General features: G+C 30.4%; 90 protein-coding genes and 1 other RNA gene. 34 read left to right on the top strand and 57 right to left on the bottom strand.

What is annotated here, in order from left to right; all coding sequences use genetic code 11:
* Positions 1-86: 86 nt before the first annotated feature.
* Both N456_RS05900 and dnaK read right to left on the bottom strand, forming a co-directional pair.
* Complete coding sequence (locus N456_RS05900) at positions 87-818, bottom strand: head GIN domain-containing protein (protein WP_062054899.1); 732 nt, start codon at positions 816-818, stop codon at positions 87-89.
* 351 nt (positions 819-1,169) lie between these two features.
* Positions 1,170-3,080: a molecular chaperone DnaK gene (gene dnaK / locus N456_RS05895; protein WP_062054897.1), complete on the bottom strand. Its 1,911-nt coding sequence runs from the start codon at positions 3,078-3,080 to the stop codon at positions 1,170-1,172.
* 230 nt (positions 3,081-3,310) lie between these two features.
* Here dnaK and N456_RS05890 point away from each other — a divergent pair, with 230 nt between their 5' ends.
* Positions 3,311-4,735 carry an L-serine ammonia-lyase gene (locus tag N456_RS05890; protein WP_062054895.1) on the top strand — a complete coding sequence of 475 codons (1,425 nt, stop codon included), beginning with the start codon at positions 3,311-3,313 and terminating at the stop codon, positions 4,733-4,735.
* A 76-nt stretch (positions 4,736-4,811) separates the two neighbouring features.
* Here the strand turns inward: N456_RS05890 and N456_RS05885 are convergent, their stop codons facing one another.
* Positions 4,812-5,267 carry a nuclear transport factor 2 family protein gene (locus tag N456_RS05885; RefSeq protein WP_062054893.1) on the bottom strand — a complete coding sequence of 152 codons (456 nt, stop codon included), beginning with the start codon at positions 5,265-5,267 and terminating at the stop codon, positions 4,812-4,814.
* Between the two features lie 147 nt (positions 5,268-5,414).
* On the opposite strand from N456_RS05885, the gene panB reads away from it, so the two are divergent.
* Positions 5,415-6,233 (top strand): 3-methyl-2-oxobutanoate hydroxymethyltransferase, encoded by an 819-nt coding sequence (gene panB / locus N456_RS05880; protein WP_062054891.1) that lies wholly within the window; start codon positions 5,415-5,417, stop codon positions 6,231-6,233.
* Positions 6,234-6,279: 46 nt separating this feature from the next.
* Positions 6,280-6,981 carry an RluA family pseudouridine synthase gene (locus tag N456_RS05875; protein ID WP_420834723.1) on the top strand — a complete coding sequence of 234 codons (702 nt, stop codon included), beginning with the start codon at positions 6,280-6,282 and terminating at the stop codon, positions 6,979-6,981.
* 8 nt (positions 6,982-6,989) lie between these two features.
* On the opposite strand, the gene N456_RS05870 is transcribed toward N456_RS05875, so the two are convergent.
* The gene (locus N456_RS05870) at positions 6,990-7,850 is read right to left on the bottom strand and encodes a DMT family transporter (RefSeq protein WP_240315487.1); all 861 of its coding nucleotides are present in this window, start codon (positions 7,848-7,850) and stop codon (positions 6,990-6,992) included.
* 107 nt (positions 7,851-7,957) lie between these two features.
* Complete coding sequence (locus N456_RS05865; protein ID WP_062054886.1) at positions 7,958-9,502, bottom strand: hypothetical protein; 1,545 nt, start codon at positions 9,500-9,502, stop codon at positions 7,958-7,960.
* Between the two features lie 206 nt (positions 9,503-9,708).
* On the opposite strand from N456_RS05865, the gene N456_RS05860 reads away from it, so the two are divergent.
* From N456_RS05860 to N456_RS05820, 9 genes are all read left to right on the top strand, one after another.
* A complete protein-coding gene (locus N456_RS05860) occupies positions 9,709-10,878 on the top strand; it encodes a 2-isopropylmalate synthase (RefSeq protein WP_082422446.1) in 1,170 nt (389 codons plus the stop codon).
* A gap of 44 nt (positions 10,879-10,922) precedes the next feature.
* On the top strand, positions 10,923-12,308 hold the full coding sequence (leuC, locus tag N456_RS05855) for a 3-isopropylmalate dehydratase large subunit (RefSeq protein WP_062054884.1): 1,386 nt from the start codon (positions 10,923-10,925) through the stop codon (positions 12,306-12,308).
* A 2-nt stretch (positions 12,309-12,310) separates the two neighbouring features.
* The gene (leuD, locus tag N456_RS05850) at positions 12,311-12,898 is read left to right on the top strand and encodes a 3-isopropylmalate dehydratase small subunit (protein ID WP_062054882.1); all 588 of its coding nucleotides are present in this window, start codon (positions 12,311-12,313) and stop codon (positions 12,896-12,898) included.
* A gap of 96 nt (positions 12,899-12,994) precedes the next feature.
* Positions 12,995-14,110, top strand: a complete 1,116-nt coding sequence (leuB, locus tag N456_RS05845; protein ID WP_062054880.1) for a 3-isopropylmalate dehydrogenase — start codon at positions 12,995-12,997, stop codon at positions 14,108-14,110.
* Positions 14,111-14,856: 746 nt separating this feature from the next.
* Complete coding sequence (locus N456_RS05840; protein ID WP_062054879.1) at positions 14,857-15,702, top strand: N-acetylmuramoyl-L-alanine amidase-like domain-containing protein; 846 nt, start codon at positions 14,857-14,859, stop codon at positions 15,700-15,702.
* Between the two features lie 128 nt (positions 15,703-15,830).
* Entirely contained in the window at positions 15,831-16,550 is a 720-nt protein-coding gene (locus N456_RS05835) for a hypothetical protein (protein ID WP_062054876.1), read from the top strand.
* A gap of 12 nt (positions 16,551-16,562) precedes the next feature.
* Positions 16,563-16,790: a putative signal transducing protein gene (locus N456_RS05830; RefSeq protein ID WP_062054874.1), complete on the top strand. Its 228-nt coding sequence runs from the start codon at positions 16,563-16,565 to the stop codon at positions 16,788-16,790.
* Between the two features lie 4 nt (positions 16,791-16,794).
* Complete coding sequence (locus N456_RS05825; RefSeq protein WP_062054872.1) at positions 16,795-16,995, top strand: hypothetical protein; 201 nt, start codon at positions 16,795-16,797, stop codon at positions 16,993-16,995.
* Between the two features lie 121 nt (positions 16,996-17,116).
* Positions 17,117-17,722, top strand: coding sequence for a TetR/AcrR family transcriptional regulator (locus N456_RS05820; protein WP_062054870.1), 606 nt, complete (start codon positions 17,117-17,119; stop codon positions 17,720-17,722).
* Positions 17,723-17,970: 248 nt separating this feature from the next.
* Here the strand turns inward: N456_RS05820 and N456_RS05815 are convergent, their stop codons facing one another.
* Positions 17,971-21,510 carry a hypothetical protein gene (locus N456_RS05815; RefSeq protein ID WP_148639208.1) on the bottom strand — a complete coding sequence of 1,180 codons (3,540 nt, stop codon included), beginning with the start codon at positions 21,508-21,510 and terminating at the stop codon, positions 17,971-17,973.
* Between the two features lie 3 nt (positions 21,511-21,513).
* On the bottom strand, positions 21,514-21,933 hold the full coding sequence (locus N456_RS05810; RefSeq protein WP_062054866.1) for a hypothetical protein: 420 nt from the start codon (positions 21,931-21,933) through the stop codon (positions 21,514-21,516).
* A gap of 573 nt (positions 21,934-22,506) precedes the next feature.
* Between N456_RS05810 and N456_RS05805 the strand changes: the two genes are divergently transcribed.
* Positions 22,507-23,832: a T9SS type A sorting domain-containing protein gene (locus N456_RS05805; protein WP_062054864.1), complete on the top strand. Its 1,326-nt coding sequence runs from the start codon at positions 22,507-22,509 to the stop codon at positions 23,830-23,832.
* 285 nt (positions 23,833-24,117) lie between these two features.
* On the opposite strand, the gene rpsA is transcribed toward N456_RS05805, so the two are convergent.
* The 12 genes from rpsA to hisG all read right to left on the bottom strand — a co-directional run bounded on the left by rpsA (position 24,118) and on the right by hisG (position 39,592).
* Complete coding sequence (gene rpsA, locus N456_RS05800) at positions 24,118-25,941, bottom strand: 30S ribosomal protein S1 (RefSeq protein WP_062054862.1); 1,824 nt, start codon at positions 25,939-25,941, stop codon at positions 24,118-24,120.
* Between the two features lie 174 nt (positions 25,942-26,115).
* Positions 26,116-28,206, bottom strand: coding sequence for an OmpA family protein (locus N456_RS05795; RefSeq protein ID WP_062054956.1), 2,091 nt, complete (start codon positions 28,204-28,206; stop codon positions 26,116-26,118).
* Positions 28,207-28,209: 3 nt separating this feature from the next.
* Positions 28,210-29,127 carry a PorP/SprF family type IX secretion system membrane protein gene (locus N456_RS05790; RefSeq protein ID WP_062054860.1) on the bottom strand — a complete coding sequence of 306 codons (918 nt, stop codon included), beginning with the start codon at positions 29,125-29,127 and terminating at the stop codon, positions 28,210-28,212.
* Between the two features lie 4 nt (positions 29,128-29,131).
* Entirely contained in the window at positions 29,132-31,939 is a 2,808-nt protein-coding gene (locus N456_RS05785) for a T9SS type B sorting domain-containing protein (RefSeq protein WP_240315486.1), read from the bottom strand.
* 254 nt (positions 31,940-32,193) lie between these two features.
* Positions 32,194-32,790, bottom strand: coding sequence for a bifunctional phosphoribosyl-AMP cyclohydrolase/phosphoribosyl-ATP diphosphatase HisIE (hisIE, locus tag N456_RS05780; RefSeq protein WP_062054856.1), 597 nt, complete (start codon positions 32,788-32,790; stop codon positions 32,194-32,196).
* 67 nt (positions 32,791-32,857) lie between these two features.
* Positions 32,858-33,613, bottom strand: coding sequence for an imidazole glycerol phosphate synthase subunit HisF (hisF, locus tag N456_RS05775; protein ID WP_062054854.1), 756 nt, complete (start codon positions 33,611-33,613; stop codon positions 32,858-32,860).
* Positions 33,614-33,725: 112 nt separating this feature from the next.
* A complete protein-coding gene (gene hisA, locus N456_RS05770; RefSeq protein WP_062054852.1) occupies positions 33,726-34,451 on the bottom strand; it encodes a 1-(5-phosphoribosyl)-5-[(5-phosphoribosylamino)methylideneamino]imidazole-4-carboxamide isomerase in 726 nt (241 codons plus the stop codon).
* 37 nt (positions 34,452-34,488) lie between these two features.
* A complete protein-coding gene (hisH, locus tag N456_RS05765) occupies positions 34,489-35,070 on the bottom strand; it encodes an imidazole glycerol phosphate synthase subunit HisH (protein ID WP_062054850.1) in 582 nt (193 codons plus the stop codon).
* Between the two features lie 11 nt (positions 35,071-35,081).
* Positions 35,082-36,218, bottom strand: a complete 1,137-nt coding sequence (hisB, locus tag N456_RS05760; RefSeq protein ID WP_062054848.1) for a bifunctional histidinol-phosphatase/imidazoleglycerol-phosphate dehydratase HisB — start codon at positions 36,216-36,218, stop codon at positions 35,082-35,084.
* Positions 36,219-36,263: 45 nt separating this feature from the next.
* Complete coding sequence (hisC, locus tag N456_RS05755; RefSeq protein ID WP_062054846.1) at positions 36,264-37,313, bottom strand: histidinol-phosphate transaminase; 1,050 nt, start codon at positions 37,311-37,313, stop codon at positions 36,264-36,266.
* An 81-nt stretch (positions 37,314-37,394) separates the two neighbouring features.
* Entirely contained in the window at positions 37,395-38,678 is a 1,284-nt protein-coding gene (gene hisD, locus N456_RS05750) for a histidinol dehydrogenase (protein ID WP_062054844.1), read from the bottom strand.
* 56 nt (positions 38,679-38,734) lie between these two features.
* Positions 38,735-39,592 (bottom strand): ATP phosphoribosyltransferase, encoded by an 858-nt coding sequence (gene hisG, locus N456_RS05745; protein ID WP_062054841.1) that lies wholly within the window; start codon positions 39,590-39,592, stop codon positions 38,735-38,737.
* Positions 39,593-39,935: 343 nt separating this feature from the next.
* Between hisG and N456_RS05740 the strand changes: the two genes are divergently transcribed.
* Together N456_RS05740 and N456_RS05735 are read left to right on the top strand one after the other, a co-directional pair.
* Complete coding sequence (locus N456_RS05740; RefSeq protein WP_062054839.1) at positions 39,936-40,862, top strand: OmpA family protein; 927 nt, start codon at positions 39,936-39,938, stop codon at positions 40,860-40,862.
* Positions 40,863-40,876: 14 nt separating this feature from the next.
* Positions 40,877-41,404 carry a hypothetical protein gene (locus N456_RS05735; protein ID WP_062054837.1) on the top strand — a complete coding sequence of 176 codons (528 nt, stop codon included), beginning with the start codon at positions 40,877-40,879 and terminating at the stop codon, positions 41,402-41,404.
* A gap of 82 nt (positions 41,405-41,486) precedes the next feature.
* Here N456_RS05735 and N456_RS05730 read toward each other — a convergent pair whose 3' ends face one another.
* From N456_RS05730 to N456_RS05705, 6 genes are all read right to left on the bottom strand, one after another.
* Positions 41,487-42,416 carry a GNAT family N-acetyltransferase gene (locus N456_RS05730; protein ID WP_240315485.1) on the bottom strand — a complete coding sequence of 310 codons (930 nt, stop codon included), beginning with the start codon at positions 42,414-42,416 and terminating at the stop codon, positions 41,487-41,489.
* A 37-nt stretch (positions 42,417-42,453) separates the two neighbouring features.
* Positions 42,454-42,924 carry an OsmC family protein gene (locus tag N456_RS05725; RefSeq protein WP_062054835.1) on the bottom strand — a complete coding sequence of 157 codons (471 nt, stop codon included), beginning with the start codon at positions 42,922-42,924 and terminating at the stop codon, positions 42,454-42,456.
* A 2-nt stretch (positions 42,925-42,926) separates the two neighbouring features.
* Positions 42,927-43,415: a MarR family winged helix-turn-helix transcriptional regulator gene (locus tag N456_RS05720; RefSeq protein WP_062054833.1), complete on the bottom strand. Its 489-nt coding sequence runs from the start codon at positions 43,413-43,415 to the stop codon at positions 42,927-42,929.
* 113 nt (positions 43,416-43,528) lie between these two features.
* Positions 43,529-46,072: a TonB-dependent receptor plug domain-containing protein gene (locus N456_RS05715; RefSeq protein WP_062054831.1), complete on the bottom strand. Its 2,544-nt coding sequence runs from the start codon at positions 46,070-46,072 to the stop codon at positions 43,529-43,531.
* Positions 46,035-46,943, bottom strand: coding sequence for a FecR family protein (locus tag N456_RS05710; protein WP_062054829.1), 909 nt, complete (start codon positions 46,941-46,943; stop codon positions 46,035-46,037). Before N456_RS05710 ends, N456_RS05715 begins: the two co-directional genes overlap by 38 nt.
* Positions 46,944-47,004: 61 nt before the next feature.
* Positions 47,005-47,523 carry an RNA polymerase sigma factor gene (locus N456_RS05705; RefSeq protein WP_062054827.1) on the bottom strand — a complete coding sequence of 173 codons (519 nt, stop codon included), beginning with the start codon at positions 47,521-47,523 and terminating at the stop codon, positions 47,005-47,007.
* A 108-nt stretch (positions 47,524-47,631) separates the two neighbouring features.
* Between N456_RS05705 and N456_RS05700 the strand changes: the two genes are divergently transcribed.
* Positions 47,632-48,708, top strand: coding sequence for a hypothetical protein (locus N456_RS05700; protein ID WP_062054825.1), 1,077 nt, complete (start codon positions 47,632-47,634; stop codon positions 48,706-48,708).
* 53 nt (positions 48,709-48,761) lie between these two features.
* On the opposite strand, the gene N456_RS05695 is transcribed toward N456_RS05700, so the two are convergent.
* The 3 genes from N456_RS05695 to N456_RS05685 all read right to left on the bottom strand — a co-directional run bounded on the left by N456_RS05695 (position 48,762) and on the right by N456_RS05685 (position 52,072).
* Complete coding sequence (locus tag N456_RS05695; RefSeq protein WP_148639207.1) at positions 48,762-49,892, bottom strand: DcaP family trimeric outer membrane transporter; 1,131 nt, start codon at positions 49,890-49,892, stop codon at positions 48,762-48,764.
* A gap of 243 nt (positions 49,893-50,135) precedes the next feature.
* On the bottom strand, positions 50,136-51,398 hold the full coding sequence (locus tag N456_RS05690; RefSeq protein ID WP_062054821.1) for a sensor histidine kinase: 1,263 nt from the start codon (positions 51,396-51,398) through the stop codon (positions 50,136-50,138).
* Positions 51,395-52,072, bottom strand: a complete 678-nt coding sequence (locus N456_RS05685; protein ID WP_062054819.1) for a response regulator transcription factor — start codon at positions 52,070-52,072, stop codon at positions 51,395-51,397. Before N456_RS05685 ends, N456_RS05690 begins: the two co-directional genes overlap by 4 nt.
* A 1,513-nt stretch (positions 52,073-53,585) precedes the next feature.
* Between N456_RS05685 and N456_RS05675 the strand changes: the two genes are divergently transcribed.
* From N456_RS05675 to N456_RS05665, 3 genes are all read left to right on the top strand, one after another.
* Positions 53,586-55,169, top strand: coding sequence for a SulP family inorganic anion transporter (locus tag N456_RS05675; RefSeq protein ID WP_062054815.1), 1,584 nt, complete (start codon positions 53,586-53,588; stop codon positions 55,167-55,169).
* A 36-nt stretch (positions 55,170-55,205) separates the two neighbouring features.
* Positions 55,206-55,883 carry a carbonic anhydrase family protein gene (locus N456_RS05670; RefSeq protein ID WP_062054813.1) on the top strand — a complete coding sequence of 226 codons (678 nt, stop codon included), beginning with the start codon at positions 55,206-55,208 and terminating at the stop codon, positions 55,881-55,883.
* 270 nt (positions 55,884-56,153) lie between these two features.
* Positions 56,154-57,128 (top strand): DUF3078 domain-containing protein, encoded by a 975-nt coding sequence (locus tag N456_RS05665; RefSeq protein ID WP_062054811.1) that lies wholly within the window; start codon positions 56,154-56,156, stop codon positions 57,126-57,128.
* 112 nt (positions 57,129-57,240) lie between these two features.
* Here the strand turns inward: N456_RS05665 and N456_RS05660 are convergent, their stop codons facing one another.
* From N456_RS05660 to N456_RS05610, 11 genes are all read right to left on the bottom strand, one after another.
* Entirely contained in the window at positions 57,241-58,056 is an 816-nt protein-coding gene (locus N456_RS05660; RefSeq protein ID WP_062054809.1) for a prohibitin family protein, read from the bottom strand.
* A gap of 21 nt (positions 58,057-58,077) precedes the next feature.
* Positions 58,078-60,108, bottom strand: a complete 2,031-nt coding sequence (locus N456_RS05655) for a hypothetical protein (RefSeq protein WP_062054807.1) — start codon at positions 60,106-60,108, stop codon at positions 58,078-58,080.
* Positions 60,109-60,199: 91 nt separating this feature from the next.
* Entirely contained in the window at positions 60,200-60,946 is a 747-nt protein-coding gene (gene fabG / locus N456_RS05650) for a 3-oxoacyl-[acyl-carrier-protein] reductase (protein WP_062054805.1), read from the bottom strand.
* Positions 60,947-61,089: 143 nt separating this feature from the next.
* Positions 61,090-64,068, bottom strand: a complete 2,979-nt coding sequence (locus N456_RS05645) for a M16 family metallopeptidase (RefSeq protein ID WP_062054803.1) — start codon at positions 64,066-64,068, stop codon at positions 61,090-61,092.
* Positions 64,069-64,270: 202 nt separating this feature from the next.
* Positions 64,271-65,143 carry a succinate--CoA ligase subunit alpha gene (gene sucD, locus N456_RS05640; protein ID WP_062054801.1) on the bottom strand — a complete coding sequence of 291 codons (873 nt, stop codon included), beginning with the start codon at positions 65,141-65,143 and terminating at the stop codon, positions 64,271-64,273.
* Positions 65,144-65,678: 535 nt separating this feature from the next.
* On the bottom strand, positions 65,679-66,617 hold the full coding sequence (locus N456_RS05635; RefSeq protein ID WP_062054799.1) for a UDP-3-O-(3-hydroxymyristoyl)glucosamine N-acyltransferase: 939 nt from the start codon (positions 66,615-66,617) through the stop codon (positions 65,679-65,681).
* A gap of 27 nt (positions 66,618-66,644) precedes the next feature.
* Positions 66,645-67,211: an elongation factor P gene (efp, locus tag N456_RS05630; RefSeq protein WP_062054798.1), complete on the bottom strand. Its 567-nt coding sequence runs from the start codon at positions 67,209-67,211 to the stop codon at positions 66,645-66,647.
* Positions 67,212-67,259: 48 nt separating this feature from the next.
* Positions 67,260-68,042, bottom strand: a complete 783-nt coding sequence (lpxA, locus tag N456_RS05625) for an acyl-ACP--UDP-N-acetylglucosamine O-acyltransferase (RefSeq protein WP_062054796.1) — start codon at positions 68,040-68,042, stop codon at positions 67,260-67,262.
* 13 nt (positions 68,043-68,055) lie between these two features.
* A complete protein-coding gene (locus tag N456_RS05620) occupies positions 68,056-69,444 on the bottom strand; it encodes a bifunctional UDP-3-O-[3-hydroxymyristoyl] N-acetylglucosamine deacetylase/3-hydroxyacyl-ACP dehydratase (RefSeq protein WP_240315489.1) in 1,389 nt (462 codons plus the stop codon).
* A 10-nt stretch (positions 69,445-69,454) separates the two neighbouring features.
* Positions 69,455-70,480 (bottom strand): UDP-3-O-(3-hydroxymyristoyl)glucosamine N-acyltransferase, encoded by a 1,026-nt coding sequence (lpxD, locus tag N456_RS05615; RefSeq protein ID WP_062054791.1) that lies wholly within the window; start codon positions 70,478-70,480, stop codon positions 69,455-69,457.
* A 24-nt stretch (positions 70,481-70,504) separates the two neighbouring features.
* Positions 70,505-71,734 carry an HD domain-containing protein gene (locus tag N456_RS05610; protein ID WP_062054789.1) on the bottom strand — a complete coding sequence of 410 codons (1,230 nt, stop codon included), beginning with the start codon at positions 71,732-71,734 and terminating at the stop codon, positions 70,505-70,507.
* A gap of 145 nt (positions 71,735-71,879) precedes the next feature.
* Between N456_RS05610 and porX the strand changes: the two genes are divergently transcribed.
* The 7 genes from porX to dnaN all read left to right on the top strand — a co-directional run bounded on the left by porX (position 71,880) and on the right by dnaN (position 79,649).
* Positions 71,880-73,430 (top strand): T9SS response regulator signal transducer PorX, encoded by a 1,551-nt coding sequence (gene porX, locus N456_RS05605; RefSeq protein WP_062054787.1) that lies wholly within the window; start codon positions 71,880-71,882, stop codon positions 73,428-73,430.
* A gap of 135 nt (positions 73,431-73,565) precedes the next feature.
* Complete coding sequence (gene tsaE, locus N456_RS05600) at positions 73,566-73,967, top strand: tRNA (adenosine(37)-N6)-threonylcarbamoyltransferase complex ATPase subunit type 1 TsaE (protein WP_062054785.1); 402 nt, start codon at positions 73,566-73,568, stop codon at positions 73,965-73,967.
* A gap of 95 nt (positions 73,968-74,062) precedes the next feature.
* Positions 74,063-75,265 carry an alanine dehydrogenase gene (locus tag N456_RS05595; RefSeq protein ID WP_062054783.1) on the top strand — a complete coding sequence of 401 codons (1,203 nt, stop codon included), beginning with the start codon at positions 74,063-74,065 and terminating at the stop codon, positions 75,263-75,265.
* Positions 75,266-75,436: 171 nt separating this feature from the next.
* Positions 75,437-76,582: an ABC transporter substrate-binding protein gene (locus N456_RS05590; protein WP_082422444.1), complete on the top strand. Its 1,146-nt coding sequence runs from the start codon at positions 75,437-75,439 to the stop codon at positions 76,580-76,582.
* On the top strand, positions 76,583-77,614 hold the full coding sequence (locus N456_RS05585) for a FecCD family ABC transporter permease (protein WP_062054781.1): 1,032 nt from the start codon (positions 76,583-76,585) through the stop codon (positions 77,612-77,614).
* A 119-nt stretch (positions 77,615-77,733) separates the two neighbouring features.
* Positions 77,734-78,309: a DUF1572 family protein gene (locus N456_RS05580; RefSeq protein ID WP_062054779.1), complete on the top strand. Its 576-nt coding sequence runs from the start codon at positions 77,734-77,736 to the stop codon at positions 78,307-78,309.
* Positions 78,310-78,530: 221 nt separating this feature from the next.
* Positions 78,531-79,649: a DNA polymerase III subunit beta gene (gene dnaN, locus N456_RS05575; RefSeq protein ID WP_062054949.1), complete on the top strand. Its 1,119-nt coding sequence runs from the start codon at positions 78,531-78,533 to the stop codon at positions 79,647-79,649.
* 100 nt (positions 79,650-79,749) lie between these two features.
* Here the strand turns inward: dnaN and N456_RS05570 are convergent, their stop codons facing one another.
* From N456_RS05570 to N456_RS05545, 6 genes are all read right to left on the bottom strand, one after another.
* Positions 79,750-80,328 (bottom strand): Crp/Fnr family transcriptional regulator, encoded by a 579-nt coding sequence (locus tag N456_RS05570; protein WP_062054777.1) that lies wholly within the window; start codon positions 80,326-80,328, stop codon positions 79,750-79,752.
* A gap of 29 nt (positions 80,329-80,357) precedes the next feature.
* On the bottom strand, positions 80,358-81,017 hold the full coding sequence (locus N456_RS05565) for a hypothetical protein (protein ID WP_062054775.1): 660 nt from the start codon (positions 81,015-81,017) through the stop codon (positions 80,358-80,360).
* 9 nt (positions 81,018-81,026) lie between these two features.
* Positions 81,027-81,371, bottom strand: a complete 345-nt coding sequence (locus N456_RS05560; RefSeq protein WP_062054773.1) for a hypothetical protein — start codon at positions 81,369-81,371, stop codon at positions 81,027-81,029.
* Positions 81,372-81,607: 236 nt separating this feature from the next.
* Complete coding sequence (locus N456_RS05555) at positions 81,608-82,657, bottom strand: S41 family peptidase (protein ID WP_148639206.1); 1,050 nt, start codon at positions 82,655-82,657, stop codon at positions 81,608-81,610.
* Positions 82,658-82,676: 19 nt separating this feature from the next.
* Positions 82,677-83,468, bottom strand: coding sequence for a hypothetical protein (locus N456_RS05550; protein ID WP_148639205.1), 792 nt, complete (start codon positions 83,466-83,468; stop codon positions 82,677-82,679).
* Between the two features lie 852 nt (positions 83,469-84,320).
* Positions 84,321-86,360, bottom strand: coding sequence for a GEVED domain-containing protein (locus N456_RS05545; RefSeq protein ID WP_062054767.1), 2,040 nt, complete (start codon positions 86,358-86,360; stop codon positions 84,321-84,323).
* A 232-nt stretch (positions 86,361-86,592) separates the two neighbouring features.
* Here N456_RS05545 and N456_RS05540 point away from each other — a divergent pair, with 232 nt between their 5' ends.
* Positions 86,593-86,991, top strand: coding sequence for a GlcG/HbpS family heme-binding protein (locus N456_RS05540; protein ID WP_062054765.1), 399 nt, complete (start codon positions 86,593-86,595; stop codon positions 86,989-86,991).
* 73 nt (positions 86,992-87,064) lie between these two features.
* Positions 87,065-87,760: a spermine/spermidine synthase domain-containing protein gene (locus N456_RS05535; RefSeq protein ID WP_062054763.1), complete on the top strand. Its 696-nt coding sequence runs from the start codon at positions 87,065-87,067 to the stop codon at positions 87,758-87,760.
* A gap of 42 nt (positions 87,761-87,802) precedes the next feature.
* On the opposite strand, the gene N456_RS05530 is transcribed toward N456_RS05535, so the two are convergent.
* The 3 genes from N456_RS05530 to gltB form a co-directional block, all read right to left on the bottom strand.
* Positions 87,803-88,261, bottom strand: coding sequence for a tRNA (cytidine(34)-2'-O)-methyltransferase (locus N456_RS05530; RefSeq protein WP_062054761.1), 459 nt, complete (start codon positions 88,259-88,261; stop codon positions 87,803-87,805).
* 245 nt (positions 88,262-88,506) lie between these two features.
* Positions 88,507-89,970 (bottom strand): glutamate synthase subunit beta, encoded by a 1,464-nt coding sequence (locus N456_RS05525; RefSeq protein WP_062054759.1) that lies wholly within the window; start codon positions 89,968-89,970, stop codon positions 88,507-88,509.
* A gap of 13 nt (positions 89,971-89,983) precedes the next feature.
* Positions 89,984-94,486 (bottom strand): glutamate synthase large subunit, encoded by a 4,503-nt coding sequence (gene gltB / locus N456_RS05520; RefSeq protein WP_062054757.1) that lies wholly within the window; start codon positions 94,484-94,486, stop codon positions 89,984-89,986.
* A 434-nt stretch (positions 94,487-94,920) separates the two neighbouring features.
* Here gltB and N456_RS05515 point away from each other — a divergent pair, with 434 nt between their 5' ends.
* Positions 94,921-95,259: a P-II family nitrogen regulator gene (locus N456_RS05515; protein WP_062054755.1), complete on the top strand. Its 339-nt coding sequence runs from the start codon at positions 94,921-94,923 to the stop codon at positions 95,257-95,259.
* Positions 95,260-95,324: 65 nt separating this feature from the next.
* A complete protein-coding gene (locus tag N456_RS05510) occupies positions 95,325-96,575 on the top strand; it encodes an ammonium transporter (protein ID WP_062054753.1) in 1,251 nt (416 codons plus the stop codon).
* Positions 96,576-97,048: 473 nt separating this feature from the next.
* Here the strand turns inward: N456_RS05510 and N456_RS05505 are convergent, their stop codons facing one another.
* Positions 97,049-98,668, bottom strand: coding sequence for an ABC-F family ATP-binding cassette domain-containing protein (locus tag N456_RS05505; protein ID WP_062054751.1), 1,620 nt, complete (start codon positions 98,666-98,668; stop codon positions 97,049-97,051).
* 283 nt (positions 98,669-98,951) lie between these two features.
* On the opposite strand from N456_RS05505, the gene N456_RS05500 reads away from it, so the two are divergent.
* A complete protein-coding gene (locus N456_RS05500) occupies positions 98,952-100,400 on the top strand; it encodes a TlpA family protein disulfide reductase (protein ID WP_062054749.1) in 1,449 nt (482 codons plus the stop codon).
* Between the two features lie 66 nt (positions 100,401-100,466).
* Here N456_RS05500 and fsa read toward each other — a convergent pair whose 3' ends face one another.
* The 3 genes from fsa to ffs form a co-directional block, all read right to left on the bottom strand.
* A complete protein-coding gene (gene fsa, locus N456_RS05495; protein ID WP_062054747.1) occupies positions 100,467-101,120 on the bottom strand; it encodes a fructose-6-phosphate aldolase in 654 nt (217 codons plus the stop codon).
* A gap of 134 nt (positions 101,121-101,254) precedes the next feature.
* The gene (locus N456_RS05490; RefSeq protein WP_062054745.1) at positions 101,255-102,076 is read right to left on the bottom strand and encodes an SDR family oxidoreductase; all 822 of its coding nucleotides are present in this window, start codon (positions 102,074-102,076) and stop codon (positions 101,255-101,257) included.
* 98 nt (positions 102,077-102,174) lie between these two features.
* An RNA gene (ffs, locus tag N456_RS05485) (signal recognition particle sRNA small type) lies at positions 102,175-102,273 on the bottom strand.
* An 88-nt stretch (positions 102,274-102,361) separates the two neighbouring features.
* On the opposite strand from ffs, the gene N456_RS05480 reads away from it, so the two are divergent.
* From N456_RS05480 to N456_RS05470, 3 genes are all read left to right on the top strand, one after another.
* Complete coding sequence (locus tag N456_RS05480) at positions 102,362-103,414, top strand: glutaminyl-peptide cyclotransferase (protein ID WP_062054743.1); 1,053 nt, start codon at positions 102,362-102,364, stop codon at positions 103,412-103,414.
* 233 nt (positions 103,415-103,647) lie between these two features.
* Positions 103,648-105,408 carry a DEAD/DEAH box helicase gene (locus N456_RS05475; RefSeq protein WP_062054741.1) on the top strand — a complete coding sequence of 587 codons (1,761 nt, stop codon included), beginning with the start codon at positions 103,648-103,650 and terminating at the stop codon, positions 105,406-105,408.
* A gap of 123 nt (positions 105,409-105,531) precedes the next feature.
* Entirely contained in the window at positions 105,532-106,299 is a 768-nt protein-coding gene (locus N456_RS05470; protein WP_062054947.1) for a carboxypeptidase-like regulatory domain-containing protein, read from the top strand.
* Between the two features lie 102 nt (positions 106,300-106,401).
* On the opposite strand, the gene N456_RS05465 is transcribed toward N456_RS05470, so the two are convergent.
* From N456_RS05465 to N456_RS05445, 5 genes are all read right to left on the bottom strand, one after another.
* A complete protein-coding gene (locus tag N456_RS05465) occupies positions 106,402-107,061 on the bottom strand; it encodes a TrmH family RNA methyltransferase (protein ID WP_062054739.1) in 660 nt (219 codons plus the stop codon).
* A gap of 1,693 nt (positions 107,062-108,754) precedes the next feature.
* Positions 108,755-109,570, bottom strand: coding sequence for a mechanosensitive ion channel family protein (locus N456_RS05460; protein WP_062054737.1), 816 nt, complete (start codon positions 109,568-109,570; stop codon positions 108,755-108,757).
* A gap of 552 nt (positions 109,571-110,122) precedes the next feature.
* Complete coding sequence (locus tag N456_RS05455; RefSeq protein ID WP_082422442.1) at positions 110,123-112,093, bottom strand: OmpA family protein; 1,971 nt, start codon at positions 112,091-112,093, stop codon at positions 110,123-110,125.
* A gap of 124 nt (positions 112,094-112,217) precedes the next feature.
* Positions 112,218-113,174 (bottom strand): PorP/SprF family type IX secretion system membrane protein, encoded by a 957-nt coding sequence (locus N456_RS05450; protein ID WP_062054735.1) that lies wholly within the window; start codon positions 113,172-113,174, stop codon positions 112,218-112,220.
* Between the two features lie 78 nt (positions 113,175-113,252).
* On the bottom strand, positions 113,253-115,343 hold a 2,091-nt coding region (locus N456_RS05445), incomplete at its 5' end, for a T9SS type B sorting domain-containing protein (RefSeq protein WP_162491423.1).

Genomic DNA, 115,343 nt, shown 5'->3' with positions numbered 1-115,343 from the left:
GCATGATTTTTAAAAAAATTAGTTTAAATTTTAAATCTCCATTACATCTCTAATAGATATAATGGAGATAAGCCAAAATTAAAAAATCAATCTACTTTTTTAATTTTCCCCATACCATGATGATTCAATTCTGTAGTTTTAGCCCCTCCTTTATAATATACACTGCCAATACCTGAAGATGTGATACTTATTTCTTTTTGGGCATTTACTTCTACCTTTCCAATACCAGAATTATTAACTTCTAATTTTTGAGTTATCAGTTTAAAAGCTTTTAGCGCTCCTGTACCATTATTATCAAGGGATACTTCTGTAACTTTTCCTTCTAAAATCAAATTACCAACCATAGTCACTTTGGTATTTAATTTTTTACATTCTAATTCTAAAAATGTATTTCCGACACCTGATACCTTTACATCTAATTCATTTAAAGAGAGTTTCGATTTTGTTTTAACATTCCCTACTCCTTTTATTTCTAATTTTGTTACATCTTTTAGAGTTACATAAACATTCATTTTGGTTTTCTTTTTTATGTTCACTCCTTTTTTCCAACCTAAAATCAATGTTTCTCCTTGATTTTTAACAACTACAATATCCTGCAAATTTTCATCAGTTTCTACAATCACTGATTCTTTTTCTCCTTGATTGAGATATACACTATAAACACCTTTTATTATAATTTCATTAAAAGGAGACACTACTCGCTCTTTTGATATAACATTACCATTTCCTTTTAATTTATTCTGAGCAATTACCGGATTAATAGTAACTAAAAAGAATACTGTATATAGTAATACTAAAAGTTTATTATGTGTTTTCATTTCGATATATTTTAATGAATATTATTTTTAAATAGCTTTGTGTACTATCTAAAGATAAATTTTTATTGCTATTGTTACAGTTTACAAAATTTAAAATTCTTTTAATCTGATTAAACTTTGAATACAACAAAAAAATCAATCATAAACTGATACCATTGATTTTTATTTATCATCCTATAAAGCTTATAATATGACATTTAACTAAAAAAGTTATTCCGTTTTTAAAAAGCAAAATAGCATACATTAAAAATCATGGTTTTGACTTATATCTGAAAGTGAGATTAATAAAAAATGCGCAGTCTTAAAAAAAGACTGCGCATTTATAATATGGTAAGTATTATATACTACTTCTTATTTTACTTCTTCAAAATCTACATCTTCTACATCACTGTTTTTAGAATCTTCATTAGAAGACTGATCTGCGTCAGGACCAGGTTGTCCACCTTGTTGTGCTGCTTCTGCTTGGGCCTTATACATTTCTTCACTAGCAACTTTCCATGCTTCATTAATTTTATCAAGAGCAGGGCTAATTATTGCTAAATCTTTAGTCTCATATGCTTTTTTCAATTCTTCTAAAGCTTCTTCAACTGGCTTTTTCTTGTCTTCAGATATTTTATCGCCAAATTCTGCTAATTGTTTTTCTGTTTGAAAAATCATTCCATCAGCTTCATTCAATTTATCTGCAGTCTCTTTAGCTGCTTTATCTGCTTCAGCATTTGCTTCTGCTTCTTGCTTCATTTTCTCGATTTCTTCTTCTGTTAATCCAGAAGAAGCTTCAATACGAATATCCTGAGATTTATTAGTTGCTTTATCTGTAGCAGAAACTTTAATAATACCATTAGCATCGATATCAAAAGTTACCTCTATCTGAGGTGTACCTCTCTGCGCTGGTGGAATTCCATCTAAATGAAAACGACCAATTGTCTTATTATCTGCTGCCATAGGGCGCTCTCCTTGTAACACATGGATTTCAACTGATGGTTGATTATCTGCTGCCGTAGAGAATACTTGTGATTTCTTTGTAGGAATCGTTGTATTAGCTTCAATAAGTTTTGTCATTACATTCCCCATGGTTTCTATACCTAGAGAAAGTGGAGTTACATCTAATAATAATACATCTTTAACATCTCCTGTTAATACTCCTCCTTGGATTGCTGCTCCAACAGCAACAACTTCATCAGGATTTACTCCTTTACTCGGTGATTTTGAAAAGAATTTTTCTACCGCTTCTTGTACTGCGGGGATACGTGTAGAACCTCCTACAAGAATTATTTCATCGATATCACTAGTCGATAATCCTGCTGATTTAAGAGCGGTACGACAAGGCTCAATAGTACGTTTTACTAAATCATCAATTAATTGATCAAATTTAGCTTTCGTTAGTGTTCTTACTAAATGCTTAGGTCCACTTGCAGTAGCCGTAACATAAGGTAAGTTGATTTCTGTTTGTGGAGAAGATGATAATTCAATTTTTGATTTTTCTGCAGCTTCTTTAAGACGTTGTAAAGCCATTGGATCTTTTCTTAAATCCATATCTTCCTCACTCTTAAACTCTTCTGCTAACCAATCAATAATTTTTTGATCTACATCATCACCTCCTAAGTGTGTATCTCCATCAGTTGATAGTACTTCAAATACTCCATCTCCTAATTCTAAGATAGATACATCATGAGTACCTCCACCAAAATCAAATACTACGATTTTTTGATCTGTTCCTTTTTTATCAAGACCATATGCTAATGCTGCCGCAGTAGGCTCATTAATAATTCTTTCTACTGTAAGTCCTGCTATTTCACCAGCTTCTTTAGTTGCCTGACGTTGTGCATCATTAAAATATGCAGGTACTGTTATCACAGCTCTAGTGATATCCTGACCAAGATAATCTTCTGCCGTTTTCTTCATTTTCTGAAGTGTCATTGCAGATAATTCTTGCGGTGTATACAGACGTCCGTCGATATCCACTCGTGGTGTATCATTATCTCCTTTTACAACTTTATAAGCTGCTCTTTCCGCTTCTTTAGAAGATTCAGAGAATTTATTTCCCATAAACCTCTTAATAGAAGAGATAGTCTTAGTTGGGTTAGTAACCGCTTGACGCTTTGCTGGATCTCCAACTTTAATTTCTCCTCCTTCTACAAAAGCAATCACAGAAGGGGTAGTTCTCTTACCTTCGGCATTAGGGATTACTACAGGCTCATTACCTTCCATTACAGAAACACACGAGTTGGTTGTCCCTAAGTCTATTCCTATTATTTTACTCATTTCTTATACTAAATTGTTATACTAAAATTCATAATAATTTACTGCTGTTAAGTCAATGATTATGCCATTACGAACTATCTGACAGGATGTCATTATGATTATTATATCGATCATATTTATATACCCAAAATACAAATCATAAAACATAATTTAAGTATACTTCAAAAAATAAGTTTTTTTGTTTCCAAAAAACTATATTTACCTCCGAAATTTTATCAATATCAAAAATTATGGAATGTATTAGTGTTTTTGACATGCTAAAAATAGGTGTAGGTCCTTCTAGCTCTCATACATTAGGTCCTTGGCGAGCAGGAAGACGATGGATAGCTGAATTAAAACAACAAAAAATATTTGAGTCTGTATCTAGTATTACAGTAGATCTTTTTGGTTCTTTATCTTTAACTGGCAAAGGACATGCTACAGATATTGCTGTAATTTTAGGGCTATGTGGATATGACCCTCAGACTATTGATGTCCTTTCTATTTCTTCTATTGTTGATAATATAAAAACTTCTAAAAAACTTTTATTTAATAATGTATTAGAGGTCACTTTTGATCCTGAAAACCATATCATTTTTAATAAAGAATTCAAAGAGTTTCATCCTAACGGTATATCATTTCATGCGACTTTAAAAGATGGGCAGAATATAACATCCACTTTTTACTCTATCGGTGGTGGTTTTGTTGTAAAAGAAGAACGAAAAAGAAAAGAGAAAAAACTTTCTGCATTTAAAGAGTTCCCTATGCCTATACAAAAAGGTACCGATCTTTTAGCATATTGTGCTTCTAATAACAAAAAAATATCTGAAATTGTTCTCGAAAATGAACGTTCATTACATAGCGATACTGAGATTAATGACAGAATTGCACAAGTCTGGAAAGTAATGTTAGAATCGATCTATACAGGATGTCATACAGAAGGTACTCTCCCTGGAGGGTTAAATGTAAGGCGTAGAGCATATGACACGCACAAAAAATTAATAGGACCTACACCGTATACTACTCCTACAGAATGGATTGAGTCTATACGAAATACTGAAGTAAAATTCCGTCAGATATTAAAATGGGTATCTTGTTTTGCCTTAGCTGTTAATGAAGTAAATGCATCTTTGGGACGAGTAGTTACTGCTCCTACCAATGGGAGTGCAGGTGTAATTCCTGCTGTAATGATGTATTATATGGTTATTGAAAATCATGATGCTAATTTTGATGATGTAAAACAATTTATGTTAGTTGCAGGAGAAATAGGTAGTCTTTTTAAAAAAGGCGCTACTATCTCTGCTGCAATGGGGGGATGTCAGGCCGAAATTGGGGTTTCCTCTGCAATGGCAGCAGGAGCATTAACCGAACTCATGGGAGGAACACCCGAACAAGTTCTAATGGCTAGTGAAATAGCAATGGAACATCATCTGGGTTTAACCTGTGATCCCATTGCTGGATTAGTTCAGATCCCTTGTATAGAAAGAAATGCTATGGGAGCCATAAAAGCTATTAATGCTTGCGAAATGGCATTAGACACTAATGCAGCAAACGCTAAAGTTCCTTTAGACAAAGTTATTGAAACCATGTGGGAAACTGCTCAGGATATGAATACAAAATATAAAGAAACTAGCGAAGGTGGTCTAGCTGTAAAAGTAAGTTTAAGTGATTGTTAAAAACAACACATTAATCATTTAATTTAGACATATATTCTAATGATTAAATCTAACAATACTAACCTATTACCAATAATCACTTGCATCCTTTTTTAAATCTGGTATCCGCAATAGCTATAATTTTCCAAGTATTACCATCATTAAACAGTTGAAATATATTTACTCCACAATGACTAAAAGTATCGTTAATATAAAACTCATATGGAGTCCATGCATTCGCTATTACAGAATCTGCTTCAATTCTAAATGCTAACAAACGCTCGTCCCATTTTTGATCTTCAGGTCTATTTTTGATAGCAGTTAGAATTTTTTTTATATCAGATTTAACTGTCTTTAGTTTTCCTTCTTTAGTTTTTATTATGGTTCGTACTGCTATATTTCTATCTATTGTAGTTTTTATTTTAACAGTATCACCAGTATGAAAACCTTCAAAAAAATTTAAAATAGTTTGTTTCACTTCTTTTTCCTCCTTTTTTTGGGAAAAAACGTTATATGAAAGCATTATAATAACTAATATTAATATTTTATGCATAATGTTCTTTATTATTGAAATTGAATAGGTATAAAAATAATGCTTTAATTATTTCTTATAAACAAAATAATAGAAAATCAAAAATAAATTACACTTGCTACAAAATCGGTAATTGATTACATTAGCAATCCTAAAAAAACAAATAAAATGTCTACAGCAAAAAAAGACTATAAGCGAGTTACCGTAAAATCTCTTATAGAGATGAAATCTAATGGTGAAAAGATATCCATGTTAACGGCTTATGATTATACCATGGCAAAAATTGTTGATGGTGCCGGAGTGGATGTAATTCTTGTTGGTGATTCTGCATCTAATGTTATGGCTGGTCATGAGACTACACTTCCAATTACATTGGATCAAATGATATATCATGCTTCATCCGTAGTTCGTGCAATTGATCGTGCCTTAATTGTTGTTGATTTACCTTTTGGAAGCTATCAAAGTGACCCTAAAGAAGCTTTACGTTCTGCAATTCGTATTATGAAAGAATCCGGAGGGCACTCAGTAAAACTAGAAGGAGGAAAAGAAGTAAAAGAATCTATAAAAAGAATTCTCAATGCAGGAATCCCTGTTATGGGACATCTAGGACTTACCCCTCAATCCATCTATAAATTCGGTACTTATACTGTACGTGCCAAAGAAGAACGAGAAGCTGAAAAATTAAAAGAAGATGCTTTAATGCTACAAAAAGCTGGATGTTTTGCTATTGTCTTAGAAAAAGTCCCTGCTAAATTAGCTAAAGAAGTAGCTGAAAGCCTTACGATACCTATTATTGGTATCGGAGCAGGAAATGGTGTAGATGGACAAGTTTTAGTAACACATGATATGCTAGGGATGACCCATGAGTTTAATCCTCGTTTTTTAAGACGTTACCTAGATTTATACTCAGAAATGACCAGTACTTTTAAGCAATATGTTGCAGATGTAAAATCAATTGATTTCCCTAATGATAATGAACAGTATTAGTTAGTTGTTTGTTTAAAAAAAAATCAATTATCTTATTTATAAAAAATTGATCAAAAAAATTACCTCAAATAAAAAAAATCTTCAAGTTCTTTATGAAGATAATCATATCATTATTATCAATAAACGATCAGGAGATATCGTACAAGGTGATAAAACAGGTGATAAACCTTTAAGTGAAGTTGTTAAAGAATATATTGCTGAAAAATATAATAAACCTGGTGCTGTATACTTAGGCGTTGTACATCGATTAGATCGCCCTACAAGTGGGATTATAGTATTTGCCAGAACAAGTAAAGCTTTACCTCGACTTAATACTTTATTTGCAAATAAAGAAGCTAAAAAAACATATTGGGCAGTTGTAAAAAATCCTCCTTCAAAAAAGTATGACAAATTAACACATTGGTTAAAACGTAATCCTAAACAAAATAAGTCGTACGCGCATGTAAACGAAGTCCCTGATAGCAAAAAAGCTATTCTGGAATACCAACAGATCAAAAAATTAAACAATTACTACTTGTTAGAAATTGATCTTCATACTGGTCGCCATCATCAGATACGATCTCAACTTTCTGCTGTAAACTCCTATATTAAAGGAGACTTAAAATATGGTGCCGATCGTAGTAATAAAGATGGAAGTATCCATCTACATGCTCGTAAATTAACTTTTATGCATCCTGTAAAAAAGGAACAAATAACCATTATAGCCCCTCCTCCAACTGATGCTATTTGGGATGATTGCTTGATCTAGTTTGTAATTTACTTATAAGCCCTTATGCTCTCTATTACTACAGATGTTAAAATTAACACACCACCTATAATAGTAGAAAATACAGGAATTTCTTTTAAAAAAATCATTCCTATGATAATACCATATACGGGCTGTACACTACTCATAATACTAGCTGTAGTAATTGAAAACCGTTTAAAACTCACTAAAAATAGTGTGTGCCCAATAGCAGTGGTCAACAATGCTAAAGTTAACATAGGTAACCATTGATTTTTTATATCAGTAGCATCATCTATTGTAAATATAAAAGGAAGCAATAAAACACTTATAACTACTAATTGATACCACATTAATACTGAACCATTATAAACTCCAACTTTAGTTTTCATAATAAGATTACGTAATGAGTAACATAAAGCTGAGAATACTCCTAAGGCTACTGCTTTTGTGTACGAATTACTAAAATCTAGATCAGGAACTAAAAAATAAATCCCTACAAGTACGAGTAATGCTAAAAACAAATGAACTTTTAAAAATTTTGTTTTTAATAAAATTGGCTCTAGTAATGCTGTAATAACTGGATATGTAAATATAGAGAGCATACCAATAGCGACATTAGAAAGCTTTAAAGCATAAAAATAAGTAATCCAATGCGCTCCCATTAATACACCACTTATAGTAATAGTAAGTCTATCTTTATGCATCACATTAAAAGAAATTCTCTTCCATTTACAAAATATAAAAAGTAATATTCCTGCCAAAATTGCTCTAATTCCTATTGTTACAGGTACAGGCATATCTATATACCTACCTAAAGCTCCTGATGTACTAATCAAAAGCATTGCGAGGTTTAATTCAAGAATGTTACGGAGGTGTGTGTGTGTTTGCAAAAATTAGTTTGTTTTAATAATGAACCACAAAAATGCTTAAACTTTATAAAATATACCTGAAAAAATATTTTATTTATTTTATCTGATCATTTTAATAAAGATACTATCTATCGTACAAGTCCTTTAGCCTTTTCTTTAATAATATCGGCAACTGGTCTTCCTTCGATATTACTCTCTAACCAAGAAAGAATATCTAAATATAAAAAAGCTCTTTTTTCATAAGGGTGATCCTCATACTGTTTAAGTCTCATATGAAGTTTTTTAAACTCACTCTTTATCTCATGTGGGAAAATATCTCCTAAATTTCTCAAAAATTTGATCATTTCTTTTTGTACCTCATGTAAATCATCCATTTTGATTAAAAAACGGTATGTCTCTTTCAGTTGGCTCTCTAAATGATAATCCATCCCTGCCTCATAATGTGCTACTAAACTCAATACTCTCGAAAAGCACATTAAATCCTCTCTCATCTTTAGGGATTTATTATTAATAATCTTAGCAAGATATTCTATACATTTTTTATGATTGCTCATACCAAAATACAAACATCCTATTTTGTAATAAAAAACCATAATATGATGGTCATCAATACGGTTTTTAAACCCTGAGATTTCTTTGAGAATATCTTCTACCAGATATTCTCCTTCATCAAAACTCCCTTCTAAAAAGTGGACATTCAACTTATTATTATAGACAAATTGAAATGATAAAACTTCTATATTATCATCTTTAGGAAACGTAGGTTCTGCTATTGTTTTTTCAAACTCTTCTAACCTTAGTTTTAATTGTGTTTTATCTTTTATTAAATATAAAGACTCTAACAAATAATGATTTCCTCTAAGAAAAAATACTGGATTTTGTATAATCATTTTTGGATGTTCATAAAAAAGAGTTATCCACTTCTTTGAATATTTATAACATGACAAAAAATCCTGAACAATAAAACTATACCATAGATGCGCCTTATACAACCAAAGTTTTTCTCTAAAACCAAGCATAGTCCACTCATATTTTGGCAGTTTACTATTAAAATACTTAGTAACTATACGATGCTCTTTGTCATTTCGTACATAACCGCTCTTTAACATTAAACCATACAACTGTAAGGACAAATTAGATAACTTACTTGTTAACACATTCTTAACACTAAGTATTTTAGCTTCTACAGTTAACTCATCTGCTCTATTATTAATACTTCTTGTTATATATTGTGTTTCTATAATTTTCTCAAATTCTACTATTTCATAAGCAATATTATGTTCTTCGTTTTCCTTTGCTAAAATTTTTGCTTTTTCTAATATCTTAAGACTTTGTTTATATAATCCTTTATGATACAAGATAGAAGCAAAATCAAGTTGCTCTCGTATTTGTGATCTTATATTTTTGTGTAATGGGCTTAACCTAAGGCTTACTAATATTTGTTTATATAAATGTGCCTTAAGATTAGAAAGTTGCTGTTTGGTAACAATTTTTTTTGAAACAATAAGATTTTCATCCAATGCATCACTCTTATCTAAATGATTAAAAAGAGCCAAAAATTTAGAATCTGTATTAACTCCTAGTCTTCCAACATATACCTTAAATTGTCTCTTTTCTGATTTAGAAAGTGATTTAACCAAAACAAATAAAGGATCTTTTTGATCATTAGTCATTGTAAGAAAATATATTATAATTAGCTTATTTACAGTAAATTACGTTAAAATAAAAAGATTTCAGCGTTGTAAAACAAACAATCAAACCTCCTTCTTTTGAATTACCAAAATATAAATTCGTAAGTGATTAAAGAAACATCTTTTAAGAATATTTTGCAAAATGATGTTTTTAAATGCGATATCATAAAAAAAATCATTGTATTCCTATGAGCAATAATAAAATTCAAATATTCGATACAACTCTTAGAGATGGAGAACAAGTCCCTGGATGTAAATTAAATACACAACAAAAACTAATCATTGCACAACAGTTAGATCTTTTAGGAGTAGATGTTATAGAAGCAGGATTTCCTGTCTCTAGCCCTGGAGATTTTACTTCGGTAAATGAAATCGCAAAAATTGTAAAAAATGCAACGGTTTGTGGACTTACTAGAGCTGTGGAAAAAGATATTAAAACTGCTGCTGAAGCATTACAATATGCTAAAAGACCAAGAATACATACTGGTATAGGTACTTCTGAATCTCATATTAAGTATAAATTTAATTCTACTCAGGATAAAGTAATCGAAAAAGGGGTTGCTGCTGTTAAATATGCAAAATCCTTTGTAGAAGATGTGGAGTTCTTTGCTGAAGATGCAGGTCGTACTGACAATGAATTTTTAGCTCGTGTCTGTGAAGCTATGATCAAAGCTGGAGCTACAGTATTAAACATTCCTGATACTACTGGATATTGTTTACCAGAAGAATATGGTGCCAAAATAAAATATCTAAAAGAAAATGTAAAAGGGATAGATAATGTCATTATTTCTTGTCATTGTCATAACGATTTAGGATTAGCGACAGCTAATTCTATTGCTGGAGCAATGAATGGTGCACGACAAATAGAGTGTACTATTAATGGTATTGGTGAGCGTGCAGGTAATACTGCTCTAGAAGAAATCGTGATGATCATGAAACAACACCCATACTTAAATCTAAACACAGATATCGATTCTAAATTATTATATCAGACAAGTCAAATGGTATCTGATCATATGGGTATGATGGTACAACCAAACAAAGCTATTGTTGGTGCCAATGCATTTGCTCATAGCTCAGGAATACATCAGGATGGAGTAATTAAAAATCGTGAAACTTATGAAATTATTGACCCCGCAGAAGTAGGTGTTACAGAATCTGCTATTGTACTTACTGCCAGAAGTGGTAGAGCTGCACTAGCTTATAGAGCTAAGAAGGTAGGATATGAATTAACCAAGCTTCAATTAGATGATGTGTATTCAGAATTCTTAAAATTTGCTGATCGTAGCAAGGAAGTTATGGATGAGGATATACATCAAATCATGAAAAATACAAATGTAGTAGCTGCTATTGCATAAATATTATCATAAATACCATTTATTTAGGTTCAAAAAAATAATTAATGAAAAAAACCTTATTCGATAAAGTTTGGGATGCACATGTCGTAAAAAAGACTGAAGATGGTCCTCAAATATTATATATTGACAAACACTTGATACACGAAGTTACCAGTCCTCAGGCATTTGAAGAACTAGAGCAGCGAGGAATCCCTGTGTTTAGACCAGATCAAATTGTAGCTACAGCAGATCACAATACCCCTACAGAAAATCAACATCTTCCTATAAAAGATGAGTTATCAAGAAATCAATTAGAACGATTAACCGAAAACTGTAAAAAAAATGGTATTACCCTATACGGGCTTGGTCATCAATATAATGGTATTGTTCATGTAATGGCACCCGAATTAGGGATTACTCAACCAGGAATGACAATGGTTTGTGGCGATAGTCATACCTCTACCCACGGAGCCTTTGGAACCATTGCTTTTGGTATAGGAACCAGTCAGGTAGCACAGGTTTTTGCTAGTCAATGCTTATTACTTCAAAAACCTAAAAGTCTTAGGGTAAATGTTAACGGACAATTACGACCAGGTGTTTTACCTAAGGATGTAATTCTGTATATAATTGCTAAACTAGGCACTAATGTTGGTACTGGATATTTTTGTGAGTATGCTGGTAATGTATTCGAAGATATGTCTATGGAAGGACGTATGACTGTTTGTAATATGAGTATTGAAATGGGAGCTCGTGGAGGAATGATTGCTCCAGACGACACGACTTTCGAATACATCAAAGGAAAAGAATTTGCTCCTTCAGGAGCAGAATTTGATAAAAAAGTTGCTTATTGGAAAACGTTACCCACAGATAAAGGTGCACTATTTGATAAAGAATATCATTTTGATGCCGCAGATATTGAACCTATGATTACTTATGGTACTAATCCTGGAATGGGAATTAAAATATCAGAAAATATCCCTTCAGAAAATAACCCTTCATTCGAAAAGTCATTAGCATATATGAACTTTGAAAAAGGACAATCTCTTATTGATCAAAAAATTAATTTCGTATTTATTGGAAGTTGTACCAATAGTAGAATCGAAGATTTTAGAATTGCGGCAAACTATATTAAAGGAAAGAAAAAAGCTACTAATGTAACAGCTTGGTTTGTACCTGGATCACAATTAGTTGCTAAGCAAATTGCAAAAGAAGGATTAAAAGAAATTTTTGAAGAAGCAGGTTTTAAACTTCGTCAACCCGGATGCTCTGCATGTTTAGCTATGAATGATGATAAAATTCCTGAAGGAGAATATTGTGTTTCTACATCTAATAGAAATTTTGAAGGTAGACAAGGGCAAGGTGCCAGAACAATTTTAGCTAGCCCTCTAATTGCAGCAGCAACAGCCATAGAAGGAAAAATCATTGATATTACTAAACAACAATTAAACTAATTATGGATCCGTTTATAAGACTAATATCCTCTGCTATACCATTATCTATAGAAAATGTAGATACAGATCAAATCATACCTGCACGTTTTTTAAAAGGAACTAGCCGCAAGGGGTTCGGAGAAAATTTATTTAGAGATTGGCGTTATCATAAAGATGGTAGTATAAATAACGATTTTGTACTAAATGATACCACCTATAGCGGTAAAATATTAGTAGCAGGAGATAATTTTGGATGTGGATCTAGTAGAGAACATGCAGCATGGGCTATTGATGACTATGGCTTTAATGTTGTTGTCTCCAGTTTTTTTGCAGATATTTTTAAAGGAAATGCTCTTAATAACGGAGTATTACCAATTCAGGTAACCCCAGAATATCTTCAAGAATTATTTAATGAAATAAAGAAAGATGCCAATACACAAATCGAAGTAGACCTACAAGCTCAAAAAATTACTCTTATAGCTACAGAATCCTCTGCTTCATTTGAAATCAGTTCTTATAAAAAAACTTGTTTGATAAATGGTTATGATGATATTGATTTCTTAATCAGTAATACATCAGAAATAGAAGAATTTGAAAAGGCACAAGTATAAATTATTAAAATCAAATAACTAATCCTGTTTATACAAAAACATAAAAGATAAAGTAGTAAATTAACAGGTAAGTTTGAAATAAAAATATAAAAATACATGAAACTAGATATTGCAGTATTATCAGGAGACGGTATTGGACCAGAAGTTACCGCGCAAGCAATCAAAGCACTAGAAGCTGTCGCTCATAATTTTGATCATTCTTTTATTTTTAAAGAAGGGTTAGTCGGTGCTATTGCAATTGATCAAACAGGAAATCCTCTACCAGATGAAACACTAGAACTTTGTGTCAATACAGATGCTGTATTATTTGGAGCTATTGGTGATCCTAAATATGATAATGATCCCAGTGCACCTGTACGACCAGAGCAAGGATTATTAAGGCTAAGAAAGGAATTAGGGTTGTACGCTAATATCCGTCCTGTAAAAGCATATCCAACACTAATTGATAAATCTCCTCTTAAACGAGAGATTATTGAAGGAACAGATATCTCTATTTATCGTGAGTTAACAGGAGGTATTTATTTTGGAAAAAAAGAAATAAGTGACGACGGTAATGTTGCTTCTGACCTTTGTGAATATTCTAGAGAAGAAATTGAGCGTATTTCTCATCTTGCTTTTAAAGCTGCTCAGAAAAGAAGAAAAAAACTTACCCTTGTAGATAAGGCTAACGTATTAGAATCTTCTCGATTATGGAGAAAAGTAGTAACTGAAATTGCTACATCTTATAGTGATGTAACATTAGATTTTCTATTCGTTGATAATGCCGCAATGCAAATGATTCTAAACCCTAGTCAGTTCGATGTTATTCTTACAGAAAACATGTTCGGGGATATCATCTCTGATGAAGCTAGTGTAATAGGTGGATCTATCGGTCTTTTAGCCTCTGCTTCTATCGGAAATACATGTTGTATGTTTGAACCCATTCATGGATCATACCCCCAAGCAACAGGAAAAGGAATAGCCAACCCTATTGCTGCAATATTATCTGCTGCAATGCTATTAGAACATTTTAATTTAATAGGAGAAGCTAATGCAATCAGAGATGCTGTAGAAAAGGCATTAGAACTAAACATTACTACTCCTGATTTAAACACTAACAATCCACTTTCTACAGAAAAAGTAGGAGATTTTATAGCAGATTATATCTTAAATCCCGAAGATTCTAATCTTAATTTTGAAAATATACACGTAGGACAATCTACGATTATATAAAATTGTTTTTAACAATGATTCTGTTTTGTTTGAAGCAATCAAAGATGTATTTCTTTGGTTGCTTTTTTGTACTCTAATAAGTTGTTTTATTATCAAACAATTAAATAATCACCTAAAAAAAATAACCCAAGTCCATTATTAAATATACATTAACAACATGTTTTTTATTATAACGTAATAGTACTCTCCATATATTTGTACCATCCTACCCTTTTTATTTATCTATAAATTGTGTTCTCTTTTAGTGTTTATTATAAAAAAATCACTTCTTTTTCTATGCATTTTAATATCATTTTTTAAACGTTTTAGAGCAAACAACTACTAATACTTCTTCAGAAAATGTTGGGATTAGAACGAAAAACCATTAAGCTCACTTCATATTTCCTCTAGCCCTTTTGGCGGTTCTCTTAACAGCAAGCACCACTCCTAATCTGGGGGTTTTAATTGGTGAAGCTATTAGAAAAAAATAGAAAAACTTACCTTGTATACGATTCTGTAACAAAAAGAGAGCACAGAATTAAAAACTATTCTTCAAAAAATATTAGAAACTAAAGAATAACAAATTTAATCCTATTTATAAGAGTAACATTTTTAATTAATATAACGTACACTATAAAACAAAGTAAGATATCTTTTAGTGTAGTTAAGCTTTTGTATAATAAGAAATTAATTACTTGAAAAGCTATGATAGAAAATATCATAGCTTTTTGTATTTTACAGAACTATATACTCCTTAAACAGCTTTGATGAATATTAGAAATTTCATAGTACTCTTTTTTATAGTTATACAATCTATAACCGCACAAAAAATTACATGTTCAGCAAAAGATAAAACGCTTTTTACAGCAAAAATAACAGCACTAAAAAAAACATATACTCCACAATCAGATTTTGGAAAAACTATAGTCTCGGTAGGGAAAACATTTTTAGGAACTCCCTACGTAGCTAAAACCTTAGAGATAGGAAATAAAGAATCTATAGTAGTTAACCTTCAGGGATTAGATTGCACTACCTATGTAGAAAACGTATTAGTCTTTAGTCTAATGCTTAGAGATCATAAATACGATTTTGAAACCTATATTGCTTATTTAGAAAGACTACGGTATAAAGATGGAAAACTAGATGGGTATACATCTCGTTTACATTACTTCTCTGAATGGATTATCAATAATGAACAAAAAGGAATTATAAAAAATAGTACTGGGGCTATTGGAGGTATCGAAATTGAAAAAAAGATCAATTTTATGAGTACACACCGAGATTTATACCCTTTCCTAAAAGATGACAAAAACTATAAAAAGATACAACTATCAGAAAATACGATTAGTCAATTTCCATTATGCTATCTTCCTAAAGGTGAAATCAAAGAAAATGAAGCCAATATTCTATCTGGTGATATTATTGCACTAACAACTTCTATCAAAGGATTAGATATCACTCATACAGGAATTGCTACACGAGAAAAAGACGGACGAATCCATTTATTACATGCTTCATCAAAAGGTGAAGTAATGATTTCTAAAGCACCACTAGTTGATTATCTAAAAAAAATTAAAAACAATACAGGTATTATCATCAGTAGAGCATACTAAGTAAAATATAAATGTTATTGTAAAACGAATCTCAAATTAGTTTTATAAGGCTCTAAAAGTTAACTCAATAGTCATCGTATTCTTTTGTAAAACTAAACCTAAATCTCTAACTTAGTAGAAAAAAGAAGATGTTATTTCCTAGAACAAACATTGAACAAAAGCTCGACACATTACGAAACAAAGAATTTAATCCTTCAACTTGGAGAGTTCAAGTGTTTAAAATTTTTCAGCAAAGTGAAGTACATGAGAATAAAATTTTGCAAAATTTAAATACTGCTACCTCTATATCTAAAAATAGTTTTGATTTTAATCAATTAGAAACTCAAAATATATATCATCTGAATCAAATCAAAAAAATCTGTATCGATTACAGATTACGGTTTTTAGATTCTAAATACTTTAAAGGAAAACTCCCCACATCTGCTATTACAGCTATTAAAGATCTAGAGAAAAAACATCAAACAGAATTAGTTGGGTTTAAAATTATAGCTCCTTCTAAATTATTTAAATTAGAAAATGCAGACGACCCCCTACTCTTTGCTCCTATTGGGAATGATTACTTTTATCTGATTCATAAATGGGGTAATGATTTACATCCGTTACGTAAACATATAATGTGGTTTTTTAAAAGTTTTGAAAATTTACTTATCTTAACTTTTTTAGTAAGTCTTATATTTACATTTATGATTCCTGATGGCCTTTTTACCAAAAATAGTACTGCTTCAACATTTATCATGATTCTATTTTTTATGTTTAAATCTGTAGCAGCTGTAGTCCTATTCTATGGTTTTGCACTTGGTAAAAATTTCAATACTGCTATCTGGAACAGTAAATATTTTAATGCATAACACATAACATATATGTTTCCAGAAAGCGAATACGAAAGAGTATATACCGGTAGTGTAATCAATGTTCAATTTATACAAACTCTTCTTAATGATCAAGGAATTAATTCTATCACTAGAGATGATATGAACTCAGGAATGATTGCTGGTTTTGGCGGAGGTATACCCAATCATATACAACTTTTTGTAAAGAAAACTAATTTAAAAGATGCGCGTAGTATTATCGAACAAAATTTATCTTAGAACCATGGAAAACAAAAATGAATCACCTCGAAAAACTTGGGATTTAATGATCGGAATTGCTCTCATTCTATTTGGGAGTTTACGACTTTATAATAGAATACAAACTGAAGTAGAATGGGATTTTAGATCTATCATCACTATAATTTTTATAGGATATGGAGGATATCTTATCTACAGATATTTCCAAAACACTCCTAGAGACTAGTCAATAAAAGTAATAATCATGAAATTGCTTTATTATTCGTGTAATAAATGATTATATTGGATGAAAAATCAAAAATAACAAACAATACCATAAAATAGTTTGTTATAGCAAATCATAGTGCGTGGGAAGAAAAGCTATACTAAAAGACAGAAAAGAAAAAAGTAAAAAAGTAGAACAATGGACATTGGCATTACTCCCTAAACTGAAGAAAGTAGATTTAGGAGAATTGACTATGGATGATATAGCTGTATTAATGAAAAAAAGCAAATCTACCATATATCAGTATTTTACTACAAAAGAAGAAATTTTTGAATATATCACTCAAGTAAGAATTGATTATTTATACAAATATAAAAATGAGATTACAGAAGACATTCTAAAATTGGATTATAGAGCAGAAAACTTTGGTCGTATTCTTATCGAGGGAACTAAAGATGTATCTTCATTTTTTTTAAAACAGTTAAAACAGCATTACCCAACAGCATGGAAAATTATTGAAGATTTTTTACATATGTTACTTAAAGATTTAAAACAATTTTATGATCTCGGCATAAAAAAAGGAATTTTTAAACCTATATCATCAGAGCTACTTACTAAACTTGATGAATATTTTATTATGCAGTTAATTACTGATGATAATTTTTTTAATAAAACGGAGGAAACATTAGAATCTATTATCAAAAATTATATGTTTTTAAAGTTCGAAGGGTTATTAAAACGATTTTAATCCCATATGAAGAGTTTAATTCCTAAAAAAAGAGCTTTGCTTGGATAGCAAAAAATCATTTTGGAAATATCGAGGTTGTTAAATCAACAATCTCGGAGCAAATTCATGAGGTATGCTTCCGAAAAAAATATTTTGATGTCGAGGCGAAATTAAACCCTCAATGAGGGATTAAACCTATAAAATTTTATAAAATAATAAACCTCACAGAATTTTATAATATCTGTGAGGTTTATTTTATGTTTTGAAAATTATCTAATTATAATTCTGTGTGTTACATCCTTTATATCATCGCCTAAGATTTTAACTAGGTATATTCCTGAATTGAGGTTACTGAAAGATATATTTTTTGGTGACTGATTTAATGTCCCTATTCTTCTTGTATCTAATAAACCTCCGGTTAAACCATATACCTCTACTATACCATTATTGATTACTCCTTCTGATGAAATTTTTATATTACCATCAGAAATTGTGGGATATACAACTGGGGGGGGTAAATTACTTTCTGGTTTTTCTCCATCAGCTATTACTACTTTTTCTGGTACTGCATTGATAGAACGTATTGCCCAACCAAAAGAAGTAAATATAGGGTCTGACACTAGCCTAAAACGTATAACAATAGTCTCTCCTTCTTTAAAAAAGTTTAATAAGTTAATTTTTTGTTCTTTAAACAATGCATCACTTATCGATGGAGAAGGATCAGAATTAAAAGTTTCTGTCCATTCAGGAAATCTCTGAGCATCATATATATCTAATGGTATCCATTTATCTAAATCACTAGAAGCCTCTATAGTTACATAATCATAAAATCTATTAGGTCTAGGGTCAAATTCTGTAATTGCAACATCCTCATAAGTAAAATCTTTATGAGTTGCAGATACTATAATTGGATGTTTTAAAACCGTATTATATCTTTTGTCATTTAAATATGGATGATCCGAATTATTAAGAACTGATTGAGATACTGTTTCATTAATCGTATTGATCACAAATTCTCCTCCAAAAGTGTAAACATCTGATGCTTTAAAGGTCTCTATAGAGACTAATGTTTCTGGTTTCATAAACTTGATAATATCAAAAGTTTTTGTAGAAAATACAGAAGTTTCTTTTTTACTATCTACTGCTTGCAACTCTACTATATGTTTCCCTTCTTCTATATTTTCAATGGTATACGTAAATTCTATACCTGGAGCAATATTATCTGTTATTGTTGCTATTTCTTTGCCGTCAAAATATACTATTATTGAATCAATATCATCATTTTCCTGAACATAAGTTACTGTTGCATTCTGATTTTCTACAGATTCCTGAGATACATTAACTATTGTTGGAGGAGCAAAATATACTGGTGGTTCATATCCATCTAACTCTCTAAGTGTAGCTGTCCAAATCCCTCTTCCATGAGTAGCCATAACTACCTGATTGTTCACTATTTTCATCTGCCAAACAGAAAATGCAGGTAGCCCTGCTAACATAGACCAATTCTTACCACCGTCTAACGTTTCAAAAACTCCTATATCGGTTCCTACCCAAAGCCTATTTTTATTAAAAGGCATTTCTACTAAACTATGAATTGCAACATCAGGAAATCCGCTATCCTCTGCTTTAGAAAATCCAGAAATATCTACCCAAGTTTTTCCTAAATCTTCTGTCTTTAATACTTTAGCCGCTCCTTGACCAGAGAACAAAGCATAAGCTCTATTTTCATCAGTAGGAGAAGTTTCTATTCCTGAAATAAAATAATTATGATTTTTACCATCTCTTGGATCTAAAAACCCGTTTGTCCCATCATAAGAAACTCCATTATTTACAGAAACATGTAATTTAAAAGATCCTGACTCTGTCATCGCATTCCCTGCCCATACTATATTTGGATTAGCAATAGATACAGCTACGTCTAAAGCACTAGAAGGTCTAGTTCCGACAGCATAGTTATTAGGAATTGATGTTAAACTCCAAGATTCAGCAAAATCAGTAGATCTCCATATTCCACTAATTGAAGGGCTAAAAAGAACATTAGGGTTATTATTAGAGTTTACAATTTTAGAATAGAATGGTGATGTTGCTGATCCAGATTCTCCATGTACCGCACTAAATGATTTACCATTTACATATCGTACAAAATTATTATGCTGAGAACCTCCAATATATTTGTTAGGGTCTTTATAATTCCACAATACTTCAAATCCATCGCCCCCTATAATAAAATTATATTTTGTTTCATCATTTGCTCCATTTTCTGTCTGTGATACCCATGTGCCATTATCCTGAGCTCCTGCGATATAATCTTCTGTTCCATTACGTTTGTCTGCCCCATAAAACTGAGTACAATTAAGTCCTACTGCAGAGGTTGACCAGTCATTAAGTGTGGTTCCTGGATCGCGTAAGTAATCTGTATGAAAGACTCCCCCATCATTAGCTAAAATTAGTTTAAATTTTTTCTCAGGAAATTTTGTAGTCCAAGTTAATCCATGCTGATCGACATGTACATAGTTATTCAACCCTCCTGTATATCCTGAAGCTATAGCTTTAAAAGTATATTTTAAAACTTTATTTTTTGTGTTATCATTTCCTTTTTTTGATCTTTTTCCTTTCTTTTTTATACTTACTTTAAATAAAGTTACGCCTCCTGCATAAAAAATATTTTCATCAAATGGATGTGCCATAAGAAGGTTATCATACCATCCCTGACCTGTGATTAAATTACCATCTGCAGGTTTTCCATCAAAACCAAGAAGTGTGAATGTTTTTCCAGCATCATCAGTCATATAAAAATCTGTATTTACTGCTGTAGTTGCATTACTCCCAGGGGTATATACAGAAATAAACACTTTATTAGGATTAGCTGGTGAAACATCTAGCTCAAAACGTGAATGATTAGAATTATAATCATTCCTATTCAATATTAACTCCCAAGTAAGCCCTCCGTCTATACTTTTTATTATTCCCACCTGATTAACTCCTCCGTAAAGTATATTAAAGTTGGTAGGATCGGGATTTAAATCTTGAACATTCCCTCCAGTATACGTATTTTGCCAAGTTTCTCCTCCGTCTTTAGTAATATAGATACCTTTACTACTTGCTACAACGAGATTATCCTCATCATCTGGATTTATAGCCAATCTTCCTATTCCTCCAAAATCTTTAGTATGATCAAGATAGTCCCAACTACGTCCTTCATTGGTGGTTTTTAAAATTCCTACTCCACCGATAGCATCTAAGTTATTAAAAGGTTCTCCTGTACCTACATATAATGTTCTGGGGTTCTTTTTACTCACTGCTACTGTAGATGTTGATAGATTAGGAACTTTATAATCAGTTAAATTTTCCCATGTTTTTCCGGCATCTTCAGTAACCCAAAGACCACCTCCTACTGTACCTGCATACCATTTATCATTATCATCAGGCGCTACAACAATACCACGAATTCTTCCTGGTACATTTACAGGACCTCTTTCTTTCCATTTTATGATTCTAGAACTTTTAGCTTTAGAAACACTTTTCATTGCTTTCTGATGTTCTGTCATTAAAAAACCATCTTTATATGTTGATTTTTCTGCATCAATAGGTTTTAAAAGACTAGCTTTATAATCTGCTATAATCTCAATACCCTTTTTCTTATTATGATCTTTTTTAGCTTTTCGTTTTTTAACAGTAGTAGTATTAGCTATAGTTACAGACTCTACTTTGGCGATCTCTTGTTTATTACCTGTAGTATTACAGGCTGTATAAGCCATTAATAAAAAAACTAATACAAATAGTTTCCTAAAATAAAATTTGTGTTTCATGAGTTAGTTATTTAATTTAATAATTGTTATCGAATTTTGATTATTTATCAGGAGAGCATCTTCAGGGTTTTCTGAAGTTGGTTTTTGCTCTATCCCAACATAAGAAGTAAGTTTTAATGATTCATTATCATACCAATCAATATCTGTCCCTCTAAAGGATCCTTTCTTAATAACTTCTCTTGTTTTTTTTGTATAGACAACATACTCAAAATAAATTGCTGGATCTCCTAATACCATATTCTTTCTTATAGAAAGTTCCATAGTCTTATCCCTATTTAGTTTTAAAACACTTGTGCTATTATTAATCATATGAGTTGTTGATTTTTCATTTCTTTTATCTCCTTTTTCTATAGTTTTACATTGAGCAAAAGAAAATACTGTTAAAATCAGAAAAAAAATAAGCACTATTTTTTTTGATAACATTATTCTAAAAATTTAAAGGATAAACGATCAGTTATTTCTATCAACAATTGATCAAAATTATTTTGACAACATTTCTATTATAAATGATTATCTCTTTTAAGTTAGGGGTGAAGATCTTTAGAGATATCAATAAATACACGTCATAATACGCTCAGCATAGCGTAAATATATTTTACCATATTCTTAATATTTTAAGAACAAAATAATATTTACACTACCAAATTATATCTTATTTACCAGACTTCATTATTTTTATGTTTTTTTTAACAAAAATAATGATCCAAATAAAATGGTAAAATTGATTTTCTAAACCAATAATTTTGGAATAGTCTAGCTAGATATATTTATAAAAAAACAACTGATCCCAATAACAAATCTTTAGTAATCAAATTCATTAATATATAAAGGTTAATAATTAAAATAAAGTAGTATTTATATAACATATTCTTATTTAGTGTTAGTGATTTGATTGCAAAACACTATTTAAAATAATTCTAAATAATATTTTTATATTACCAAATAGGTGTTATTTTTATTGTAGTATAAAAACCAATTTAAATAAAACCCTTCACAATGAATTATCGAATTCTTTTAACAATCTTATTTTTTTCATCATTTTTAAATGATGCTTTCTCACAAAATTTTGAACTAATAGGCACAAGAAGTTATAATCCTAATACATGGGATTTTCCTACTGTAGACAATATGTATTTCGATTCAAATAATAATTTATATGCCTTCATTTACGAATCTCATTATCCTAGAAACAATGAATTGGTAAAATTTTCTTTTGACACTAACTCATGGGAAGATATTTCTAAGCATAACTTTTTAGTCCCTGGAGGAGTTTCTACATCATCTGGAACAGGATTAGGCGATGGAAGTATCATGACTATATTTCGTTCTTTTGATAACAATCATTATGCATACCACTATCAACCAGATGGTACATTTAAAGAGTTAGGAAACCCAGTACTTCAGGGAATAGAAAATATTGACCTAGCCTCTGGAGTTACCTCTAATGGTGATTTTTATTTTTGCCATGCATTGTTTTCTGTAGGTGCAAAAAAATGGGACGGTAAGCAGTGGACTTCACTACCAAATCTATCTAATAGTAATGGTAGTTATCCTGATATGCAAATAGGTAATGATGATACAATATATGTCGCATATAGTAAAAAATTATCTGGCATAAATGTATCGTCTTATAATGGTAAGAAATGGACTACATTACTATCTACTACAGAAAGAGCTCTTCATCCTAAAATATTTGTTGTTTCTAAAAATGAGATATATCTATCTCATGCAATTGCTAGTGGTTTTAGAGTTTTAAAATATAAACACAAAAAGTGGACACAATTAGGAAACGACATTGATGCTTATGACAATTCACGTAGCGATATTATTAAAACTAAGAGTGGAGAAATCTTATTAGTTAATGGAGATTCTAATGGTTTCTTTAAATATAATAAAGTGACAAAAAACTGGGAAAACATACCTAACAACATCTCCGATGATGGGGCTATTTCTGGGTATAAACCGTTTTTATTAGAGTCTAAAGATGGCTATGTTTATAATGGTTTCTCTGAAAACAATGCTATCACTTTTGTTAAGTATACCCCTAGAGCTTTATCTCCAAAAGGAACTGATAGTAATTTATTCAAAATATATCCCAATCCCGCTAGTAACTTTGTTACAATTCAAAACATTTTTGGCTATAAAAGATTAAATATATCTATCCATGATATTACTGGAGAAATTCTGTTTTCAATAAAAAATCAATCAAATAAATTTACAACTATTGACACTAGCACATTACAGTCAGGTATTTATTATATTTCAATTCGCTTAAACATAAAGAATAAGCCGTATATACAAAAACTAGTGATACAGAATTAATATAGCTGAGGTATTATTGTATTACTTCAAAAATTTCTAAGCATACAAATAGAATATAGGAAAAAACAATCAAATATATTATGTCTATTTATATATTTAAAAATGAACCTTAAAAAGCCTACACGCTTTTCTATGTAAACTTAAACTCAAAATTGATTACACATATAGATGTAAAACATATCCTTTTATTCCGTTTAAATAGGATGAAATACTTTTTTTTAAAAATTAAAAAAGCCGTCTAAAAATATTTAGACGGCTTTTTATATTATAAGAAAATATTGAAAATTAATTCTCTCCTTTTTCCATTTTAGCTTTAAGATCTGCTAATGCATCAATATCTCCAAGTGTAGTTTTTTCTGATGAACTATTACTTGCAGCTTTCTTTGCAGCTTGTTTAACAATCTTAGCTTCTTCTTCTTTAAATAAGGCTGTATGAGAAGCAACTACTCTCTTGAACTCTTTATTAAATTCAATAATTTGGAATTCTGCTTCTTCTCCTTTATTCAATTTACTACCATCTTCTTTTTCAAGATGACGTGATGGTATAAAAGCAACAATATCTTCATTAAACTCTATTGTAGCTCCCTTGTCTACAATATCACCGATAGTTGCAGTATGCTTAGTACCCACAGCAAATTCAGTTTCGTACTTATCCCAAGGATTATCTTCTGTCTGCTTATGACCTAGGCTTAATTTACGTCCTTCTACATCTAATTCAAGAACTATAACATCAAGTGTATCACCAACATTAGTAAAATCTGATGGGTGCTTAATTTTCTTAGTCCAAGAAAGATCAGAAATGTAAATTAATCCATCAATACCTTCTTCTAATTCTACAAATACTCCAAAATTAGTAAAGTTACGAACGATACCACTATGTTTAGAACCTACAGGGTATTTTGATGTAATATCTGTCCATGGATCTGGTGTTAATTGCTTAATACCTAGAGACATTTTACGTTCTTCTCTATCTAAAGTAAGAATTACTGCTTCTACCTGATCACCAACTTTTACGAAATCTTGTGCAGAACGTAAATGTGTCGACCATGACATTTCTGAAACGTGAATTAATCCTTCTACACCTTCTTCTACTTCAATAAATGCACCGTAATCTGCAATAACAACTACTTTACCTTTTACTTTATCACCAACTTTAAGTTCTTTATCAAGAGCTTCCCATGGGTGAGGTTTTAATTGCTTAAGACCTAATTGAATACGAGTTTTAGCTTCATCAAAATCTAAAATAACTACGTTTAATTTCTGATCAAGCTCTACAATCTCATTAGGGTGATTGATTCTTGACCAAGAAAGGTCTGTAATATGAACTAATCCATCAACTCCTCCAAGATCAACGAATACACCATAAGAAGTAACATTCTTAACAGTACCTTCTAATACTTGACCTTTTTCTAATTGACCAATAATTTCTTTTTTCTGTTCTTCGATATCTGCTTCGATAAGTGCTTTATGAGACACAACAACATTCTTGAATTCGTGGTTAATTTTTACCACTTTAAATTCCATTGTTTTTCCTACATATGCATCATAATCACGGATTGGTTTTACATCAATTTGAGAACCTGGTAAGAATGCTTCAATACCAAATACGTCAACGATCATTCCTCCTTTAGTTCTGCATTTTACAAAACCATTTACGATCTCACCAGTATCATGTGCTCCATTTACTCTATCCCATGCTTTAATTACACGAGCTTTACGGTGAGATAAGATCAACTGACCTGTAGCGTCTTCACGCACGTCAATTAAAACTTCTACTTTATCACCTACTTTAAGATCTGGATTGTAACGAAATTCGTTTAGTGAAATAACTCCTTCACTTTTTGCATTAATGTCGATAATAGCATCACGATCAGTAATATTAATTACTGTTCCATCCACTACTTCATCATTAAGGGTATCCACAAAATTTTCTGCAACCAATTGCTCAAACTCTTCAAGTTTTGAGTCTTCGATAGGGTCAATACCCTCTTCGTAGTTATGCCAGTTAAAATCTTTTAGGAATTGCTCAGGGTTTGCTTGTTGTGGAGTTTCAGTTACTACTGGAGTCTCTACTTCCTGAACATCTGTGTTTTTTGTTTCTTCAGACATTGAAGATAAAATTTGTATCCTGTATATTACTGAGAATCAAAGTAGAAATTATACAGAAGTATTAATTAATAATTATAGTTATCCTTTTTAATTCTCTTATCTACTAAAAAGGAGTGCAAAATTACAATTTAATTTATTATAAAACAAAAGATTACAATTTGTTTCATCAAATTGTTAGTACTTTATAATCTCAAACTCACTTCTTCTATTAGTTTGATGATCTTCTTCTGTACATATTTTAGTCTTACAATCTATAAGAGGTTGGGATTCTCCAAATCCTATAAACTGCATTCTTCTTGCATTAACATATCCTTCTAATGCAAGATAATTACGTGTAGATTCTGCTCTTTTTGCAGATAATACTCGATTATAAGAATCTGTCCCTCTACTATCAGTATGGGAACTTATTTTTATATATACTGTTTTATATTTTTCTAATTTTAATGCTAATTTATTAAGTACTTTTTTAGAATCAGCTCGTATATTCCATTTATCATAGTCAAAATAAATAGGTGGCATTTTAAAATAGAGTTTCCCATTTTTTTCAATAACAGGAGGTCCATCTTTATCTGCAAGAAGCATTTCTCTTAATCTAATTTTAGTAATCTCTACTTTTTTAGTGTTCGTATTCGTACCATCTGTAATTGTAGTATGCGTATCTGTAGTACTCTTATTATCGTGTTTTATACTATGATCTGTTAAAGAAGGATCTTCTTCTCGTTTCTTTTTTATTCTATCCAAATAGATTACATATACTCCTTCTTCTTTCTCTTTTATGACCAATGGTTTTGTTCTAGTCTTATACCCCTCTGCCGAAGCTTTAAAATTATAACGTCCAGAAAATATTTTAATATCAAAACTTGCTATCGAATCTAATTGACTTTCATAGACGATATCATTATCATTAGTATACAAAATAACATCTGAATTAGATATATAATTATCACTTGCAAAATCTCTAACTTCAAAACGTGTCCTATATTCTTTAGGAAAAATAGCTCCTATCTGAGAAAAAGCATAGATATCATCTCCTATTTTTTTACGATTAGACGCAAAGAAACCATCTGTTTCATTATAATACACCATAGAAAAATCATCATAACTAGAGTTTATTGGTGCTCCTAAATTAATAGGTTTTGTAAACTCTTCTCTTCTTAACTCTGAAACAAATATATCCATCATACCTAATCCTAAATGTCCATTTGATGAAAAAAACAAATGATTATCTTTTGATATAAATGGAAATTGCTCTCGGTGCACGGTATTAATAGTAGGTCCTAAATTAACTGGTTTTCCATAAGTTCCATCTTGGTTAACCGCTATAGAATAAATGTCAAAATCACCATATCCCCCAGGCATATTAGAACTAAAATATAATGTTTCTTCATCTTTACTTAATGATGGATGTTCTATAGAATAGTTTACATCATTAAACTCTAACTTTTCTGGAGTAGTCCATTTTCCATCAACTTTAATAGCTTTGTATAGATGAATAGCATTATTATTAATTGTATCAAATTTCTTTTTCCCTTTTTCAGAATTACTTTTGGATAGATATAGTGTATTACCATCAGCTGTAAAACAAAAGTTCCCTTCGTGGAGTTTTGAATTGATTTCTTTGGAAATTGGAGTTATTTCTGAAATAGGGTTATTATCCTTATCAACTTTTACTTTATAAATATCCAAAAACGGACGGTGTGTCCATTTATAATTTTTATCCAAGAGATTATACGGGTGTCTATCTGTTGTAAAGTAAAAGATACTATCTTTTTTAACTGCCCCGAATTCTGAAGATTCGGAATTAAAAGAAAGGCTTTTTATAGTATAATCGTCATCTTTTAGCTTAAACTCTTCTATAGTAGCAATAGCATCTGGTACACTAAAGTTTTCTGCTATAGCACCTAATTTATTATATAACGAAAGGTATGCTACTGATTTCTCATACTCCCCCAATGCAGAAAGTACTTGATACATCATAAAATTGTATGCATTATCATAGGTTTTATCTTTATCATAAAACTTACCTGATGTTAATACTTTAAGGTATCGATATGCTTTTCTAAATTGAAATGTATTATAATATGAAGTACTAATATTCTTAAGAATATGCTTTGTATATCCTTCTCTATTCAACTCTTCTTCATATTGCAATGCTGCATTTATATAATCTCTTTTATCAAAAAAACGATCTGCTCTGCCATTTTTCTGCGAAAAAGTAAGCTGAGTAATCAACACCATTAATACCAATATTATTTTAGCTTTCATCATTTAAAAAAATCTTGGAGAAGAATATGTTTTACTAAATTTTAGGAGATCAAAATTAAAGAGTAACACAACCTCATGACTTCCATTATTATAACCACTTAGGTCACTTACACTAAAATCATAAGAATATCCTATTTTTAAGTTTTGAGTAATATTAAAACCTGCTAAAGCAATAAAAGAATCTTTATATCTATAAGAAACTCCTAGCTCAAACGCATCATAAATCAACGAATTTAAAGAAATATCAAAAGTTAAGGGAGAATCTATTACTTGCTTGATAACCATAGAAGGTTTTAAGCGTACTTCATCTACAAAGTCAAAAACATAGCCAGCAATACCATATATATGAGTTTTTGTTTGCGCTACACCAATACCATTAATATCTACATCACTTGGCAATAAATTTGGCGAAGAAATACCTGCATAAAAATTACTGGTAAACATATACAATCCTGCTCCAATACTTAATTGTGTTGTAGAGGTATTATCTGCAAAAGAAGGATCTGTCGCTACATCAGATCTGGAAGGATCTATTTTAAAACTATCAATCCCTGCTTTTAACCCATAAGATAATCGTACTTGGTCTGAGATTCTTGTAATATATGCAAAATCAACATTTATATAATCATTGTTTACTAGGATTGCATCCCCTATTCGATCATTTACATAATTAATGCTCAATTCTATTTTTTGACTCATAGGAACAGTAGCAAATACATTTGTTGTTTGTGGAGATCCCTCGATCCCTGTCCACTGTTTTCTGAATAGGATTCCTGTAGAAATCAATCCACTTTGTGCAATCACATAAGCTGGATTAACGGTACTCATATTATACATATACTGAGAATACTGAGGCTCTTGCTGGGCATAATTTACTGAGCAGAAAACTACAGTTAGGATAAAAACTAATTTTAACTTCATTTATTTATCTGCTTAAATAAAAACTTCCTTGTATTGGTAAATTACTTTCAAAATTTGGAGTGAAAATATAAAAATATGTTCCTGATGGAAGATCATCACCTAATCGTATAGATATATTACTCTCTCCTCTAAACTCTTCGGTATTAATATTTCCTTCATATACAAGACTACCATATCGATTATATATATTTAATTCAAAATCAGGAAATGCTTCTGGGATATTGTAAACCTCATCAATCAACAAATCAAAAGTATCATTCTGATGATCACCATTAGGCGATACTCCATCTTGAAAATCTAATGTACATAACTCTCCATTAGAAAATTTTTCTCCTGTATTTAATATATTAATTATAACCTGAAGGCGTTCTGACTCACAATTATTAGCATCTATAGAAGCAATATAATACACCTGATTATCAAACAATAAAGGATTATTTATAATAGGAGTTTCGCTCTCTAAAGTTGTATACCAATTATAATTTAGGACATCTACTTCTATATCTTCTAGTTTTTTCGCATCTAGAATACAAAATTCTTGTGTTGGAACATTAGGTATCGGTAAATCTACAATTTGAACAGCAACATTTAATGAAGATTCATCACAAGGAGCTGTATTAGGCACTACATACCTAAAATTATATATATTATTTGTTAATGTTTCAAATTCTAATACTCCATTAGTATCTAAAGCACCTGTATTATCAGTATCTTCAAAAACCCCTATACGAGGGGTATTCCTATCTAAAAGGGAGTATAAATTTACTCGACCATCTATTTTACAAAATGTCTCACTTCTATCATTCCCTATTCCTACTGGTTCTACAATGGTAATAGATACTGTAGCTGTGTCTGGAGTCTTACAACCATCATTACCCGGCACTGTATATATGTAGTCACCCACTCCTAAAATCGGTAATGTATAGTCATTAATATCAAATATTCCTAAGTGATCTGTAGACATATATCCAAAAGGTCCTGTCCATATTCCTGTAGGATCTGGAGTCCCCCCTAGAATATTAAAAAGTGTTACTGTTAAATTATCAGAACATACTGTTACATTTCCATTATCTCCTGCATCTGGTTCTGTATGAATTGTAAACGTTAAATTTGCTTTTTCTATACACCCTTCACTACTAGTAGTTGTATGCGTAAATGTATATAGTTGTGAACTATCACTATCAGGAAATACAAATGTGTTATTTATAATATCTCCAGTAGAATTGGTCCAAACTCCTGTAGTAGCTATAACATTAGTCCCAGTAGATTTTAATAAGCTCCTTAGATCGACCTGCCCTAAAGATTCACATAAACTAATATCTTTAGTATCTTCTCCTGCATATGCAAAAGGTAAGATTTCTATAGTAACCAAAGTTTTTAGAACCCCACATGGATGAGAACAATCCCCTGATAAATTAATAAATGGATCACCACATCCAGAAAATGCTTCATTAGGGCAATTAATCCAAGGGTTCACTCCAAACTCAAAAACATACGTTCCTGGTTCTGCATTTAAAGTATGTATAGTGCCTAAATGGGTATAATTATCATCAGATAATGTTTTTATCCCTAAACTAGATGAACCTGATACTAGCCGCCAATTGGTAAAAGTATCAGAATCATAAACAAAATTAAAAGTTCCTTCTGTAGTAAACCTTAGTAAATCAAATAAATGTAGTTCTCCAGGTTCTACGTTTGCACATATCTGAGGTGGAGGATTAGGTTGACTAAAAGGTCTGAGTTGCTCATAAAATGTAAATGGAACAGAGGTTTCTTGGTCTTCACAGACTCCAGATCGTTGACTCACAGCATAAGTAAAACTAAACTCTTTACAACCAAAACGTAAATTTGCTCCATTATTAACTACAAAATCATTATATATTGTTTTTAAATTAATCTCAGAATCCTGTTCATGTGCTATCTGTCCTGTTGGATCACTATCCGGAAGCCAAATCCCATTATCATTATCTTCTCCTTCTAGATACTTATCATCACGTAGATTTATATCTAAATCATATACTCCTGCTAAGATATCATCCTCACATATCTGAGTTTGTTTAGAATCACCAGAATCTACTTGTCGTACTATTGCAATAACAACTGTAGTTTCTTCAAACGGACTACAAGGAGAAATTCCAGGTACTTTATACGTAAATTCAAAAGCTTCTTGATCAGGAATAGGGCTTCCTTGCTGATATGGTATTTTTGCTTTAAATCTAGAAGGATTTAGCATATCAAATTCTATAAAATTTGGACTATTACCATTATAAGTCCAAGAACCATTCTGATGAGGAGGAGGTGTTGCATCATCTAGTACAAAAGCCGTGAATAAATCAAAATATTCATCATCACACCCTTGAGCATTTGTATTTAGTGTACCACTTCTTGGTAGAGCTATCCCTGAATATGGTCCTAAAATAAGGGTTATAGTCAATGCGGGATTTACAGCCCCACACGTAGTATTAAATAGTTTAAAAGTATATTCATTTCTTGTATCATTTACAGTAGAATTTGGTAATATCCATGTAGAAACATTACCTGTATTAGGGTCTAAAGCTGTAGCATATTTAGGGTTTATAGTCCAGGTTCCATTTTGTATAGTCAACCCCGTGCTTTTTGTATATTCAGCATATAAATTAATTATCCCATCTTTGATACTATTGTTATCAAAATCAATAGTTTCCATATCACAAACTGAAATAGTTTGCTCTATATTACATTGCGAATATGATTGAAAGTTTATGACAAGGAATGTGATTAGAATAGCTAGTTGTTTTCCCAAAACTACTAACTGGCTTCTTACTGTTATCAAAATTTATTAATTAAGATTTGTTCAAATATATAATTATTATGCCTAAAATACCGTATTACATTTACACTTTTTACACAAGTAAAATTCTATTTTAAATGTCTCAAAGCTCTAAATATTATATAGAATATTAAAAGTCATATGTAATTTTGGCTTGCCAATAATCTTAAGTAAATTTCATAGGTTAAGAAATGTAACATCTACTCATACCTCTATCATATACATTATTTTAAAATTCATCGAACAACAGAGCAACCTTAAACTCTTGATTTTAAGACCTCCTCAACATCTTTTAAGGTGTATCCTTTTGCTTGTAATAATATTAAATAATGAAATAATAAATCTGCACTTTCGTTTAAAAACAATTCTTCATTATCATCTTTAGCTTCTATTACCACTTCTACTGCTTCTTCTCCTACTTTTTGCGCTATTTTATTCATTCCTTTTCTAAAAAGTGATGCTACATACGATTTAGAATCCTCCTGATTTTCTTTTCGATTACGTATAACTTCCTCTAATTGAGACAAAAAACCAAACGAACTTTTATTCTCTTGATCCCAACATGTATCTGATCCTGTATGACAGGTTGGTCCTACTGGATCTACTGTAATTAATAGTGCATCATGATCGCAGTCACTCTTTATGTCAACTAAATTTAAAATGTTACCACTTTCTTCTCCTTTTTTCCATAATCTTTTTTTAGAACGACTAAAAAATGTAACTTTTTTAGTTGCTATGGTTTGTTCGTAGGATTCTTTATTCATGTATCCTAACATCAATACGTTTTTTGTTGATGCATCTTGGATAATTGCCGGAACAAGTCCGTCTTTGTTTTTATTAAAATCTATTTTCATTGGTCATCCCCTCCTCTATTTTTATAGAAACAAAGGTATTTATGGGTAATTTTTAGTTAATAATTAATTATAATCTCACAGGGATCTCATGATCTCTTAATTGTCGTTTTAGTTCTTTAATTTCTATTTCTTTAAAATGAAAAACGCTTGCTGCAAGTGCTGCGTCTGCTTCCCCTTCTTTAAAAGTATCCACAAAATGTTGAATAGTACCTGCTCCTCCTGAGGCTATTATCGGAATGTTTAATACTTTGGATAATCTATTCAGTGCTTTGTTAGCAAACCCTTCTTTGGTACCGTCATTATCCATAGATGTAAAAAGGATTTCTCCTGCTCCCCGTTTTTCTACTTCTCTTGCCCAATCAAACAAATTTAATTCTGTAGGAACTTTTCCTCCTACTAAGTGCACAACCCATTTATCTGCTATACGTTTTGCATCTATTGCTACAGTAATACATTGTGATCCAAATTTCCCTGCTAAATCATTGATCAATTTTGGATTCTTTACTGCTGATGAATTTATAGATACTTTGTCTGCTCCATTTTGTAATAAAATATCTACATCTTCTATAGAGGAAATCCCACCACCTACTGTAAAAGGAATATTTACTTTTTCTGCAACTCGGAGCACTAAATTTGCTAATGTTTTACGTCGTTCTTCTGTAGCAGAGATATCTAAAAAAACTAATTCATCTGCTCCTGCTTTTGAATAAGCTTCTGCAAGTTCTACCGGATCACCTGCATCTCGTAATGCAACAAAATTAACTCCTTTTACAGTTCGTCCGTTTTTGATATCTAAGCAAGGGATAATCCTCTTTGTCAACATGATTTTATCTTTTTTTCGCTCTTACTCTAGCTTGTTTTATAGAACACCGAGCTTTTACTTAACTTTAAATGTTTTTACTTATTTTTTGCTTGCCGACTACTCTATAGTAATGCTATTTTTTTATTATATAGTTCTCTAATTGTTTTAAAGATATTCGATCTTCATAAATTGCTTTTCCTATAATAGTCCCTTCACAACCTATTTCTGCTAGTTTTGGTAGTTCATCAAATGTTGAAATTCCTCCTGATGCAATCAGTTTAAGATCTTTAGCTTCTGATAAAATTCTTGTGTATAGCTCAAAAGAAGGTCCCTGAAGCATTCCATCTTTACTTATATCTGTACAAATCACATGACTTACTCCTTTTTTTTGATACTGTTGAATAAATGGGATTAACTCTTTATCACTTTCTTCTTGCCAGCCACTTACTGCTATTTTTTCATTATTCGCATCTGCGCCTAGGATAATTTTATCTGCACTAAACCTATCAATCCATGATATAAATATATCTGGTTTTTTTACAGCAATACTCCCTCCTGTAATTTGATTTGCTCCACTTTCAAAAGCAATTCTAAGGTCTTCATCAGTTTTTAACCCTCCTCCAAAATCAATTTTTAAATTTGTTTTTGATGCTATTTGTTCTAAAACCTTATGATTGACTATATGCTTTGATTTTGCTCCATCTAGATCTACTAAATGTAAATATTCAATTCCATGTGCTTCAAATTCTTTAGCTACTTCTAATGGGTTCTCATTATATATCTTTTTGGTGTCATAGTCTCCCTTAGAAAGTCGTACACATTTTGCATCGATAATATCTATTGCTGGTATTATTCTCATTGGTTTTCTTTAAGATTATTGTATTGGTTAATACACTTTATAGGTTTAAAAAATTCTCTAATATCTTTTCTCCTGCGATACTACTTTTTTCTGGATGGAACTGGGTTCCATAAAAGTTACCTTTATGTAACGCTGTACTATATTCTACTCCATAATGAGTTTGTGCTATTGTTTCTTTTACAATAGGTGCATAGTAGCTGTGTACTAAATAGACATATTCATTTTCTTTTATTTTCTGAAACAAAGGAGAATGAAGCATATTAATTTGATTCCATCCTATCTGTGGCACTTTTACTCCATGATTAAACCGTATGATATCTACATCAAAAATTCCTAATCCTTTAGTATTTCCTTCTTCAGTATGAGTACACATTAATTGCATCCCTAAACATATTCCTAAAACAGGCTGCTTTAATTGAGGAATAATATTATCTAATCCCGAAATCTTCAATTTTCCCATTGCGCTACTTGCTTCTCCTACTCCTGGAAATATAACCTTATCTGCTGATCTAATTTCTTCTAGATCATTACTTAATAGTGCATTATACCCTAATCGTTGAAGGGCAAATTTTATGGACTGGATGTTTCCTGCTCCATAGTTAATAATTACTATTTTCATTTTAGAAGTATTTATAACATTCCTTTTGTAGTAGGTAAAATCATTTTATCTGGATCACGTTTTACAGCTACTTTTATAGCTTTAGCAAAGGCTTTAAAAATGGCTTCTATCTTATGGTGTTCATTGATCCCTTCTGCTTTTATATTTAAATTTGCTCTTGCTCCATCTGTAAATGATTTAAAGAAGTGAAAAAACATCTCGGTAGGCATTTTACCAATCATTTCTCTTTTAAAATCTGCTTCCCATACTAACCAATTACGTCCTCCAAAATCGATAGCTACCTGTGCTAAACAATCATCCATTGGTAAACAAAACCCATATCGTTCTATCCCTAATTTATTTCCTAACGCGGTACTAAATACTTCTCCTAAGGCTATTGCTGTATCTTCGATAGTATGGTGCTCGTCGACTTCTAAATCTCCTTTTACGGTAATATTAAGATCCATTTGTCCATGACGAGCGATTTGGTCTAGCATGTGATCAAAAAAAGCTAACCCTGTATTGATATCACTTTTTCCTGTTCCATCTAGATTAAGTTTAATATCTATGGCTGTTTCATTAGTTTTTCTGGATATTTCTGCTACCCTATCTTTTAATTTTAAAAATTTATAGATTTGTTGCCAGTCATTGTTCTCTAAAGCAATGTGATCGTTTAATTCATCACGTTTTATGGTTATTTCATCCGTACCTAAATTGGTATGATCATTAATAAATATTCCTTTAGCTCCTAGATTCTTAGCCAATTCCATATCGGTTAATCGGTCTCCTATTACAAAAGAGTTTTCTAAATCATATGCTTCTGAAAAATAAGCTGTTAACAATCCTGTTCCTGGCTTACGTGTATTTGCATTTTCATGCGGAAAAGTTCTATCCAAAAATACTTTATCAAAAACTACTCCTTCATTTTCAAAAGATTTAATAATAAAATTATGTACTGGCCAAAACGTATCTTCTGGAAATACATCTGTCCCTAAACCATCTTGATTAGTGATCATTACCAATTCATAATCTAGTTCTTGGGCAATTTTTCCTAAATATGTAAGTGCTTTAGGATAAAAAAGCATTTTTTCGAATGCATCTATCTGCTCGTCTGCTGTTTCTTTGATGATCGTGCCATCACGATCTATAAATAATACTTTCTTTTTCATCTGTTTATGTGTGCTCCCTTTTAAATTTCTCAAAAAATACTTTTTTTATAATCGATTTAATGCTGTTATCAGCTTTTTATTTTCTTCTGTTGTACCTACTGTAAATCGTAATGTATTGTCACATAACGGTTGTTTACTACGATTACGAATCACAATACCTTCTTTTATTAATTGATCATACCTCTTATTAGCATCATCTACTTTTGCTAAAATAAAATTAGCTTCGCTAGTGTATATTTTTTCTACAAAATGTACTGTAGACAATGTATTTTCTAATTGGATTCTATTTTCTATAATAGCAGTAATTTCGGTTTGAATTTGACTCTGATTTGCGATTCTGTCTAATGCTCGTTTTTGCGTCAGTTCATTAACATTATACGGTGGTTTGATCTTATTTAAAATAGCAATTATCTCTTCAGAAGCATAACAAATTCCTAGTCGTACCCCCGCTAATCCATATGCTTTTGATAAGGTTTGCGTTACAATTAGGTTTGGATATACATTAAGAGTATCTACCCAGCTTTTTTGATCGGCAAAATCGATATAAGCTTCATCAATAATTACTACTCCTTCAAAACGATTTAAAATTTGTTTTACTCGATCTTGTGTTATCAAATTTCCTGAAGGGTTATTTGGTGAGCATATAAATAACAGTTTAGAATTAGTATCTACTCTATCAAATATGGCTGCTATATCTGGTTGAAAATTAGAGTCTAATAAAACTTTTCGTTCTTCTATATCATTAATATTTGCTAATACAGTATACATCCCATATGTGGGTGGTAACGTAATGATATTATCTACCCTTGGTTCACAAAATGCTCTGTATATTAAATCTAATACTTCATCACTACCGTTACCTAAAAGAATATTTTTATCAGAGATCTTTTTTTGATTAGCTAATACTTCTTTTAAGTTTCGTTGTTGTGGGTCAGGATATCTATTTACTCCGTTTTCATAAGGGTTTTCATTAGCATCCAGAAAAATCATATCTTGATTAATATCTACAAATTCATCTCTTGCAGAGCTGTATGGTTGTAATTTTACTACATTCTTACGGACTAGTTGGTTTATATTGAATTGTATTTTATTCATTTTTAGTTGGTTGTTAGCTCTTTTTCATTAACTAAAGGTGTCATTATAATTCCTGACAACTCATGATCGTTAATTAAATAATTATTTTAAACTTTCTAATCTTAGTGTTACTGCATTTTTATGGGCTTGTAGTCCTTCTGCTTCTGCCATCAATTCGATTGCTTTACCTATGTTTTGAATACCTTGTTCAGATATTTTCTGAAAAGTCATTGATTTCATAAAACTATCTAGATTCACCCCACTATACTGTTTTGCATATCCATTAGTGGGCAATGTATGATTAGTTCCTGAAGCATAATCCCCTGCACTTTCTGGTGTGTAATTGCCAATAAATATCGAACCAGCATTGGATATATTATCGATATAAAACTCTTCGTCTTTTACACATACAATAAAATGTTCTGGACCATATTCGTTGATCAACTCTAGTGCTTCTGGATCATTTTCGACATAAATCAATTTAGAATTAGCTATAGCTGCTTCTGCAATTTCTTTTCTAGGTAATACACTACATTGTTTTAGAAGTTCAATTTCTACTTCTTCTATTATTTTTTTAGAAGTAGAAACTAAAATAACTTGACTGTCTTTACCATGTTCTGCTTGGCTTAATAAATCTGATGCTACAAAAGATGCATTGGCAGTGTCATCTGCTACAACTAACAATTCACTAGGACCAGCAGGCATATCTATAGCTACTCCAAATTTTGTTGCTAATTGCTTTGCTACGGTTACAAATTGGTTTCCTGGTCCAAATATTTTATACACTTGTGGGATTGTTTCTGTTCCAAAAGTCATCCCTGCAATTGCCTGAATTCCTCCTACCTTACATATTTTAGTCACTCCACAAAGATCTGCTGTATATAAAATGGCTGGATGTATCTCTCCTTCTTTATTAGGAGGGGTACATAATACAATTTCTTTACATCCTGCCAGATTTGCAGGAACAGTTAGCATTAAAATTGTAGAAAACAGAGGAGCTGTTCCTCCTGGAATATATAACCCTACTTTTTGGATTGGTCTTTTCTCTTGCCAACACACTACACCATCACTGGTTTTGGTTGTTATTTTAGTTGTTTTTTGTGCAGCATGAAATATTTCTATATTAGATTTAGCTAACTGTATAGCTTCTTTTAAATCTTGATCTACTTGTTTTGTGGCTTCTTCGATCTCCTGAGGTGATACTAGAATCGTACTGAGATTGACTTGATCGAATTTTTGGGTATATCGACTAATAGCTATATCCTTTTCTGCTTGTACTTCATCAAAGACATCTAATACTATTGTTTCTATATCTGCTACTGTCTGTGTAGGTCTTTTTAACAACTCTGCCCAAGTACTTTTACTTGGATTATATATTTTATTCATTTTTTAGATTCTAGAGATTATAGGTTAATGTCTAGGTTTTTAATTCTTTTCCTTTTTTATAACACCATCTTTTCTATTGGACATACCAAAATCCCTTCTGCTCCTTCATTTTTAAGCTCATCTAATATATCCCAGAATTTATTCTTTTCTACAACAGTATGTATAGAACTCCACCCTTCTTCTGCTAATGGTAATACTGTAGGGCTTCGCATTCCTGGTAATATACTAACAATAGTATCGATCTTATCATTAGGAGCATTAAGTAATACATATTTAGAGTTTCTTGCTTTTAAAACTGCTTTGATTCTAAACTGTAATTTTTTAAGAAGCTTTTTGTTCTCCTCTGATATTTTAGGAGATACTGCAAGAACTGCTTCAGAAGTAAGCATTACTTCGACTTCTTTGAGATTGTTTTTAAATAAAGTACTACCACTAGAAACAATATCACAAATTGCATCTGCTAAACCTATATTTGGTGCAATCTCTACAGAACCTGATATTTGATGTAGTTCTGCTGAGATCTCTTGTTTTTGTAGATATTCATTAACTGTATTTGGATAGGATGTTGCTATTCTTTTCCCTTCAAGATCTTTAATTGAATTGTATTCAAATTCTTTTGGGACTGCTAGGCTTACTTTACATTTAGAAAAATTAAGGCGTTCTGCAATAGAAATATCTTTACCTTTTTCTATAAGTACGTTTTCTCCGATAATCGCAATATCAACAACTCCATCTCTAAGGTATTGAGGAATATCCCCATTACGCAAAAACATAACTTCCATAGGAAAATTACGAGTCTGGGCTTTTAATTGATCTTTACCATTATCGATTGAAATACCACAGTCTTTTAATATTTTGACTGAGTCTTCATTAAGGCGCCCACTTTTTTGAATTGCAATTTTGATTTTTGACATGTTGTTGTGTTTATGTCTGACCAATTCTCAAACGAGTTTTGCAAAAACAAAAAACCCGTTTGAATTACTCAAACGGGTTTTTATATTTATTGTGTTATACACATATCATACTTACCTCGCCTGAGCGTGAATGTAAGAATGATGATGATGTATAAATATTATTTTCATTTTTTATTTAAAACGTTAGGCTAATTTATAAAAAAATAATTTTCCAAATCGTGTTTCAACTTATTTTTTTGCAATTTATCTTTTTTCTATTATAAAATTATGGAATTTTTAATCTATAATAGGTTGATTATAAACATTTTTATAACTTTAAGAAACTAATATTAATCAACTATATATGAAAAACGTACTCTCATTCTTTATTTTTTTATTATTTTCTTGGTTGGCAATATGGTGGTATTACTCCTGTGAATGGTGCTTAAAAAATCCTCATAAAAGTACTACTGTAATTAAAGAAAGTCCAGACTCCAACGCTAAAGCGTTAGCTAAACAGGCGTATGAAGATAGTATTACTCTCGCAAATAATACTAAAATTGGTTTATTTGCAAAAAACCACCAAGGTCAAGATATATTTAGATATCCTGAAAATCTACAGATAAATAGTGCTAACGGAACTGTATATATTCCTAATTCTTTAAAAGGTTTCAGTAAGCAAACAGCCGATTATTTAGGTCAACATCAAGACCAGGAACTTATTATATCTGGCTATCAAAACACTTCTGAAAACCAAGATAGTAGTAGTTTAGGTATTTCTAGAGCAAACTTTATTAAAGATATTCTAATTAAAGCTGGTATTAACTCTGATCGAATTATTACTAAAGTTCAACTACATGACTATACCTATTCTGATAATGGTGTATATAATGGAGGTATCGAATTAAATTTTAATACATTAACTGAATCCAGAATAATTGAGGTAGAGAAAAGTATTGCTTCGAGAACATTATATTCTGGTTTTGCTCAGAAAACATTTGAGCCTGATGCTACTTTGTCTAATTATACTTTAGAGCTTAAAAGTTATCTTAAAAAATATCCCAACAAATCAGTTAAAATTACCGGGCATACAGATGATGTAGGTGATGAAGAAACAAATTTATGGTATGGACAACAAAGAGCAAATCATGTAAAAGAGTACTTAATTTCGCAAGGTGTTGCTATAACTAAAATCAAAGCATTATCCATGGGAGAGTCTAATCCTATTGTTCCTAATGATACTGAAGAAAATAAAGCAAAAAACAGACGAATAGAAATAACTGTAAACTAAATAACTATTAAAATATGTTAGATTTTTTAAACGAAGTAAACTGGTGGTGTCTATTATTATTATTATTCCTAGCTTTTATTCTAGGATGGTTATTATCAAGATGGAGCCTTAAAAATAAATATAAAAAAGCATTGGATGAGTGTGAGCAAAGAAATCTTATTCTTAAAAGAGAAAATCATGAAAAAGCAAATTCTACATTTTCTACCTCATTAACTCTAGAAGATAACAATGAAATCAGAGCAATTAAAACCAGTGATCGTGGGGGATTGCCTGTAGCTAATACTGAAAGTATTCCTAAATTAAATTTTGATAGTTTTGGAAAAGCAGATAGTTCTCAAAAAGATGATTTAAAGCTGATTAGTGGCGTAGGTCCGTTCATTGAAGAGAAACTTAATAGTATCGGGATCTATACTTTTGATCAGATTAGTAAATTTACCAAAGAAGATATCGATACTGTAACAGCATTAATTCAATTCTTCCCTGGTAGAATAGAAAGAGATGAATGGACAAATCAAGCTAAAAAACTAAAAAGTAAGTCCTAAATTAGCATCATATTTTCTAACGTATATAAAAAGCCTCTATTGATTTACAATAGAGGCTTTTTTATTATTTTGTCTGTCTCTTCTATTTTTCATCACTCCATGCAACAGAAGACATCTTCCACTCTTCATTTATTTTTATAAATTGTATGGTTTTCATCCCTCTAGACTCAAAATAAACATCATTAAGTTTACCTGATTTTTCATATAAACAAAATCGTTGAGCTATATTTCCAAATATCTCTGTATTCTGCGAAATTTCACTTTCTATAAAATCGGTCAGTGTCCCATCATTAAGTATTTTTTCTCTTGGAGCTATAAATTCTTTTAAATTATAAATTTCTGGAGCTCCATGTGTATTACTGATTATAACCCCATTAGTAATAAACAACTCTTCTATTTTTTTTACATTTGGAGTTTTTCCTTCTACATTTGTAAATACATCAAAAAAACTAGTTGTTAATTTATTAATTTCATGTATATCGTCATTTTTTTTTGAGTTTGAAAACAATAACACAGTATCTTTTTCTGATAATTCCAATGTTTTTACAAAATCGAGTCCAATTTTATTTAATAATTTAATAGAAGCTTTGTTTTTTGTATCTGTTATTGCTACAATTTTATCTAATTTTAAAATATTCTTTGCATAATTCATAGTAGCATTAGCTATTTCAAATCCATATCCTGCTCCTATATATTCTGGATGCATTGCAAACCCTATATCTATATCATCTAGTGTTTCTCTTTTTACTAGTCCACACATACCAATAGGAGTAGCAGTATCTTTTAGCTCAACCGCCCAAAAACCAAATCCGTTTTCCTGATAACTTTTGATAGCCCCGTTTTTCAGATATTCTTCTGCATCAGCAATTGTTTTAACATTTCTATCTCCTATGAATTCTAACCATTTTGGTGAGTTTACCAATTCTAAAATAAAACCAGAATCATTTAGATCAAATTCTCGAAGATACAGTCTCTCTGTTTCAAGTATTTTTTTTGCTTGCATAGTATTCATTATATAATGTTTTCTATTATTCGATTATATCGGTCTTTTATTTTACAACAGCCTTAGGATTATGCTTTACAGAAAAGTTACAAGAATTAGCTATAAAACACATTTCGTTTGCTGTTTCATGAATTTCATTAGCTTTAGTTATCATCTCAGAACTTTCTACCGTAACAATTGGGTTTAGAATTACTTCTTTAAATTTTCCACTTCCATTTTTAGACTCTTCCATAATTCCCATCGCATTGTCTACATAATCTGTTACAATTATTTTATGCATTGAGCATAAATGAAGATACCATAGCATATGACATGCAGAGAGTGATGACAAGAATAAATCTTCTGGATTGTATCTGGACTCGTCCCCCATAAAAGAAGAGTCTGCTGATGCTAGTATTTCTTGGTATTTTCCTTCTATAGCAATTGAATGATCTCTGGTATATGATTTGTAGTTTTTAGTTCCATCACCTTGATTACCCGTCCATTCTATCTTGGTCTTATAATAATGTTCTTTCACTCTTATTCTTCTTCATTTAGTTTATCAATTATTCTCTCTCCAAAAGAAGATTCATCAAGATTTTGTTCTAATACTCTTATATGTTTCATTAATATTATATCTTCATTAAGCACATCTAAAATCACTTTTCTTCCTGCTTCACATATTTGTTTTATTCGAGGTAGGATTTCAATAGCTTTTTCTGTTAAATGAAAAATTGTTTTTCGTTTGTCTATCTGATCTTTAGACATTTTTAGGTATTCTTTTTTTACCATTTTATTGGTCATCACCATAATCGTTTGATGTGCAAACCCCATACTATTAGCAACCTCCATAACAGAAACTCCCGGTTTCTTTTCTATTATCGATAAAACCAAGTACCAGTTAGGTTCAAAATCAATACCTAAGGTTTTATACATCATTCTAGAACTATGACTCATTCTATCACTAATTCTTTTTAAACGAGTACCTAATGCCATATAACCTAACTCCTCTACAATATCACCTTTCATAAAAATGATTGTTTTTATGCTAATATACTAAAAAACGCAGTTAACTGCGTTTTTTAGTATATTAAATTTATATTTTTATAAAACAGTACATCAAACCTTATTATATATAAATCTTAAAATAATACTTTAAATGTTGCATTAGGTGTTATACCAAGTGATTGTTTAACAACTTCGATTGGTTTATTTTCTTTAGTAAGTTTATAGTTTGTATTTATAATATTATGTGTATCAGAAAAATTCCAGATAGCAATCCCTGCCTGTATTTTTATATCTTTATTTAATGTATATTCATAGGATGATGAAAAATCTAGTCTTAAATATTGTTTTAACCGGCTGCTATTAACAGGTTCATAATTAATACCTTGATTAAGTATTGGATTTTTATCATATGGTCTAGTGGTTGGGATACCTGAATGCCAATTTAAACCAACTGCTATTTTAAAATCATTAATAGTATATGACATCCCGAGCGTTAAAGAATGTCTTATATCTATATTATTCGGAAATTCTCTTTCCTTAAAAGTAGGAAACAGATATCTATTATCTACACAAGAGTAACTTATCCAAGTACTCGCATTATCATATCTTTTATTTATTAAAAAATCTATCCCTTTAATTGAATACTCTCCTATTGCATTTTTAAATTCATATTGATTATGAAATCCTTGGCTTCTAGCTGTTATCCCTTTTACTATTTTACAGTATCCTTCTGCACTTATTAACCACCTATTTTTATCATAATGTACTCCCAGAGAGACTTGCTTACTTCTAATTATTGGAATATCCTTATCATTAGCTAAAACCCATCTTCTTTTCTCTATTCCTAAAAATTCATTTTGAAAATTAATAAATTGAGAAATATTTTGATGCTTAAACTCTCCTAATATTTCAATATTAAAATACTTAAAAAGCTTTTGATTATAGCTTAATCTTGGTTCTAGAATATGGGTTTTGATTTTATTATTGTAGCTATATTTCAATCCAAAATTTATAGAATTATGGCTCTTTCGATTTTTATAGCTCATTTGAGAAAACAAACTGTATGTTTGCAGTATTTCATTTTTATTTTTTCGATAAACAGGCGCATCTATAACATCTAGGTTAGCAACTCCTGTTTCAATAAATTCACACCCATTAAGCCAATTTATGTTTTCTCTAATAGTAAAGTATGTATTAATTTTTGCTCCTGTTTCAGATACTTTATTACGTTGAAAAAAACGTTGTTTTCCTTGAAAATTAGCATTTACAGATTTTATAGTATAATCTGTTTCATATATTTGGAAAGAGGTAACAAAACGATTATTCCAATATTTTTGATACCAAAATCCTTCTGCAATACTACTTTGCCTTAAACTACTTTCTCTAGAGGTGACGATACTATTAATCTTAGCATGTTCATTAAAAACTAATTTATCATTTATCATCAAAAAATTAACTCTAAATCTCTCTTTATCAGATATTTTTGTATTCCATCGTAAATTGACATCATAAAAATTAAACTCTTTATGCGTTTCTATTGTATCTTGTATTTCTACATCTTGTGAAATTCTGTCAAAATATTTTGAATATGTCGGTTTTATAAAATCATTGATAGATCTTCTTCCTGAAAGTTGTAATGACGATTTTTTGCTAATAGGAATATCAATGAAAGCATTTGAATCAATAAGATTAGCACTAACACTTCCTCTAAAATCAGAATTAATTTCTGAATCAGTATTCATTAGTATGGTTCCGGATACTCCATCACTATACTCTGTACTGGTACCATTCTTAATTAAAGTTGCATCTTTGGTTATACTAGGATTAAAAACTGATATTAACCCCAAGAAATGTCCGGATTGATACATTTTAATCCCATCCCAAAGAATCAAGTTTTGATCATGTGTCCCTCCTCTTATATTTATATTGGATACTGTTTCTCTTACGCTTTGTATACCTGGCAAAGCCTGTATTGTCTGTAAAACATCAGTTTCTATCAATCCAGGTAACATCCTAAAATTAGAGTAATCAATTTTGAAATTTCCATTATCGGTTTTATGTATTCCTTTATCAAGATAATTATTAAGAATAACTTCTGTTAAAACTTCTGTTTTACGATCTAAATAAATAGACTTACAATTCTTTTTTTTAAAGGAACTAGAAGGTTGATATGTTACTTTAAAACCTAAATGACTAATTAGTATCATCTCTTTACTAGTAGTTACTTCTAGTTCAAAATAACCTTTTTCATCACTAATTGCAGTAGATTTATTACCACTGATAACTGCTTCTTTAAGTGGAGTCATTGTACCTCTACTATAAATAATACCACAAATCAAAAAAGATTCACTAAATCTATTTATTGAAACAAAGTTAGAATTGATAACAGTGAACATTAGTTTTGTCTCTTGTCTCAAAAAATCAAGAGTTTGCATAAAAGTATATTCTTGAGGAATATTTTTGATAAATACATCTTTTATTGTATCGTCTGCATATGTAAATTCATATTGAAATCTTTCTTCAAGTAAAATAATAATTTCTGATAAAGGTAATTGTTGCAGTTCTGCATTAATTTGAGAAAATATTGATGTATTGAAAAAAAAGAATAATAGGACTCCTACTATATATCCGTTGAATTTTTCATTCAATTTTTCGTAATATAATATGATTAGAGTCATCAACAATTGTGTATGTTAAATCTAAAGGTAAAGTTATCGACTTTAACCCATATTGTAAATTAGTATGTATAAAGCCTCCTGTAAAAAGTCGTCTCGAATCGATATTATCGATATTAAATGTCACATTATACTGTCTTTCGAACTCTTTAATTACTTCATCGTACGGAACGCTTTTAAACCTACTAATATTGTTTGTCCAAGATGGATTACCTTCTTTGGTGGTTTCAAAAGATGTGGCTCCATCTATAATTTTGAAGATCGATCCAGCTGATAAATCCTTGATAAATTTATTATTATATTCTACTCGAACTAATCCTTCATAACATTGAACTTCGAAATAATTATCTCGATTTTTAACATTAAATTGAGTTCCTAAAACAGTTATCTTACCTATATCAGTTAATACATTAAACTGAGATCCTTTTTTTACTTTAAAAAAAGCTTCTCCATCAAGATTAACTTCTCTATTACTATTCCAATCTTCTTTATTAAAACTAATCTCAGTTTTAGAATTTATTGTAGCAATAGAAGCATCAGGAAGCGTTATCGTTCGTTTTTCGCTTACAGCTGTCTGCACAGTAGTAGCAATAGTATTGTTTATAAAGAATATAGAAAGAACCCCCAGAACCAAGGCTAATAAAACTGCTATTTTTAGTATTGATTTATAACTACTTGTAGATTTTTTTATGACTAATCTTTTAGCAATTATATTTTCTGTTTCTAAATAATTAATATCAGGAGCTTTAAAGTATTGAGCGTTTTCTAGAATCTTGATATGCATTTTATAATCATCTAATTTCTTAAAAGCTTCCATTTCTGCATCTGTTAATTCATCTGCTAGCCATTTTCTAATTAGATATTCTTTATTCATTTCTTGAGCTTCTTTAATTATATATATAACAATTAACTTTTAAAAACTCCTTTTTATATTCTTATCTAAATCCTTCCAATATACTTTTAAGTTTATTATAAGCTGTATAAATCCTGTTTTCTACAGCTTTTTGGGTTACTCCCAATATCTCTGCTATCTCTGCATGTTTTTTTTTCTCAACCTTATTTAATAAAAAAGCAACACGTTGATCTTCTGTTAGCATACTTAATGCTTGCTGATATCTCTGTAAAAACTGTTTATGCTCTAATAAAAATTCTGGCGATTCATGAGTATATTCTTTTGGTTTTAATTCTCTATATTTTAAAATAACTTTTCTATGCTTGATTGCATTAAGCATCATATTTTTTGCTATTTTAAACAAGAAACTTTTTGCTTTATCAGGAGATACATTTTTACAATTGGATAATAATTTAATAAATGCTTCTTGCATTTTATCCATTGGATCTAGAGAATGACCATACTTGTAGTATAAAAAATTATATAAATCTTTAGAATACTTTTTATAGATTTTTGAAAATACTTTTTCATCACAAACATTTTCATGCAATTCTATCGACATGGTTTAAAAATATTTAAGCAATAAATATAAAAAAAAACGAAAACAATAAAGGGATTTTTATGCGTTAGTTGTTTTAGTATGTAATAGGTTATCGTAAAATGAAAGTTTATGAAAATACAAATCAAATCCATATTTATTTTTTCACTATTTGTACTATTCATATTTATTTCTTGTAGAAAAGAATATGATGATGAAGTTGTAGTGTTTCAGGATGAAATCCTTAAAGCTAATTCTACTGTTGCTAATCTTATTTTAAAAACAGTAATGAATGATGGGTATAGTGATAATATATTAGATGATTCTGGTTGTTATACTATTAAACTACCTGTAACAATAACTATTAATGATTCTAAAATTATCATAAAATCTGAAGAAGATTTTATCGCAATTGAAGAAATTTCTGATCAAGCAGATAATGATACAGATGTTATAAATTTTACTTTTCCTATAACACTTATATATGATGATTTTTCTGAAATGATTGTTACTGATAAAAATGCATTAGAGAGATTGGTAAATAGGTGTAATGATCAAGTACAAAATATTGGATGTGTTAATTTTAAATATCCATTTTATGTATCAGTATTTAATATTGATAAAGAACTTATTAAAACCATTATGTTTAATACAGACAAAGAGGTCTACAATTTTATAAACACTATAGATACAAAAACTCTTAGTAGCCTTCGTTTCCCTATCTCATTAGTACTTCTTAATGATAATACTGAGATAATTATTAAAGATTTAAAAACTCTTGAAAGCACCATAAATAATAAGAAAAACAATTGCTACAATACTAACCTTACTGTAAAAAAATTTTCTAAAGAGATCACCCGTGAGTTATTAAAAGTAGAAAAATATATAAATAACGGAGATGATAAAACCAAGAATTACAACGAGTTTATTTTTAATTTTTCTTCAAATAATCGCGTAACAATCGTTTCTAATGATGATGATGATGATGATGATTCTATAGTTGGAAAATGGGATATATCAACAAGAGCTAATGGCAAATTAATGATTACTTTCAATTTTGGAGATAAAAATCCTTTAAACATTCTGAATAATAAATGGTATTTTTGGAAAATAAAAGATAAGAGTATTATGCTTAATGATGATATAGGAAATCAGGTCGTTAAAAAAGAATTGTTTTTCACCGCCACATCTGGATCTACAGATGATTAAAAAAACACTTCTAAAAAAGGCGTCTTTTGCAATAATTCTACTAAAAAATGTTTCTAGAATTTTAGTGTAGCTGCAAATTGTACTCTACTCGCATTAGCATTATTTCCATTTTTATTTTCTCTTTTTCCATATAAATATTCTACCCCAAAAGACATTTTTTTTGATGGTTCATAAAATAAATTAAGAGAACTATAATCTCCTGACGCAAAGTCCATAGAGGTCAAAAAATCATTAGTTTCTAGCTGAATACTGCCTATTACTAAAGAAGAATTAAATACTTCATTCCAAAAATGTTGATATGCAAGGAAGCCCCCAACAACACTTAGAGTTTCTAATTTATTAGTCGTTTTATTAAAGACTCCATCATACCCTAGATTTCTAACTCCTTCGATATATCTCGCAATTCCTTTTCCTCCTACCGCCTGAAATTTTAGGTTGTTCGTATTAAATAGGTTTATTTTACCAGTTACCATAGTACCCCAACCTACTTCATTTTTTATATTGTCTTTTACCAAAACATAACTTAATTGCCTTACTAAACCTGATAGTTTGATAAAGTTATTAGTACTCCAGCGAATTTTGTACGCAGAAAGAATATCTGGCATACTTTGATTTTTTATAGATACATCTCCAGTAACTGTAATTTGTTCTACTGGATTTTCTACTGCTACATATAAAGAACTCGATTTTATGGGAAATTTATATCGTATTAATGGCACTCTATTTAAAGTAGAACTATTTGCTCCTTCAAAATCAACAATGTGTGGCTTTGCTTCTATGTCATAAAAAGTAGACCATGTCTGTCCAAAGGTAAAATATTTCCACTCAAAATATGCATGACGTATTCTTGCTAGTCCAGCTATCTTATTTGCAGAATCATGAAAATCTATTTCTACAATTGCTTTTACAGTACCAATAGTAGTATTTTTATTAAATTCTAAACCAAGCCTTGTTTGCTTAACATTCATAAAAAACTCAGAGTGGCGAGTATTTTCTTTTGGAACTAATATAGCAGAAGGTTTAAAAAGATCACTGCGTTTCATATCCTGAAAATCATAAGTAGCATTAAGCCTTATAAAACCGTATATTTTAAAACCTTCTTGAGTTTCTGTTGTTTGAGATCTTACTGCTGACAAGCTTATTAAAGTGATGATTATAAAATCTAGCACACTAGTATGGTTCATTTTAATTAGTATTATGGTAACTTATAACGAGCTTTATTTATAAGTTTAGGTAATTCTATTGTTGATTTAATTTTCTTAATTATGGATGTATTGATTAATACAAGAAAATCATATATTTATATATAAGTTTTAGTCTTATAAGTATAAAACTACTATTAGATTCTGTAGAAAATCTGTTTTTTTATTTAGTAAGAAAAATATTTTATAGCTATTATATTTTCAATAATCATATACTATCTATTTTTAAAACTTTAATTCAATCACATGCCATACATCTTCATTATTATAAGTAATAGAAAAGTTATAATAAGATGTAATACTATAAACTATGGATAAACCTAAGCCTGTAGAGTTAGGAAGGTTTCCTTGTTTTTTGAATCGTTTAAATAATTCTTCAGGGAAAATTTTTAACGGTTTACCTGTATTTTTAATACTAAAATGAGTGTTACTAAGTGTTAGAATTAATTTTCCTCCATTAATATTGTGCTTTATTGCATTATTCAATAAGTTATTAAATAATAAATAAGCCAAAGTTTCATCTAACTTTATAATAGGATTTTCATTAAGGTTAAGAATTACGCTTATATTTTTCATTAATATTAATTCCTCCACATCTTCTACTCTTTTTTTTAAATATTCTCCTATAGGAATAGGAATAGCCTCTATAAATTGATTATTATCAATCTTTGATAATAATGAGAGGTTCTGATTAAGTTTAGAAAGTCTTCTTACAAAATCATGAACTTGATTTAAAATATTTAGATGATATTCTGATAATTGGTCATCTTGCATTAAAATTTCGATCTTATTTTTAATGATTGCCAAAGGTGTTTGAATTTCATGAGAAGTATTTTCTGTAGATTTTTTTAAATTTTTATAATCTTTAACTACTTGATTTATCATCACTTCTATAGTTGAATTTAATTCTCTAAATTCTCTAACTTTTGTTTTACTAAAAGTAAGTGGTTTTGGATCTACTACATTAAAAAAATTTATTCTTGTGAGAGTATTATAAAAAGGTTTCCATACCTTTTTTGATATAATATTATTAAGCAAAAGCATCGTTACAAAAAATAGTAGTGTTATTATAGCAACAATTTTTGTTACTACTTGTATCATATCTTCTGAAGAAAGTAATGGTTTTGAGATTGTTATTTTATAAAAATCTCCTTTGACTTGTTCTGAAAATGTAATTTTCCTGAAATTTGATTCTTTATTTTCATAAAAATCAAATAATAATGTGTCCTTAATATTAGTATGTATCTTAGGGTCTTGATCTACTTTTTGTAAAGTAATACGATCTCCTATATTTAGATAGAGTGTATTTAGTAATTCATCAAATTCATGTAATTCATATATTAATTGATTTTTCTCGGCATATAGTTTTTTATTAAACTCTCTATTAATTATAGATCCTATTAAAAAATAAGAAGATACTCCTCCAATAATAGACACGATAAGAAGAGCTATAAAATAATACCGATTAGATAAAATCAATAATTTCATTGATCAGAAAATTTATACCCTATTCCATATACAGTATGGATATAATTTATACAACTATATTGTTTAATTTTTTTACGTAAATTTTTTAAATGTGAGTATACAAAATCAAAAGAATCTGCCATATCCATTTCATCTCCCCATAGATGCTCTGCTATTGAACCTTTAGGAATAACACGATTAGGATTCGATATAAAATAAAGAATTAAATCGTACTCTTTTTTGGTTAATTTTAATGTTTTATCATTCACTTTTACCAATTTTTTATAATGGTAAATTTCTATTTCATTAAAAGTAGTCGTGTTTTGTGCATCAAAATTTTTTCTTCTTATAATTGCTTTAATTCGCGCATTTAACTCAGCTAAATCAAATGGTTTAGTCAGGTAATCATCAGCTCCTAAGTTTAAACCAATAATCTTGTCATCCATTGCATTTCTTGCAGAAACAATAATAATCCCTGATTTAGATTTCATATCTTTAATCTGCTCAATTACATCCAGTCCACTCCCATCAGGTAAATTAATATCAACCACCATACAATCATATTCATAATCCCAGCTTTTTTCTTTTGCATAAGCAAGATTATTTGCCCACTCACATTGATATCCTTCTTTTTTAAGATACTGAACTATAGATTCAGCCAACATAGGCTCATCTTCAACAATTAGAATTTTCATAATGTATAAAACTTTTATTTTAACTAAAAAAATGACATTTTATATTCCTGATTTTATAGATATAGTATATGGAAATGCCTAAATAATAACTATCGAGGCATATACCATAGACATGTAATTTGATTTTCAATAAAAATAACTTACATGGTTTGGTCTATATCTTATAAATTAACAATAGAAGTAAAATTCTTTCTTATAGTACTCAATAGCTATTTGTTTAAATAAAATCAACAATCGTAGAGAAAAGAAAGCTAAAGAGATATATTCTAAAATAACATTTTGATTTCGAGATAAATCCATAATAATCAGATCTATCAATGAGAGGTTTAAAGATTTTTTTTATAATTAAACGATAGTAAGGAAGGTTTTTTAATTCATTTATAGTAAATAAATATAATTTAGTTGAGATGGTTTCTATCTGTGAAAATATAGAGGTCTTGTCTAATCTGAATTGAATTTTATTTTTTTTAGTTAAAAAAAATCTATCTATTAATAGTCTTGAAAATTCTAAATAATTGAAAATAAAATACTTGTAAGTAGGTATAAGAGTATTAGTCATTCTAAACTGTTTTTATGATTTGTGTCTTTATACAGAGATAACAAGTTCATCTCAAAAACTCCTTTCCCTAATTCATGATTTTTTAAAAAAAATTAAATTCTTTTTAAAAAATCAAAAAGAAGAATCATCAAAATTAATTATAAGGGTAAGTAATATAATTGTATCTAGAAGCTAGTTGATTTTTTCCTTTTTAATACAAAAACTTTTATAATTATTTGCTTTGTTTTAAAATATTATAGATGCTTATTTAATCTTCTTTTAAATTATTCTTGAAAAAAAATATATTTTTTTTAGTGTTTAAAAACCACCTACTTAACAAAAAGAATAACAATTACACAAAACACTAGTTATCAAACAATTAATAAACATTACGTTTTATAACTCTAACGATTACACACATAACTTTATTTCCAAAAAAATTAATTCAAATAATGATATATTCTTGAAAATAAAGAATGTTTTTATAAAACTCTACAGATTTTCTACAGAATCTCACAATATGTTTACCTCATAATTGATGACATAAGAAATGTTAACTAGTCATACAAATATCATTTAAGTAGCTAAACTATACTAATTATTTTAGAATTCTATGAAACAAAATTATAAGAAAATTTAAGCATACCTCTTTCTTAATCTTAGTTCTATCATTTTTCATATTCAAGAAAAGTGTGCTTACAAAAACAGTATTGATTTTTAATCCCAAAAAATGATTTGTGCTATTTTATATATAGCCTTAAAACTTCATTTGTTTAGAACAAAATTTACAATACTACAAAAGATTCCTAAGAACTAGGTTATTATTTGATTTGTCTTTTTTCAGATTCACCCTATCAAATACTACTAAATCTTTTTACACACCCCATTTAATAACTAAAAAGGACATTATTTTCATAATAACAGCATAACACACAAATATTAAATCTTAAAACTAAAACACAAATTAAAACTAAAATGAAAACAACAAACTTAAGTTTTGTAGAAAACCTGAAATACGACATCCCCGCTAGTGTTGTTGTTTTTTTGGTAGCTATGCCTCTTTGTTTAGGAATAGCTTTAGCATCAGGAGCCCCTCTTTTTTCGGGGATTATTGGCGGTATTATTGGCGGCATTGTAGTTGGTTCACTAAGTGGATCATCTCTAGGAGTAAGTGGACCCGCAGCAGGATTAACAGTTATAGTACTAAACGCTATTGCAACCTTAGGAGGTTTTGAATATTTTCTTGTAGCTCTTGTTATCGCTGGTATATTACAGACCTTAATGGGATATCTAAAGGCTGGTGGAATTGCCTATTTTTTCCCTTCTTCTGTTATACATGGAATGTTAGCTGGTATAGGTTTAATTATAGTAATGAAACAAATTCCAAATATTTTTGGATATATACAACCCAAAGAAGGTTTTTCTCCGCAATCATTTTTAGAAATATTCGAAGTACTAAATTATATCAGTCTCGGAGTGATTACCATTACTACGATATCTCTATTTATTTTAATATTTTGGGAAACAAAATTTATTAAAAACTCTAAAGTATCTATGATTCCAGGTCCTTTGGTTGCTGTAATTGTAGGTATTTTATTAAACAAACTATTTTCTGGAATTCCTTATTTTTCTATTGCCTCAGAACATGTCGTTTCTTTACCAATAACCGATAGTTTTGATTCATTTTTAGGCAATTTTTCGGTTCCAAATTTTTCTGCTCTACTTAATCCACAAGTCTATGTAACAGCCATTATTCTGGCAGTAGTAGGAAGTTTAGAAACACTACTTAGTGTAGAAGCAATAGATAAACAAGATAGTTTAAAGAGAATTACTCCAACAAATCAAGAACTTAAAGCACAAGGTATCGGTAATATCATATCGGGATTAATAGGAGGGCTACCAGTTACACAAGTAATTGTAAGAAGTTCTGTTAATCAGCAATCTGGTGGTAAAACAAAAATATCAGCAGTATCTCATGGAGTATTATTATTAATAAGTGTCGTACTTATTCCTAAACTCTTAAACCTTATTCCTCTTGCTACATTAGGCGCAATACTACTTACAGTAGGTTATAAATTAGCAAAACCTACACTATTCAAAAAAATGTTTGAACGAGGTCCCGAACTATTCATTCCCTTTGTTGTTACCGTTGTTGGAATAGTTACTACTGATCTACTCATGGGAATTGCTATGGGAATGATAGTTTCTGTCTTTACCATATTGCGAAACAATTATAAAATCCCTTTCAAACAAGAGAAAAAAAATACCGCTGAAGCAAAAAATAAGATAAAGATAAAACTGTCAGAAGATGTCACTTTTCTTAATAAGGCTTCTATCCAAAAATCATTAATGGAAATTCCTGAACATGCCTCTGTAGAAATCTGTGCTTTAGATTCACATTTTGTTCATCCTGATATTGTTGAGATAATACAAAACTTTGAAACAAATGCAAAAGAAAAAAATATAAACGTCTCTATAATTGATTTGCATCTGCACTGCCCGATAGAAAAAAGTAAACGAAAAAAGAAGAAAAAAACAGAAGAATTAGTTGCCGTATAAAAAAATATATAATACTGACACACAAATTAAAAAATTATGATAACACAAACTAAAAATACACAAGATAAGCTTACTCCAGAAGATGCACATCAAATTCTAGTAGAAGGTAATGAAAGATTTCTAAAAAATATGAAAACACAGAGAGATCTTCAAGAACAAGTAAAGCAAACCAGTAAAGGACAATATCCTTTTGCCGTTATACTTAGCTGTATAGACTCTAGAGTACCCGTAGAGTTAATTTTTGATCTTGGAATAGGAGATATCTTTAGCACAAGAGTTGCTGGTAATATCATTAATACAGATATATTAGGATCTATGGAGTATTCGTGCAAAGTTGCAGGATCTAGAATAATAGTCGTCATGGGGCATACTAAATGTGGTGCTGTAAAAGCAGCTTGTGAAAATGTTGAATTAGGTAACATTACTTCTCTATTATCTAAAATAAAACCTGCCATGGATATCATAAAATCTGAAGGGATTGATATTAATGATAGTGCTACAAAAGAAATTGTAGCGATCAAAAATGTACATGTCTCAATTGAACGTATACGACAGGAAAGTATCATACTCTCTCACATGGAAAAAGTAGGTGAAATTAAAATCATAGGTTCAATTTATGATGTCTCAACAGGTAAAGTTGATTTTTTTGAATCGCCTATACTCTCAAAAATAAACAACAATCTACTTAATGAGGAGTTCCCCAGTATAGTTTGATTTTTTTGGTATAAACATCAAACTGGTAATTAAGACTTCATAAAACTCTTGATTTATTATTCCCCAATAGTATACAATAATCAAGTATATATTCTATACCCATCACCTTTATTTATACCATCACAAATAAAAGTATTAGGTAGAGCAAGATGATTTTTTGGTTCATTTAATTTTTTAATTAATAGTCCATATTATCAGTTCGTTGTTTATGCTAAAAACAAAAACAACTCTTTTTAAAATCTCTAAAATCAATTTTAAAATTTACGTCAAATGAAATTCATATATACAATAGTAATGCTCTTAGGAAGTTGCAATATACTATTTGCCCAAGAAGAAACTCATCCTGAAGTTTTGGCTGAAGCTGATGATATTACTTCTGTAGAAGAAACTCATAGAAGAGAGTTTCATGAAGAAGGGTGGACTACAGAAGGAAGTATTAGCTCCTTATTTGGTCATTCTGCTTTCAATAAACATTGGTTAGGCGGAGGTACTTCCGACGTATCAATGGAATTTAATATAGTTTCTGGTTTAAATTATGAAAAAGGAAAGTTTATTTCTGAAAATGAAGTAACTGCTGAATATGGTATTGCCAGAGATACTGAATATAAAAATACTCATAAAACAAACGATCGTTTTGAAATAAATTCTATATCAGGTATAAAAATTAGAAAAAGTCGAATGTATTTTTCATTTTTATTAAACTTTAAAACTCAATTTGATAGAGGATATAAGTATGAAAAAGATGAATTTAACAAGAATACAAGAAAAGAGATTTCTCGTATTTTATCTCCTGGAGATATTAAATTTGGGCCTGGTATATTTTGGAAAAACAATAAAATGTTATCTATTAATATTACTCCTATGGCAGGAAGGTTTACGTTAGTAAATAAAATCTTTACAAAAGTAGATCCTCTGGATAAAGAAGCACTAGAAGCTTATGAACATCATAAGTATTACGGTGTTGAAGCTAATAAGACTTCTCTTTTTGAGTTTGGAACAGCAGTCCGTGCTTTCTATAAATTTGAGATTCTAAAAGACATATTCATGACTAATACAGTAGAGTTATATTCTAATTATCTCGAAGCTCCACAAAATGTAGATTTAAATTATAATGCTAATCTTTCAATGCTTATTGGCAAATATTTTACTGCCAGAATCTTATTTGAAGCTATCTATGATGATGATGCTATTGATAATATTCAAGTAAGGGAGGGGTTTGGTCTTGGTGCGAACTATATGTTTTAAAATAATAAATCCCCCTTTGTTCTTAATGTAAATAAGTCTCATATTATTAGGATATATGAGACTTATTTTTCTTTATAAGAATCTAAAAATTAAATTAATAATTCCTTATTTTTTATTGATTTCCTAAGATCAAAGGCATACCATCTTTTCCAGAACCTACTATTACAACTTTAGCATTCGAAGATTTTGCTAATTGTAAAGTAGCCTCTATACCTTTTTCTTTAAGAATTTTATCTGTTAATGAAGCACTTAAAATTTGATTCGCAACGGCCTTACCTTCGGCATCAATTTTTTGTCTTTCTGCTTCTTTTTTAGCTTTTGCTAATCTAAATTCATACTCTAAAGCTTCTTGCTCTTGCTTCAGTTTACGCTCTATCGCTTCTTTAATTGTTGGAGGCAATGTTACATCACGTACCAAAACTTCGTTTAATTGAATAAACTGATCACCAACTATCTTTTTTGTTTCTTCAAAAATCTCTTTTTGAATTGCATCACGCTTACTAGAGTATAGTTGTTCTGGCGTATATCTTCCTACCACACTACGAGCAGCAGATCGTATTGTTGGTAACAAAACTCGGTCTACATAATTTTCTCCTTTTTGCTGATGTAGTAAGCCTAATTTATCATAGTCTGGTTGAAACCAAGCAGATGCATCTAATTTAATCTCTAATCCATTAGATGATAATACCTGCATTTTTTCAAAAACTTCTTGTTGTCTTACTTCATAAACGATTACTTTATTCCAAGGAGCAACCAAATGAAAACCTTCTCCTAATGGTGGGCTATCAGTAACTACTCCGCCTCCAAATGTTTTATATAGTACGCCTGCTTCTCCAGATCCAATAGTTTCTGTTGATTTCGAAATAAAAACAATAAGTAATACAATAATAATAAGAATAGGGAGTCCTATTTTTGGTAGTTTTTCCATGATAATTTTGAGTTTTTAATTTTAAATAAGTCCATTATATTTTCGTGCGAACCATTCTATAGTCAGCAACAAGATAACTATTGCTAAAAGATATTTCCAATCTATTAAAGATACCACATTTTCTTTGTTTTTCTGAATAGCTTGATATCTTTGATCTGCTAATAATTCTCTTACTAGGCTATCTTTCTGGTTTAAATAATAAGGCTTTCCATTAGTATTAGTAGCTACTTGCTTCAGTTTTGTTACATCTGCGTTTAAAAATTGTTGTTCTACATCGTATTCTAAGATTGCAAAACTCCCAGATCGTGCAATATTCTCACCTAATACTGTTACTGTATATTCATAATCTCCAGATTCTAGATTACTTAAATCTACCTCATAAGAATTATTCTTCAATACCATAGGTATAGTGTGAGTAGCTTCTGTTTTTTTATTTTTTAGAGATATTCTTAAATTCCCTCTTCGATCAAACTCATAATTTTTGGTAAAGTACTCTGCTTTGATTATAATACTTGCATTACCATAATAAAAAGATTCAGAAATTGTGTTTAATCTACTTTTTCTTTTATTTGATGCTAAATATTGAATCATTTTCCCAAAAAATTCATCAAAATCTTCAAATTTTTGGGTCTCCAAGTAGTTTTGAGCTCTCCATCTCCATATTCCTTCCCCAAATAGTACAGCTTCTCTAACCCCATTTTGTTCTATTACTGCCGATAGTATCTCTTTGGTATCAATATTATTTACCATTCGATATAATAAAGGATCATGATTAGTATTTATTTTAATCTCACCAAAAACTCCTATCAAAGGGGGATAATTCTTAAAGCCTATATCTTCTTGAAGAAATGCTCCGTAATTACTATTAAATCTTGAGAGATAATATTCGGTCTGACCTGTTATTTCTTGAGTATATTTATCTTGTATCTTATTAAGAAACCTCCAATCTGTTTTAGCCCCTGTAATCGTAAAATAATTTTTTTTTAGCGTATTCAATTTTTCATATACTTCCTTATATCGTGTATTAGGCTGATATAGTATAACAAGTTGATATTCCTCTAAATTGTATTTCTCTTTAGGTTTACTAATTGTTATACTCCGTCTTTTATTACTCTCTACACTTTTTTTTATAGCTCCTAAATCTGGATGTATAATATCACTGACTAATAGTATATTTGTCTTCTGGTCGATAACCTCTACTGCAAAAGTTTTAGCATTATTAATTTTATTTTTTTCTTTATTCAAAGGAACTAATAGTGCTACATATTGATTTACTCCTACACTATTTGCTGGCAATGTAAAATTAATAACTTTAGAATTAGTGACGCTAGAGAAAGATAATGGCTTAGAAAAAATAGTAGTGTTTCCTGATTTGACTATAAAAGTGGTATTAACTTCTTTTTCTCCTGAGTATGTAAGGATAACTTCTACTGGAAATTTATTTTTTAGATATGCATAACGATTAATATTCAGTTGCTGAATTTTGGTATCTACTACTGCAATAGTATCTCCGGAGATAATAGGATATATTGCTTGTTTATATTTTTTACTGCTAAATTGGTAATCTCTACCATAAGTTTGGTTGCCATCAGTAATTAGTATCGTGGGCGCGATTGTATTTTTATAAATCTGATTTAATTCATCTAAAGTCTTTGATATATTAGTTTGTTTTTTATCAAAAGAAAAATTTAGCGAATCCTTTAGTTGATCAGAAAACGAATAATAGTGTATATTAAATCTTTCATTTAATTCTCTATTTTGAGAAATCTGATTCGCAAACTGAGTTATGTCTTGATCTTTATTAAGGTATTTTATTGAGGAAGAATTGTCTACAGCTACAACCAAAACCGGTTTTTCTATATAATATGCGTTCTTTTTAAAACTAGGGTTGATCAATAATACTAATAGTGAAAAAACGCTTAAGAAACGTAAAAAAGCAAAAAACAAGATTTTCTTGTTCTTGTTTTTTGCTTTATATAAATACTGATATAGTGCTACAATCAGTGCGATTATAAAAGCTACTATGATCAATAAAATTGTTTGTGTTTGCATTCTTTAAAGTTAGAAGTCTGATATTGGAAATATGAAGTAAAAATAGACATGCTATGTACAACAGAAAATCTCATACTTCTGTGTTTTTATTTTACGTTAACATTCCTCCATCTACATTAAGTACTTGTCCTGTTATATAAGAACTTAAATCACTAGCTAAAAACAAACATGTATTTGCAATATCTTCTGGAGTACCTCCTCTTTTTAAAGGGATTGCATTACGCCATCCTTCTACTACTTTTTCATCAAGTTTTCCTGTCATTTCTGTTTCTATAAAACCAGGAGCAACTACATTACTTCTTATATTTCTAGAGCCTAGTTCTAGAGCTACAGATTTTGAAAATCCAATAATTCCTGATTTTGAAGCAGCGTAATTAGACTGACCCGCATTACCTTTTACACCTACTACAGAACTCATATTAATAATACTACCTTTACGCTGTTTAAGCATGGTTCGTTGAACTGCTTTAGTCATATTAAATACACTCTTTAAGTTTACTTCAATAACCTTATCAAAATCGTCTTCACTCATCCGCATTAATAGATTATCCTTAGTAATACCTGCATTATTTACTAGAATATCAATACTTCCAAAAACTTCTAGTACAGTTGTTGCTAGCTCCTGAGCTTCATCATAACTTGCTGCATTACTCTGATATCCTATAGCTTTAATACCTAATTCATTCAATTCTTTTTCTAATGTCTTTGCTGCTTCAACAGATGAACTATACGTAAAAGCAATATTAGCACCTTGTTTTGCAAAAATTTCTGCAATTCCTTTTCCTATACCACGAGTAGCACCTGTAATAATAGCTGTTTTACCTTGTAAAAGATTCATTTTATATATATTTCTTTTTTTGGTTTATATATCTATTTATAATTTGCAATGTTAATTCAAATATAAGAATTACAAATAGGTCATCAACAATAAACCCCATGATTTCTCACAGGGTTTATAAACAAATAATTATTTCTCTAATCTTATAATTTTATATCTTCTTTTTTCTTTTCATAATTAAAAAGATAATCGATATCCATTTCTGTAATCTTACCTAATTGAGATAATGCTTTCATATCTGCTTCTTTCTTGTTTCCTATCACTAGAATATTGTAGGTCTCTCCTTTTATATTTTGATCGAAGAACATTTTAAGATCTGCCAATGTCATGTTCTTAATTGTTTCATACATTTCTTTTCGGTTATCATTATCGATACCTCTTTTCTTCAATCTTTCGTATGACCAAAAAATATTAGATTTGGTAATACGCTGAGCTGCTATTTTTTTCAGTGTTGCTTCTTTAGCTGCATTAAATTGTTTTTCTGCTTCTGGCATAACCGTCATCAAATCCATCATTGCATCTACTGCCTGAGGCATTTTATTTGCTTGGGTACCAATATATGCATATATATAATTAGAATCTCCTTCTTCTTGCGCTGTACTATATGCAGAAAATGCAGAGTATGCTAATGATTTTGATTCTCTGATTTCCTGAAATACTATAGATGATAATCCGCTACCAAAATAAGTATTAAATAGTCTTGAAGCTGCCATTTTATTGGGGTCAAACTCTGATCCTTTTGCCAAAAATATCATTTCACTCTGTACCATATCATAATCCACGAAATATACATTTCCTCCTGTTTCTTTTTCTATGTATTTAGATTTTTCTGGATACTCTAATAATTTACTTTCAATTTTATGATTTTTATTAATTGAAGTAATAGCTGCATCTACATCTTTACCGTAGTAAAATATACGTTGTTTAAAATTACGAAGCTCCTTAATTTTATCTACTAATTCTTGGGGGTTAATGGCTTGCAATTCACCTATTGTATATATATTACGTAAGGGAGAGTTCTCTCCATACATTCCATAATTCATTAAGCCATTCCACAAAATATTTCCTTTTTGTAATTTACTATCCTGACGTCCTTTGGCTATTTGATCTACATACTTAGCATATGTTTCTTGATTAGGAACTGCATTACTCCATAGATGTTCTAATAAAACCAAACCTGCATCTAGATTCTCTTTTAATCCAGAGATCCCGACATAAGTTTTATCAGAACTTGCATTAACACTATAGTTAATCCCTAATTTATAAAATTCTTTCTTTAAATCTTCTGGAGAGTACTTATCTGTTCCTAAATAATCTAAATATCCTGCAGCTAATGAAACTTTACGATCGTGATCTTGTCCCATATCAAAGATAATATTAAGGTCAAATAAATCGTTATTAGGATTATCTATATAAGAAACCTGTAGTCCATTTGCTGTTTTAGTTTCTTTAATTGCTGTCTTATAATCGATAAACTTAGGCTGTAAAGCTGGAGTTTTTATTTTTTTGAAATCCTGAATAAATTTAGATTCTTTATCTCTATTTAATGCCACTGGGGTAATTCCTGGGTTTTCGACTTTAACAATATTATTATCTTCCCCTTTACGCTTATACGTTACTACATAATTATCTTTATAAAAAGCATTTACAAAATCAATTACATCTTGTTTGGTAATTTTTTTAAGCTCATTTAAAAATGCTACTTTATCTTTCCAATCTTGATGATGAATAAATGCATTATAATATGCAGAAGCTAAAGCTGTATTATTTTCATATTGCCTAGTTTGACTAAGTTTTAAATCATTGATTACAGCAGAGATCATCCATTCATCAAATTCTCCTTGTCTCAATTTCTCTATCTGAGCAAGCAATAAATCTTTTACTTCATCTAATGTCTGTCCTTGTTTTGGAGCCCCATAAAACTGATGATATCCATAATCATTTAAGAACGTTGGAGAACATCCTGCATTTTGAACTGCTTGTTTCTGATTTAGGTTTAAATCAATTAAACCTGCATTACCATTAGCGAGTAGCATATCTACAACTGTAAGTAATTTTTCTTCTTCGGTTCCCATTCCTTCAGATCGAAACGCTAACGATACTGATTCTGCCGTAGGTCCAAAAACTTCTTTAATAATTGGACTTGTTATTGGACTTTCTTTTGGTAATACTGGGTGAGTGACTTCTTTTTTCTCAAATTTCCCAAAGGTATCGTTAACTTTTTGTATTGTTTTATCAAAATCAATATCACCTACCAATACCATTGCCATATTATTAGGTACATAATACTTATCAAAATAGTTATGTATTGCCACCATCGATGGATTCTTAAGATGTTCTGAAGTCCCGATTGTTTTTTGTTGCCCATAAGGATGGTTAGGAAATAATCCTTCTAACATTGCTGCGTAAAGCTTTCTTCCATCATTATCCTGCCCTCTATTAAATTCTTCATAAACAGCTTCTAGTTCTGTATGAAATAAACGTAACACCACCTGACTAAAACGTTCACTTTCTACCTTAAGCCATTTATCTAACTCATTAGCTGGTATTTTATTTTTATACACTGTTTCTTCAAACCAAGTATGTGCATTAGTTCCTTCTGCTCCAAGAGAGCTAATCATTTTATCATACTCATTAGATATAGAAAGCTTAGAAGCTTCCTGAGAAACTTCATCTATCTTTTTATAGATTGTGTTCTTTTTATCGGCATCTGTTTCTGCTTTATGCTGTTCATATAGATCAGAGATTTCTTGTAATAATACTTTCTCTTTTTCAAAGTCTTGTGCTCCTATCTCATCAGTACCTTTAAAAACCATATGTTCTAAGTAGTGTGCAAGTCCTGTTGCTTCTTTTGGATCATAGTTAGACCCTGCACGTACCGCAATAAAGGTTTGTATTTTTGGTTCTTCTTCATTTTTTGCCAAATATACTTTTAAACCATTTTTTAATGTATATAATCGTAAACCTGTTGGATCATTAGTTACTGTTTCATAATTGAAACCTGATGGGTCCTTATGCTGTTCTACTCTTATTTCTTGAGCAGTAGCCTCTGGTGATGATTTTTTACAATTGCTAAAACTAGTAATCAATAGCAATAGTAAAATCGATTGAATTAATTTCATATGTTACTTTAATTGTTTTGCGGTAGCATCTAGCGACCTTGATTGTTTGTTATGAGTTAGTCTATAATGCACTATAATACGCGTAGTTATTAGTATTGTTACAGTTTTTAGGTTTTTTTTAACAATAAATTTTTGAAATATAAAAAAAACCTCTTGAAATAATTTCTCAAGAGGTTTTTTATCTTTGGGTATAGTTTATTGATTACCCTAATACTTCTGCTACTTTTTTACCGATCTCTGCAGGAGAGTTAACTACATGGATTCCACATTCTCTCATAATAGCCTTTTTAGCTTCTGCGGTATCTTCACTACCACCTACAATAGCTCCAGCATGTCCCATGGTACGTCCTGCAGGTGCAGTCTCACCAGCAATAAAACCTACAATTGGTTTAGTTGTTCCACTTTCTTTCACCCATCTTGCTGCATCAGCTTCTAATTGCCCTCCTATCTCACCTATCATTACGACACATTCTGTCTCAGGATCATTTACTAATAACTCTACAGCTTCTTTTGTTGTAGTACCAATGATTGGATCTCCTCCAATTCCTATGGCAGTAGTGATTCCTAATCCTTGTTTTACAACCTGATCTGCTGCTTCATAAGTTAAAGTCCCTGATTTTGACACAATACCTACATTTCCTTTTTTAAATACGAATCCAGGCATAATACCTACCTTAGCTTCTCCTGGAGTTATTACTCCTGGGCAATTCGGACCGATAAGTCTACAATCTTTATTACTAATGTAATTTGAAGCTGTAATCATGTCTGCAACGGGAATACCTTCTGTAATAGTTATAATTACTTTTATGCCTGCATCTGCAGCTTCCATAATTGCATCTGCAGCAAATGCTGGTGGTACAAAAATAATTGTTGTATCTGCATTTACTTCTCTTACTGCATCTTCTACAGTATTAAAAACAGGTTTATCTAAATGAGTTTGTCCTCCTTTTCCTGGGGTAACTCCTCCAACAATATTTGTACCGTATTCTATCATTTGACCTGCGTGAAAAGTACCTTCACTACCAGTAAATCCTTGTACAATAATTTTTGAATCTTTATTAACTAAAACACTCATTGCGCTATGATTTTTTATTTTTTAAAAAGAGTCTCAAAAGTAAGCTTTTGAACACGATAGTTAAAGTGAAAAATAAAAAAATATTTTTTTATTTTTCACTTTAACTAAAATAATCAAACATTAAATCACTTAAAAACCTGATTTTATATTTATAAACCTCATCTAGTCAGTAAAAATCATATCTTCTAAAAACAGTGTAATTTTTACTGTATAGATAGTTCTATATTTTATATAAGATATTATTCAAAAATTAGTTCTCAATTAGGGGAAGTGTACTAAGTTATTAATCAAATAATGAGAATGTTTCATCATTTAATTTATCGTTGAAGGTTCAATATCCTAAGAAAAGGTTTAAAATATCTTTTCGGGAACATACCTAGTGAGTTTACTATAAGATTCTTAATTTATGCTATGTCAATTCGGGTTTCGTATATTATAATGATATAAAGCAAGTACTTTCAAAAAGTATAAATATTAGTAATATCAGTACTATTGAGTCTAATTACTAGAAAAAACAAAAGCGAATCTCACTGTTTTACTCATTCTTTTTAAGTTTTTCTATTAAATCAGGAATTTGTCTTATAGAAGCAATCTCTTTATATTTTTTTCTAAAATCATCTGCAGGAGTTCCAAAATAACTTTTATTAGGATCTAAAGATTTACTAACTCCTGATTGTGCAGAAATAACAGCTTTACTACCAATTGTAATAGCGCTGGTAATTCCAACTTGTCCCCATATAGTTACTTCATCTTCAATAACTACACAACCTGCAATACCGACTTGAGAAGCAATCAAGCATTTTTTTCCGATAATTGTATCATGACCAACTTGGACTTGGTTATCTATTTTAGTACCCTCTTTTATTCTAGTATCACCGGTAACTCCTCTATCAATTGTACATGAGGCACCTAAATCTACATTATCTTCTATAACAACTCGTCCTCCTGAAATTAATTTATCAAACCCGTTTGATCTTTTCTGATAATAAAAAGCATCGGTTCCTAAAACTGTACCTGCATGTATTGTAACATTATCACCAATGATTGTATCATCATAAATACTTACATTGGCATGAATATAGCAATTATCGCCAATACTTACATTATTACCTACAAAACTTCCTGGTTGTATGACTGTATTCTCTCCTATTTTTGCAGTATCTGATATCAGGGAATTAGCTTTCTGAAATGGTTTAAAATACTTAGTAAGTAGGTTAAAATCTCTAAATGGATCGTCGGATATTAACAATGCTTTACCATCCGGACAATCTACTTTTTTATTAATCAAAACCACTGTAGCAGCACTATCTAACGCTTTATCATAATATTTAGGGTGATCAACAAAAACGATATCCCCTGGAGAAACTACATGAATTTCATTCATTCCTAAAACAGGAAAATCAGAGTTTCCTACATATTCTGAAGATATAATAGTAGCAATTTGCTGTAAAGTATGCGCTTGAGGGAATTTCATTCTAAGGAATCAGGATATGAAAATGAATTATTCTTTTATTCTTTCTTTATAAGTACCTTTTTCGGTCTCTACCTTAATTTTATCTCCTTCATTTATAAAAAGAGGAACCATTACTTCTGCTCCTGTTTCTACAGTGGCAGGTTTTGTAGCATTAGTCGCTGTATTACCTTTAACTCCTGGCTCTGTAGCAGTTACTTCTAAGATTACGCTTGCAGGCATCTCTACAGAAAGTGGCATTTGATCTTCAGAATTAATAATTATAGTTACGACTTCTCCTTCTTTTAATAAACCAGGAGCATCTAAAACAGATTTTTGTAATGTAATTTGATTATAATCTTCTGTATTCATAAAATGAAAGTCATCTCCTTCTGCATATAAATATTGAAATTTATGAGTCTCTACACGTACATCTTCTATTTTATGACCTGCCGAAAATGTGTTATCAATTACTTTTCCTGTAGTAACACTTTTTAGTTTTGTACGTACAAACGCAGGTCCTTTTCCTGGTTTTACATGCAAAAATTCTATAATTTTATAGATATCATGATTATATTTAATACATAATCCATTTCTAATATCGCTAGTACTTGCCATTATTATTTCTTTCTTATTCCTATTTATTTTATCTCTTTTAATTTCTCTTTAATTAGAGAAATATCCTTTCATGATTCCTCGCTGAGAATTTTTAATAAATTCTAAAACTTCATCACGTTCTGGAGTAGCTTCCATCTCTGCTTCGATAATTGCTACTGCTTGAGTATTATTATAATTTTGCTGATACAAAATTCGGTAAATATTTTGTATTTCCCTTATTTTATCTGTCGTAAAACCTCTTCTACGTAATCCTATAGAATTAATTCCTACATATGATAATGGTTCACGAGCTGCTTTAACATAAGGTGGAACGTCTTTACGTACTAATGACCCTCCTGTAACAAATGCATGATTACCAATACTACAAAACTGTTGTACTGCAGCCATACCTGCTAAAACTACATAGTCACCAACATTAATATGTCCTGCTAATGTACTATTATTAGAAAATATACAATTATCACCAACAATACAATCATGTGCAATATGGCAATATGCCATAATCCAACAGTTTTTTCCTATTTTGGTTTTCATTCTGTCTGTGGTCCCTCTGTTGATTGTTACACATTCTCTAATTGTAGTATTATCTCCAATTTCGGTTATGGTATCTTCATCATTAAATTTTTTATCTTGGGGAGTTGCTGAAATAACTGCTCCTGGAAAAATATTACAATTTTTTCCAATACGTGCTCCTTCCATAATGGTAACATTAGAACCTATCCAAGTTCCTTCTCCTATTACTACATTATTATGTATGGTCGTAAAAGGTTCTATTACAACATTTTTGGCAATTTTTGCGCCTGGATGAACATATGCTAAAGGTTGATTCATCTATATTTTATTGTTATTTTGATTTTACTATTTGTGCCATAAGTTCTGCTTCGGTCACTAGTTTACCATTAGCATAAGCAAAAGCTTGCATATGACAAATACCTCTGCGAATAGGTGTGATTAATTCTAATTTAAATATAAGAGTGTCCCCTGGCAATACTTGTTGCTTAAATTTTACTTTATCAATTTTCATAAAATAAGTGAGGTAATTTTCTGGGTCTGGAACGGTACTCAATGCTAAAATACCTCCCGTCTGTGCCATTGCTTCTATCTGAAGTACTCCTGGCATTACTGGAGCTCCAGGAAAATGTCCTACAAAAAATGGTTCATTCATAGTTACATTTTTAAGACCTACCACATGCTTATCAGACATTTCCAAAATTCTATCTATTAATAAGAAAGGAGGTCTATGCGGTAACATACTCATTATCTTATTAATATCCATCAAAGGTTCTTTAGAAAGATCAAATTGAGGAACCTTATTACGTTTTTCTATTTTTATAATTTTTGAAAGTTTTTTTGCAAACTGGGTATTTACATAATGCCCAGGTTTATTTGCTATAATTTTTCCTCTAATTCTTGTTCCTATTAATGCTAAATCCCCTACTACATCTAATAACTTATGACGTGCAGCTTCATTTGGATAGTGCAACGTTAGATTATCCAAAATACCATTAGGTTTTATCGTAATAGACTCTTTTCCGAATGCTACTTTAAGTTTTTCCATTGTACTTGGACTTAATTCTTTATCCACATACACGATAGCATTATTTAGATCTCCTCCTTTAATTAGACCATGTTCTAATAACATTTCTAATTCATGCAAAAAACTAAAAGTTCTAGCATCTGCGATATCTTTTTTAAAATCTGATAAATTCTTTAGTGAAGCATTTTGAGTACCTAATACTTTAGTACCAAAATCAACCATAGCTGTTACTTGGTATACATCAGAAGGCATCACTATAATTTCACTTCCTGATTCTTCATCTATATAAGAGATGACATCTTTTACAATATACTCTTCTCTTTCTGCTTCTTGCTCTACAATACCTGCTTGTTCTAATGCTTTTATAAAGAATTTACTAGAACCATCCATTATTGGTGGTTCAGACGCATCTAATTCTATCAAAAGATTATCTATTTCTAATCCTACACAAGCAGCTAAAACATGTTCAGAAGTCTGGATACTAACTCCATTTTTTTCTAAGTTAGTCCCGCGCTGTGTATTCACAACATAATTAGCATCTGCTTCTATTATAGGGTTTCCTTCTAAATCAATTCTGCAAAATGCATATCCATGATTTTCTGGTGCAGGTTTAAAAGTAAGACTTACTTCTTTTCCTGTATGTAAACCTACTCCTGTAAGCTTTATCTCCTTTTTAATTGTTCTTTGTTTGCTTATCACAATACTACTAATTATTGTTTTTCTTTTTCTCTAATTCGTATATTCTATCTACAATCTTAGGAAGGTTTTTAAAATGTACATAAGATTTATTGAAATCTGAATATCCTAAAGCAGGAGATCCTTGAATAGATTCTCCATCTTTTACATTTCTACCTATACCTGACTGTGCTTGGATTCTTACATTATTCCCTATAATAAGATGTCCTGCAATACCTACCTGTCCTCCTATTAGACAGTGTTTACCTATCTTAGTTGATCCTGCTACACCTGTCTGAGCAGCAATTGCCGTATGTTCTCCTATTTCTACATTATGAGCTATTTGTATCTGGTTATCTAATTTTACACCATTATGTATTATCGTAGAACCTAACGTAGCTCTATCTATAGTGGTTCCTGCTCCTACATCAACGTTATCATTTATTATAACATTTCCTATCTGAGGAACTTTACTATACTCTCCTTTTTCATTAGGAGTAAATCCAAAACCATCTGCTCCTACTATAGCTCCACTATGAATTACACAATTATTTCCAATTATTGTTTCCGAATATATTTTAGCTCCAGAAAAAACAACTACATTATCTCCTATAGTTACATTATCTCCTATATATACATTAGGAAAAATTTTAGCGTTTTCACCAATCTTAACATTATCTCCCATATAAGAAAATGCTCCGAAATAGATAGAATCACCATATATAGCTGTTTCTGAAATAAAACTAGGTTGTTCTATCCCTGCTTTATTCATTTTAACCATATTATAATATTCTAATAACTGAGTAAAAGCTTTATATGCATCATCCACTCTAATAAGTGTAGATTTAATCGCAGTCTCTGGTTCAAAACTTTTATCTACAATAGTAATCGATGCATTAGTAGAATAGATATACTGTGTATATTTAGGATTCGACAAAAAGGTTAATGAACCTTTTGTCCCTTCTTCTATTTTGGCTAGTTTATATACTTCAACGGTTTCATCTCCTTCGATCTCTCCGTTTAAAATACCCGCAATTTGTGTGGCTGTAAAAATCATTCTAGCAAAAGTATAAAAAATGTATTAATGTTTGTACTTTGGATAGCACATAAAATATTTGGTTACGGGTTTTGATAATGCTTCAAGATTAAACTGATCCGTTGCCTTAACAATATCTACTATCTTTCTTGATTTATATAATATATTTATATTTTGTTTATTAGGATGATACGCTTGATTTGAAATAGTTCCATCAAAAACAAAATAACGAGCTTCTTCATCAGTAATTTCATACTTCTCTGTAAACTCTTTTATATATTTTTCTTTTTTGTTTTTTTGAAAAGGTTTTTTCTTAATCTTTATTTTTAACAAATCCCTATCAATTATCATAGAAGATAACGTGCTCAACACAAAATCTTCTGAGGTGGACCACTCTTTCATTGCCGAAATAATATCATAATCATCTAATCTAGCAAAAGTTTCTAAAACCTCTGATGTAAAGTTTTCTGCTATAATTTTATTTTCTAAAAAGAATGTCAATGCTCTACTTCCTTTTAATTTTACTCCCCTATCTACTAATTCATTAGCTCTCTGTAGCACTCTAATCAACAAGTTCTCTGCCACTAAACTTGTTTTATGTAGATACACTTGCCAGTACATCAAACGTCTCGCTAGCAAAAACTTCTCTACCGAATAAATCCCTTTTTCTTCTACCATCAGTTCGTCATTAACAATAGTAAGCATTGTAATCAATCGTTCACTATTAATATTACCTTCTGATACACCTGTATAAAAACTATCTCGTTTTAAATAATCTAATCGATCCATGTCCAATTGACTAGAAATCAGTTGATGTAAAAAATTACGATGATATTCTCCTTTAAAAATCCGGATAGCTAACGTTAAACTCCCGTTAAATTCTTTATTAATTTTCTCCATAAACATCAGAGAAATCGACTCATGATTAATCTCATTTACAATACTATGTTCCATTGCATGAGAAAAAGGACCATGACCAATATCATGTAATAATATTGCTACATAAAGTGCTTCTTCTTCTTCTTCAGAAATGTCAACTCCTTTAAAACGAAGAACTCTTACTGCTTTTTGCATAAGATGCATACACCCTAAAGCGTGATGAAATCGAGTATGATGAGCTCCAGGATACACTAAATATGACAACCCCATCTGAGAGATACGACGTAACCTTTGAAAGTATTTATGTTCTATGAGATCAAAAATTAGTTCATTTGGTATGGTAATAAAACCGTAAATTGGGTCGTTTAGTATTTTGAGCTTATTTCTTTTTTTCAAGTTCGTTTTATCTTTACAGCAGCAAATATACATATATGCTAAGCATATAGACTATTTCTCTATGATTTTATGTTATTGATTTTTGTCAAAAAAAAAAGAATTAAGTTATATTTTAAGTTAACAAACAATAAAATTAAAAAAATTAATGAGTAAAATAAAGATCCTTTGGGTAGATGATGAGATTGATCTTCTCAAACCACATATATTATTTTTGGAAAAGAAAAATTATGAAGTAACTAAATGTCAAAGCGGTACTGAAGCTTTAGAAATCATAGACGATCACAATTTTGATATTATATTCTTGGATGAGAATATGCCTGGACTTTCTGGAATAGAAACATTGTCAGAAATTAAAGAAAAGCAAGATAGTATTCCTGTAGTAATGATTACCAAAAGTGAAGAGGAATATATAATGGAAGAAGCTATTGGTAGTAAAATTGCTGATTACCTTATCAAACCTGTTAATCCTAATCAAATACTTCTTAGCTTAAAGAAAAACTTGGATAACTCTCGTTTAGTTTCAGAAAAAACTACTTCTAACTACCAACAAGAATTTAGGAAAATAGCAATGGATATGTCCATGGTTAATTCTTATGAAGAGTGGTGTGATTTATATCAAAAATTAATTTATTGGGAGTTACAACTAGAAAACATTGAAGATACCGGAATGTTTGAAATCCTAGAGTCACAAAAAGTAGAGGCTAACTCACAGTTTTGTAAATTTGTAGATAAAAACTATCCTAATTGGTTTGATGGAAATCATGAGGCTCCAATAATGTCTCATACTTTATTTAAAGAAAAAGTAGTTCCCGAAATAAGTAAAAATCAGCCTACCCTTTTGGTTGTAATTGATAACCTACGCTATGATCAATGGAAAGCTTTTGAACCTATCATAAATAATTACTATAAAAAAGAGCAAGAAACCCCATATTGTAGTATTTTACCAACTGCAACTCAGTATGCTAGGAATTCTATTTTTTCTGGACTTATGCCATCAGAAATGAAAAAAAGGCATCCGGATCTTTGGCTAGATGATACTGATGAAGGAGGAAAAAATATGCATGAAAATGATTTTTTAACTGATCAATTAAAGAGATTAGGATTAAACATTAAACATGAATATTACAAAATTACTAATGAAAGATCGGGTAAAACCTTAGCTGCAAACTTTAAAGGACTAAAAGATAATGATCTAACAGTAGTAGTGTATAATTTTGTAGACATGCTTTCTCATAGTAAAACAGAAATGGAAGTTATTAAAGAGTTAGCATCTAATGACAAATCATATCGATCATTAACTCAGAGTTGGTTTAAAAACTCTCCGCTATTAGAAATGATTCAACAGGCACAACAACTAGGTTTTAAATTACTTATAACTACAGATCATGGAACTATAAATGTAAAAAATCCATCTAAAGTTATAGGTGACAAAAACACGAGTCTTAATCTAAGATACAAAACGGGTAAAAGTCTTACTTATGAAAAAAAGGAAGTTTTAGAAGCTACCGATCCAAAATCAGTACATCTACCATCAATAAATATGAGTAGTTCTTTTATTTTTGCAAAAGGAGATTATTTCTTTGCATATCCTAATAATTACAACCATTATGTTGGTTATTACAGAAACACATACCAACATGGTGGAGTTTCTTTAGAGGAAATGGTAATTCCGTTTATCGTTCTAAAACCTAGATAACCAATCTATGAGTAAACTCATGAAGTATAGCTCTTAAAAAATATTATGATTTTAAAACAAACCTCATAGAATTACATCTTCTATGAGGAATTAAAATTTTCTGCTAATTTTATATTTAGAACATCGCGTTAAAAAATGACAATAGAATATACATTACAAGAGCTACCCGATGTAGCTAAAAAAGTAGTTTCTAACATAACTGATAAAGTACTCCTCTTCAGAGCTGAAATGGGAGTTGGAAAAACTACTCTAATAAAAGAAATTTGTAAGCATCTAGGCGTAAAAGATGTTATTTCTAGTCCTACATATGCTCTTGTAAACGAATATGACAGTACTAATGGTCTGATTTATCACTTTGATTTTTATAGAATAAAAGACGAAGAAGAAGCTTATGATATTGGTTTTGAAGAATATTTAGACTCTGGAGCATGGATATTTATAGAATGGCCTGAAAAAATTTCTGAACTATTACCAAAAAATAGTGTTGATATAAAAATAGATATAGTCGATAATGAGAAAAGAATTCTTTCGTTTTAAAAATGTAAATTATAAAAATTATAACATCTAATAAACATTCTCATTTGTTTTCTTGACTTTTTTATTCGTAATTTGAGTTAAAGAATATTACACAAATGAATACACAAAAATCTCCTTTTACTAAAGAGCAGTTACTTCCACAGGAAGAAATGATCGAAGTAGCTCGTAAAAAAGGAAAACTTTTTATTGGCATACCAAAAGAAACTCATTATCAAGAAAAAAGAGTATGTCTAACCCCTGATGCTGTTGCGGCATTAACAACTCATGGTCATCGAGTATTATTAGAGACCAATGCCGGAATAGGAGCTAGTTTTACTGACCGTGATTATAGTGAAGCTGGTGCAGAAATTACTAATGATAAAAGTAAAGTATTTGGATGCCCTATTATTCTTAAAGTAGAGCCTCCTTCTATAGAAGAGCTAGAGCATATAAATCCGCAAACTGTATTAATTTCTGCATTGCAGCTCAAAACACAATCAAAAAAATATTTTAAAACACTTGCTAAAAAAAGAATTACAGCCTTAGGTTTTGAATTTATTCGTGATGCAGATGGTGCATATCCTGCTGTAAGAGCATTAAGTGAAATTGCAGGGACAGCAGCTGTATTAATTGCCTCAGAACTTATGAGCAGCGTTACAACTTTAGGGTCGGGATTAATGATGGGTAACATTAGCGGAGTGCCTCCTGTAGAAGTTGTTATTCTTGGTGCAGGTACTGTTGGCGAATTTGCTGCTCGTTCTGCTATTGGATTAGGAGCTAATGTAAAAGTTTTTGACAATTCTATTACTAAACTTCGTTGCATACAAACTAATGTTGGTCGTCCATTATATACCTCTACTATCCAACCAAAAAATTTATTAAAAGCATTACGTCGATGTGATGTTGTAATTGGTGCCATAAGAGGAAAAAACCGTGCTCCAATAATAGTTACAGAAGCTATGGTAGAACGTATGAAAACAGGAGCTGTAGTGATTGACGTTAGTATTGATATGGGTGGATGTATTGAAACTAGTGAAGTTACCACTCATGATCATCCTACTTTTGAAAAATATGGTGTACTACATTATTGTGTTCCCAATATCCCATCTCGCTATGCAAGAACATCATCATTATCTATCAGTAATATTTTTACACCTTATCTATTACAAATCGGAGAAGAAGGAGGAATAGAAAATGCTGTACGATTTGATCGAGGGCTTAAGAATGGGTTATATTTTTATCATGGGATTTTAACCAGTAAGCCTATTGCAGATTGGTTTGATCTAGCATATAGAGACATTAATCTGCTCATCTTATAAAAAATAAATCTTTAAAAACACATACTAATATACAGAACAAAACTACAATCAATAATCCCAAATGAATTAGCCAAAATGGTTATTCATTTGAGGTTATCTGATATACTATAAAATGGATTAACGCTACTATAAACTTAGTTTGATTTACTATTTTTACAAAAATGTTTTTATATGCGTTACCCCCTTTTCTTTTCTATAATATTATTTCTAAGTATTTCTTGTAAAAAGACGACAAAGGATATAAATCCACCTACAACAACAGTCAGTATGACTCCTCAAGAGATTGAGTATGCATCTGGTTTCACTATTAAAAATCATAAAGAAGGCTATAAAGAAATTAAGGTTACTACTCCATGGCCCGATACGAAAGAAGAATTTACTTATATAATATACCCTAAAGGAACAAAGAAACCTTTGGAATTCCCCAAAGCAGTATTTATTGAAATACCAATAGAAAGAGTTGTTGTGACGTCTACCACAGATATTCCTATGCTAGAATACATGAATTTAGAAAAAAAATTAGTTGGGTTCCCACATACAAATTATATTTCTTCAAAAAAGACGCGTACTTTGATAGAGAATGGTACGATTAAGGAATTAGGCAAAGAGTTTAATTTAAATACTGAGGTAGTTCTCGATCTTTCTCCCGAATTGATTATCGGTTTTTCTTCTACAGGTGACACCAAAGCTTATGATCTGATACAGAAAATGGGGATTCCTGTGGTAATGAATGGTTCGTGGATGGAAAAGCATCCATTAGGTAGAGCAGAATGGATAAAATTTATTGCTGCATTCTTTGGTAAAGAGACAGAGGCTTCTGAAATTTTTAAGAAAATTAAACAAGAGTATAAGAAGGCTTCTGCTTTAGCAAAAAACAGAACCTCTTCTCCTACTGTCTTATCTGGTAGCATGTTTAAAGATACATGGTATGTTCCTGGGGGAAATAGTTTTATCGCTCAGTTTTTAAAAGATGCTAACACAAAATACTTATGGGCAACTAACAAAAAAACAGGAAGCCTTTCTCTAAATTTTGAAAATGTATTAGAAAAAGCTCAAAATGCAGATTTATGGATAGGATCAGGGAATGCTACTTCATTAAATCAACTCAAAGAAAAAAATCATAGGTATATTTTATTTAATGCTTTTAAAAATAAAGCCGTATATTCTTCAACATTAAAAATAGGTGCTAAAGGAGGCTTACTATATTATGAACTAGGTCCTATGCGACCTGATTTAATTTTAAAAGATATCATAAAAATTGCCCATCCAGAACTATTAACTAATTATGAACCTTATTTTTTTGAAAAACTAAACTAATTGATTCCAGACAAATCATATAAACATATTTTTATTGGGATCACCCTAATATTGCTTATTTGTTTTATTATAAATATCAGTCTAGGGTCAGTATACATTCCGTGGATCGATACATTGAGTAGTTTAATAGGTAACACTGTAGAAAAAGAATCATGGAAGCATATTATCATAAACTATAGACTACCAAAAGCTATAACTGCTATTATTGTAGGTAGTGGACTTGGTGTATCTGGGCTATTAATGCAAACACTATTTAAAAACCCTCTCGCAGGACCTTTTGTATTAGGTATAAGCTCTGGAGCAAGCCTTGGGGTAGCTATACTAATTTTAGGAAGTACATTCACTGGAGTAGCAATTTCTTCTTTTCTAGTTTCAAAATGGGGGCTAATTATTGGTGCTAGTTTAGGCAGTATATTAGTACTTTTTATGGTAATGCTTGTCTCTGCTAAAGTAAGAGATACTATGGCAATACTAATCATTGGTCTTATGTTTGGAAGCATTACAACAGCTATTGTAAGTGTGCTCTCCTATTTTGCTCCTGCATTTCAATTACAAAAATATATATTCTGGGGTTTTGGAAGCCTAGGAAATTTATCATGGAATGAAGTATTTTTATTTTTGGGTATTTCTCTATTAGGAATCATACTTGCTGTTTTAGCTATAAAACCTCTTAACACATTACTTTTAGGAGAAAACTATGCCAGAAGTCTTGGATTACATATCAAAAAAAGTCGATTCCTTATTATTATTGCTACGGGCTTATTAGCTGGCAGCAGTACTGCATTTGCTGGACCTATTGCTTTTATTGGATTGGCTGTTCCACATCTAACCAGACAATTGTTTCATACTTCTGATCATAGAACTTTAATTCCTGCAGTAGTACTACTAGGAAGTATTATCATGTTACTATGTGATAGTATTGCACAATTACCTACTAGTGAATATACACTTCCTATTAATGCCATAACATCATTAATTGGTGCACCCGTAGTGATATGGTTATTAATTCGAAAACGAAAAATGATATTTTAATCTCTTCAATTAAGAATACTACGTTCAATCATCTACAGAAATAATAATTGTTAACAGTCTTTGTTATATAAAGTCATTATAGTTTAAAATCTTATCTTTAGGACAAAAATATTTATTAAATGAACTCTCTTGAATATATAGAAGGAATACAAAAACAGTTTAAGTATTATAAATCTTTAGGAGATAAAACAATAGCTCAGCTCCCTGATGACAAACTTTTTTGGCAATATACTGAAGACAGTAACAATATAGCAATTATTGTAAAACATCTCTGGGGAAATATGAAATCTCGATGGACCAATTTCTTAACTACTGATGGAGAAAAAGAATGGCGAAAACGAGATGCCGAGTTTGAAAATGATATTACAACTAAAGAAGAACTCCTTGCCAAATGGAATGATGGTTGGGACTGTCTTTTTGAAGCCTTGGAGAGTATCACTAAAGACAATTTTAATCACCCCATTTATATTCGTAATATCGAACATAGTATTACAGAAGCTATTAATAGACAGTTAGCACATTACTCTTATCATATTGGACAAATCGTATATGTTGGAAAAATGATTTCTGGTAAAGAATGGCAAAGCCTGTCTATTCCTAAAGGAGAATCATCTGCTTATAATAAAAAACGTTTTTCTACTCCAAAACATAAAGCACATTATACAGACAAGCTTATAAAGAGAAATCCTAATTAAAAAGTGAATTATTAAAATAGTCAATAACTCCTTCTGCTTTGTTAATAACTAAGGTTTTCTACATAACAAAATCCACGTAGATTACAATTATATTTGCGTAAAACTGTACCTAATTAATTAAACATATATTAGTCAACGAGCCGTTATAGTACGATTAGAATCAACACTAATATATTACGGTGAACCCTATATCACAACTAAAAAACAATAAAGAAAAACAGATGAAGTTTATAGTATCCAGTTCTTATTTACTTAAGCAATTACAAGTATTAGGAGGGGTAATTAGTAATAGTAATACTTTACCCATTTTAGACAATTTTTTATTCGAACTAGACCATAATACATTGACTGTTTCTGCTTCTGACCTTGAGACAACCATGTCGGCAAAACTAGAAGTTGAATCTTCTGACCAAGGGACTATTGCAGTACCAGCTAAATTATTACTAGAAACCCTTAAAACTTTCCCTGAACAACCTTTAACTTTTGTTGCAGCAGATAACAACACAATAGAAATTAGTTCTAATCATGGTAAATATGCTCTAGCATATGCTAATGGAGAAGAATTTCCTAAAGCTGTAGAATTAGAAGATCCGAGTGCTACTAATATATTAGGTGATGTTCTGGCTACTGCTGTAAGTAAAACTATTTTTGCCACTGGTAATGATGATCTAAGACCTGTAATGAGCGGTGTATTTTTTCAATTCTCTACAGAAAGTTTAACATTTGTAGCAACAGATGCTCATAAACTTGTTAAATATACAAGAGAAGATATCAAAGCCTCTCAATCAGCTGAGTTCATTATGCCTAAAAAGCCATTAAACTTATTAAAAGGGATTTTGGCAGGAAGTGACAGCGAAGTATTAATTGAATATAATGAAGCTAATGCTAAATTTTCTTTTGATGACACCCAATTAATCTGTAGATTAATTGATGGTAAATATCCTAATTATGAAGCCGTAATCCCAAAAGAAAACCCTAATAAATTAACGATAACCCGCACACAATTTTTAAACTCTGTACGTAGGGTTTCTATTTTCTCTAACAAAACAACACATCAAATACGATTAAAGATTGCAGGGGCTGAATTAAACATATCAGCAGAAGATATTGATTATTCTAACAAGGCTGAAGAGCGATTAACATGTGATTACCAAGGTGATGATATGCAAATTGGGTTTAACTCCCGATTCTTAAGTGAAATGTTAGGAAATCTTAATGCTGATGAAGTACAGCTAGAAATGTCATTACCTAATAGAGCAGGGATTCTTACTCCTACTGATGGATTAGATGAAGGGGAACATGTAACTATGCTAGTGATGCCTGTAATGTTAAATAGCTAATTATAACAGAATATATTTTTATTTAAGAATCCAATCATATGTGCATATGGTTGGATTCTTGGTTTAATTAACTTAGATAAATAAACTAAATGTGTACTAATTATTTTTTTGAAAAAATTCTTTTCCTAATTCTACTTAATGACTCTGGTGCCATCCCTAAATAACTTGCTATTTGATGCTGTGGAACTCGATTTAATAATTCTGAACGATTTTTTAACAAATTAATATATCGTTTTTCTGGAGAAGAAATAATAAATGATTCAAAATTTTCTTGGGTTTTACTATAGTTCTGCTCCATCATAGTACGTGTAATTGCTTCTAATTTTGGATATTCCTGATACATTCCTTGCTCTTCTTCATAGTTACTTTCTATCACTATAGAGTCTTCTATACAACATAAATAATGATTAGACGGCAGTTGTTTGGTGTATGTTGTAATAGATATTACTGCTTGTTTTTCTGTAAAAAAAGAAGTTGTTTTTTCTTCTCCATCTATTATAGAATAACGTCTTATACACCCCTTTAAAACAAAATAACATTTATCATCAATCTGTCCTTCTTTAAGCAGAACTGTTCCTTTTTTAAAAGTGCGTACAGTAATAATTTCTGCAATTTCTTTTGCTTCTTCTTCTTTTAATGAAGGAAAACTTAAAAGAAACTCTAATAATTCACTTTTCATATACTATACTAAGTTTATGACAATACTCTCTATTCATTCTTAATCATGCTATAAATTTTTCCTTTCCAAAAGAGTTCTTCTTTAGCATCTAAATTATTTTTAAACTTAAAATCAAAAACTGCCTTTACAATCCCTTCATCAAATAATTTCTTATCAATCACAATTACTCCTTCTTCTAATGGAAAAATATGCTCTCCTAAATCTCGTATACTATTAAAATCAACCCACACTACACAAAAATCATTTGTTATTTCTATATGCAAACTACTATGAGTCGAAACATTATTAGCTGATCTTCCCTTTATCTCCCCTACTGATGACTTTGTAAAACTAATAAAATTAGTTCCAGAATATTCATACATCCTATTCTCTGATTTCAATGAATATGGAATATGAGTCGTATCTATAATTTTATAAAATGCTTCAAGAGAATCTTTATATATTTTTCCATTCTGATCTATCATTAAATCTATCTCTATCGGACATATTCCATCACAACTCAATTGTCCATACTGGTTTTTATACACCCCTTCTTGATAACTCCAACTCTCTTTAAATGAAAAATCTCCTTCCAAATTATTAACCCACTTAATCTTAATTGGTTTTAATTTTTCTATCCTTTCATTTTTTAATGTAAAAGATAAACTTATTAAAATCAGAATAAAAACTGTACAAAACTTTATATTCATTTTAGATTATTACTTTGGTTTAAGAGACATTACATAATCATAACTTTCATTTAAGTATATAGATAGTTGCTCTAAATCTTCAAACATTTTTTCTGGGATTAAAACATATCCTTTCATTACTGCATTATAAGATTTAAATAATGTAGCGTTAAATTCTTCAATATACTTTTTCTGAATTTCTTTAGCAAATCGTATTCCTAATTCTCCATTTTTATTTAGAAGAGAAAACATATATCCATTTGCAGAGGTATATGGCATTGTTTTTCCTTTTCTCTTAAATCTTTTACATTTATTTACTAATTGATCATATAGCTCTAATTTTTCACTCCACGTAGCTTTATCTTTCCCGTCCATTTTATTTGTTTTTTTTTTAGTTTATTATAAACTACAACTATTCATTTAATATGTATTGAGCTATACGACAGAACATTCAGTTGGTTAAAAAACAATTAATATCATGATAAAAATACATAAAAAGAGTTTAGCATTTCTTTAAATATTCAATATAAAACAACAATACCAATTCTATCATATTTTTATAATAGAATTGGTATTGTCTTTTTGACTCATTAAATAATACACTAATTAGTCTATTGTAGCTCTATTATTGCTCTTTCAATAACTTCATCTTTTGTGGTATCTTCTAAATTTAATTTTACAGGAATATCAGGATCTACTCCATCGTCTAGATGTCTTCCTTGTGCATCAATAAATTCACTAACTGATAAACTCCAATACCATCCATTTGCTAAATAACCATCTATGACTGATCCACTACCTCCTCCCGTCTTTTGCCCTACAGTTTTTATTCTTTTGTTAGGAACTAATGAATATAAAAAAGTCGTAGAAGCACTATATACATATCTATCTGTTAAAACCATCACTGGTTTTAAATAATTATTTTTACTACCAGATGGTTTTAATGTAACCTCACTATTAGAAAAATCGTTTGGACCTGGTCCTATTTTAAATCTTTCATACCCAGTATATATCGGTTTATCTATAAAATATGATGCAAATTTTGTTGCTAGAGCCGGATCTCCTCCAGAATTAAGTCGCATATCAAAAATAAGACCTTTAGTATTTTTTAAATCTTTGAATATTCGTTCTATTTCATCATCAGAAATCGCTACAGCCCAAGAAGGGATTCTTAAATACCCAATCTTATTGTTTGATGGAATAGTACCCCAAATTGCTCTACCTCTTATTAAATTTCTTCCCAATACTTTTATCCCTGGGTTAATTTCTTTACCAATATAATGAGGCAATAAAATATTAACAATATCTATACTCTTAGGATATCCTTCCATAGGAGAAAACCCAGTATACATACTATTCTTATCTGACTTATCTTCTATTATAATAGAATGTCCATCTCGTAAACTTTCAGTAATCGTTCCTAGTGTTTTAAAAAGTTCTTGTTTACTGGTCGATTCATTAATTTTTTTTCTGAGAGCATTTGTCAAAGCATTTATATCTACATTTTTATATGCTAGCATCCCATACTTTTCTTTTACTAAAGTTGAATATTCATCAAATATCGCTAAGGCATTTGTTTCTGGATTTGGTTCCATTAGTGTTTTTTCGCAAGAACAAAATAACACCAAGAACACTAATATACTTATTTTCAATTGTTTCATTATACCTTTTTTTTTCTTGTTATTCACCTTTCTTTGTTTTTACACGGTAATACAGGTTATATCTCAGAGAGATGGAATGAATCCCATAAGTAACAGGATAATTTTTAACTTCTGAAAATTTTCTAAAATGCCATTTATAAGCAATAGAAAATCTTTTAAGAAATTGATAGCGAATACTTGTTCGAATTTCTAAATGTTTAGGAATGGTTTGTAGTTTATGATACCTAGAAGACATAAGATTATTTAATGCTTCATTTTGGTAATTAAATTCTCCTTCTTCTAATAAATCTTGCGGTGCTGAATAACTAAATCCTGTTCCTTCTGTAAAATAAGATGCTAACCCTATATCCAATCCAATACGAATCTTTTTATAATCATAAATACTCGAAAGCCATACACTCCCTCCATTAATAATATAAATATTACCATTATCTAAACCTTTAAATCTTTTTTTATACACATTCAAAGCATCCCAAGTCAATCCAACAAAGAAGTTTTCTTTGATACCATATAAATATTTAGCTTGTAACTTAGCATTAGTAGTTTTTACTATTGTAGCATTATGAGTAGAAGGTTTTTCTTTTGATTGCACTAATTCTAAATTAATCCCGTACAATGATTTTAGAGTTTCTCTTTGGTATCCCAGTTCAATTATTCTTCCTAATCCATTATATCTTACATCAGAATATTTAGTGTCTTGAAAAGTAGTTAAACTACCGCCTACACCTGCAAAAAAATATTTCGTTTTTTGTGCGCAGAGTTTTGACATACTCGTTATAATAATAACTAAAATAAAATAGTTCTTCTTCATATTTTTATTGAAATCTTAATTTATAAAATATTGTCTTTTTATACCTAAAAACGAAGTACAGATCAAAAAAAGATACTCTTCATATAAACCTAGTGCTTAGTTCATAAAATGATTCGATAATACAACAGTTATAGTTAAGAATTCCCTATTTTTTTTCTTGTTATAGACTGATCATATTCTTAACTCTACTTAGTATATCTCAGAGATTACTAATTTTATCACCTACCTCATAAATAAGACAAACAATAGAGTTTACCTCTGACTATCAATAGGTAAAGAGTAAAATTTTGGTTAAAAATTATCAGTAAATTTTATCTAAAAAACAGACTATTATTAAAAAATAAATAGATTTAAAGTCGTACAACTTTAACATTTTATAATTTCTAAATATGATAAGAAGTAAGCGTAAGAAATGAATTTAGGGTCAACATTAAATGTTGTGTTCAAGCAAATATTCTAGTTAGCCTAAAAAAGATTTAATAATATTCCTACAAGGGGCTAACCGAGGCTAAACGTTTAACAATCATTATCCAAATTTTAATGACAGAACCTCATCAGAAGACCTCAGAGACCTTCTGATGGGTCTTTTAGACGAAGTGTTTAGCTAGTGAACTTAAAAATTTAAGGTAAAGAGTTAAATGTTTAACTCTTTACCTTAAATTTTTAACCTCTAAGGCTAAATTTTTAACCAATACTATTAAAAATTGTACTCTTAGAGTTAAATGGAACATCTTTTTGATCCTTCTGAACATCTTTTGGACTAAACACTACCATTATAAAAAATCAAAAAAAACCTTTCTCGATAAAGAAAAAGGTTTTTTTTCGTTCGCTAAATACTGTTATAAATCATTATTATTTCGTAAGAAAAGTACTTGTTATTCTTTCTCCATTTTGTGTAACAACAACTAATATATATATAGTACTTTGATCCAAGAACAGATCTCCTAGATTAATAATATTATTCTTTATCACACCTTGCTCAACTTCTTCTGCTGTTCGAGCATCAATAATAGTAAAAGAACTATTGGTTAAGCTCTTTCCTTTTATATTAATATACTCAAACGTAGAAACAGGGTTAGGAAAAATAACCAATTTCTTTTGCTTCGTGTCTTCAGGGTCAGCATCCTTTATTTCGAGTAGATAATCCTCTACCTCTCCTTGATCGAATGCTGAACAAGGAGTGTTTTTAGTAGTATCATTTACACCAAACATATATTTTATTCTCATTCGCATCGGTTTGTTTTTAACTAACTCTTCTGGTATAGAAAAATTCTTAAAAAATTGAGGGTTTTCAGATCCAGCAAATGAATTTTCTTCATCCTCTAAATACCATAAATCTGCATCAACTATCAATTCTCCTTCATCAAAAATAGTATCTCTGTTAAAATCAATCCATACAAAAATATTAGGAGATTCATAATTTTTAAGGTCTTCTTCAGAAAGAGCATCATTAGTAGTGATCTCTATTCTATGTGAACCAGGTTTTAAAGAAATGGTTTTATTGGTGAAATCGCTATAACCATTACTATCATTAGAAGTATTTTCAAAATCACCTATTTTTATGTTACTAATTTTATGTTTTTCACTTACAGGAATATCAATATTACAATGTATATCATCTAACTTATTCGATTCAAAAACAATTCTTGCTTTTTCAGACAAATTACCTGCTAAATCATGTGCTGCAACACTAAACACTAAATCTCCATTAGTTAAAACATATGGAGGAATAATAAAACTACTAACCTTACTTTGCCCAATAAGTTTTTTTCCTAAATAAATACTATATCCAGTAACTCCTACATTATCAGAACTACTATTCCATTTTAAGAATACCGGACCTTTTCTCGTATTTCTAGAAAGATTTCTTGGTTTACTAGGGCTTTGACTATCTATTGGCTTTCCTATATTCGTTTTTTTAGAGTGAGATTCCCCATATCCAATAGCAAAAAAAGCATTAGTCATAGCAATCACCTCTGCAGAATCTTCACCAAACATTTCGATTGCTGATTTTAGAACCTGTGGACGAAAATTTTCTCTTATTCCGATTTTAGAAAAACTATCTTTATCCATTATTAATTTTAAAAACAATTTTTCTAAGGGTGCAAAACCTATACCATTAACCTCATACTGTTTTCCATTACGATTTACCCCTTTTTCTCCCATTGTACTGATGTACAACCATTTTCCTAATTCATGAACCCCTTTATAATTAGGGCCACTAAAATTTACATCTACACTAAAAGGCTCTTTAGGATTTCTAATCACTCGTGCTTCATCTCCTATAAGCCAAAGACGACTATAGGGTTTGTATCGATGTTCTGCAAAAATCCCAAAAAAATCACAAAATGTTTCTGCAACAGGACCCGTTCCTATTGATTCACCAAAATTATCTATCAAAATACCATGAACTAATTCGTGAGTAACAATATCTAAAGTGGATGAATTAGGGTTGGCTGCCTCAATAGTTCTAGTTTTTGAAATATAATTTCCTTCTCCTGTTGTTATTGTTAATTTTTCACCATTGAATGGGGTAAAACCAAGTTTTTCTTCAAAATAATCATAAGCTTTCTGCACTGCCCAATATGCCTCATATATAGCATTTTTTTTATCTAAAACTTCTCTTATTTCAGTACCCCATTTGTTATTCTTATTTCTTATTTCTTTGCCATTTATTAAAACTACAATATTACGTTCTGTATCTCTTAAAATATATTCTCCATTCTCAAAAGTGCTAGGAACTTTTAATAAATGAGAAGCACCTAGAATATTTGCAAAAAATTCAGAATATGAGGTATATCTTGTGTGTAAAAAGCTATCTTTTGTTTCTTGAGCTTTTAAAGAAATTAAACTGCTGAAGACTAACATGCATAATACTATTATTTTTTTCATTATTGATATATTTAATTTAGTTAATGAAATGGCAAAATAACAACAACGCTAACAAAATATTTTGACCGATTGTATTGAAGGTTTATATAAATGTATAAAAGCTAGTTCTTAGAGTAAGAGTGTACATATCTCTTCGAGAAAACAACTCCCAAAAATTAATTAGATTAAAAAAACATTCAAAAATCAAACAGTAACCTTTAATTTTGAATCTTAATCATCATAAACATAAATCATGAATATTACTCTAGAACAAGCAGAAAAAGTTATTATAGCGGCAAAAGAAAAAGCTATAGCGATTAACACAAAAATGAATATTGCAGTAGTAGATTCAGGAGCTAATCTTGTTGCATTTGCTCGTATGGACCAAGCTTGGCTTGGATCAACAGATATTTCTATTAAAAAAGCAAAAACTGCTCGTTTTTTTGATATGAATACCGGAACTATCGGAGAACTTTCTCAGCCTGGTGGTGCTTTATACAATATAGAACATTCTAATGGAGGGTTAATTACTTTTCCTGGAGGTGTACCTATCAAAAATGAATCAGGAGAAATAATAGGTGCCATAGGAGTTAGTGGAAGTAGTGTAGAAAATGATCATACAGTGGCAGAAACTGGAGCGCTAGCACTATAACAATTACACATTTACAATATCAACAACATGCCTGTTGATATATTACCTTTATTATATCAACAGGTATATTCTGATGCAAAAATTCATAAAAAAAATAGTAAGTTACCTATGGCCATTTACAAAAGAGGTGTCTTCCAAAATTAATGGCACATTAGAAGTTACATGGATGAATGGAAAGAAAGTTCTTGATAGTCAAAACGCGAACTACTCCTATGGATCTTTACAAAAATTACTCACCTACGGACTCACTAAAATAGAGATCCCTACTACAAGTGAAATTTTACTATTAGGGCTTGGTGGGGGGAGCATTATACATAGTCTTAGAAATAAATTTAACCATCAAGGTAAAATAACCGCAATTGAGATTGATGAGGTTGTGATTAAAATTGCTAAAGATGAATTTAATATTACTCATAATCATAATCTAGAAATCAACTGTGAAGATGCATTCTCTTATATCGGACAGTGTAAAAAACAATTTGAAATCATAATTATAGATATCTTTATAGACAACCAAGTTCCTAAACAGTTTTATCAAAATACTTTTTGGAAAAATTTGATTCCTCTGGTAAAAGTAGATGGGTACGTAGTATTTAATGCAGGAATAAATGTAATAGAAAATTCGGCTATTAAACACCTAAAATCACTAGTGAAACCAGATATTGATTTTATACAATATAATCAAGTTCAGGGTACCAATACTTTATTGATTGGAAAAAAATACAGCAATATTCTACCTAACGATACTGTAGAATCTCTATCTTTTTAAAATAACAAGACCTATATGTTTTTACTAAAAAAACTTATTCTATTATTTTGTATTCAAAACTCTTATTCCTTCATAAACCACTATACTAACAGCATTGGCTAGATTTAAGCTTCTAATATGCTCACTATAAATTGGTATTTTATATAATCTATCTGAATTTTTATCAATAATACTCTTAGGTAAACCTACAGATTCTTTTCCAAAAACAAGAAACATATCATCTTTATAATCAATAGAACAGTATTCTTTCTTTCCATGACTAGAAAGATATACTATATTCTTATCTGTATGTGTAGAAAAAAAATCTTCTATACTCTCGTATATATGTAAAGAAATATTTTTCCAATAATCTAATCCTGCTCTCTTTAATCTAGAGTCATTGATCTCAAATCCGAATGGTTTTACTAAATGTAATGTAGAACCTGAAGCTAAACTAAGTCGTCCTATATTCCCTGTATTAGTAGGGATTTCTGGTTCTATTAATACAATATTATATCCCATATATAACCTATTTTTTTATTGTATAATCAAACAATCAAAGATACCATGATAATTTTATATTTCTTCTCTATACTTATAAAATTAATATATTATGAAATGAGGTGATCTAAGAGATATTATTTTTCATTATTCTTTAAACCAATAAAAGAGCTACTAATATAAAATTAGTGGCTCTTTTTCGTAACAAAAATGAGTAAGAGTATTTATACAAAATAAATATAATATAAACCTTACTAGTATTATTTTTATACTCTTGGTAAATCTCCGTCTCCTTTAAGCGGCAAATTAGAAGTACCCATTAGAAAAGTATCTACATGGTATGCTGCTTGTCTTCCTTCAGCAATAGCCCATACAATCAGTGATTGCCCTCTACGAGTGTCTCCTGCTGCAAAAACTCCTTTTACAGTAGTTGTATAGTCTTTTTCTGTAGCTTTAACATTAGTTCTTGCATCCATATCAATACCTAATTGCTCTGCTATTGTAGGTTCTGATCCTGTAAACCCTAGTGCTAATAGTGCTAACTCACATTTCCATTCTTTCTCTGTATTAGGAACTTCTTTTAATGTAAACCGTCCATTTACTTTTACCCATTCTACTTGTGTAGTAATTACTCCTCTTAAGTTTCCATTTTCATCTCCTAAAAACTCTTTGGTAGAAATACTCCAATTACGCTCTACTCCTTCTTGATGCGAGGAACTGGTACGTAAACGCATAGGCCAAAATGGCCAGGGTTGGTTTGTTGGACGTTCTATGGTTCCTTTACCCATAATCTCAAAATTAATTACAGAAGTAGCTCCATGACGTACCGAAGTACCAATACAATCTGACCCAGTATCTCCTCCTCCTATAACAATGACATCTTTATTAGTCGCTAAAATTTCTTCTCCTAAATCTTTAATCCCATCTACTCTACGATTATTCTGAGGCAAAAAGTCCATTGCTTGGACTACTCCTTTTAGATTTGATCCTTTTACTGGTAAATTACGGCGAACTGTAGCTCCTGTACATAATACAACTGCATCAAAATCTAGCTTTAATTGATCTGCTTTAATATCTTTACCAATATGAGTATTAACTTTAAAAATAATACCTTCTTCTTCTAAAACAGTAACACGACGATCAATTATATGCTTTTCCATTTTAAAATCAGGAATACCATAACGTAATAATCCTCCTACTTTTTCATCTCTTTCAAAAACTGTAACCAAGTGTCCTGCACGATTTAATTGCTGAGCTGTAGCTAAACCTGCTGGTCCTGATCCTATTACTGCTACTGTCTTACCTGTTCTCTCTTTTGGTGGGTTAGCTTTAATCCAACCATTTTTAAAAGCTTGTTCGACAATATTTTTTTCTATATTCTCTATTGTTACAGGATTTTCATTTATTCCTAATACACAAGCTTCTTCGCATGGTGCTGGACATAATCGTCCAGTAAACTCAGGAAAATTATTAGTAGAGTGCAGGATACGTGCTGCTTTTTCCCATTTACTACGATACACAGCATCATTAAAATCAGGGATTAGGTTACCTAGTGGGCATCCACTATGACAAAATGGTATACCACAATCCATGCATCGTGCTCCTTGGTTTTTAAGTTTTTTTTCAGGCATCTCTACCGTGAACTCTTTATATCCTTTTATACGATCTTTTACAGGTCTGTACTGCTCTATTTCTCTTTCAAATTCTAAAAATCCGGTTATCTTTCCCATGTCCAATATCGTTTTATGCTTGTGCTAATTTTTTTTCTTCTTCTAATCTTTTTAAAGCTTGCTTATATTCTTCTGGAAAGATTTTTATAAATTTAGATAACTCACTATCCCAGTTTTCCAGAATTCTTTGTGCCAAAGGACTTAAAGTAGTATTATAATGATTCTCGATTAATAGTTTTAGCTCAGCAATATCCTTTTGTTCCTTAACAGGATCCAGATTAAGAGCTTCTTCATTACAGTTTTCTCTAAATGTATTTTTATCATCATAGATATAGGCAATACCTCCAGACATTCCTGCTCCAAAATTTCTACCAACTTCTCCTAGTATTACTGCAATACCTCCTGTCATATACTCACAGCCATGGTCTCCTATTCCTTCTACCACTGCCTTTGCACCTGAGTTACGTACACAGAATCGCTCTCCTGCTTTACCATTAATATATACTTCTCCTGCTGTAGCACCATACAATGTTACATTACCGGTAATCACATTTTTTTCAGGAACAAGTGTTGCTTCTTCAGGGACTTTTATAATCAATTTTGCTCCCGAAAGCCCTTTACCAAGATAATCATTAGTATTACCATTAACTACCATTGTTAACCCTCGTGTTGCAAAGGCACCAAAACTTTGCCCTGCTGCTCCTGTAAAATTAAGTTTCAATGTATTATCGGGCAATCCTTGAGCTCCATATATTTTAGAAATTTCATTACTTAGGATTGCTCCTACTGCTCTATCGGTATTACAGATATCAAAATCTAAAGTTGTTTTTTCTTTACGAAACAATGCTGGATGTGCTTGTTCTATAATTTCAAAATCTATTGACTTCTCTAAACCGTGATCTTGTATTGCTGTATTGTATATAGTACCACCTTGTGGTGTTTCTACCTTATGCAAAATTGGAGTAAGATCTATTCCTACAGCCTTATAATGGTCAATTGCTTTTTTATGATCTAATTTACTTACCTGCCCTATCATTTCGTTTATAGTACGGAAGCCTAATTGTGCCATGATCTCTCGTAGTTCTTGAGCTACGAAATACATATAGTTAACTACATGCTCTGGCTTACCTTTAAATTTTTTACGTAATTCGGGATTTTGAGTAGCAATACCTACAGGGCAAGTATTTAAATGACATACACGCATCATAATACATCCTGATGCTACAAGAGGAGCTGTTGCAAAGCCAAATTCTTCTGCTCCAAGTAAACATGCAATTGCTACATCCCGTCCTGTTTTTAATTGTCCGTCACATTCTAATACAATACGACTACGCAGATTATTACCTACTAGTGTTTGCTGCGCTTCTGCAACACCTAACTCCCAAGGTAATCCTGCATGTTTTAATGATGTCAGTGGTGAGGCTCCTGTTCCTCCATCAAATCCAGAAATCAAGACAACATCCGCTTTGGCTTTAGCAACTCCAGATGCTATTGTTCCTACGCCTACTTCTGATACCAATTTTACATTTATTCTTGCTTCTCGATTAGCAGATTTTAAATCATAGATCAACTGTGATAAATCCTCTATAGAATAAATATCATGATGTGGTGGTGGTGAAATTAATCCTACATATGGTGTAGAGTTACGAGTTTTAGCAATCTCTGGATTTACCTTTGGTCCTGGCAACTGTCCTCCCTCCCCTGGTTTAGCTCCCTGTGCCATTTTAATCTGAATCTCAGAAGCGTTTGTTAAATAGTTTGAGGATACTCCGAATCGACCAGAAGCGACTTGTTTTATAGCACTATTTTTCCAATCTCCATTAACATCTTTATAAAAACGAAGTGGATTCTCTCCTCCTTCTCCCGAGTTACTTTTTCCTCCAATACGATTCATTGCAATAGCCAAATTTTCATGGGCTTCCTTACTAATAGAACCATATGACATTGCTCCAGTTTTAAAACGTTTTACAATCTCTGTCCAAGGTTCTACTTCTTCTATAGCAATAGGATCATAATTAGAAAACTCCAGTAACCCACGAATGGTCATTAATGCTTTTGATTGTTCATTAATAAGCTCTGCATATTCTTTATACGTTTTAGGATCATTATCACGTACTGATTTCTGTAATTTAGCAACAGATAATGGATTAAACTGATGCTTCTCTCCATTACGTCTCCATCGATATTGCCCTCCAACTTCTAAGTCTAAGTTGGCTGCGACTTCTTGCTCTACATATGCTTTTATATGTCGTTTAGATATTTCTTTTTCGATTTCATATAATCCAATACCTTCTATACGTGTCGCTGTATTTGGGAAATAGTGATCTACTACTTTGGTATTAATACCAATACATTCGAATAACTGAGAACTTCTATATGAATTCAATGTAGAAATTCCGATTTTATTCATCACTTTCAATACTCCCTTACCAACAGCTTTATTATAATTATATATTGCATCTTCAAAAGCTAACCCAGAAATATTGTTTTCTTCAATCTCTTCTCTTATAATCTCATTTACCATGTATGGATTGATAGCACTTGCACCATATCCAAACAGTAATGCAAAGTGATGTACTTCTCTTGGTTCTGCGGATTCAATAATAATACTTACTTTAGATCGTTTTCCTAATTTTTGCAAACCACTATTTACAAAAGAACATGCTAATAAAGCTGGTATAGGTGCTCTATGTTTACTTACATTTCTGTCAGAAAGGATGACTACATTAATTCCTTCATCAATAATATTTGATACGCTTTTCAACAAAAACTCTAGTGCATCTTCTAAGCCATTTAAACCTTTATTAATGTTATACAACATTGGTATAGAAGCTACTTTAAAACCTTTATCTGTATATGTTTTTATTTTATCAAGATCTTCCTTAGATATTACAGGATTCTGTATTTTTAATTTGTTACAGTGCTTTTCATTAATATCAAATATATTGTGATCCTCTCCTAATGTTAAACTAATATCTGTAATTAACTCTTCACGAATTCCGTCTAATGGTGGATTAGTTACCTGAGCAAATAATTGTTTAAAATAATTATAAATCAATTGTGGACGTTCTGAAAGCACTGCTATTGGAGTATCAGATCCCATAGAACCAATAGGTTCTTTTCCTAATTGTCCCATTGGAGCAATAATTGTATCTATATCTTCTTGTGTATAACCAAATATCGCCTTGCGTTTTGAAACGGTTTCTTCTCCTAAAAACAATGGACAATCATTATATGGAATATCTTTTAAATGAACCAGATTATCATTCAACCACTCCCTATAAGGATGTTTTGAAGCTATTTTTTGTTTAATTTCTTCATCATTAATAATTCTTCCTTCACTCATATCAACCAAAAACATTTTACCTGGTTCTAATCTACCATGATAATCTATATTAGTTGGCTCTAGATCTACCACGCCTGTTTCTGAAGACATGATTACATATCCATCTTTGGTAACACTATAACGAGAAGGTCTAAGACCATTTCTATCTAATACTGCTCCGATATAATTGCCATCAGTAAAAGGAATTGATGCAGGACCATCCCAAGGCTCCATTGTACAAGAATTATACTCATAAAAAGCTTTTTTAGCTTCAGACATATGTGGGTTTTTTTCCCATGCCTCAGGCACCATCATCATCATTACTTCAGGAAGGGATCTTCCTGTCATTAATAGTAATTCTACTACCATATCCATAGATGCAGAATCTGATTTCCCTTTTAATACTACGGGCAGTATTTTTTTGATATCTTCTCCAAACCAATCACTCTCTAATAACTCTTCTCTAGATCGCATTCTGGTAACATTACCTCTTAATGTATTAATCTCTCCATTATGACACATATATCTAAAAGGCTGAGCGAGGTCCCAAGTAGGAAATGTATTGGTAGAAAAACGTTGATGCACCAATGCTAATCGTGTTACTACTTTTGGATCCATAAGATCAGTGTAATACAATTTAATATCTTCTGGCATTAAAAGCCCTTTAAATATTAACGTTTTGGTTGACAAACTTGGTAAGTAGAAAAATTTGCTTTCAGATAATTTAGATCCATATATTGTATGTTCTGTAATCTTTCTTGCTGTAAATAGTTTTAGATTAAAATCAAAATAGCTTTGCTCTTTATCTCCTTTGCCTATAAATATTTGTTTAATAAAAGGTTCTGTTGTTGCAGCAATTTCTCCAAGATGAACATGATCAACAGGAACATCTCTCCATCCCAATAAAACAAGCCCCTGATCAGTAACATTTTTTTCAAAGGTATCTATACAAAACTTCCTTTGATTTTCTTTCTTTGGTAAAAACACATTACTTACAGCATATTCTCCTGCCAATGGTAATTCAAAATCACAATGTTCGACAAAAAAATCATGAGGAATATCAATAAGAATTCCTGCTCCATCCCCTGTTTTTCCATCAGCACTTACTGCTCCTCGATGTTCTAATTTTTCTAGAATCTCTAAAGCTTTATGAATAATATCATTTGATTTTTTTCCTTCCAAACTACATATAAATCCGGCACCACATGCGTCATGCTCAAATTCCGGTAGATACAGTCCTTGTTTCTTCATATTACTTTTGGCTTAAATGTTTTTCTGAATGATGAAATTAACAAATCATTAAGGAATGAAAAAACAAAAAGAATTATTCAGCATAACTTTTCTGAGCTATGTAAAAAAAGATGGCGCTGAATAAAATAATCACAAAATAAAGGCATCTAATTATGAATTTGACAATCCATTTTTTAAGAAAAACATCAAAAAATTACGAATTAGAGTAAAAATATAGGTAGTTGATTTTTCAGCACATTTTAACGAAAACGTTTTCGTTAAAATGTGCTGAAAAATCAATATCAAATAATCATTTTATTCCAATAAAAAAATTATACCCTAAAATTTATAGGGTTAAAAATTAAAAAATGATAAAAAATATCAAAACAACCACTAAAAAAACAATGTATATATTAAATTTTATACTTTTATATAAATATTAACACTTATTCTTTATGAAAAAAATAGAAGCAATCATCAGAAGGTCAAAATATCGTGTTGTAAAAGAAGCGTTACATAACAAAGGTATCATGTTTTTCTCATACTGGGATGTAACCGGAGTGGGACATGAAAAAAAAGGAAGTATATATAGAGGTATTTCTTATAGCACCTCTGACATCCAAAGAAGATATTTATCTATCGTAGTAAATGATAATTTTGAAGAAGCTGCAATATCTGCAATTTTGGAAGCTGCAAAAACTGGAGAGGTAGGTGATGGGAAAATTTTTGTTTCTGATATCAAAGAAGCATATAGGATTCGTACCGGAAAAAAAGGAGGAGAAACATTAAACTAGTTTTTCATAACAATTACAAGAATCACTTAAGTAACAACAAAAATAAATTTAACATCAATTAGATAATGGAGCTTTTTACTATAAATAATGCATGGATGATGATATGTACTGCGTTAGTATTTTTCATGCACTTAGGATTTTCTTTTTTAGAAATAGGATTAACTCGTCAAAAAAATACAATCAATATATTATTTAAAAATGTATTTATCATCTGTATAGGGTTATTATTATATTATATAGGTGGTTTTAATCTTATGTATCCTGGCTTTGAGGATGGAGATTTTGGTTTTTTAAAATTCGCAGGATTTGGTATTACTGCTCCAGAAAATGGAATGATTCCTCAATATGCCGATGGAGGATATACATGGTGGACAGATTTCTTATTTCAGGGAATGTTTGCTGCTACCGCCGCTACTATTGTATCCGGTGCTGTTGCAGAACGCATTAAATTAGAATCTTTTATGATATTTGCAATACTATACATAGGACTAATATATCCTATTGTAGGTTCTTGGCAATGGGGAAAAGGGTTTTTATCAACTTTAAAAATTGGTGATGCTAATGGTTTTTATGACTTTGCAGGCTCAACTCTTGTACATTCTGTAGGTGGATGGGCTGCTTTAGTGGCAATTATTATATTAGGTGCTAGAATTGGAAAATTCAACACCACAGGAAAAACTCAAGCAATCCCTGGACACAATATACCTCTGGCAGCAGCAGGTGTACTTATTCTCTGGTTAGGGTGGTTTGGGTTTAACGGAGGTTCTGTACTTTCTGCTAATCCTGCTTTAACCTCATTAGTATTAGTTACCACATGTCTTGCAGCAGCAGCAGGTGGAGTTGGAGCATTCATTCTTTCTACAATTTTATATAAGAACTACGATCTTACAATGTTTCTGAACGGTATTTTAGGAGGATTAGTAGGAATAACAGCTGGGGCCGATTTAATGTCTCCTAATGAGGCAGTAATCATTGGCTTACTTGCAGGTATAGCTATCGTACTAGGGATAGCATTAGTTGACAGGCTAAAATTAGATGATCCTGTAGGAGCTATTGCAGTTCATTTAATTTGTGGTATATGGGGAACATTAGCTGTAGGTATTTTTGGAGACAAAGCTGGAATTGATCAATTTATCGTACAAGGAATTACAGTATTAATTGTAGGATCTTTTTGTTCAGCAACAGCTTTTATAATCATATTCACTCTCAAAAAAACCATAGGAATCAGAGTTTCTGAACAAGAAGAGATTGATGGATTAGATAATCATGAACATGGGATGGATGCATATCCTGATTTTAGACTTAACCAACATTAAATCCATATCATAATTTAAAGCTTTGCTAACAAAATTTTAAATATCACAAACCATAACAGACTTATTCATAGTATTATTACCAAGAAAACCAAACCACTATGAATTTTGAAATCTATAGTTTTAAATAAAAGAATTCCATTCTTTTTCTAATACAAGATTGTCACTCCTGCGTAGGCAGAAATGCATTCTTATAACTAGTATTATGGATTCCGCATCAAGTGCGGAATGACAAACCTGTAGAAATGTGTCTAGAAACTAAAGTAACTGCAATAAAATCGTAAGATCTTAACCTTTAATTAGATAGTATCGCTTTATCATTAATTATAAGGCATTAATTTTAAAACAAAAAGGTGTTTGATTTCTCAAACACCTTTTTGTTTTATATCTTAATAAAATCTATAACGATTATTTATTCAATAACCGCAATAAGGTAAAAATAACTTGATAATATACTAGTGTTACTTTATATAATATTATATAGTATACATTTTATCACGTAATTCTTTTATTTTTGAATCACTCATATATTCATCAAATGTAGTATACCTATCAATAACCCCATTAGGGGTTAGTTCAATCACTCTATTACCTACAGTTTGAGCAAATTCATGATCATGAGTCGTAATTAAGACTGTACCTTTAAACTTTTTAAGAGAATTATTAAATGCTGTAATAGACTCTAAATCAAGGTGGTTTGTAGGCTCATCCAACATCAATACATTAGCTCTTGTCATCATCATTTTTGATAATATACAACGTACTTTTTCTCCTCCTGATAATACATTTGATTTCTTTAATGCTTCTTCTCCACTAAAAATCATTTTTCCTAAGAAACCTCGAATAAATACTTCTTCTCTTTCCTCTTCTGTAGTTGCCCATTGGCGCAACCAATCTACTAAAGTAAGGTCATTTTGAAAATACTCACTATTATCTGCTGGTAAATAGGATTGAGTTGTAGTAATTCCCCAATCAAACTTACCAGAATCTACCTCATATTTATTATTCAATGCTTGATAAAATGCGGTTGTAGCTCTAGAATCTTTAGAAAAAACCACAACCTTATCTCCTTTAGCTAAATTAATATCTATATTTTTAAAAAGTACATCCCCATCTTGGCTTGCAGATAATCCCTCTACATTTAAAATTTGATCGCCGGCTTCTCTATCTCTTTCAAAAATGATAGCAGGATAACGCCTACTTGATGGCTTAATATCTTCAATATTAAGCTTTTCTATCATTTTCTTACGAGAAGTAGCTTGCTTTGATTTTGCGACATTAGCACTAAATCGTGCAATAAACTCTTGTAATTCTTTTTTCTTTTCTTCAGCTTTTTTGTTTTGTTGAGCCCTTTGTCTTGCTGCTAATTGAGAAGACTCATACCAAAATGTATAGTTACCACTATAATGGTTAATTTTATTAAAATCAATATCAGAAATATGGGTACATACTGCATCCAAAAAGTGACGGTCATGGGATACTACAATAACTGTATTTTCAAAGTTTGCTAAGAAACTCTCTAACCATGAAATGGTTTCATAATCCAAATCATTAGTTGGCTCATCCATTATCAATACATCAGGATTTCCAAACAGACATTGTGCTATTAACACCCTCACTCGCTGTTTAGTATCAAGATCAGCCATCTGAGTATAATGTAAATCTTCTTTAATCCCTAGGTTAGAAAGCATTGCTGCTGCATCACTATCAGCATTCCATCCATTCATTTCTTCAAATTTTACTTGAAGTTCTCCTATCTTATCTGCATTCTCATCTGTATAGTCTGCATAAAGAGCATCTATTTCCTTTTTTATAGTATACAAAGGTTTGTTTCCCATAATAACAGCCTCTAATACTGTATACTCATCATATGCATAATGGTTTTGTTCTAAAACCGACATTCTTTTTCCTGAATCTAAGTGTACATGACCCGAAGTAGGCTCCATAACACCAGAAAGGATTTTAAGGAATGTAGATTTACCAGCACCATTGGCACCAATAATACCATAACAATTACCTTGCGTAAAAGCTGTATTCACTTCATCAAAAAGTATTCGCTTACCAAACTGGACTGAAAGATTAGAAACTGATAACATGAGTATAAAATTGTAAGATTTAGATTTGTCGCAAAAGTAGAGAAATGGATTCATATCTTGAAACAATCTGTAGTTAATTTAAAAACCTATTTATTCTAGAATTTTAGTATTCAGTTTTAAGCTTATTCCTTTAATCTATAATTATTAAGATATTATAAAAGAATAAAAAATCAGTACCGACTATAATGTTAACCTTAAATATATAATTAACGTATTATTAACAATTGTAAAAGACGTTTCCTTTTATTTTTGAACAATAGTCAATAATTTCACAATCCCAAAAATGCAATCCCCTATAATAAAATATTCTATTCTAATTTCTTTTTTGTTATATATACTATGTGGCTGCAACGCTGTTGAAAAAAAGAATAGAGATTACACTTATTTTGGAGGAGAAATTGTAAATCCTAACACAAATTACATTGTTTTATCTAAAGGCTATGATTATAGAGATACCATCTTATTAGATAAAAATAATAGATTTTTACACAGAATTGAAAACTTAGAAGATGGTCTATATTCTTTTAAACACAATCCCGAAAATCAGGTCATACTTCTTGAAAAAGGAGATAGTATCCTTATTCGATTAAATACATTAGAGTTTGATGAATCTTTAGTTTTTACTGGTGATGGTTCTAGAAAAAATAATTTTTTGATTGATATGTTTTTGCAAAATGAAATAGAACGCACAAGGCTAGGACGTGTTGGTTTTAGACTGCCTTCTACTTTTTTTAGAAAAATTCAAGATTCTTTATTAAACTTAAAATTAGCTTCTTTTGAAAAATTGATTCTTAAAAATGATTTGAGTAATCTAGCAAAAAAACTTACTCAAGCTAGTTTTACTTATGATTATTATACAAGGCATGAGTTATATTACAATAGACGTTATGAATTAGAAGGTTTTGACTCTGTCAAGAACTTATCTCCTACCTTTTTTAGTTATCAAAATCATATTAACTTTAATGATGATGAATTAAAAAGACTTTATTCTTATAATAGGTTTTTAAATTATTACTTTACTAATGCTTTATTTTCTAATTATACAAAACAATTACCTAAATATAATGATCCTATAGAAAATACCGCTTATAGATTAAATTTAATAGATAGTATTATAAAGCATCCATATATCAAAAATAATTTACTAAAAAGAGTAACTACCAATTCTTTATTAGAAAGTAAAAATAATCTACAATCAAATACTATTTTAAAACATTATCTAAGTATAAGTTCTAACAAAAGATCTCAAAAAGAATTAAGAAAACTTGCCAGATCTATTTCTAAACTTAGACCAAACAAAACTATACCTAATCAAGATTTAATTACTTCGGATGGCAATATAGTCAAACTTTCTTCTCTATTTAAAAAAGAGCTTACTGCTCTTTATTTTTGGTCTATAGAAAGTAAAGATCATTATGTACGAGCACATCAAAAAGCGACGTACCTTAATAGTGTATATCCTAATATTGATTTTATTGCAATAAATACTGATGATGGATCTCAAACAAAAAATTGGTTAAAAACAATAAAAAGACATCATTATAATCTAGATAATGAATATGAATTTAAATATCCAAAATGCTCTTCAGAAGAACTGGTTATTCATTATAGGAATAAAGTAATTCTTGTCGACAAAAATGGTAAAATTATCAATCCTAACACGGATCTATTTGCTACTGATTTTGAAAAACAATTACTACAATATACTCAACTGGCTAGTTTAGAAAACTAAAAAAGCTACTCATTTAAAAAGTAGCTTTTTATAAATTATTTATGGTATAACTTAACCTGTTTTTTTTTAGTTTCCTTTTTTATAATCTGCAAGAAATTTAGCTAAACCAATATCAGTTAATGGATGCTTAAGTAATCCTTCTATAGAAGAAAGAGGACCAGTCATTACATCTGCACCAATCTTAGCACAATCAATTACATGCATCGTATGCCTAACTGATGCTGCTAAAATCTGTGTATCAAAACCATAATTATCATAAATCAATCGGATTTCTGCGATCAAATTAAGTCCATCTGTAGATATATCATCTAATCTTCCTATAAATGGCGAAACATAAGTGGCTCCAGCTTTAGCTGCAAGCAAAGCTTGACCTGCAGAAAACACCAAAGTACAATTGGTCTTAATACCTTTATCACTAAAATACTTAATAGCCTTGATACCATCTTTAACCATTGGTACTTTTACAATAATTTGATCATGTAATTTTGCTAATTCTTCACCTTCTTTAATAATACCTTCAAAATCTGTAGAAATCACTTCTGCACTTACATCTCCTGTTACAATATCACATATCTTCTTATAGTGATTAATAATATTTTCTTTACCCGTGATACCCTCTTTTGCCATCAAAGATGGGTTTGTGGTTACTCCATCTAAAACGCCTAAATCTTGCGCTTCTTTAATTTGATCAAGATTTGCAGTATCAATAAAAAATTTCATAGTACTATGTTTAAAATTGTTGTGTTTAAATTTTTATATTTTTCTTATAATGAATTGCGAATATAAAAATAATCGCTATTGACTAATACAATCTTTTTAGTTTATTTAAAGATTACTTCTCTACAGAAACAAAATTATAATTTATAATGATTCATTAACATCTTTTCATACACCTTATCAGGTAAAATTCGTTTCAATACAATAGAGAATTTTTGCATAAATGCACCAACTTTATAATGTACTTTTGGTTTTTCTGTTTTTATAATCTGAAAAACAACTTTTGCCATCTTTAAAGGATCACTACCCAAATCAACATGATCATCCATTAATTTTAACGTATCTCCATATGGTTTCTTATAAGGAGAATCATCAATAACAGGTGCATGATAGCGTCCCGCGGCAATATTAGTTGCAAAATCCCCTGGGGCAATAGTCGTCATTTTTATATTAAATTCTTTTAATTCCATTCGCCAAGCTTCAGTAGTCATTTCTAATGCTGCTTTTGAAGCACTATAAATCCCTCTATATGGCAATCCCATATATCCTGCAATAGAAGTTATATTGATAACCAAACCACTGCCTTGCTTTCTCATTATTGGCAAAACGGTTTTAGTAACATTAATAGGTCCAAAAAAATTTGTTGTAAAATTTCTCACGATTTCTTCTTCAGGTATTTCTTCTATAGGCCCCGTAATTCCTGCTCCTGCATTATTAATTAAAATATCTAACCTACCATGCTTTTGTTCTATTATACTAACAGCCGATTCAATACTTCCAATATCTGCTACATCTAATTCTAAAAGTGTAAAAGCGTCAAAATCTGAATATTTGGACGGATTACGACTAGTACCATAGACAATATATCCTTGTGCTACTAAATATATCCCTATTGATTTACCGATTCCTGAAGAACCTCCTGTTACTAAAACTATAGTATCATTTTGATTTGAATTCATAAGAACAAATATACAATTCTGATTTACGAATTACGGTTAAAGAATCAAAGAATTATAATGATGAAAGGAGTTGTATTTTGCTAAAATTAGCGCATAAAAAAAGGCAAGCTACCTACATCACACTGCTACAACCGTCTACCTTTGCTGCGTTCCCGCCCTGGAGGATTCAACAGGAGCTAGTTGTGTAGGACTTGCCGAGTGCAAAGATACAACCTTTAGTAGATAAAACAATGATTTTTTAAACTCAATTAAAATAAATATCTTGCTTAAAATTAAACAATCACAATGAATATACATAACTCATTAATCATCATTATATTAAGCATACTTAGTTTTTCTTGTGGTAGCAATCAGGGCAAGCAAAAAAATAATTTTTCGATAAATATTTTAAATAATCAGATCAAATTTAAGCTTGGAGATACCTTAAAAGCAAGTATTATTAATTCAAAAAGTATTAAAATTGATTCTGTAGCCTATTTTCTTAATAAAAAAAGGAAAACGTCTAAAAGCAATCTTAAATATGAAGAAATAATTGACAATGAAAGATTAGGAAATCACAATCTTACTGCTCAAGTATTCCATGATGGAAATGTAGATACCATAAGCAAAAAAATAATTTTTCTTAATAATATGTCCCCAAAGTTATATTCTTATGAAGTAGTTGCAGAATACCCACATGATGAAACAGCTTTTACACAAGGATTAGAATTTTTTGGTGATACACTATATGAAAGTACTGGTAGAAAAGGGAAATCATCTTTAAGGAAAGTTGACTATAAAACAGGCAAGGTTTTAATTAAAAAAGAGGTCCCAAAGGAATATTTTGCTGAAGGAATAACCATCATAAAAAATAAAATAGTACAGTTAACATGGACATCCAAGCAGGGTTTTATTTATGATCTTAAAACATTAAAAAAAACAGGTGACTTTGTATACAATCAAAGTAAAGAAGGTTGGGGATTATGTAATGATAATACTACCATTTATAAAAGTGACGGTACAGAAAAAATTTGGATATTAAACCCCAATACTCTAACAGAATTAAGATACATAGAAGTTACTACTAACAAAAGTGTAAAATCCAGATTTAATGAATTAGAATGGGTCGATGGAAAAATTTATGCCAATACATGGCAAAAAGATGGAATTGCCATAATTAATCCTAAAAATGGTGCTTTAGAAGCAGTTATAAACTTAGGAGGGCTACGTAATAAAGTTAAACAACATGAAGATTTAGATGTTTTAAATGGTATTGCTTATAAAAAAGAAAGCAAACAATTATTTGTTACTGGTAAAAACTGGAATAAGCTTTTTGAAATTAAGATTATCAAAAAGTAATTTCAACACCATATAACATAAAAACGAGTTCACCTAAACCTAATTATATATATAAACATACTGAATATAAGATAATTACTTACTTATAACGCAGAAATATCAAATAGATTAAAAATTCATTAAGCATCAGAAAACACCTATAATTTATTAAAATTCTGCAACACTATAATAAATACTCCGTTTTTATAATAGACAAATAATAAACCGTACCTTTGCGGCTTATTTTTAGCTATATGAATAAATTTGAAGCATTAGGTCTAGGTGAAGCCATTATAAAGGCTGTGATTGACATGGGTTTTGAAACCCCTAGTGAAGTACAAGAAAAGGCAATACCTATTTTGCTAAATGAAGAAACCGATATTGTTGCATTAGCACAAACCGGTACAGGAAAAACAGCAGCTTTTGGTTTTCCATTAATCGAAAAAGTAGACAGTACTAGTAGGATAACACAAGGATTAATCCTCTCTCCTACTCGTGAGCTTTGCTTACAAATAACTAACGAACTTAAAAACTATTCTAAATTCATTCCTGGGCTACATACTGTTGCCATTTATGGAGGAGCAAGTATTACTGATCAGGCAAAACAAATAAAACGTGGCGCTCAAATAATCGTAGCAACTCCTGGACGAATGCAAGATATGATTAATCGAAAAATGGTGGATATTTCTAATATCAGCTATTGTGTATTGGATGAAGCTGATGAAATGCTAAATATGGGGTTCTATGAGGATATCAATGCAATCCTATCCCATACACCAAAAGAAAAAAACACTTGGCTGTTCTCTGCAACTATGCCAAAAGAAGTTTCTACTATCGCTAAGCGTTTTATGCAAAATCCAGTAGAAATTACTGTGGGTCATAAAAATACTGGTTCTAAAAATGTCTCACACGAATATTATGTAGTAAATTCTCGTGATCGTTATGCAGCCCTAAAAAGATTAGCAGATGCTAATCCTGATATTTTTTCTGTAATTTTCTGTCGTACTAAAAGAGATACTCAAAAAGTAGCAGAAAATCTTATTGAAGACGGTTATAATGCAGCTGCTTTACATGGTGATTTAAGTCAAAATCAGCGTGATTTAGTAATGAAAAGTTTTAGAAATCGACAAATACAAATGTTAGTTGCTACCGATGTAGCTGCTCGTGGTATTGATGTAGATGATGTTACACATGTAATTAATTATCAGCTTCCTGATGAGATAGAAACCTATACTCATCGAAGCGGAAGAACTGGACGTGCTGGAAAAAGTGGAGTTTCTATGGTTATTGTCTCTAAGAGTGAGATTAGAAAAATTAAATCCGTAGAGCGAATTATTAAAAAGAGTTTTGAGAAAAAAGAAATCCCTAGTGGAGAAGAAATATGCCAAGTTCAATTATTTCACTTAGCTAGTGATATAGGAAAAGCAGAAATAAATCATGAAATCGATAGCTACTTACCATCTATCAATGAAGTCCTAGAGGAATTTTCTAAAGAAGAATTGATTAAAAAGTTCTTTTCTGTAGAATTCTCTCGTTTTCATAATTATTATAAAAAATCGAAAGATTTAAACACTGTTAATGACAGAGAAAATAATTTTAGAGGAGATGGTAGTACTCGTTACTTTATAAATGTTGGAGAGAAAGATGGTTTTGATTGGATGAAGCTAAAAGATTTCTTGAAAGATCTATTAGAATTAGGAAGCGACTCATTAAGTCGTGTAGATGTAAAAGAAAGTTTTTCTTTTTTCAACACTAATACTGAGCATCAAGAACGCGTTCTTCAAGTTTTTGAAAACTTTAGAATGGAGGGAAGAAAAGTTAATGTAGAAATTTCTAAGGACTCTGGTCGAAGAGGTGGTCGTGGTGGTCGTCGTGATAACGGTGGTGGTTTTAAAGGAAAACGAAGAAGCGATGGGTTTAAACCCAAAGGAAAAAAACGTTTTGGCTCTAATGATAGTAAAAACAACGAAGGTAATCAAAGAAGAGATCGTAGAAAACGTAGTGATCGTAGATAAAAAATAATCCTCTATTTTTCTAATAGTTTTATTAAAAAATAGAGGAAATATAACGTAATATGATTTTTGGCGTGATTTTTATATAGTATCTTATTCATAAATTGAATGTTATTAGATATGTACATGAAAAAAATATTTTTTTATATAACACTATTGATAGGCTTAGTAACTTACGGCCAAGAAAATACTGATTCGAGTACTGTTTCAGGAAAAGTATTAAATGCTGCTACTGATCAAGTATTAGAAAATGTACACCTCGTTAATCTTAGTCAAGTAATTGGAACCATTACTGACAAAGAAGGTGCTTTTAATATCAATGCCAAAGTAAACGATACATTATACTTCTCATACATAGGCTATAAGCCACTACAAATAAGAGTAACTAATGATTGGGTGAAATTTGGAGAAGTTAAAATCAAAATGACCGAATTAGGAATTGCCCTAGAAGAAGTTGTTGTAGCAGATGTGCAACTTACAGGTTATCTAGAGATTGATGCAAAAAGAATCCCTGTCTACAATAACTATAGATATAGTATTTCTGGGCTAAATTCTGGTTATGAAGGAGGAAGTAAACAACCCGGAGCTGTAAACAAAGTATTAGGAGCCATCTTTAATCCTGCTGATTTTTTATATAACATATTCAGTAAACGATCAAAAGAATTGAGAAAATTACGGAAGATGAAGAAAGATGATGAAATCAGAAATCTTTTAGAAACTAAATTCGACAGAGCTACTTTAATGGCTTTATTACAAGTAGAACGTCTGGATATTGACGAAATCTTACGGAATTGCAATTACTCAATCGATTTTATAAAATTTGCAAATGACCTTCAAATTCTTGATGCTATAAGTGAGTGTTATGAAGAATATAAGATATTGGATAGAAAGTAATTTCTTCTTTATTTATACTTCTTTTCTTATCAACCCTCAGAAAAAGATTTTTAAATTCTAGCTTACTTATAAATCTTGATACAACGAAAAAATATAAATTAATTATATTCGTTTATCATAATAATATGTAATAATTTGCTCATGACTCTTAATCACTTTCTTAGCCCATTCCATTCGTTTTTCTAATTTTTCTTCTTCGGATAATTGCCATTTAATATCAGTTTCTCTTAATTTAGAAGTAACATATTGTAATATAATTGCAGCAGAGACTGATATATTTAAACTTTCTGTAAAACCCACCATCGGAATATACAACTTACTATCTGCAGCATCCAACACCAGATCACTTAATCCATGTTGTTCTTTCCCGAAAAAAAAGGCAGCCGGTTTGGTTACATCAAAATCTTGTAAAACTTTAGAACCATCATGAGGTGTAGTTGCTACAATTTGGTATCCTTTATTTTTTAACGAATTAATACAATTCTTAGTAGTAGCATAACGATTAATATCTACCCATTTTTGAGCTCCCATTGCTATCTCACGATCAATTCGCTTTACATTTATCTCTTCTATAACATGAACATTCTGGATTCCAAAAACATCACAACTACGTATTACCGCACTTGTATTATGCAACTGATACACGTCTTCTATCGCAATAGTAAAATGATTTGTACGTTGATCAAGAACTGTTTTATTTAATCCTTGCCGTCTTGGAGTAAGAAAAGATTCTAAATACTCAAGAAGTTTTATATCTATCATAACCGCTAAAATATAAAAACATTCACACTTAAATAAAAAAAGAACTGCCTGATAATAGTAATATCTGACAGCTCTCAACAATCTACTTAAATTGAACTTATATTTTAGTAACTTCAATAATATTAATCTACATTTTGCAAAAAAAACATACAATACAAGTAAAACACCTAAAAATGAGTATCATATCTATGTATCTATTTTTTTAGAACAAATTAATATTATATATTTACGAAATGTTTTCAAAAAAAACCTCCCGAAATTACCCCTAAAAACGGAAGGTTTAAGTAAACACATTGTCAAAATGTACTTTTTAACTAATTAATAATAGTTAATATAATTTTTCTTTTTCATTTGTTCTAGAATTAAAATTCTAGAATATTTTATCTAATGTGTTATTATTATATCTATTCCAATTCATTTATAACTTATATTTAATTAAATTAATAATTAACTAGACTACAACATATACTTTAATATATAAAGCAAAGCGTATTAAAATGATTATTTAAAAAATACGGTGGAAAGTCTCAAAAAATATAAATAATATTTATATTTTTCTTTAAATGAATATAGAAGAATAAAATTTATATGCCATTACATATAATATCACTAAAACAATCTAAAATTAAGATCTACAATTCAGGATATTACCAAATAGTCTTCACATAACATTATTGACTTATTTAAATTAACCGTTATTCATACCTTGATTATGTTGGCTCGCCAAAGTTTTACAATCACAAGGTGCTCTATTGTGTTGTCATTTTTAGAGATTAATATTTCTTTAAAAAAACAACTACTACATACTTGTATGCGTATAAAAAACATTTAAAAATATATCAGTGTTTTACTGTTTTGATTTAATAATTAATGTCTCTTTTACTACATCAAATCAATACTTAAATATACAGACTATTTATCAAAATCTCGTATTAAAACACCACATAATAATTCTGGTTTTACCATAAAAATTAAATAAATAAACCCAATTATAAAAACGAAATAGTGCATCAATAAATAAACTTATAAGTATTTAAAAACCAATAAGTTAAAAATTTAACAAAAGTAAATTTGTTTGTTAATTATTCCATAAACAAAATAGATTTTCTGGTTATTATGTTAAAAAATGAGTTTTTATTCACAAAAAAGAACTATCAATTACTTCTAATTCTTCGTAAAACCTATACCTTGGATAGAAATTATGCCATGTTACACTAAATAAACTTCAAAAAACACTATACTCTTTAATTGTAAATGTTATTACCTTATACCTAATAAAATAATATTATAAAGTCTCTCTAAAACCTATACAACGGTTAATCTATCTAGTAATGGTTTAGTGATGATAAAGTAAATATTTGATTCTAAATTATTTTTTGAATTACTTAGTACAGTATTCTTCTTATCTAAAAAAGAAATAGATTCAGGGATGTGTCTAAAGTATCAAAAACAAACTTAATTACTTTTTCTTTGCATTAAATAAGCACATCTATTATTTTGATAAACCTACTAAAATGATACAATAAAATTGAAATATTGTTCAATTCATAAATGTACAAGTGTATCTTAAAAGTCTAGAAATTAAAACTGAGAATATTAAATTATACTAATGCCAAATCTAATCTAAAAACAGCAACATTATATTCTATAACAGCCTCCTAAATACTATAGTACAAATAAATGCCCTATATTTTTATCCTTCTTTTTGGATTTCAACAGAATGCGGATAAGGTATTTCTATACCTGCAGCATCTAAAGCTAGCTTACTATTCTCTAGAGTCGCAAAATATACATCCCAATAATCTTCTGGTTTACAATAAGGGCGTACTGCTAGGTCTACAGAGCTTTCTCCCAATTCAATTACATTTACTGAAGGAGCAGGATTTTTTAATATTTTAGGGTTAGAAGTTAAAACTGATAATAACACCTCTTTTGCTTTTTTCATATCTTCATCATAACCAATACCAATAGTAAGATCTACTCTTATCATCCCTTCTGCTGTATAATTAACAATATTTCCATTAGCCAACACTCCATTAGGAATTATCGCTAACTTGTTTTCGGGAGTAATTAGTTTAGTTGTAAAAATCTCAATTTCTTTAACAACTCCTAAAACATCTTGAGCTTCTATCAGATCCCCTATTTTATAGGGTTTAAAAATCATAATAAGTACCCCTCCTGCAAAATTTGATAAGGATCCTTGTAGTGCTAATCCTATTGCCAAACCAGCAGCAGCTACAACTGCTGCAAAAGTAGTAACATCTACCCCTAACCTAGAGATTACAATAATAATTAAAAATATTTTTAGCGCCCAAGTAATTAAGTTTAATAAAAATTTCTGCAAAGATTCATCATACTTACTTTTAGACATTATCTTATCTATACTACCAATCAGTTTCTTAATTATCCACGAACCTATACTATAAATAAGAATGGCCGTAATAAGTTTAGGACCAAAATCTTTTGCCAGTTCAATACCATAATCGAACCATTCCTGAGCTTTTTTCATTATTATATTGTGTTATTTTTAAATGCCATAAACAACAAGCATTATTTATTAGATTATAGTTGTGATAAATTACAATAACACTAAATATATGACAATTATGGCATAAATTAAGCAATTATTTTCGGTTTAGCAACAAGCCAAATCTTTTATATTTTGTTTTAATTTTTTCTTTTAATACTAAATCAAAAGATTTGACGACTTTGTAAATAGATAATGACCTTTATATTAAATACTAAACTTAAAGAAGTTAGATTCATTAAATCTTTTAAAGGATTAAAATCACTTATTTGATTTTCATTTAAGTATAACACTAAACCAACTAATGCTATTAATATTGTAACGAAAAATCCTCCTAGTCCATTTGATTTGAGATAAGGCCTTTTTCCTATAAATTAATATTTCTCAAGAATTTCCTGTAATCTCGACTAGCGTCAAATTTAGTTATTAATATTCAGTTAATCACTTTTTTACTTTTTCAGTCTTTTTTCGCTTCGTTAGTCAAAGGAATTAATCGGTTCTTGATGTGAGGAATGTTTGTTAACAAATATAAAATTATTCTATAATAATAAACTCACTTCTACGATTAAGTTGATGTTCTTCATCACTACAAGGTATCGAATTTTCACATTTGTTAATCAATGCTGTTTCTCCATAACCTCTACCAGTTATACGAGATTTATGAATACCTCCTTTTTTAATAATATATGCAATAGTACTTTTTGCTCGACGCTCACTTAAATACATATTATAATTATCATCTGCTCTACTATCTGTATGTGATCGTACATCAATCCTCAGATTAGGATATTTTTTTAATGTTACTATAATTTTTTCTAATTCTACTTTAGCATCTGAACGTATAATGGATTTGTCTAAATCAAAATATATCATTTCTAAATCTAATAATTTTGCTAAATCATTTCCTGGTTTCATTTCTTTTCTACTTAATCCTCCTTTGTTAAGTTGTAATGCCAAATTATGTTCATATTCTAACGCATTATTGGTGTTAAGGATAGCTTCTGTAGAACCATATGAATCTTTACTTGCTCTGACAATGTACGGTTTTTCACACTGTAGATCAAATTTATAAACTCCACTTAAATCAGTAACTGTACGTTGTAATTCATTATTCGTATCATCTAATAAGATCACTTCTGAATTTGCTAAAATTTCTTTAGAATTAGCATCTGTAATTACTCCTTTTACATATTGATTACAAGAAGTTATTAAATTATCTGTTTGTTTAAAACTATAAATATCATCGTTCCCTTTTCCTCCTGCACGATTACTTGAAAAATATCCAATTTTTGTGCCCTCATTTATCACAAAACTAAAATCATCCTCAGAACTATTCACAGGCTTTCCAACATTATACGGGATAGAAAACAAACCAAATTCTTCTACTACTGATACAAATATATCTAATCCTCCTAAGCCGACATGTCCATCACTCGCAAAATACAATTCTCCAGAATTACTAATATATGGAAATGTTTCTCTTCCTTCTGTATTAATTTTATCTCCTAAATTTACTGGTTGACCAAAACTTCCATCTGAATTTACGTCAACAACGTATAAGTCAGACAACCCTCTACTATCTGGCATATCACTAGCAAAATATAACTTTTTTCCATCAGCACTTAATGAAGGGTGTGCTACAGAGTATTCATTACTATTAAAAGATAATTCTTCGATATCAACCCATTTATCATTTTTTAATGTAGCTCTGTACAATTTTAATAAAATAGTTCCTTCTTGATTAGAACCTAACTTTTTCTTAGTATAATTATTTCTTGTAAAATATACTGTTTGTCCATCTTTACTGAATGAAGTTGAAGATTCATGGAACTTTGTATTTATTTTTCCTTTTAACTTTTTTGGAGATTTTAAAATCCCGTTATCCTCGATAATAGGAGATGAAAATAAATCCAGAAATGGCATTTCATTCCATTCGTGTATAGTTTTACTTAAACCACTACCTCCGCCTCTAGAAGATGCAAATATTAGATTTCCATGATGATCAAAACTTGGCGCATAGTCTGAGTACTTTGAATTCATCCCTAGTTTTAATAATCGAAATTTACCTGATTGCATTTCAATAAACTTCAGATAATCTTTTGTTTTCATAAAAGAATTTGCCCGTTGATCATTTCCTGTAATCCTATTAAATTTCTCCATTACATTATCTGCCTCATTGTATCTTTCTATACTTTTTAAACTTTGTGAATATCTAAACAAATATTCTGGATCTACTTCTTTTTCATAAGAATTAATCAATTTTTCGTACCAAGGAATTGCATTTTCTAATTCTGCATTAAAATAGTATGAATCCCCTAATTTTTTTAACAGATCAGAAGATTCATATCCACTCTCTGCAACTTCGTGATAAATTTTTCGGGCATCAACAAACGCATAATTCTTAAAGTTTTCATCAGCTTTTGCTAAACGTTTTTCTTGAGAAAAAGCTATGCTTGATACTAATATACTTAACGTTATATTTATAAAGTATTTGTTCAAATTCATAATGTTGTCATTTTTATCTTGAATCTAAAAACTGAGTTTTATAAGAAGATTAACTTTTTATTAAACTATTTTAATATCTTGAATCTTAATATCTCTCATCTTTGATTAAAATGTGATTTGTTATCTAGAAGAAACGTGGTGTTAACATTCTATTGTATTTTTTGAAGAGTTCAAAGCGTAACATTACTTCATAACTACCATCATTAAATTGTGTTTGACCCAATTCTGTAATCTCTCTATCATATGCAAAACCAATCATTAATCCATCCGATATTTGAAAGCCTACAATACCACTAAATGCAGCACTCCAACGATAAGCAGCTCCCAGTGTTAATCGTTCATATAATAAAAAATTAGCCGAAACATCTACTTGTAAAGGAGCTCCAAAAACTAACTTTCCTAACACTGCAGGTTTAAATTTTATAGTATCACTTAAATCAAAGACCTTACCTGCAATCATATAATAATTAACACGTTCTTCTGCCAAAAAACTAGTAGCATTACTATTAGTCCTAGTAGTACTTTCATCAAAATGATCAGTCTCTAATAAATTAGGGGCACTTAAACCAAAATAAAATTTATTAGTATGATAATACACTCCAATACCGACATTAGGGCTGAATTTATTATCTACATTACTCTCAAATAAAGCATCATTACCATTTAAACGAGATAAACGCTGAAAATCAACATTTAATAGATGACCTCCTGCTTTAATACCCAAACTTAGCTTCCCTTTTTCAGAAGTAGGAATCGTATAAGAAAAATCAATATCAAAATAAGTTTCATCAGTAGGACCTATTTCATCATTTATTATTGATAACCCTAATCCTAAACGTTCTGTATCACCTAAAGGAGTATTAAGTGTTAATGTCTGTGTACGAGGAGCTCCTTCCAACCCAACCCACTGACTACGATGAAGCCCCGTAATACTGAGTACTCCACGACTACCTGCATAGGCTGGATTAACACTAACTGTATTATACATATATTGGGTATATTGAGCATCCTGTTGCGCATTACTAGTATAAAACACAATACTCAAAAGTGCTGTAACAATTATGGTGTATATTTTTCTCATCAGCTTCTTTTAATTTAATATTTCTAGTATATCTCACGAGTAATAAAATACTACTCGTGAGAAATTTAAATTTTAATGTTACCTATTAATGTATAAATATCCTGCTCTACTTTTTTGTTCTCCAGACTCAAGGGTATATTCAAGTACATAATAGTAAGTTCCTACTGGTAATTCATCTTTTTCTTCTATTGTACTTCTACCTGTTGACATTCCTCTAAAGAAATTGTTATCTCTACCATAGTTTTTAGATCCATATACTTTAACACCCCAACGATTATAAATCGATAATGTATTTTCTAATTTTTCAATTCCACTAATCACAAATACATCATTAACTCCATCTCCATTCGGAGACATTCCTGTAAAGATTGAGATTCCGTCCTCTCCTCCAGTAGAAGGTGTATTAGGTTCTAAGTAATTAGGAATACCATTACCATCAGCATCTAAAGCATCATCTGGATTACCATCAGTATTAGGATCTGAATTTTCTTCTGAAGTAGGAATACCATCTCCATCATCATCAGGATCTAAATAATCCGGAATAGCATCTCCATCAGTATCCTGAGTATTTCCTGTTGTTGGGTCTCCATCTCCATCTGGGTTTGGATTTTCATTTGCAGTATAAATTCCATCTCCATCATCATCGATATCTAAATAATCCGGAATAGCATCTCCATCAGTATCCTGAGTATTTCCTGTTGTTGGATCTCCATCTCCATCTGAGTTTGGATTTTCATTTACTGTATTAACTCCATCTCCATCATCATCAACATCTAAATAATCCGGAATAGTATCGCCATCAGTATCTTGAGTACTTCCTGTTCTTGGGTCTCCATCTTCATCTGAGTTTGGATTTTCATTTACTGTATCAACTCCATCTCCGTCATCATCAGTATCTAAATAATCTGGAATAGCATCACCATCAGTATCAGTATCTGTAGGATCATTATTTTCATCATAATCTTCATTAACAGTATCCACCCCATCATTATCATCATCAGTATCTCGATAGTCTACTTCATCTATACCATCCGTATTTTGGATATCAGTAGATCCTCCATCTAATTCATCATTAGTATCAAATCCATCATTAATATTATCTCCTTCATAGTCATCCAATAATCCATCTCCATCTTCATCTCCTGGATCATTAGCAACATCAAACCCTGATTCTGTTATATCCGAGACATTATCATTATCACTATCCTCATCTATATAATCTGGAGTATCAACTCCATCAGTATTTGTAGGTATAATCCCATCATTACCTGATCCTTCATACGCATCATCTAATCCATTAGCATTGGTATCATTTCCTGTTGGAGAAATATATCCATTAGTTGTCTGAGCTTCTACATTATCCGGAATACCATCATTATCACTATCAATATCTTGGAAATTCGGAATACCATCACCATCACTATCATTATCTCCTGGAGAGCTTTCAGTATAAGGATCATTATCACCATCTAAATTAGGATCTTCTACAGTATCCAAAATACCATCATTATCATCATCTAAATCTAAATTATCTGGAATACCATCATTGTCTAAATCTCCAGTATCACGATAATCTACATCTCCTCCTGTTAGTGCATCTCCATCAGTATCAGGAGTATCTATAGAACCATTATCAAATTCATCATTAACATCTTCATCATTAAGATTTCCTCCCTCAAAACCATCATCTAGTCCATCACCATCAGTATCAGTTCCTATAAACGTACCTACATTGGCTTCTAATGTATCATTTTTACCATCATCATCACTATCAGTATCTTGATAATCTGGAGTATCAACTCCATCGGTGTTCTCTGGAGCAATAGCAGTACCATTACTATCATAAGCATCATCAACTCCATTACCATCACTATCAACTCCACTTGGAGCTACATAGCCTACCGTAGTTTGGGATTCTACATTATCTGGGATACCATCATTATCCGCATCAATATCTAAATAATCTGGAGTACTATCACCATCACTAGTCGGTGGATTTGTCGTTACTGGAGCTCCATCTATATCATTTTGTACTATATCCGGAATACCATCTGTACCTACTCCTCCATTAGCAACTCCATCACCATCGGTATCAAATGCTCCATTTCCTGTCTCCACAATATCGTAGACACCATCATTATCCCCATCTAGATCAAAATGATTAGGAAT

The organism is Aquimarina longa SW024 (assembly GCF_001401755.1).
In the GTDB taxonomy this organism is placed as follows: domain Bacteria; phylum Bacteroidota; class Bacteroidia; order Flavobacteriales; family Flavobacteriaceae; genus Aquimarina; species Aquimarina longa.
Note: the sequence above shows the minus strand (reverse complement) of the source record. Positions and strands in the feature narration are given on the sequence as shown.

Bases quoted from the DNA above. Each gene is read 5' to 3' on its own strand.
- gltB (WP_062054757.1), bottom strand. From the start codon at position 94,486: ATGAAGAAACAAGGACTGTATCTACCGGAATTTGAGCATGACGCATGT.
- porX (WP_062054787.1), top strand. From the start codon at position 71,880: ATGAGTAAAATAAAGATCCTTTGGGTAGATGATGAGATTGATCTTCTC.
- N456_RS05460 (WP_062054737.1), bottom strand. From the start codon at position 109,570: ATGAAAAAAGCTCAGGAATGGTTCGATTATGGTATTGAACTGGCAAAA.
- hisF (WP_062054854.1), bottom strand. From the start codon at position 33,613: ATGTTGACAAAGAGGATTATCCCTTGCTTAGATATCAAAAACGGACGA.
- N456_RS05865 (WP_062054886.1), bottom strand. From the start codon at position 9,502: ATGACTAATGATCAAAAAGATCCTTTATTTGTTTTGGTTAAATCACTT.
- efp (WP_062054798.1), bottom strand. From the start codon at position 67,211: ATGGCAAGTACTAGCGATATTAGAAATGGATTATGTATTAAATATAAT.
- N456_RS05535 (WP_062054763.1), top strand. From the start codon at position 87,065: ATGCAAAAATTCATAAAAAAAATAGTAAGTTACCTATGGCCATTTACA.
- N456_RS05580 (WP_062054779.1), top strand. From the start codon at position 77,734: ATGAACTCTCTTGAATATATAGAAGGAATACAAAAACAGTTTAAGTAT.
- rpsA (WP_062054862.1), bottom strand. From the start codon at position 25,941: ATGTCTGAAGAAACAAAAAACACAGATGTTCAGGAAGTAGAGACTCCA.
- N456_RS05835 (WP_062054876.1), top strand. From the start codon at position 15,831: ATGTTATTTCCTAGAACAAACATTGAACAAAAGCTCGACACATTACGA.
- N456_RS05550 (WP_148639205.1), bottom strand. From the start codon at position 83,468: ATGAAGAAGAACTATTTTATTTTAGTTATTATTATAACGAGTATGTCA.
- N456_RS05695 (WP_148639207.1), bottom strand. From the start codon at position 49,892: ATGAACCATACTAGTGTGCTAGATTTTATAATCATCACTTTAATAAGC.
- N456_RS05660 (WP_062054809.1), bottom strand. From the start codon at position 58,056: ATGGAAAAACTACCAAAAATAGGACTCCCTATTCTTATTATTATTGTA.
- fsa (WP_062054747.1), bottom strand. From the start codon at position 101,120: ATGAAATTTTTTATTGATACTGCAAATCTTGATCAAATTAAAGAAGCG.
- N456_RS05525 (WP_062054759.1), bottom strand. From the start codon at position 89,970: ATGGGAAAGATAACCGGATTTTTAGAATTTGAAAGAGAAATAGAGCAG.
- N456_RS05735 (WP_062054837.1), top strand. From the start codon at position 40,877: ATGTTAGATTTTTTAAACGAAGTAAACTGGTGGTGTCTATTATTATTA.
- hisC (WP_062054846.1), bottom strand. From the start codon at position 37,313: ATGAATAAAATACAATTCAATATAAACCAACTAGTCCGTAAGAATGTA.
- N456_RS05560 (WP_062054773.1), bottom strand. From the start codon at position 81,371: ATGGACGGGAAAGATAAAGCTACGTGGAGTGAAAAATTAGAGCTATAT.
- N456_RS05590 (WP_082422444.1), top strand. From the start codon at position 75,437: ATGCGTTACCCCCTTTTCTTTTCTATAATATTATTTCTAAGTATTTCT.
- N456_RS05790 (WP_062054860.1), bottom strand. From the start codon at position 29,127: ATGAAGTTAAAATTAGTTTTTATCCTAACTGTAGTTTTCTGCTCAGTA.
- N456_RS05570 (WP_062054777.1), bottom strand. From the start codon at position 80,328: ATGAAAAGTGAATTATTAGAGTTTCTTTTAAGTTTTCCTTCATTAAAA.
- N456_RS05840 (WP_062054879.1), top strand. From the start codon at position 14,857: ATGAATATTAGAAATTTCATAGTACTCTTTTTTATAGTTATACAATCT.
- N456_RS05530 (WP_062054761.1), bottom strand. From the start codon at position 88,261: ATGGGATATAATATTGTATTAATAGAACCAGAAATCCCTACTAATACA.
- N456_RS05815 (WP_148639208.1), bottom strand. From the start codon at position 21,510: ATGAAACACAAATTTTATTTTAGGAAACTATTTGTATTAGTTTTTTTA.
- N456_RS05860 (WP_082422446.1), top strand. From the start codon at position 9,709: ATGAGCAATAATAAAATTCAAATATTCGATACAACTCTTAGAGATGGA.
- N456_RS05675 (WP_062054815.1), top strand. From the start codon at position 53,586: ATGAAAACAACAAACTTAAGTTTTGTAGAAAACCTGAAATACGACATC.
- N456_RS05810 (WP_062054866.1), bottom strand. From the start codon at position 21,933: ATGTTATCAAAAAAAATAGTGCTTATTTTTTTTCTGATTTTAACAGTA.
- N456_RS05795 (WP_062054956.1), bottom strand. From the start codon at position 28,206: ATGAAAGCTAAAATAATATTGGTATTAATGGTGTTGATTACTCAGCTT.
- N456_RS05540 (WP_062054765.1), top strand. From the start codon at position 86,593: ATGAATATTACTCTAGAACAAGCAGAAAAAGTTATTATAGCGGCAAAA.
- N456_RS05825 (WP_062054872.1), top strand. From the start codon at position 16,795: ATGGAAAACAAAAATGAATCACCTCGAAAAACTTGGGATTTAATGATC.
- N456_RS05655 (WP_062054807.1), bottom strand. From the start codon at position 60,108: ATGCAAACACAAACAATTTTATTGATCATAGTAGCTTTTATAATCGCA.
- N456_RS05720 (WP_062054833.1), bottom strand. From the start codon at position 43,415: ATGAAAGGTGATATTGTAGAGGAGTTAGGTTATATGGCATTAGGTACT.
- N456_RS05670 (WP_062054813.1), top strand. From the start codon at position 55,206: ATGATAACACAAACTAAAAATACACAAGATAAGCTTACTCCAGAAGAT.
- hisG (WP_062054841.1), bottom strand. From the start codon at position 39,592: ATGTCAAAAATCAAAATTGCAATTCAAAAAAGTGGGCGCCTTAATGAA.
- lpxA (WP_062054796.1), bottom strand. From the start codon at position 68,042: ATGAATCAACCTTTAGCATATGTTCATCCAGGCGCAAAAATTGCCAAA.
- hisB (WP_062054848.1), bottom strand. From the start codon at position 36,218: ATGAAAAAGAAAGTATTATTTATAGATCGTGATGGCACGATCATCAAA.
- leuB (WP_062054880.1), top strand. From the start codon at position 12,995: ATGAAACTAGATATTGCAGTATTATCAGGAGACGGTATTGGACCAGAA.
- N456_RS05715 (WP_062054831.1), bottom strand. From the start codon at position 46,072: ATGACTCTAATCATATTATATTACGAAAAATTGAATGAAAAATTCAAC.
- lpxD (WP_062054791.1), bottom strand. From the start codon at position 70,480: ATGATTTTTACAGCCACACAAATTGCGGGTATTTTAAACGGAGAGATC.
- leuC (WP_062054884.1), top strand. From the start codon at position 10,923: ATGAAAAAAACCTTATTCGATAAAGTTTGGGATGCACATGTCGTAAAA.
- N456_RS05900 (WP_062054899.1), bottom strand. From the start codon at position 818: ATGAAAACACATAATAAACTTTTAGTATTACTATATACAGTATTCTTT.
- hisH (WP_062054850.1), bottom strand. From the start codon at position 35,070: ATGAAAATAGTAATTATTAACTATGGAGCAGGAAACATCCAGTCCATA.
- tsaE (WP_062054785.1), top strand. From the start codon at position 73,566: ATGACAATAGAATATACATTACAAGAGCTACCCGATGTAGCTAAAAAA.
- hisA (WP_062054852.1), bottom strand. From the start codon at position 34,451: ATGAGAATAATACCAGCAATAGATATTATCGATGCAAAATGTGTACGA.
- N456_RS05730 (WP_240315485.1), bottom strand. From the start codon at position 42,416: ATGAATACTATGCAAGCAAAAAAAATACTTGAAACAGAGAGACTGTAT.
- sucD (WP_062054801.1), bottom strand. From the start codon at position 65,143: ATGAGTGTTTTAGTTAATAAAGATTCAAAAATTATTGTACAAGGATTT.
- N456_RS05705 (WP_062054827.1), bottom strand. From the start codon at position 47,523: ATGTCGATAGAATTGCATGAAAATGTTTGTGATGAAAAAGTATTTTCA.
- dnaK (WP_062054897.1), bottom strand. From the start codon at position 3,080: ATGAGTAAAATAATAGGAATAGACTTAGGGACAACCAACTCGTGTGTT.
- N456_RS05740 (WP_062054839.1), top strand. From the start codon at position 39,936: ATGAAAAACGTACTCTCATTCTTTATTTTTTTATTATTTTCTTGGTTG.
- N456_RS05515 (WP_062054755.1), top strand. From the start codon at position 94,921: ATGAAAAAAATAGAAGCAATCATCAGAAGGTCAAAATATCGTGTTGTA.
- N456_RS05470 (WP_062054947.1), top strand. From the start codon at position 105,532: ATGAAAAAAATATTTTTTTATATAACACTATTGATAGGCTTAGTAACT.
- N456_RS05890 (WP_062054895.1), top strand. From the start codon at position 3,311: ATGGAATGTATTAGTGTTTTTGACATGCTAAAAATAGGTGTAGGTCCT.
- N456_RS05510 (WP_062054753.1), top strand. From the start codon at position 95,325: ATGGAGCTTTTTACTATAAATAATGCATGGATGATGATATGTACTGCG.
- panB (WP_062054891.1), top strand. From the start codon at position 5,415: ATGTCTACAGCAAAAAAAGACTATAAGCGAGTTACCGTAAAATCTCTT.
- N456_RS05480 (WP_062054743.1), top strand. From the start codon at position 102,362: ATGAATATACATAACTCATTAATCATCATTATATTAAGCATACTTAGT.
- N456_RS05645 (WP_062054803.1), bottom strand. From the start codon at position 64,068: ATGAAATTAATTCAATCGATTTTACTATTGCTATTGATTACTAGTTTT.
- N456_RS05505 (WP_062054751.1), bottom strand. From the start codon at position 98,668: ATGTTATCAGTTTCTAATCTTTCAGTCCAGTTTGGTAAGCGAATACTT.
- N456_RS05690 (WP_062054821.1), bottom strand. From the start codon at position 51,398: ATGAAATTATTGATTTTATCTAATCGGTATTATTTTATAGCTCTTCTT.
- fabG (WP_062054805.1), bottom strand. From the start codon at position 60,946: ATGAATCTTTTACAAGGTAAAACAGCTATTATTACAGGTGCTACTCGT.
- N456_RS05450 (WP_062054735.1), bottom strand. From the start codon at position 113,174: ATGAGAAAAATATACACCATAATTGTTACAGCACTTTTGAGTATTGTG.
- N456_RS05830 (WP_062054874.1), top strand. From the start codon at position 16,563: ATGTTTCCAGAAAGCGAATACGAAAGAGTATATACCGGTAGTGTAATC.
- N456_RS05555 (WP_148639206.1), bottom strand. From the start codon at position 82,657: ATGAAACAATTGAAAATAAGTATATTAGTGTTCTTGGTGTTATTTTGT.
- N456_RS05500 (WP_062054749.1), top strand. From the start codon at position 98,952: ATGCAATCCCCTATAATAAAATATTCTATTCTAATTTCTTTTTTGTTA.
- leuD (WP_062054882.1), top strand. From the start codon at position 12,311: ATGGATCCGTTTATAAGACTAATATCCTCTGCTATACCATTATCTATA.
- N456_RS05805 (WP_062054864.1), top strand. From the start codon at position 22,507: ATGAATTATCGAATTCTTTTAACAATCTTATTTTTTTCATCATTTTTA.
- N456_RS05665 (WP_062054811.1), top strand. From the start codon at position 56,154: ATGAAATTCATATATACAATAGTAATGCTCTTAGGAAGTTGCAATATA.
- dnaN (WP_062054949.1), top strand. From the start codon at position 78,531: ATGAAGTTTATAGTATCCAGTTCTTATTTACTTAAGCAATTACAAGTA.
- N456_RS05475 (WP_062054741.1), top strand. From the start codon at position 103,648: ATGAATAAATTTGAAGCATTAGGTCTAGGTGAAGCCATTATAAAGGCT.
- N456_RS05565 (WP_062054775.1), bottom strand. From the start codon at position 81,017: ATGAATATAAAGTTTTGTACAGTTTTTATTCTGATTTTAATAAGTTTA.
- N456_RS05700 (WP_062054825.1), top strand. From the start codon at position 47,632: ATGAAAATACAAATCAAATCCATATTTATTTTTTCACTATTTGTACTA.
- N456_RS05490 (WP_062054745.1), bottom strand. From the start codon at position 102,076: ATGAATTCAAATCAAAATGATACTATAGTTTTAGTAACAGGAGGTTCT.
- hisD (WP_062054844.1), bottom strand. From the start codon at position 38,678: ATGAATAAAATATATAATCCAAGTAAAAGTACTTGGGCAGAGTTGTTA.
- N456_RS05635 (WP_062054799.1), bottom strand. From the start codon at position 66,617: ATGAAATTCCCTCAAGCGCATACTTTACAGCAAATTGCTACTATTATA.
- N456_RS05710 (WP_062054829.1), bottom strand. From the start codon at position 46,943: ATGAATAAAGAATATCTAATTAGAAAATGGCTAGCAGATGAATTAACA.
- hisIE (WP_062054856.1), bottom strand. From the start codon at position 32,790: ATGAAAATAGATTTTAATAAAAACAAAGACGGACTTGTTCCGGCAATT.
- N456_RS05595 (WP_062054783.1), top strand. From the start codon at position 74,063: ATGAATACACAAAAATCTCCTTTTACTAAAGAGCAGTTACTTCCACAG.
- N456_RS05885 (WP_062054893.1), bottom strand. From the start codon at position 5,267: ATGCATAAAATATTAATATTAGTTATTATAATGCTTTCATATAACGTT.
- N456_RS05455 (WP_082422442.1), bottom strand. From the start codon at position 112,093: ATGAATTTGAACAAATACTTTATAAATATAACGTTAAGTATATTAGTA.
- N456_RS05685 (WP_062054819.1), bottom strand. From the start codon at position 52,072: ATGAAAATTCTAATTGTTGAAGATGAGCCTATGTTGGCTGAATCTATA.
- N456_RS05465 (WP_062054739.1), bottom strand. From the start codon at position 107,061: ATGATAGATATAAAACTTCTTGAGTATTTAGAATCTTTTCTTACTCCA.
- N456_RS05545 (WP_062054767.1), bottom strand. From the start codon at position 86,360: ATGAAAAAAATAATAGTATTATGCATGTTAGTCTTCAGCAGTTTAATT.